General features: G+C 43.2%; 77 protein-coding genes and 2 pseudogenes. 33 read left to right on the top strand and 46 right to left on the bottom strand.

Annotation, left to right across the window (positions count from 1 at the left end; translation table 11 throughout):
- The first annotated feature begins 473 nt into the window (after positions 1–473).
- The 3 genes from H6S82_RS00395 (at position 474) to H6S82_RS00385 (ending at position 3,941) form a co-directional block, all read left to right on the top strand.
- Entirely contained in the window at positions 474–704 is a 231-nt protein-coding gene (locus H6S82_RS00395) for a type IV toxin-antitoxin system AbiEi family antitoxin domain-containing protein (RefSeq protein ID WP_191055900.1), read from the top strand.
- 12 nt (positions 705–716) lie between these two features.
- Positions 717–917 carry a hypothetical protein gene (locus H6S82_RS00390; protein ID WP_191055899.1) on the top strand — a complete coding sequence of 67 codons (201 nt, stop codon included), beginning with the start codon at positions 717–719 and terminating at the stop codon, positions 915–917.
- Between the two features lie 315 nt (positions 918–1,232).
- Positions 1,233–3,941 (top strand): protelomerase family protein, encoded by a 2,709-nt coding sequence (locus H6S82_RS00385; protein ID WP_191055898.1) that lies wholly within the window; start codon positions 1,233–1,235, stop codon positions 3,939–3,941.
- On the opposite strand, the gene H6S82_RS00380 is transcribed toward H6S82_RS00385, so the two are convergent.
- On the bottom strand, positions 3,913–4,218 hold the full coding sequence (locus tag H6S82_RS00380) for a hypothetical protein (protein WP_191055897.1): 306 nt from the start codon (positions 4,216–4,218) through the stop codon (positions 3,913–3,915). The two genes, H6S82_RS00385 and H6S82_RS00380, sit on opposite strands and share 29 nt — an antisense overlap.
- Before the next feature lie 103 nt (positions 4,219–4,321).
- Here H6S82_RS00380 and H6S82_RS00375 point away from each other — a divergent pair, with 103 nt between their 5' ends.
- A complete protein-coding gene (locus H6S82_RS00375) occupies positions 4,322–4,699 on the top strand; it encodes a hypothetical protein (RefSeq protein WP_199317856.1) in 378 nt (125 codons plus the stop codon).
- A 12-nt stretch (positions 4,700–4,711) separates the two neighbouring features.
- Here H6S82_RS00375 and H6S82_RS00370 read toward each other — a convergent pair whose 3' ends face one another.
- Genes H6S82_RS00370 through H6S82_RS00360 form a run of 3 tightly spaced genes read right to left on the bottom strand, consistent with a single transcriptional unit; the run spans position 4,712 to position 7,745 of the window.
- Positions 4,712–5,203: a helix-turn-helix domain-containing protein gene (locus tag H6S82_RS00370; RefSeq protein ID WP_191055896.1), complete on the bottom strand. Its 492-nt coding sequence runs from the start codon at positions 5,201–5,203 to the stop codon at positions 4,712–4,714.
- Complete coding sequence (locus tag H6S82_RS00365) at positions 5,203–6,018, bottom strand: TniB family NTP-binding protein (protein ID WP_191055895.1); 816 nt, start codon at positions 6,016–6,018, stop codon at positions 5,203–5,205. Before H6S82_RS00365 ends, H6S82_RS00370 begins: the two co-directional genes overlap by 1 nt.
- A gap of 11 nt (positions 6,019–6,029) precedes the next feature.
- Positions 6,030–7,745: a Mu transposase C-terminal domain-containing protein gene (locus tag H6S82_RS00360; RefSeq protein WP_199317855.1), complete on the bottom strand. Its 1,716-nt coding sequence runs from the start codon at positions 7,743–7,745 to the stop codon at positions 6,030–6,032.
- Between the two features lie 228 nt (positions 7,746–7,973).
- On the opposite strand from H6S82_RS00360, the gene H6S82_RS00355 reads away from it, so the two are divergent.
- Together H6S82_RS00355 and H6S82_RS00350 are read left to right on the top strand one after the other, a co-directional pair.
- Positions 7,974–8,315, top strand: a complete 342-nt coding sequence (locus tag H6S82_RS00355) for a hypothetical protein (RefSeq protein ID WP_190464708.1) — start codon at positions 7,974–7,976, stop codon at positions 8,313–8,315.
- A 9-nt stretch (positions 8,316–8,324) separates the two neighbouring features.
- On the top strand, positions 8,325–9,023 hold the full coding sequence (locus H6S82_RS00350) for a hypothetical protein (protein WP_190464707.1): 699 nt from the start codon (positions 8,325–8,327) through the stop codon (positions 9,021–9,023).
- A gap of 401 nt (positions 9,024–9,424) precedes the next feature.
- Here H6S82_RS00350 and H6S82_RS00345 read toward each other — a convergent pair.
- A pseudogene (locus H6S82_RS00345) lies at positions 9,425–9,613 on the bottom strand (IS4 family transposase); the annotation flags it as partial.
- 270 nt (positions 9,614–9,883) lie between these two features.
- Between H6S82_RS00345 and H6S82_RS00340 the strand changes: the two are divergent.
- On the top strand, positions 9,884–11,539 hold the full coding sequence (locus H6S82_RS00340) for an IS1634 family transposase (protein ID WP_190464705.1): 1,656 nt from the start codon (positions 9,884–9,886) through the stop codon (positions 11,537–11,539).
- Positions 11,540–11,815: 276 nt separating this feature from the next.
- On the opposite strand, the gene H6S82_RS00335 is transcribed toward H6S82_RS00340, so the two are convergent.
- Positions 11,816–12,724 carry an IS4 family transposase gene (locus H6S82_RS00335; RefSeq protein WP_255512218.1) on the bottom strand — a complete coding sequence of 303 codons (909 nt, stop codon included), beginning with the start codon at positions 12,722–12,724 and terminating at the stop codon, positions 11,816–11,818.
- Between the two features lie 321 nt (positions 12,725–13,045).
- On the opposite strand from H6S82_RS00335, the gene H6S82_RS00330 reads away from it, so the two are divergent.
- Positions 13,046–13,924: an IS4 family transposase gene (locus H6S82_RS00330; RefSeq protein WP_242056749.1), complete on the top strand. Its 879-nt coding sequence runs from the start codon at positions 13,046–13,048 to the stop codon at positions 13,922–13,924.
- Here the strand turns inward: H6S82_RS00330 and H6S82_RS00325 are convergent.
- Positions 13,913–14,338: a transposase gene (locus H6S82_RS00325; protein WP_190464703.1), complete on the bottom strand. Its 426-nt coding sequence runs from the start codon at positions 14,336–14,338 to the stop codon at positions 13,913–13,915. The two genes, H6S82_RS00330 and H6S82_RS00325, sit on opposite strands and share 12 nt — an antisense overlap.
- Positions 14,339–14,796: 458 nt before the next feature.
- On the opposite strand from H6S82_RS00325, the gene H6S82_RS00320 reads away from it, so the two are divergent.
- From H6S82_RS00320 to H6S82_RS00295, 5 genes are all read left to right on the top strand, one after another.
- Entirely contained in the window at positions 14,797–15,234 is a 438-nt protein-coding gene (locus tag H6S82_RS00320; protein WP_190464702.1) for a transposase, read from the top strand.
- 119 nt (positions 15,235–15,353) lie between these two features.
- Entirely contained in the window at positions 15,354–16,496 is a 1,143-nt protein-coding gene (locus tag H6S82_RS00315; RefSeq protein ID WP_190464701.1) for an IS4 family transposase, read from the top strand.
- A 414-nt stretch (positions 16,497–16,910) separates the two neighbouring features.
- Positions 16,911–17,243: a transposase gene (locus tag H6S82_RS00305; RefSeq protein WP_190464700.1), complete on the top strand. Its 333-nt coding sequence runs from the start codon at positions 16,911–16,913 to the stop codon at positions 17,241–17,243.
- Complete coding sequence (locus H6S82_RS00300) at positions 17,240–17,797, top strand: transposase (RefSeq protein ID WP_190464699.1); 558 nt, start codon at positions 17,240–17,242, stop codon at positions 17,795–17,797. The genes H6S82_RS00305 and H6S82_RS00300 overlap by 4 nt, the downstream gene beginning before the upstream one ends.
- Before the next feature lie 68 nt (positions 17,798–17,865).
- On the top strand, positions 17,866–19,008 hold the full coding sequence (locus H6S82_RS00295; protein ID WP_190464698.1) for an IS4 family transposase: 1,143 nt from the start codon (positions 17,866–17,868) through the stop codon (positions 19,006–19,008).
- A 520-nt stretch (positions 19,009–19,528) separates the two neighbouring features.
- On the opposite strand, the pseudogene H6S82_RS00290 reads toward H6S82_RS00295, so the two are convergent.
- A pseudogene (locus H6S82_RS00290) lies at positions 19,529–21,107 on the bottom strand (IS1182 family transposase).
- Positions 21,108–21,410: 303 nt separating this feature from the next.
- Between H6S82_RS00290 and H6S82_RS00285 the strand changes: the two are divergent.
- Complete coding sequence (locus H6S82_RS00285) at positions 21,411–22,463, top strand: type IV toxin-antitoxin system AbiEi family antitoxin (protein WP_190464697.1); 1,053 nt, start codon at positions 21,411–21,413, stop codon at positions 22,461–22,463.
- Positions 22,457–23,281 (top strand): hypothetical protein, encoded by an 825-nt coding sequence (locus H6S82_RS00280; RefSeq protein ID WP_190464696.1) that lies wholly within the window; start codon positions 22,457–22,459, stop codon positions 23,279–23,281. The genes H6S82_RS00285 and H6S82_RS00280 overlap by 7 nt, the downstream gene beginning before the upstream one ends.
- A gap of 150 nt (positions 23,282–23,431) precedes the next feature.
- Here H6S82_RS00280 and H6S82_RS00275 read toward each other — a convergent pair whose 3' ends face one another.
- The 6 genes from H6S82_RS00275 to H6S82_RS00250 form a co-directional block, all read right to left on the bottom strand.
- On the bottom strand, positions 23,432–24,199 hold the full coding sequence (locus H6S82_RS00275; RefSeq protein ID WP_190464695.1) for an HIRAN domain-containing protein: 768 nt from the start codon (positions 24,197–24,199) through the stop codon (positions 23,432–23,434).
- Complete coding sequence (locus H6S82_RS33175; protein WP_190464694.1) at positions 24,196–25,122, bottom strand: HipA-like protein; 927 nt, start codon at positions 25,120–25,122, stop codon at positions 24,196–24,198. Before H6S82_RS33175 ends, H6S82_RS00275 begins: the two co-directional genes overlap by 4 nt.
- Positions 25,123–25,250: 128 nt before the next feature.
- Positions 25,251–29,111, bottom strand: a complete 3,861-nt coding sequence (locus tag H6S82_RS33170; RefSeq protein WP_242056748.1) for a plasmid replication protein, CyRepA1 family — start codon at positions 29,109–29,111, stop codon at positions 25,251–25,253.
- Positions 29,112–29,473: 362 nt separating this feature from the next.
- Entirely contained in the window at positions 29,474–31,237 is a 1,764-nt protein-coding gene (locus H6S82_RS00260) for a helix-turn-helix domain-containing protein (protein WP_190464693.1), read from the bottom strand.
- 171 nt (positions 31,238–31,408) lie between these two features.
- Entirely contained in the window at positions 31,409–31,996 is a 588-nt protein-coding gene (locus tag H6S82_RS00255) for a Mu transposase C-terminal domain-containing protein (RefSeq protein ID WP_242056747.1), read from the bottom strand.
- A gap of 92 nt (positions 31,997–32,088) precedes the next feature.
- On the bottom strand, positions 32,089–32,265 hold the full coding sequence (locus H6S82_RS00250) for a hypothetical protein (RefSeq protein ID WP_190464713.1): 177 nt from the start codon (positions 32,263–32,265) through the stop codon (positions 32,089–32,091).
- 225 nt (positions 32,266–32,490) lie between these two features.
- On the opposite strand from H6S82_RS00250, the gene H6S82_RS00245 reads away from it, so the two are divergent.
- Together H6S82_RS00245 and H6S82_RS00240 are read left to right on the top strand one after the other, a co-directional pair.
- Complete coding sequence (locus tag H6S82_RS00245; RefSeq protein WP_190464692.1) at positions 32,491–32,814, top strand: hypothetical protein; 324 nt, start codon at positions 32,491–32,493, stop codon at positions 32,812–32,814.
- Positions 32,815–32,868: 54 nt separating this feature from the next.
- Positions 32,869–33,909 carry a tyrosine-type recombinase/integrase gene (locus tag H6S82_RS00240; protein ID WP_242056746.1) on the top strand — a complete coding sequence of 347 codons (1,041 nt, stop codon included), beginning with the start codon at positions 32,869–32,871 and terminating at the stop codon, positions 33,907–33,909.
- A 78-nt stretch (positions 33,910–33,987) separates the two neighbouring features.
- On the opposite strand, the gene H6S82_RS33845 is transcribed toward H6S82_RS00240, so the two are convergent.
- The 4 genes from H6S82_RS33845 to H6S82_RS00225 form a co-directional block, all read right to left on the bottom strand.
- Complete coding sequence (locus H6S82_RS33845) at positions 33,988–34,110, bottom strand: hypothetical protein (protein WP_255512217.1); 123 nt, start codon at positions 34,108–34,110, stop codon at positions 33,988–33,990.
- 29 nt (positions 34,111–34,139) lie between these two features.
- Complete coding sequence (locus tag H6S82_RS00235) at positions 34,140–36,161, bottom strand: DEAD/DEAH box helicase (RefSeq protein ID WP_190464691.1); 2,022 nt, start codon at positions 36,159–36,161, stop codon at positions 34,140–34,142.
- 504 nt (positions 36,162–36,665) lie between these two features.
- Positions 36,666–38,045: a ParM/StbA family protein gene (locus H6S82_RS00230; protein ID WP_191055894.1), complete on the bottom strand. Its 1,380-nt coding sequence runs from the start codon at positions 38,043–38,045 to the stop codon at positions 36,666–36,668.
- Positions 38,046–38,075: 30 nt separating this feature from the next.
- Positions 38,076–38,510 carry a hypothetical protein gene (locus tag H6S82_RS00225; RefSeq protein WP_190464689.1) on the bottom strand — a complete coding sequence of 145 codons (435 nt, stop codon included), beginning with the start codon at positions 38,508–38,510 and terminating at the stop codon, positions 38,076–38,078.
- A 336-nt stretch (positions 38,511–38,846) separates the two neighbouring features.
- Here H6S82_RS00225 and H6S82_RS00220 point away from each other — a divergent pair, with 336 nt between their 5' ends.
- The 3 genes from H6S82_RS00220 to H6S82_RS34260 all read left to right on the top strand — a co-directional run bounded on the left by H6S82_RS00220 (position 38,847) and on the right by H6S82_RS34260 (position 40,780).
- Positions 38,847–39,206 (top strand): hypothetical protein, encoded by a 360-nt coding sequence (locus tag H6S82_RS00220; RefSeq protein WP_190464688.1) that lies wholly within the window; start codon positions 38,847–38,849, stop codon positions 39,204–39,206.
- Positions 39,203–40,288: a relaxase/mobilization nuclease domain-containing protein gene (locus tag H6S82_RS00215; RefSeq protein WP_190464687.1), complete on the top strand. Its 1,086-nt coding sequence runs from the start codon at positions 39,203–39,205 to the stop codon at positions 40,286–40,288. The genes H6S82_RS00220 and H6S82_RS00215 overlap by 4 nt, the downstream gene beginning before the upstream one ends.
- 171 nt (positions 40,289–40,459) lie before the next feature.
- On the top strand, positions 40,460–40,780 hold the full coding sequence (locus H6S82_RS34260) for a zinc ribbon domain-containing protein (protein ID WP_322111899.1): 321 nt from the start codon (positions 40,460–40,462) through the stop codon (positions 40,778–40,780).
- Between the two features lie 139 nt (positions 40,781–40,919).
- On the opposite strand, the gene H6S82_RS00205 is transcribed toward H6S82_RS34260, so the two are convergent.
- Positions 40,920–41,642: a SprT family zinc-dependent metalloprotease gene (locus H6S82_RS00205; RefSeq protein WP_190464685.1), complete on the bottom strand. Its 723-nt coding sequence runs from the start codon at positions 41,640–41,642 to the stop codon at positions 40,920–40,922.
- A 48-nt stretch (positions 41,643–41,690) separates the two neighbouring features.
- Between H6S82_RS00205 and H6S82_RS00200 the strand changes: the two genes are divergently transcribed.
- Entirely contained in the window at positions 41,691–42,617 is a 927-nt protein-coding gene (locus tag H6S82_RS00200) for a hypothetical protein (RefSeq protein WP_190464684.1), read from the top strand.
- A 17-nt stretch (positions 42,618–42,634) separates the two neighbouring features.
- On the opposite strand, the gene H6S82_RS00195 is transcribed toward H6S82_RS00200, so the two are convergent.
- The 6 genes from H6S82_RS00195 to H6S82_RS00170 all read right to left on the bottom strand — a co-directional run bounded on the left by H6S82_RS00195 (position 42,635) and on the right by H6S82_RS00170 (position 49,658).
- Positions 42,635–45,682, bottom strand: coding sequence for an HsdR family type I site-specific deoxyribonuclease (locus H6S82_RS00195; RefSeq protein WP_190464683.1), 3,048 nt, complete (start codon positions 45,680–45,682; stop codon positions 42,635–42,637).
- A 69-nt stretch (positions 45,683–45,751) separates the two neighbouring features.
- Complete coding sequence (locus H6S82_RS00190; RefSeq protein ID WP_190464682.1) at positions 45,752–45,976, bottom strand: DUF433 domain-containing protein; 225 nt, start codon at positions 45,974–45,976, stop codon at positions 45,752–45,754.
- A 30-nt stretch (positions 45,977–46,006) separates the two neighbouring features.
- The gene (locus H6S82_RS00185; protein ID WP_190464681.1) at positions 46,007–47,251 is read right to left on the bottom strand and encodes a restriction endonuclease subunit S; all 1,245 of its coding nucleotides are present in this window, start codon (positions 47,249–47,251) and stop codon (positions 46,007–46,009) included.
- 47 nt (positions 47,252–47,298) lie between these two features.
- Positions 47,299–47,679, bottom strand: a complete 381-nt coding sequence (locus H6S82_RS00180) for a hypothetical protein (protein WP_190464680.1) — start codon at positions 47,677–47,679, stop codon at positions 47,299–47,301.
- Between the two features lie 27 nt (positions 47,680–47,706).
- A complete protein-coding gene (locus tag H6S82_RS00175) occupies positions 47,707–48,066 on the bottom strand; it encodes a papain fold toxin domain-containing protein (protein WP_190464679.1) in 360 nt (119 codons plus the stop codon).
- 59 nt (positions 48,067–48,125) lie between these two features.
- On the bottom strand, positions 48,126–49,658 hold the full coding sequence (locus tag H6S82_RS00170; protein ID WP_199315270.1) for a type I restriction-modification system subunit M: 1,533 nt from the start codon (positions 49,656–49,658) through the stop codon (positions 48,126–48,128).
- A gap of 173 nt (positions 49,659–49,831) precedes the next feature.
- On the opposite strand from H6S82_RS00170, the gene H6S82_RS00165 reads away from it, so the two are divergent.
- The 3 genes from H6S82_RS00165 (at position 49,832) to H6S82_RS00155 (ending at position 52,172) form a co-directional block, all read left to right on the top strand.
- Positions 49,832–50,371, top strand: coding sequence for a hypothetical protein (locus H6S82_RS00165; RefSeq protein ID WP_191055893.1), 540 nt, complete (start codon positions 49,832–49,834; stop codon positions 50,369–50,371).
- A 240-nt stretch (positions 50,372–50,611) separates the two neighbouring features.
- The gene (locus tag H6S82_RS00160; protein ID WP_190464677.1) at positions 50,612–51,247 is read left to right on the top strand and encodes an AAA family ATPase; all 636 of its coding nucleotides are present in this window, start codon (positions 50,612–50,614) and stop codon (positions 51,245–51,247) included.
- Positions 51,234–52,172 carry a ParB/RepB/Spo0J family partition protein gene (locus H6S82_RS00155; RefSeq protein WP_190464676.1) on the top strand — a complete coding sequence of 313 codons (939 nt, stop codon included), beginning with the start codon at positions 51,234–51,236 and terminating at the stop codon, positions 52,170–52,172. Before H6S82_RS00160 ends, H6S82_RS00155 begins: the two co-directional genes overlap by 14 nt.
- Before the next feature lie 17 nt (positions 52,173–52,189).
- Here the strand turns inward: H6S82_RS00155 and H6S82_RS00150 are convergent, their stop codons facing one another.
- From H6S82_RS00150 to H6S82_RS00130, 5 genes are all read right to left on the bottom strand, one after another.
- Entirely contained in the window at positions 52,190–52,480 is a 291-nt protein-coding gene (locus tag H6S82_RS00150; protein ID WP_190464675.1) for a DUF2087 domain-containing protein, read from the bottom strand.
- Positions 52,480–52,749 carry a hypothetical protein gene (locus tag H6S82_RS00145; protein ID WP_190464674.1) on the bottom strand — a complete coding sequence of 90 codons (270 nt, stop codon included), beginning with the start codon at positions 52,747–52,749 and terminating at the stop codon, positions 52,480–52,482. The genes H6S82_RS00150 and H6S82_RS00145 overlap by 1 nt, the downstream gene beginning before the upstream one ends.
- A 36-nt stretch (positions 52,750–52,785) precedes the next feature.
- Positions 52,786–54,255, bottom strand: coding sequence for a hypothetical protein (locus H6S82_RS00140; protein WP_190464673.1), 1,470 nt, complete (start codon positions 54,253–54,255; stop codon positions 52,786–52,788).
- An 87-nt stretch (positions 54,256–54,342) separates the two neighbouring features.
- Positions 54,343–56,364, bottom strand: coding sequence for a hypothetical protein (locus tag H6S82_RS00135; RefSeq protein WP_190464672.1), 2,022 nt, complete (start codon positions 56,362–56,364; stop codon positions 54,343–54,345).
- 297 nt (positions 56,365–56,661) lie between these two features.
- Positions 56,662–57,588 carry a 5'-methylthioadenosine/S-adenosylhomocysteine nucleosidase gene (locus H6S82_RS00130; protein ID WP_190464671.1) on the bottom strand — a complete coding sequence of 309 codons (927 nt, stop codon included), beginning with the start codon at positions 57,586–57,588 and terminating at the stop codon, positions 56,662–56,664.
- 726 nt (positions 57,589–58,314) lie between these two features.
- On the opposite strand from H6S82_RS00130, the gene H6S82_RS00125 reads away from it, so the two are divergent.
- Together H6S82_RS00125 and H6S82_RS00120 are read left to right on the top strand one after the other, a co-directional pair.
- Positions 58,315–59,922, top strand: a complete 1,608-nt coding sequence (locus tag H6S82_RS00125; RefSeq protein WP_190464670.1) for a DEAD/DEAH box helicase — start codon at positions 58,315–58,317, stop codon at positions 59,920–59,922.
- A 30-nt stretch (positions 59,923–59,952) separates the two neighbouring features.
- Positions 59,953–60,165 (top strand): hypothetical protein, encoded by a 213-nt coding sequence (locus tag H6S82_RS00120; RefSeq protein ID WP_190464669.1) that lies wholly within the window; start codon positions 59,953–59,955, stop codon positions 60,163–60,165.
- Positions 60,166–60,655: 490 nt separating this feature from the next.
- Here H6S82_RS00120 and H6S82_RS00115 read toward each other — a convergent pair whose 3' ends face one another.
- The 13 genes from H6S82_RS00115 to H6S82_RS00055 all read right to left on the bottom strand — a co-directional run bounded on the left by H6S82_RS00115 (position 60,656) and on the right by H6S82_RS00055 (position 77,317).
- Positions 60,656–62,455 (bottom strand): hypothetical protein, encoded by a 1,800-nt coding sequence (locus tag H6S82_RS00115; RefSeq protein WP_190464668.1) that lies wholly within the window; start codon positions 62,453–62,455, stop codon positions 60,656–60,658.
- Between the two features lies 1 nt (position 62,456).
- Positions 62,457–62,774 (bottom strand): hypothetical protein, encoded by a 318-nt coding sequence (locus H6S82_RS00110; RefSeq protein WP_190464667.1) that lies wholly within the window; start codon positions 62,772–62,774, stop codon positions 62,457–62,459.
- A 10-nt stretch (positions 62,775–62,784) separates the two neighbouring features.
- Positions 62,785–64,623: a type IV secretion system DNA-binding domain-containing protein gene (locus H6S82_RS00105; RefSeq protein WP_190464710.1), complete on the bottom strand. Its 1,839-nt coding sequence runs from the start codon at positions 64,621–64,623 to the stop codon at positions 62,785–62,787.
- Positions 64,624–64,625: 2 nt separating this feature from the next.
- A complete protein-coding gene (locus H6S82_RS00100; protein ID WP_190464666.1) occupies positions 64,626–65,171 on the bottom strand; it encodes a hypothetical protein in 546 nt (181 codons plus the stop codon).
- 93 nt (positions 65,172–65,264) lie between these two features.
- Entirely contained in the window at positions 65,265–67,151 is a 1,887-nt protein-coding gene (locus tag H6S82_RS00095) for a hypothetical protein (protein ID WP_190464665.1), read from the bottom strand.
- Positions 67,152–67,167: 16 nt separating this feature from the next.
- Positions 67,168–68,295, bottom strand: coding sequence for a hypothetical protein (locus H6S82_RS00090; protein ID WP_190464664.1), 1,128 nt, complete (start codon positions 68,293–68,295; stop codon positions 67,168–67,170).
- Positions 68,296–68,310: 15 nt separating this feature from the next.
- Positions 68,311–70,653 carry a TrbI/VirB10 family protein gene (locus tag H6S82_RS00085; protein WP_190464663.1) on the bottom strand — a complete coding sequence of 781 codons (2,343 nt, stop codon included), beginning with the start codon at positions 70,651–70,653 and terminating at the stop codon, positions 68,311–68,313.
- Positions 70,653–71,444, bottom strand: coding sequence for a hypothetical protein (locus H6S82_RS00080; protein ID WP_190464662.1), 792 nt, complete (start codon positions 71,442–71,444; stop codon positions 70,653–70,655). The genes H6S82_RS00085 and H6S82_RS00080 overlap by 1 nt, the downstream gene beginning before the upstream one ends.
- Before the next feature lie 56 nt (positions 71,445–71,500).
- Positions 71,501–72,610 (bottom strand): hypothetical protein, encoded by a 1,110-nt coding sequence (locus H6S82_RS00075; protein ID WP_190464661.1) that lies wholly within the window; start codon positions 72,608–72,610, stop codon positions 71,501–71,503.
- A 22-nt stretch (positions 72,611–72,632) separates the two neighbouring features.
- A complete protein-coding gene (locus H6S82_RS00070) occupies positions 72,633–73,367 on the bottom strand; it encodes a hypothetical protein (protein WP_190464660.1) in 735 nt (244 codons plus the stop codon).
- Between the two features lie 25 nt (positions 73,368–73,392).
- Entirely contained in the window at positions 73,393–76,200 is a 2,808-nt protein-coding gene (locus tag H6S82_RS00065) for a hypothetical protein (protein WP_199315268.1), read from the bottom strand.
- Entirely contained in the window at positions 76,200–76,610 is a 411-nt protein-coding gene (locus H6S82_RS00060; protein ID WP_190464659.1) for a hypothetical protein, read from the bottom strand. Before H6S82_RS00060 ends, H6S82_RS00065 begins: the two co-directional genes overlap by 1 nt.
- A gap of 71 nt (positions 76,611–76,681) precedes the next feature.
- Positions 76,682–77,317, bottom strand: a complete 636-nt coding sequence (locus tag H6S82_RS00055) for a hypothetical protein (RefSeq protein WP_190464658.1) — start codon at positions 77,315–77,317, stop codon at positions 76,682–76,684.
- Positions 77,318–77,598: 281 nt separating this feature from the next.
- On the opposite strand from H6S82_RS00055, the gene H6S82_RS00050 reads away from it, so the two are divergent.
- The 5 genes from H6S82_RS00050 (at position 77,599) to H6S82_RS00030 (ending at position 82,496) form a co-directional block, all read left to right on the top strand.
- Positions 77,599–77,850: a hypothetical protein gene (locus tag H6S82_RS00050; RefSeq protein ID WP_190464657.1), complete on the top strand. Its 252-nt coding sequence runs from the start codon at positions 77,599–77,601 to the stop codon at positions 77,848–77,850.
- Between the two features lie 63 nt (positions 77,851–77,913).
- The gene (locus H6S82_RS00045) at positions 77,914–79,617 is read left to right on the top strand and encodes an AAA family ATPase (RefSeq protein WP_190464656.1); all 1,704 of its coding nucleotides are present in this window, start codon (positions 77,914–77,916) and stop codon (positions 79,615–79,617) included.
- A gap of 25 nt (positions 79,618–79,642) precedes the next feature.
- Complete coding sequence (locus H6S82_RS00040; protein ID WP_190464655.1) at positions 79,643–80,122, top strand: DUF192 domain-containing protein; 480 nt, start codon at positions 79,643–79,645, stop codon at positions 80,120–80,122.
- Between the two features lie 432 nt (positions 80,123–80,554).
- Entirely contained in the window at positions 80,555–81,517 is a 963-nt protein-coding gene (locus H6S82_RS00035) for a hypothetical protein (RefSeq protein ID WP_190464654.1), read from the top strand.
- Between the two features lie 139 nt (positions 81,518–81,656).
- Positions 81,657–82,496 carry a hypothetical protein gene (locus H6S82_RS00030; protein WP_190464653.1) on the top strand — a complete coding sequence of 280 codons (840 nt, stop codon included), beginning with the start codon at positions 81,657–81,659 and terminating at the stop codon, positions 82,494–82,496.
- A 227-nt stretch (positions 82,497–82,723) separates the two neighbouring features.
- On the opposite strand, the gene H6S82_RS00025 is transcribed toward H6S82_RS00030, so the two are convergent.
- A complete protein-coding gene (locus H6S82_RS00025) occupies positions 82,724–83,389 on the bottom strand; it encodes a DUF6753 family protein (RefSeq protein WP_190464652.1) in 666 nt (221 codons plus the stop codon).
- Complete coding sequence (locus H6S82_RS00020; protein WP_190464651.1) at positions 83,386–84,342, bottom strand: hypothetical protein; 957 nt, start codon at positions 84,340–84,342, stop codon at positions 83,386–83,388. The genes H6S82_RS00025 and H6S82_RS00020 overlap by 4 nt, the downstream gene beginning before the upstream one ends.
- Before the next feature lie 334 nt (positions 84,343–84,676).
- Here H6S82_RS00020 and H6S82_RS00015 point away from each other — a divergent pair, with 334 nt between their 5' ends.
- Complete coding sequence (locus H6S82_RS00015) at positions 84,677–85,453, top strand: hypothetical protein (RefSeq protein ID WP_190464650.1); 777 nt, start codon at positions 84,677–84,679, stop codon at positions 85,451–85,453.
- Positions 85,454–85,594: 141 nt separating this feature from the next.
- On the opposite strand, the gene H6S82_RS00010 is transcribed toward H6S82_RS00015, so the two are convergent.
- Positions 85,595–85,888 carry a hypothetical protein gene (locus tag H6S82_RS00010; RefSeq protein ID WP_190464649.1) on the bottom strand — a complete coding sequence of 98 codons (294 nt, stop codon included), beginning with the start codon at positions 85,886–85,888 and terminating at the stop codon, positions 85,595–85,597.
- A gap of 16 nt (positions 85,889–85,904) precedes the next feature.
- On the opposite strand from H6S82_RS00010, the gene H6S82_RS00005 reads away from it, so the two are divergent.
- On the top strand, positions 85,905–87,678 hold a 1,774-nt coding region (locus H6S82_RS00005; RefSeq protein ID WP_199317854.1), incomplete at its 3' end, for a hypothetical protein.

The raw sequence follows: 87,678 nt of genomic DNA, 5'->3' as shown, positions 1-87,678 counted from the left end.
GCGTAGACAATGGAGGCTATAATGTATATATAGCAAGGGTTTTGAGATTTGGGATGGGAGTGCGATCGCGGATAAACTACTGTACATATAAGATATTTGTATGGAATTATCTGGTTTCGTACAGAGGTTTTTGGCATCTAACCATGTACAAGAGGGATGGCATAACCAATACTGATGTATACAAATTTCTTATGTACATAATTAGGAATATACAGTAGGTTGTTCGATCAGGGCGTGGGATGATGCGCGTCAGCGCTATTCAGCAATTATAAAGGATAATTGGGTCGCGGACAACTCTTGTAATTAGCCAGCAGTAATATACAGGAATAAATTGTATACATGATTTAGAGATGCCAAACCCATGTATAGTTTTGACGGGAGTGGATGGAAGTAGGTACTGGCGGGGATTGTGACAAGATGTTAGTTTATATTTAAAGATACCTACGTTTTGACACTTGTAGTTAGTTAAGCAGATGAGTGAATCGAAGAAAGAGCAAGTGTTAGAACTGGCACGCTCTTTAGGAGTGGTAAGACCAATAGATATAGAGGCGCGTGGCATTCACCGGGAGTACCTACGGCGTTTGGAAAGTGAAGGTATGCTAATGCGTTCGGGGCGTGGGCTTTATATTCTTAGCGATCGTCCAGTGACAGAAAACCACACTCTGGCATCAGCTTTGCGTCCTTATATGGAGTCGCTGGTATGAACCAACCGCGCAATGTGGCGGCCTCGGTGCTCTACTCGCTTACTTGACTTATCGCGTCAGCTTGGGGAAGTAGCGATCGAAGTGCTGGATAATTTTTTGATGCCGCCCAGTCGGGCTGTGGCTAATGGCGAACCTTTCGGGCAAGTTTGGCCTCCCACCGGACTTTGGCAAGTATCGAGTACCACGCTGGTTAATCCTCAGCCTAAAAGCTAGACCTAGTAAGTGTTTTGGTAGCTATGTAGGTATTTAGGAATTGAGGAGCAGGGATAACTTTCAAAGCTTGCCTGTATAAATTACTTGTATATCCATGACCATTTTTTGAATTGATTTGACTTGACTGGGAATAATATACAGGATATTATTTATACATGATTATCGGAATTGGCTTGCTTTCATACAGTAAGTAGACAGATTAGCAGCAGCTACCAAAGTCCAATGAAGTGGATCGAAGGAGCAAAGAAGTAATTTTTCGTTTATAGGGACTACTGGCTATCTCCCGGACACTAAAAAGACAAAGCTTAAACACCAATGCCTTCTGCCCTGTACACAGGAGTAAGGGTGATGAAAAAATGGTTGAGAGAGTTATTGGATGAATTTTTGCCCTCTGTGGAATCGTTGAGGGATACTCCGTCAGACCGGGCGGCGGCACAGCGTTGGGCTGATTGGATGAAGGGGAAGTGGGTGGAACGTGGGTTGGTTGAATTGAAGCAACAGAAGGTGCCGATGAATGACACTCGCAATGCGATTAAAGCTCTAGATCCATACCACGTTGCGCTGGAGTACATGAATTTTACTCCTTCTGAATGGACAATCGTTAATGAGCCTCTAGAACAGAGGGTGGCCGATCGCAATGAGAATATTCAGTTGATTGATGACCCACAAGCGATTGTGGATAAAGCGACGGAACTGTTGGATAGTCGGGAATGGAATGAGGTGGCGGCTGGCTTGGCGGTTCTGACTGGTCGCCGTTCTTCTGAACTCCTGCATACTGCTGAGTTTACGTACAAAACACCTTTTTCTGTGACTTTCACTGGTGCTTTGAAGCGTCGTGGTGAACCTGTGACTCTGCGCTTTGAGATTCCTACTCTGGCGAGTGCAGACAAGGTAATTGCGGCGCTCAATAAAGTTAGAGCATGGGTGGATACAGAAGGGATGGACAATCGGCAAGTTAATGATAAGTATGGGCCTGCGGTAGTCAAAGCGTGCGATCGCCATTTTTGTGAGCTAGTCCCTCATCGCTCAGGCCGGGATAATCTCTACACTCACTTGTTCCGTTGTATCTATGCTCGCATCGCTACTCACTTCTATGCTTCACCTCGCGTCAGCGATATCGAGTACATGGCAACGATTATGGGTCATTTCCAAATTCTTGATGCCGAAGACCCAAGTCTCAGGCGATCGCTGGTTTCTTCTCGTCACTATAACGATTACAGGATTGGCGATCGCAATGGAAATATCGATGGCAGGCAGGGCATTAAGTTGGGACTGCCCGGTGTGGAAGTAATTGAGGTTTTTAAAAAGCAGCAAAATATGTCTGACAAACCGGAAGTGAATTCGGTTTCCTCTATTTCTTGTACTCCTATATCACACCCTACTTCACCTACACTAACTGTTGAAAATATGGCGACAAAAAAGGAATTATTAGACAAATCGCTTGAGCCAAATCAAACAGATCAGATTAATGTTGAGAAGAAGCAAGGAACGGAAGAGGAACAACTAATTTCGTCTATCTCGTCTGGTGGCGATGCCGCAACGGCTCACGTTAGAAGCGATCGCTTTTTGCAAATAGCGACTTCTTTGCTCAAGGGGGCGAAGGCTTCGGAGATCTTGGCTGGTTTGATGGCTGTGACTGGTCGAACTGCGGCTGAGTTAATTAAATCGGGTATTTTCCATCGCACTGGGCACGAACATTCTCTTCGCTTTAGCAGACAATTGGCAACTGGGCAGGAGGATATGATTACGTTGGTTAGTGCCTCTACTGTCCTCAAAGCGATCGACGCTTTGCGAAATCATCCGTTTGTCTGTTCAAAACAGCTGACTTACGCCTCGCCCAGAGACATTGAAAGTAAGATGAAGCTTCATACCGAGCCGACTATTAAGCGGGTATGGAAGGGGGTGATTAAAGAACTAAATTATCAAGGGTTGATGGCTGCTTACTCCAAACGGGCTTCTCAAATCTCGATCGCGGCTGAAAGTATGCTCGATTTGTCTAGTAATCAGGATGATCCGGCCTTTACATCAAGTATTATCAATCATAGCTACAGATTTAGCAGTATACGCTGCTTTAGTTCTGATAAGGAACGCATACTGGCTTTGGGGAGTCAACTTGGCTCTCCTCAGCAATCGCAAACTATCCAAATTCTAGTTAATTTAGGTGAGTGGGCTTTTGCTCTTTCTCAATCTTTGGGGGTCGATCCACAACCCCATATGATGGAGGCTAAACTACAGTCGCTTCTTGCATCCAAGCTTTGTCTTGAGACTACGAACGATCGCGTAGCGTCACCAAATGCTCCGGTTACTCCTGTACATGAAGGGGCAACGCCAGAACAGGTTGAACCCGCGACAGATCGGCAAACTGGATTGTCATTGGGCCAAACCTGGACACCTGAACTTGAACCTACAGCACAATTAGAAGATGTGGTGGCAGACAATCGCGATCGTGGGGCAGGGGCAGGGGCAGAACCGTCAGTACTAAACCAACCAGAGCCTGTCAGCGTACCGGGTGAAGTAGACCAAACCTGGCAGAAAATCGATCGCTTGGTGGAGGCGGTGACTGTTCTGGCTACTGCTCTTTCTCACTCGGTTCAACCTACTGTACAAACTGGACAACCTAATCAGGTCGTACAGCCAAGAGTACCTAAAGTTAAAAAGCAGTCAAAAGATGCGGTAACTATCCATGAGGCTGCTGTCGATCTCCCCAGTGCTGATTCTCATGGACAGATGGGATCTCCCACACATTTTGGAACCTCTGAAAGTGCTGACCAAAAAGCTTATCGAGCGCTTTTGGCAATTATGGAGTTTAATCAGACACCGGGGCGTACCCATGACCAAAAGTGGGCGATTAACCAGACTTCTTTGCAGCAACTTACTGGTTGTCACCGCGATGTGATTAAGCGTGTTTTGCTTCTTCATCAATCTGAAATTGACCAGCATAATCACTTACATGGTTTGGGAAAATCTCACAATATCAGCAAAGGTCGTGCTGGCCTTAAGATTCATGAACAAATTTTGTGGTAGCAGTATTCGATCCTACATTCAAAATGCGAACTTCTACTGGAACTTCTACTGGTTCCACTTTCTGTGCGATCGCGGTTGTGAGTTTGGCTAGTTCTTCTTCTTTTAGCTGACTCGATTGCGCTAGTTTTTCTAGGTTACTTGTGACTTGATACCAAAATTCGGCTCTGGCTGATGCTCGTTCTATGGCATCTGGGGCGATGCTGCCTAAATATGCCAACGTGCGGCTTTTGACTTTCCCATCGATCCGCTCTCCTGAACATACATAAGCGTAGAGCACCTTTTTTTGACCTCTTTGTTGCCATCGCACGTACATCTGGTGGCTGCCTCAAATTGCTCTTTTTGTTGTAGTATTTTTTGGACACAACAACTGAGGATTATTTTTGACTGCCACGATGACCACTCCTGATTCTTTTACTTCCCACCATTCTACTGGTGGTTTTGAGGCGGAACACTCTTTGCTCTCACCTACCGAAATCATTGAAGCCATGATTGACCTCCGCATTCAGTCTAAGGCAATTGAAGCGCGGATCGAGCAACTTATGCCTGCTTTTAAGACCGCTTGTGCTAGCTTCGCTCGAGAGCGAATTGAGCTAGAGAGAGCTATTATTAGCAAACGACTTACTCCGGGTCAATGGAATTACTCTACTTCTATCCTGGAGCAAGAGGTGATGCTTAAGCAACTAAAACAGCAGTTCCAAATCACTCACGAACCTAGTGGCGGTCGGGATATTACCTGGACACTTAAGCTAATTAAGTAAAAACCGAAGTTTTTACCGGGAAGGCTGTTGGTAAATGACCATCTGCTCGAAGGACTTCTCGCATTCTCGGCAGCAGCCTTTTTCCCACAGAGCGGGTAACTCAAAACAAGTGCCGCATACCGGACAGACACTCAATAGGTCTAACCCATGCCGTTGGCAGCGAGTTGTGCCTGTTTGTTGCCATAGTGCCTGATGAATTGGCCTCTCGCGATAACAGGCAGCACAAAGGCGTGGAAGCAGATGCAGATCCATAGGAGGCAGCATCAGAGCCAGTTGCTTTGTCTCGACTTCGACGAGTTTGGATAGTGCAATCAATTGTAAGGACGTGGGGTTTCGTCGTCGAGACGGTGTTTCCCAGTCCTGCACCCATTTCACGGGCACTCCCAAATGTTCGGCTAGAGCTTTGTGGCTCAAGTAATTCGCACGGCGAAAGCGTGCTAAGAAATGTCCTAAACTCTCTCCGGGTGGTGATTCTAGCCGAAATACCCAAGTTTCAGACGACATTATTGATACTCCGCTGCCACTTGGGTTAACAAGGATAACTCGATTCGAGATTGCCCTGTTTGCAATGCCCGTCGTCCTGCACTTCGCAAAATCTCGTCTAATGCACCTAGATAACCACGAGTCGATGCTCCTAGTATCTTTTGCATCGCTGCACTGGTTAGGTTAGAGGGCTGCGGTAATCTTAAGACGTACTCTTCCCATATTGCGGTAGTGTCTTCTAGGGTCTGACTATCAAAGCGATAGAACCGATGACAGGCCATGAAGCGGTTATGTACTTGTTCATCCCGCCGCACCACCGCATCTAAGCGATCGGTTCCGACTAGCACTACAGCAATACCAAGCAAATCGAAGATGTCTCGCACTTCGGAGAAGGTTTTGGGACGCAGCCGATGTGCTTCATCGAGGATAATCATCTCGACTTGGCAAGCTTTCAAGAGTCGGTAAACCCTTTGGCGCAACTCTGAAAGCGTTCCTCGTATAATTCGATACTTTAAACACTCCAATAATTGCTCGAACAATTCGCGTTGTCCCGTTTCCGTGGTCGCGTGCCAGTAGATCACTGGTACGATCGGTGCATCTCCACTGAGTTGTTTTGGTGCATTTTTCCAGCGATAAGTATCACAGGCCAGGGTCTTTCCGGTACGCGAGTCTCCGATCACCCGACAGGCTTGCCGACAGTGACGTTTATCATCTAACCAGGCGTGAAACTGTTGCACTGCTTCGATTTCTACAAAGGAGTGACTTTGCAGTCGATCGATGGACAGTTGCACTTTCGGATCGATTTTGGGATTGGGACATGGAACAATAATGGACATCTCATCCTGTTTTACCACCAGCCTGCCTCTCGTTTGAGTTGTTCGTAGTCATAGACACGCACGTATGGAACTGACCTTTTCGGTTTGGGTGTCTCATTGTCTGCTAATTGGATAGAGTCTCCGGCTTGCTTGGTTGGGATCTTGTTGGTGTCAGTTGATGAAACAATTGCATCTGTATTGGGCTTTTTCTGCTTTTGGCGTTTTAAGTGTTTGACGCTTGCATCGCGAGATCTTACTTCTTCTAACACTGAGCGATCGCTAATCGCTTTGCCTGCTTCTCTTCTATGGCGGCTGATTGCTTGTGCTTCTGAATATGAGAGTGTTTCTGTTTCCCATCCCACTGCATGGGCACGAGTTACAAATACTTCTTTGCCATCTTGATGTTGATAGATATATATTGTGGTGATGTCGCGGGGGTTGTAGCGAACGATGACTGATTCTCCTGCATAAGCTGCTAGATGTTCTCCTTGGTAGGTTAGATTGGCAAACTGGATGTATCCACTACGGTAGACTACACGGCGATCGCGCCGCATCAGACACATATCTAACTCTCGTTCGCCTAATAACTCAAGTTGCGCCATCCTTCCGGCTTCCCAACGCCCGATTCGGCTTTGATCGCCCATCCGCGCATCCAGCGCTATATTGTAGTGGTCTACTATATAGCGCACCAGCAGTCGCTCTAATTGCACTAATGTCAAACACGCTTCTGTTTCGGCTACTGGCGATCGCGTCGTCACATCACTGCTGACATACCCTGGCAAGCTGGAAAAGAATTCTCGATTGAATGTCCCAAACGGTCGCTCTACGATTCCTCCATCTGATGGCTGGCGTCGCAGGCATGGCACGATTCCCAGTGTCATTGTCACCTGTTCTAAATGCTGCGACCGAAAGTCTTTGCCGCCATCGGTGTACAAATACCGTGGTAAGCCATACGTACCCCAACTCTGCTTCAATTCGTATGCACTGCTGTATTGCTTGGGCAATATCGCATGACGCAATGCCAGACACACTAAGGCTGCACTTGGCGCGTCAAACCCAATGTGCATTCCCATGATGCACCGCGAGTACGTATCCACTACTATCGTTAACCACGGTCGCCCTAGAATCTCTCCCAACGAATCAACCACCAGTACATCAACTTTCGTGTGATCTGCCTGCCATACTTGGTTGCTATACTCCACTGCGATTTCCAGTCCTTCCCGTGTTTTTACCAGCAAGCGCGACCCTTTCCACCCCAACGAGGGTTTTGGTTGTTGCGCTTTTTCCATCCACGGCTTCAATATCCGATACACTGTCATGTGACTTGGATATTCTGCTACTCCTAGTTCTTGCGCCCGCACTTTTACTCGCACCGCCACTTGCAATGGGGTCATCGCTCTGGAGCCGCGATTCCCTTCTTGATACGTTTGAACTATAAATTTCTGCCACTCAAGAGAGATTTTGGCTTGACCGCGATCTCGTCGTGGTTGGGGTATCAGACTGCTGATTCCCTGTTCTCGATACCTTTGCACCAACCGTCTTACGCTGCGTTCTGTTATCCCTAGTTGTGCCGCTACCGATCGCATTCGCTGCCCATACTGCTGCTGATGCTGCTGTGCGCTCAATTCTTGAATCAGCCTTACTCGTTGGCGTTCGGGTTCACTCATACTCGACCACATCTGGGGCGAAATACATTCCCACCTATTTTCATCCCCAAGTTTTGCCTCTGTTGATAAGGATTCTGTCACTGCCTGTCCTTGGGGGTCAGTCTTTGACTTTTCTCTTTCTGTGCCCGCCCTCTTACTTACTCTACTCTTGCACCGGACATTTAACGTGTTAATTTTGGTGAAAATTTTCGGACACTGAGCCTGTTAATTCTGCGTTGGAGAGCGCTCTCCGGCCTCAAACAATTGCTGTCCCTTCGTTTCAGGTCTTTCCTCCCCCGGACATTTAGCCTGTTAACGAGGACATCTACCTTGTTATTCGACAACAATCAAGGTGAATCCACTTATGAAGTAAATGTTCTTAGCCCCGCAGCGCAACTTCCTTTAATTTTTGAAATCTCGGGATATCAATTCGGTGCTTTTTATTTAGACCGTTTTGCGGCTATTGAATATGAACAATTTTATCAATACTTAGCTGAAAGAGGCGCTCACAAATTTGTTCGAGATTACCGAGACAACCTCAGACAAGCCCAACTTATAAACTTAATTGATGAACTGGATTTTCTTGATGAGTGCTATCAGAACCAAATTGATTTAACTAACGAAACTGATAATTATTTTACCAGCTTACTAGCTAAATATGGTCGAGCTTGACGTGGCTGTATGTGGCAAGATTTATATGATGATTTATATCCGAATCCGACCCAATCTTTTGATTTTTCTGTTCATCCTGAAATCTATTGGTCTGGCTTAGGTCTTGAATACTTACTTCCCCCAGATTTTGAACTTGGTGATGAGTGGGATGCTAATTACTGGCCTGAAGAAACCCAAGATATTTCGGAGATTTTTGCAGATTTTCTGGTGCCTTCTATTCCTGTAACAACTGATGATACTTTCTCTTGGTGGAGTAGTTATAGAGAAGATAAGTATTGCTGGCTAGAAGTAATTTCTAAACGTTACTACTCGACCTATCCTATTTACCTATCTGCTAACAATGAGTCTGTTGATCCTCCAAACAAATCTGCTTCTGACTTTGATTTTAATGGCGACTGGTCTTCTTTGACCAGTGATGAGTTGAAACTTTTTCGCACGCGAGGTGCTGCTTCTGAAAAGTTGCGGCGTTGTTTGATTGCCATGATTCATTTTAATGATTATTCTGCTACTAATAAACATCAAAAATGGGCGATTAATCAATCTTCTTTGCAACGTTTATCTGGTTGTAATCGTGATGCTGTTAAACGCTTTTTAGCTGAGAATGAACTGTTGGTTAATCGTCATAATTCTCATCATGGTCTGACTGAACGCCACAATACTGGTAAGGGTCGTGCTGGGATCAAAATTGAGCAGGTGATCTCCTGGTAAGTTTTTCCACATTTAAATTGGATCGTCCAAGAAGTTGGAATTTATGCCTTGCTTACAACTGCTTAGAGCATTCAGTATGGATTAGCTTTGTCCCAGACACTAAGGACTTCTATTTGATTAATTTCTTTTGGGAGTAAATTTTTCGATTTTTATGCGATCGCACTCTTGTACCATCGAGCGATCGCTTAGCGAGTCACGAGCAGATTATCGCTTTTGCGTCTCATTCTGGGTAGACAAATCTTCTGTACACAAAATGATAATTTTATGTACATCGCTCGCTAAGTTGTTTGTTTTGACTTTGACTGGCAGCTTGTTAATTTATCGCTGCCTGTACACAATAATTCTTGGCTGGCTACCCATACTTTTATCGCATCAATATTTACATTAAGTCTCTTGACTTTTTAAGGGTTTTCTGTATAAGCTATTAACCAAAACTGTGCGATGTCGTGTAGCGATCGCATTCCGAGCCAAATTGTTTTTACGCCTGGTTCTCCGTCTGTTTTACGACCTAAAAATCCTCCTAGTTTTGCGATCCACAGTACGCATTCTTGCAGGGTGGGTGGTTCTGATGGTGGCTTTGATGTTTGGTGGGTTATGCAATACAACCCACATTCCGCACCCTCAACTGTCACACATCAACAAAAAGGCGATTGAATAGTACAGATGAACTAAAGCAGAAGCGGAGTAAAGAAGCTAAATGATAATTAGTGGCATTAAGCAGAGAAAGTAGAAAGGTAAATTCGATCGTAAGGAGGGCAAAATAAGGAAAACTATCATAGGCAACAAAAGAGTTAAAAAAATTAATTTATCACAACGATAAAAATGGGAAAATAGCCACAGCAGTTGTGGAGAATGTGGAGATGTTAATAAATAAAGAGATAGAGATTCAAAACATAGACCATTTAGGAATAGTAGCAGGAATCATAGACGCCATTGGATTAGTAGAAACAATCAATGAATTAATCGGTGAAGAGAAAGCAGAAAAAGTCAGTCCAGGTCATACAGTCAAAGCCATGATTTTAAACGGGTTAGGATTTGTATCTAGACCTTTATATATGTTTCCGCAATTCTTTGAAACAATCGCCTGTGAACATTTAATAGGAGCCGGAGTCAAACCAGAATATCTCAACGATGATAAATTGGGGAGAGTGATGGATAAACTATTTATCAAAGGGCTAGATGGAATATTTTTAAACATCGCTTTAAATGCCATCAAAAAGTTTAACGTATCTTTATTATCATCACATTTAGATTCATCATCAATGCACGTACATGGAGAATACAATACCAGCTTACCAGAAGTAGTATTCGCTCGTCAACAAGCAGTCAATACCCAAGAGTCAGAAGAATTAGGAGTAAAATCCCCCAAAGAAATTAGGCTCACCTACGGTTATTCCCGCGACCACAGACCAGATTTAAAACAATTTATCATCGAACTAATATGTTCGGGAGATGGAGATATACCAATCTTCTTAAAATTAGCATCGGGAAACCAAGCCGACTCATCATGTTTTGGACAAATAGCAGTAGATTACCGAAACCAAATAGAAGTTGATAGTCTCATCGTAGCAGACTGCGCTTTATATACCGAATCAAATCTTAAATTGATGTTAGATTTGCGCTGGTTGTGTCGAGTACCTTTAAGTATAAAAACAGCCCAATCATTAATATCAACATTACCAGAATCAGAATTGATAGCTAGTAACTTAGAAGGATACAGATTTGTCGAAAAAACAGTAACTTATGCCGGAATAGAGCAAAGATGGTTGGTCGTAGAGAGCGAATCTAGAAAAGAATCAGACCTGCGTAAGCTCTTCCAAAAAATTGGGAAGGCAGAATCAAAAGTCCTAAATGAATTGAAACAGTTAGCGACCGAAAAATTTGCTTGTGAAGCTGATGCAGTCAAGGCATTAGCCAAACTATCAAAGACGTTTAAATATCACCAGATTGAGGACAGTAAAGTTACTGAAATCACAGCAAATAAACCAGATAAGCCGCCAATAAAATCTTACCAAATCTCAGCTACATTATCCAAAAGTGAAAGTAAAATTAACCCGGAGATTCTGAGCGCAGGGCGTTTCATTATTGCGACAAATGTTTTAGATTCAAGTGTGCTTAGTAATGAAACAATGCTGAGTGAGTATAAAGCTCAGCAATCATGTGAGAGGGGATTTGGTTTTCTGAAAGACCCCTTATTTTTTGCAGATAGTATCTTTCTCAAAAGCCCGGAGAGAATTGAATCATTAGCCATGATTATGGGTTTATGCTTGCTGGTTTATACACTGGCTCAAAGACAAATCCGAACCGCTTTACAAGAGTCTAAATCAACGATTAAAAATCAGTTGGGTAAAGCTACTGACCGTCCCACTTTAAGGTGGATATTTCAATGCTTCCAGTCTATTCATTTAGTGCTATTTAATCAAGAAACACAGGTTTCTAATTGGAATCAATCGCGAGATTTTATTCTGAATCTATTACCAGAAGATTGTCTCCCTTACTATAAATTAGTCACTTAATTTAATTAGGCTCTCTATTGCTTTATTATCCCCATAATCCAGCGCTATTCGCTTTGATTAATAGCGCTCTGTTACTATGTCAAAAATCTCGCTTTCTCACTTCAATTTATTAATTTGATTTATGGTTCATGGATTTCATATCTTGATTTATTTATCTAACACCAATTTATCTGCCTCTCATGCTTATTGCTCCTTATTGAGAATAGGTTTTTACCCCATTTTTTAGGATTCATCACGGATCAGATGTCTTTTTTGAGTAAGGATGTCTCTTTTTATTCAAGCTTTGCTTTTTGCTCTCCGTAATTTCCGATTGGGACAGTTGAGGGTGCGGAATGTGGGATACAATGCTTGCCATTCGTGGCTTTGAAATGCTTGTGTGGCTGGTGTTTCTGGGTTGTTTCTAGCTTGATATGTCAGCCATAATAGCCGCCATGCTACGATCGCGTATGTGGCTAAGGCTCTTTCAATTCTTTTGGCTGTTTCTAGTTGCAGGTTTTCGATGTTACAGCCGCTTTTTAGGGTGTAATGGTATCGCTCGATTAGCCAACGGTATGAATACCATTTTAAACATAAGCAGGCTTGTTGGTAGTCGGTTACTGGTAGGGTAGTTACTAATAACCATTTGATTGGTTTTTCCTTGGGTGGGGGCGTTTCTTCTTGGGCTAGTATAACTTGAATTTTGATTGGTTTTAGGTTGCTTTGTTGGGGATGCCTTTCTGGGGGTTGTAGTAAATAAGTGGCGATTCTTATGGTTAATTTGGCTGGGCGAGGTTGCCGTTTGGTTGTGCGTTTTAATGAGATGGTTAGTTGTCCGATTGGTTTGGTTTTGATGATGGCTTGTGGGAGTTTTTCTACTTCGGTTTGGGTGGTTGCTGTTTTGACTGACCTTTTTTGGTAGGCTCTGATTAAGTATTCTGAACCGATTCTTCTGGGTTGGGCGAATAGTTCGTATATGTCTGCTTCTCGGTCGCCTACTGTGACTACTCTTACTTGGGAGGGGATGGCGTTTTGGGTGATTTCTAGGCTTTCTGTCCACCGTTTACTTTCTTTGGGTTCGGTTGGTTTGGTGGTTTCGGGTTTTTTGGTGGTGTTGGTTTTCTTTTCTCTTGCCCACATTTGTTGATGTAGTAGTCCTGACGGGGTGACAACCCCGTCAAAAGCCCCACCGGTGGCGGATTTGGCCAACTTGAGCTAAAAAAAGATGGGGTTTCCATTGTTTAAGTGTCCCCATCTACATAATTATGTTTCCTCAATTTTACCAAAACCATCTAGAAAAACAACTCAAATCGGCAGAATACCATACGCTCAAGGCTCTGGTATATCTGTTGCAGAGCCATAAACAAGTTAGTATTGAATTATTGGCTTCTTTTTGGCCTTATCCGATTTAATTTGAGAGTCGCAGGCGTAGCCTACAAAGATTTCTGAAATTAGACTCCCTGAACATAGAAAGCCTGTGGTTTCCACTTGTTAAAGAAATTTTACAAGCTAAATTTAACAAATCTCAACATGAAGAAACTTGCGATCGATAGAACGCAGTGGCGAGCGCATAATGTATTTATGGTCAGCCTAATTTGGGAAAACAGAAGTATCCCCTTATACTGGCAATTGCTGGACAAAAGAGGATGTAGTAATATTGACGAACAAAAAGCTCTACTCACTCCTGTGTTAGAGTTGCTATCAGATTATGAAGTGATTGTGTTAGGCGATCGGGAATTTGGTAGTGTCAAGCTCGCATCGTGGCTCTGTCAGAGACAAGTAAAGTTTATTTTTAGAGTGAAACAAGGGCGCTATATCCAAGAGGAGAACTCTGATTACATTCGCTTATCTGACATGGGTTTAGTGCCGGGAACTAGCTTTTATTTAGCCGATACAAAATTCACCAAACAAAAAGGTTTTGGGACTTTGGATATCGCTGGTTATTGGCGACGAAAATATAGAGGAAAACAGGAGGACGAAGGTTGGTATCTTTTGACTAATGTCGGCACTTTAAAACAATCGGTCGATATCTTCAAATGTCGGAGTGGGATTGAAGCTTTGTTTAAAGATTGTAAGACTGGGGGTTATAACTTAGAGAAAAGTCACGCTAACAATCGGCGTTTGAGTAGTTTAATATTATTAATAGCGATCGCCTACACTTGTGCTGTAATTCAAGGTCAAAGAATCAAGACAATGGGAGTGCAGAAATATGTGGGTAGGTTAACTGAGCGCGGGCGATCGATACGTCGTCATAGTAGTTTTTGGATAGGATTATATGGTCAATGTTGGGTAATTGGCATGGAATTTTGTCAAGATGTTATTACTGAATTAATGAGAATCAGGCGCAATAAACTACCATTTTTTCAGAGGGGTCTAAGGGCTATGTCCTTTATTTTATCAATGTTTTGACGGGGTTGTCACCCCGTGAGGTAGTAGTCCTAATGGTACTCCTTCATCACTGACGCAGAGAACTGAGTGTAGTTTTAATCCGTTGGCTTTTGAATTACTTATTGGGCCTAACCCTTGTTTGTGGCGATGATGGCTGTAGTCTAGTTCTGTGGTGTCTTGTATGGCTAGTACTAAGGGGTGTTCTAATGCTCTTTCTATGGTGCTTTCTCTGTGGGCTGCTATGATGGCTGATGCTTTGATTCTTGGGTTGGAGAAGAAGTCGTAGGCGGCTTGGACTGCGGCGGCATTTCGACAGGCTTGCGGTATGCTTGATGATGGTTTGCTGGCTAGGTCTTCTACTATTTTGATTAACCGCTGGTTGCGACGTTTGTTTCCTAGTTTGGCGGTTTTTAATTCGGCGGCTGCCCAACTCATTCTGTTTTTCCCCTGACTTCATTTCTTTTATTTTCTCTCTGTTTGCCCTCCTGCATTCTGTCTGTTAATTTTTTTTAGCAATCGCGTTAGCCTGTCCCAGGCATATCGCTTTTTTCTTAAACCTCTTTATATCACCCCTTAATCGGCTTCGTTTACTTTTATTTTCTCCCTCTTTCTTCACAACTAATTTGCTTTTCTTGCTTTCATTTTTTGTATGTACAGTATGTCCTTCTACACCTTTTTACCCTACATAAGAATTGCTGCCTCTGAGAACCTAATCTTTAACTTTTGTAACCAACATTGGCCTAACACTTCTTTGACTCCCCTCTTTTAACCAGAAATTGCGCTTTTCCACCGCTCAAATTGTTAAGTTTTTTTGCTAGCTTTGTTAAGTTATTTGCGATTAATGGATAGCTTTGTTTACTCAACTTCAACAACTTGGTTACAAGGGTAGCTACATGACTGTTTGCCGTTTTTTTCAACGGCTCGATTTGAGTAATGGTGTTCCTGTGCGTCGTCTGGCTCCAATTCGCTCAGTTCCACCGTTGCGCGATCGCCATCTGCCACCTCTGACTCCCCGACAGGCTGCTTTTTTGGTTTTTCGTCTGTCTGATTCTTTGTCTGCTGATGAAAAACAACTGCTCTCATTGCTGTCTCAACAGCCGGATGTTGCACCAGCGATCGAGTTGGTTCAGGATTTTGCGGCTCTTGTGCGTCAGCGACAGCATCATTTGTTGGATGCCTGGTTGCAACAGGCCACTGATTGCTCTTTCTCTCCTTTGGTTCGCTTCGCAAACGGTCTTGTCCAGGACTATCAAGCTGTTAAAGCTGCTTTGACTCTCTCTACCTTCAGGGGGCGACAAGCGCCCCCGAACCAAGACAATGAAGGCGTTTGAAGCTTTAACCTCTGCCAGAAAATTCCCGACTTATTGACAACAAGCTCTAGGTAGAGAAAAAAGTATCAAGTTGTGATAAAAAGGAACGGTCTCGCTATGTTCACAAGACCACATCAAAAATGTTGCCATCATTTTACCAAAAATACCTGGAAAAATATCTGAAACCAGCACAATTAATTACTTTAAAAATGCTGGTGTGGTTGTTACAATCCCAAAAACAAGTACGAATAGAAAGACTGGCGGCTACTCTGCCATTACCCATATTGGAAAATAGTCGCCGTCGCCACCTTCAACGTTTTCTATCTCTCGGTTCATTAAATATACTTGCACTCTGGTTTCCCTTAATTAGAGAGATTATTTACCATCGCATTAAAGTGGGAACTCAAATAATTATCGCTATTGATAGAACCCAATGGTCATATAATAATGTTTTGATGGTCAGCGCCATTCATCAAAAAAGAGCTTTTCCAGTATTTTGGACATTGTTAGATAAAAAAGGAGCTTGCAACCTCGCAGAGCAAAAGCAAGTATTACGTCCAGTAATTCGGTTGTTAAACAAATATCAAATAGTTGTCGTTGGAGATCGGGAGTTTCATAGTATAGAATTGGCGCAATGGTTACACCGTAACAAGGTCAGCTTTATACTCCGTCAAAAATGTGACACAACTTTTCGATCAAAAAGACAAATATCTCAACCGTTAAGCAGTATTCCTCTTCAACCAGGTATTCGGCTTTTTTATCAAAATATTAGTTTGACTCAGAAAAAAGGTTTTAACCGCTTTAATTTGGCTGCTTATTGGAAGAGAAAGTATAAAGGTAACCAGGAAAAAGAGCCTTGGTATTTGTTAACTAATCTTTCCGACCTGAAAAGTGCTACTCAGATCTACAAGCAACGTTATGGCATAGAGGCGATGTTTAAGGATTGTAAAACTGGAGGCTATAATCTTGAAGATTCTAAAACATCACCTGACAGATTAATCAAATTAATTCTTTTAATAGCTTTAGCCATGACTTCGGCATGGTTGCATGGTCAAAGAACTCAACTACAAGGGCAACACGAATATGTTTGTCGTTTGACAGAAACAGGTAGAACCAGAAGACGACATAGTAAATTTTGGATAGGCTTATATGGAGAAAGTTGGCTGGCTGCTTTCCAGTCCTGCCAGTTATGGGTAGAAGAAATGCTGAGTCTTATTGCAAATAAAAAGTTATTTTATCAACGAGGCTTGAGAGCCATAAACCTTATAGAGCAGCCGCTCTAGCGGCTTGGTCGCCCCCTGAACTCTCTACCAGTAATGGTCAGGTTGAGGGACAGGTTAATCGTCTCAAGATGCTTAAGCGTCAAATGTATGGTCGTGCTGGTTTACCTTTACTTCAACGTCGTTTTCTCTTGCTTTCTTGAATGTTTGTTGACAGCTTTTCTCATTTATCTGGTTTTTTACTTTTCAGGGGGCGACAAGCGCCCCCAAAGCAGCATGTGCAGAGGTTTTGGAGCTTTCAACCCCTGCCGAAAAATCCCTGGCTTATTGAGAACTGGCTCTATATAGAGAAAAAAGTATTACAGCGCTTTGCGCTGTTATGAGATACAATAAAATATCACTTCGTAGCCAAAGGTAATGAAAGCGTATTCGGTTGAGTTCCGCAAAAGAATAGTGATAGCCCATTTGGTAGAAAAGATGTCAATCAGGAAAGTAGCTACCCAATTTGCTGTCAGTACAAGTTTAGTCCAAAAGTTGGTGAATCTTCAACGAACAGAAGGAAATTTACAGCCCAAACAAACGGGAAAACCACAATTTAGCCACCTGACCAATGCGGAACCAGAAGTCAAAGCATTAGTAGCAGAACATCCAGATGCAACATTAGCAGAATTATGTGAATTATTTGCTTCTAAAACCGGAAATTGGGTGAGTCAGTCGGCCATGTGCCGCTATTTGCAAAAATTAGGGTTAAATCGCAAAAAAAAACTTGGTACAGCAGCCAAGCGGCGACAGAAAGAGTCCGAAAATTGAGAGTTGAGTATTGGGACTCAATCAAACATATTGAGCCAGAAAATCTCGTATTTTTGGATGAAACAGGCATTCTACTTGGGTTAGCGAGAACTCATGCTCGTTCCTATCCAGGCACAAGAGCCACCGAACTAAAACCATTTTATCGCGCTGCTAAAGTGACAGCTATTGGCGCAATTAGTATTAATAAAGTCCTGGCATTAATGACAATGAATGACTCAATGGATGGCCAAGCATTTGCTGTATTTATTTCTAAGTTTTTATGTCCTCAGTTATGGCCGGGAGCGGTAGTAGTCATGGATAATTTACCCGCCCATAAATTAGCATCTATTGAGCCTATGATTCAAGCTGTAGGTGCGAGTGTTATTTGTTTATCCCCATACTCTCCAGATTTTAATCCCATTGAACTCTGGTGGTCACAACTTAAATCTTTTTTACGTAAATTCGCTCCCACTAACACCTTGATGGTTGACAGAATCATCAAGGTAGCTCTCCATTTAATCAATCCTCAACATTTGAGAAATTGGTTTGCTCGTTGCTGCTACTGTACCTCATAACAGCGCAAAGCGCTGTAAGTTGTGGTAAAAAGGAACGGTCTCGTTATGAACACAAGACCGAAGCTATAATGTTGCCATCATTTTATCAAAAATACCTGGAAAGATATCTCAAGCCAGCACAATTAATTACTCTAAAAATGCTGGTATGGTTGCTACAATCCCAAAAACAAGTACGACTAGAAAGACTGGCAGCCAATCTACCATTGCCAATTTTAGAAAATAGTCGTCGTCGCCACATTCAACGTTTTTTATCCCTCGGTTCATTAAGTATACTAGCTCTGTGGTTCCCTTTGATTAGAGAGATTATTTTCCATCAAATCAAGACCGGAACTCAACTAATTATTGCTATCGACCGAACCCAATGGCGAGAAAATAATGTATTGATGGTTAGCGCCATTTACCAAAAAAGAGCTTTTCCCATATTCTGGACATTGTTAGATAAAAAGGGGGCGTGTAATATAGCCGAACAAAAGCAAGTATTACGTCCGGTAATTCGGCTATTAAAGAAATATAAATTAGTGCTCATTGGGGATAGAGAGTTTCATAGCATAGAACTGGCACAGTGGCTACATCGTCAACATCTTAGCTTTGTGCTTCGCCAAAAATGTGACACAACATTTAGAGAAAAAAGACAGCAATTTCAGCCGTTAAGTAGTATCCCTATTCAACCAGGAATTCGGCTTTTTTATCCCCAGATTAGCTTAACTCAGAAGAAAGGCTTTAACCGTTTTAATTTAGCGGCTTACTGGAAGAGAAAGTATAAAGGTAAACAGGAGAAAGAGCCGTTGTATTTATTAACTAATCTCCCCGATGGCAAAAGTGCTACTCACATCTATCAACAACGTTATGGTATAGAAGCAATGTTTAAAGATTGTAAAACCGGAGGATATAATCTAGAAGGTTCCAAAGCCTCGCCTGATAAATTAATTCGCTTAATTCTCTTAATAGCTTTAGCCATGACTTCAGCCTGGTTGCAAGGAAAAAGAACTTCTTTACAAGGACAACAAGAATACGTTTGTCGTCCGACAGAAAAAGGTAGAAATAGAAGAAGACATAGTAATTTTTGGATAGGTTTATATGGGGAAACCTGGCTGATTGCTTTTCAGTCCTGCCAGTTATGGGTACAGGAAATGCTAAATTTTATTGGCAATAAGAAGTCATTTTATCGACGAGGATTAAGAGCCATAAGCCTTATACAGCAACCTCTTTAGCGACTTCGTCGCCCCCTGAATTTTTACTTTTTTGCGATCGCTTCTGCGGTGGTTTTTCCTTCTCTGCTCATACTACATCCGGCAAGCTTCTCTCCTGGCTGTTTCTACCTGGTAATCTGAGTGCCAATTTTCCAAAAATGCTGCCTCAACGGATTACTTCTACTTTTTCTTATCAAGGGTACTACATCCCTCTATCCCTTACCATGTATAGCTTCTGGCTTATTGCTTCTCTTCACCAAAATCGCGTAAGAACCGCGTAAGAACCCAATCATCCTGAAACTCGACACTTATGGATAGAGTTTTCGGTCAAGTGCTAGAGCGCCAGTCCAGTAGAAGAGATTGACAAAAAGTGATCTTTATGTTGGGCTAGAAAAAACCTCTCGCTCACCACTCAAGAGTCAAGGCGTAACTGAGCGAGAGTAAAATTAACAAAACAAAATTCCAGCCTCTTTCTTGCGCTTGACAAAAGAGGTTTCTTATCAGAATAAAACCATCTATTAAACTGAAGATATTTTTTTAGTTAAGCAGATATCGGTTGATGTTCCGTAAAAATTCGAGCCAAAACATGAAGATTATGAACAACTGCCATGCGGCGAAGATCGAAAAGGTTTTTACGCAGTCCCAAGTAGCGAGCTTGTTTTCCCTGCCATTGACCAATATGAGCTAAGCTATGTTCTACGCTGACTCGTTCTCTTAATTTCTGGCGACCAGATGCAGTGGTTTGACGTTGACGTAATTCCTGCAATAAAGACTCATCTGGATGAATGGAAATAGTACGACCTTTAGAACTAGCTGTACATTGAGAACGCACTGGACAAGTCTGACATTGCAGTTGAGGAAAGCGAACAATTTTTCCTTCTATAAATGGGATGCTTATCCCATTAGGACAACGAATTAACTGATTCTCCCAGTCTAGATTGAAAGCTGTTTTATTAAAAAAATTCCCATTACGTACTCGCCAAGATTTACAAATAATTGTCAAGTTTGATGAACGTTCTTTTACCCAATGGCTTGTCAAATAAGCGCGGTCGATATGTAATTCTTCTAAAGTAACTTGTTGAGATTCTAAATCGAGCGCAATTGCAGAAGTAACACTAGCTTCTGCTGCAGCTTGCAGGTGTCACTCCTACGGCTCTCACCATTCCTAGATCTAAGTCTTTGAGGATGTGACGCTTATAGCCATCAAACCTTTGTGAACGGCTTTTTCGTCCGTGTCGCATCTCCGGGTCTTCAATCGCTATCCGGCGATTAGGAGCTACGCCCTGACGTAACTTTGGGCAACTATCTTCTCCCTTTTCTATATCTTGTGCCTCTATTTGTCGTGCATCCTCTAAACTTTTTTGTGCCAATTCCCTGGTTGGTTGTTCAATTTCAGATTGTTCTTCTATCCAATTTTCTACTTGATTGAGGGCTTGGAGAATTTTTATTAATGCTTGTTCTCTGGCTGATGGTTCATCCCAATCCATATCTAATGCTCCTTTGAGACTGCTATTAGTTATCACCTCTGCGCCAGCCTTTTTTGCGATCGATTCCAAATCTTGCTGCGTGTGACTGGCAATTATTTCTAACGCTTTCTTAAGTGCATGACCTAATAAGTTATAAGTGTCTTCCACTCTCGCCGCTCCCCATAATGGGCTTGAATCTAACGCGGCTCTTAAGGAACGCTCACTGTATCCTTGGGTCTTTTTTGCAATTTCGATGGTTTTTTCAATCAGACGCCGATCGCCACCTTTAGCGATTAAAGCTGCGCGAAACCTCACTAATGTTCCTTTGCCAAACGGTGCTTGTTCGCAGTCAATACAATCTAGTACCAGTTGCCATCGTCGATCCATTACCATTGCTTCGATCGCTTCATCATCTGAAACTCCTGTATAAGCTTGCAGAATAATTGCTAAAGCAATCTGTGCTGGTGCGAGCGGGCATTTTCCTACCGTACTGTCTTTAAACAGACCTGAGAGTTCTTGTTGAAGTTCTTGATCGAATAGTTGGTGACGAATTTTTCTTACAAATAAGAACAGTTTAGCCGCACGGATGCGTTTGGCGATAATTTGCTCTTGTGGGGATAACTCGATGGGGGGATTCCATATTGGTGGACGCATCGCTTGACTCTTGAGTGGTGAGCGAGAGGTTTTTTCTAGCCCACCATAAAGAGCGCTTTTTGTCAACCTCTTCTACTGGACTGGCGCTCTAGAGCATACCTTACCTATTACACCACCACATCTCACCCCACAAACCTGATTACGCCGTCTAGATATCTATCTAGACATTATTGGCTCAATCTCCCACGCCTGCTGCCCAGCCTTTTTCCTCTTTCACCAAATATGCGTCAGAACCCATTTGCCTTCTGCTATAATTTTCACTAAATAAGTTAGTTTCAGCAATTGCTGAAAATAGCTTTAACAATGAAAATACCCAATTTAGAACAAGAAGCTTTTGCGGCTCTGCGTGCTTGTTTGCAGGAGATTCCCTTTGTGCAGGTAGAGCTTCTAGAGAAAGAGTCAGAAAAAGAGCAGAAAAGTCCTGAATTTCAGGCGACGTTGAAGTTACCGACACATGATGTGCCGCTAGTAGTCGATGTCAAACCGAACGGTCAGCCGCTGCAAGCCCGCTCTTCTGCTAACAAGCTATTTCGCAGTGTGGGGGCAATTCCGGGAGCCTACGGCGTGTTCATCGCTCCTTACATTTCCCCAAGATCTGCGGAAATTTGTACTCAAGAAGATATCGGCTATGTGGATTTAGCAGGGAACTGTCGCCTGTGCTTTGGGCAGGTCTACATTCAAAAAGAGGGGAAGCCCAACCCATTTAATGAAAAACGGGATCTGAGATCGCTTTACTCTCCTAAAGCCGAGCGAATCTTAAGAGTTCTACTTAACTCACCGCAAAAAGCGTGGAAGGTGCAGGACTTAAGCGTTGAAGCCGCAGTCAGCCTGGGACAAGTGTCTAACATTAAGAAGTTGCTCGCCTCTAGGGAGTTAATTAAGACTAGCCCCGATGGGTTTTGGTTGCGCGAGCCTTGTTTGCTTCTATCGGACTTTCGGCAACACTACGACTATCGCCGCCACCAGGTATTTGACTTTTATTCCCTCAAAAGTGTTGGGGAAATTGAAGCGACTTTGGCACAAACCTGCTCCGATGCGGGGATTCGCTACGCTTTAACGGGATTTTCCGGTGCGGCAAGATATGCCCCAGTTGTCCGATATCAACGGGTAATGGCTTACGTTGCTGACGGGGTGGAAAAGTTGGCCCTGAAGCTAAATTTGAAAGCGGTGAATAGCGGTGCTAATGTCAGTTTGCTCCAACCTTATGATGAGGGAGTTTTTTACCAGGCGCAAGATATTGATGGGACTCAAGTTGTGTCCCCAATCCAACTTTATCTCGACCTCTACCAAATGAGGGGACGTGGGGAAGAGGCGGCGCAAGCACTTTTAGAACAGGTAATCATGCCCCAATGGTAGCCAAACGCGATTACACCCAGATGGCAGTAGAAGCAGCGAGATCGGTGCTGTTGGAACTGGTTCGTATTTTGGGGGAGTACCGTAACGAGATTGTCATTATCGGCGGTTGGGTGCCAGAACTGCTGCTATCTGAGGCACAACAGCGACACATCGGTAGTACTGATGTCGATATCGCGCTTAATCACCGGACTTTACAAGCGGCGGGCTACAAAACTATTCAAGAATTACTGTTGGCTCGTGGGTATCGTGAGGGAAGACAGCCTTTCATTTTTTCTCGGACTGTGACGGTGAACGACCGGGAGATTGTCGTACAGGTTGATTTCCTGGCGGGTGAATACGAAGGTAGTGCTAAAAGCCATCGGACTCAGGAGATTCAGGATATCCGAGCTAGGAAAGCACGAGGTTGCGATCTGGCTTTTGAATTGTTTACAGAAGTGAGGATTTCTGGAACGCTGCCTGGGGGGGGAATAGATTCTGCGTCTTTACGGGTGGCTTCTATTGTGCCTTTTCTGGTAATGAAAGGGATGGCTCTTTATGACCGTCTCAAGGAAAAGGATGCTTGGGATATTTATTTCTGCCTTTACAATTATCCTGGTGGTTTAGATGCTTTGGTTGAGGAGTTTAAGCCTCATATCACTCGTGGTTTGGTGCGGGAAGGTTTGAGCAAAATTGCTGAAAAGTTCGCTTCGCCTTCACACATCGGCCCGGTGTTTGTTTCTGATTTTGAGGAGTTGAGTGACCCTGTTGAGAGAGAATTCTTGCAACGAGATGCTTATGAACGGGTGAACTATTTATTGACGCAGTTGGGTATCAGTTGAGTAACCGTAAAAACTCTCGCTTCTTGAGTAACCACGCTCTCTAATCCTATTCAACATCGCACTTGGCCAGCCGATTACTATTTTTCCTGTGCTTAGAGTGACACAAGACCGGTAATTACCCTGGTACTCGGCAGATCTGCTGAAACTCTTTCAGGGCATGGCAATTACCGCGTCAGCGATTAGAGGCTGATACTCAAGACCGGAAAACGGAAGATTTTCCTCACTCCACCTTGCGGTCAAGTTACACAGCAAGCGAAACTGGAGCGGTGTCGGCGGTTGATTAGCACGCTCTACACGCACCTCTACCAAACGAGGATTCCTCCGTAGAAGCTCAAAAATCTCACTATTCAAGTATCGCGGACAATACCCTACGATGTAGCGGTCTTCTGTATTGAGAGTCAATCCCTGGGAATCAAAAGAATTTTGAAATTCGTGCGCTAACCATAACTTATCCCCAGGCTCAAAGCGATTAATCCGCTCAATAGCAGATTGGGGTAGATGTCGCAGTCCGTGAGAGAAAAAGTGAAGATGATATCGTCCTTCTTCATCTGGTGCAGGACATGGAAAGACGGTAAGTGTATCTGTTTCTCTTTGCCCACCACTGCGGGCTAGCATGGCAATCGGGTCATCTTCATGTTCGGGAATATTCAACCATTGAATAAAACTTGAGTAGTCTGGACGACTTCGAGGCATTAACCGATTAGAGAATACAGAAAATAAATGAGTTGATGTATAGACCTCATCTAAGCGCGGAAACGATAACAAAGGTTGAAAACCACATTTCTCTTGAGCTTCTTTAGCACCTTGCGTGTAGACAAATTGATAAATCGCTCCATCAAAAGTTAAGCGACCAATGGGAAACCAGGAGCGGCTATTGGGGTCTTGCCAAGCCAAAAATAGTGTTTTGGGTTTATTCAAAGTAGTGAATTCCTCAAGGTAAGTAGTTTGTCTTGGTTAAACTCCAGAATTTTTTGGGCAAACTCTGCTGCGATAGACGAAATGCGATTGTTAGGAATCCGATTAAAAATCTCTCCTGTATTATCTTCTGAAATGCTTTTAAGTCGTGACAGCCACATCAGGGCAGCTTCAGGATAACTATGAGCAACTCGCTGAAAAACATCAAAAGTTCTCAGGGGCTTTTTGTCGCCAATATTCTCATAGAATGCTGAGAAACATTTGTTTGTATATGCTTCTACTAAACGTTTCTGCCTTTGTTCATCAGACAGGTCACGACCTAAACTTGAGGCATGGTCGAAAGTGGGTGCTAAGTGAATTGTTTCCATCGAATTAGACGGGGCTTTACTTCTTACGATTCCCCAGTTTTCGTGGTGACGGTCTCCATTGCCAATCCAGGCATCTAACAGCAGATAGCCGACAAAGACTTCTACTGCGCTTTCGATGCCTTCTGCTGCTGTCCAACCAAGAGGAAGATTCACAGACTCATCGGAGATAACGCTTAGTACAATATTAATCGTATGTTGTGTGACCCTATAAGTTCCAGAGGTGGGGTAATTCGGTACGATGGGGGTGAGCAGTTCGTTACCATGAACCAGCGTCCCTCCTTCTGGTAAAAAGTAGGGGGAAACGACACCGCGATTTCCTTCCCAAGTTTCCGCTAGTTCATAAACAGCGTGAGGGAGTCCCAAGAGGAAGCACAACTGGGATGCTACTTTTTCAGCCCAATCTTCGCCTATGTTTTGTCGGGCTTGCTTGTACAGACAAAGACCCAATTCTTCATGTTCAAACCAAAACTTATACTTGCTCCCCATCGTTTCATTTGTGGAGAGTTCATAAGCTTCTTGGCTGACACGAATAATGGGGAAGTTTGGAGTGGCTATCATTCCGTGGAGTCACTCAAGCTAGAGAATAAAATAATACTAATTGGGACTGTCTTAAGATCCACAAGAAGATTTTAAACCGTCCGGTCGTACCCAGTTTCAGTGAGATAAAGACGCGGCATCGCCACTCATCATCCCGTTCCCTCATCAGCCAGTTGCAAGCGATGTGCGTAAGTATGGGTAAATAGTCCAGACAAGAGCGATCGCACCATCACCTGAGTACCTGATGAGACAGCTTTAACGACATATTTCTCAACCTCACTACAGAACCTCACCACTGAGCCAACTTTCAGCCATTCGGGTGCTGTTTCGGGGGCAGTTGGGGCAGCGATATCTTCCGATTCCCCCTGTCCTTCTGTTGGTAGCATCGCTTCCAATGGTTCATTTTCCACATTCTGCACTTGGGCCTCAAGAGCTGGGAGATCGCTCGACTGTGGTACACCCCCTGAGATACTTATATATGTATCCGACCCCGATCCACCAATAGCAGGGTCAACAGTATCTTGTGGTACACCCCCTGATATCCCTATAAAATTATCAGACCCCGATCCACTAACAGCAGGGTCATCACTCAAAGGAGACACACCCCCTGATATCCCTATATATTTATCCGACCCCGATCCACCCCGTACACTCGCCGCCTCAGCTACCCTTTCCACAGCTTCAACATCCCGCTGGTACCAAGCCGAAAAAATCGCCTCTCTACCATCATCAGGGAATTGGAACTGATAAACCCTCACCCGCTTCCTTCTAAGAGAAGCGTCACGTTCCTCTATCCGTTCAAAACCAATGCGTTTGAGAGTAAACCCTAACTTTACACCCAGGATATACTGCACCACCTCCATTGGCGGAGCATTGGGATTGATATTTATCCCCAAAAAGTCCTTCACATCCTGACTGTACTGCTTAACGAGATTGCTAAACTCTATCACCTCTGAGTCAATTCCTCTAAACTCAACTTCAGGTGTGAAAAAATAAGTTATTCCCAATTTCTTAAGCGCTTCTACAGTAGCCGTAATAAATCGCAAGTCCTGCGGACAAACTTTTCCATTACCCCTTTCCCGATGTCCTGTTAAGTGATTTTTATCCCTATTCTTGACAAATTCAGAATCATGAGTCAGGTAATAATGGAGGCGGATTTTAGACAGCCAGCCGTCTTCGTCCTTTAATACCAATTCCGGAGTAACGGTCACACCATAAGTTTCCTCCAGTTGATATTTGCGAACAGCATTTAGTTCCAACTGAGTTTTAGAACGTTTGTCTTTCAACAAAAGGTATTTAGACTTGTTAATCCGCTCGACAACTGTAACAGCTTCTGCCGAAGTCATCCGGTTTTCTTGTCTGATAACTTTGGCTTCTTCACTAAGACAAGTCGCTTCTGTTTCTAGTTGGTCTAACTCTTCTTTTAGTTTGACGATTTGTTCGGATAATTCCTCCTTTTGTTCGTAATCATCGGCATTGTGAGCCGCTATTTCTAGCGTTTGCAAAAAACTAATCTGTTGCTGCAATTCATTCTCGCGACACAGATGCACTTGATGACCTTCAGCTTTCAAAAGCTCCCAAATAATCTTTCGATAATCCCACATTCCGGCATTAATTCTCGCCCCCATCTTTGCCCAAGTTCGCAAGTGAATCGGGTCATAAGCAGAATCAATATCAAAGTCTACATCTTGCAACAAAGACAGATTAGTTTTGATGACTTTCTGTTGAGATTTGAGAATCGCTCGATAACTCGCGCTACCGTTGCCAATTTTACCCAAGCCAAATTGTTTAGTCCAAACAAACCAAGGCACATTTTCATCTCGCACACGCGCCAAACCTTGCAAAGCATCATTAACCGGTATTGCTCCTTTAAAAATACCGAAAACCGCCACAAAATTACCCCGAATGTTAATACTAACTCCGGTGCCAATAGTAGGACTGGCAATGATAATGTCGTAGTTTGGGATGATGGTATTAATTTTCTCCACGCAGCCATAAGCTGGATGGTTGGGGTTGGCTACTGACTCGCTATCAATCCTGAGAATTCGTAAGACAGGAAATCGTTTTTTCAGTTGGATTTCCAAGTTGGTACAAGACCATTTTCCCTTGACTTTTTGGGAATCTTCCACCACCATGATGGGGCTGCTATGTCGCTGGATGGGACAACATTCGGCGCGGCTGTCGATATCGCAACAAGTGACCTCAAGAGATAAAATTCTCTCCATCTGGGCAAACAGCGGTGCGGGGTCGCTGGTGGCGAAGAAAGTGACGTCCCGTCCCTTGGTTGGTTTCCACTCGTTGACTGCAATCCAAGGCTCGATCTGAATACCCGAGATCGCTTTCAAGTAGTCGATCGATTTGTCGGATAAGTCGGCATCTTGGGCAACGACTAAGCCACCGGTGGTCAAGACATTGTGGATCAGTTTTTGGAAAGTTTGCAAGATAGCGACCCGGTTCTCGTAGCAGGTGCTAGAGTTCAGGGCGTGCCAGAGGACTTGTTCGCACTCATCGATGATGACGATCGCTCCCTCCCAGTTTTCTGGATTGAATTGGGCTTGAGATCGGGGATGCAGGCTATCGATGCAAAGGCCGTATCCGAACAGTTTACCTTCAGGCGAGTCTCTGGTTTCGTCGATGTAGTTGACTCCCAAGGCAGCGCAGATTGCCCTGCCCAGTTGAATCCTGTGCGTAATTATCAACACGCGACGGGAGCCTGTGTCAAGGGCATCTGAGACAAGCTCAATCAAACCTTGGGTTTTGCCAGTACCTTTGGGGGATTTGATGCCTACTAACCCGGATTCGGGATAAGGGATTTCTCCCAGATAGCGCTGGAAGAGTTTTAAAGCGACTGGATAAGTTAGTCTCCAAGATTCCCTAGTTTGCCAAAATGAGAAGGCTTGTGCGGCCTGGTAGAGGTCACTGAAAGCATTCTCACCCCCGGATGGGATATCTCTCTGGTTCGATTGGAACGTAAAGTTCCTGGCAGAAGGGAGGTCACTGAAAGCATCTTCCTCCCCAGATGGGATATCTCTCTGGTTCGATTGGAACGTAAAGTTTCTGGCAGAAGGGAGGTCACTGAAAGCATCTTCATCCCCATCCTCCCCAGATGGGGATGATGGGTAAAAATTAATGGTATTTTCTCCCCTGCCCCCCTGCTCCTCTGCTCCTCTGCTCCTCTGCTCCCCTGCTCCGGAGCCTCTTTCACGGGCTACTACGAAATCATCGACGCCTTTTTCAGGCCCAGGCAGGCTGATGACTTTCACCTGACATTTGGCGGCATTGAAGCACTGGCCCAGCTTGTCAATTTCCCGGTTGACGTTCTGGATGGTTTGGCGTTTGGTGTCACGGTCGAAGCTGATGTAGATTTCCCGTCCTAGTGTGGCGAAGTGTTGCAGTTCTGGGATGAGATAGGGGTTGCATTTCTGCCCTGAGGAGTTCTTAGTTCTGACGCCCATTGTAACGCCGGGGATGGCTATGGCGACGTAGCCCAAGGTTAGCAGACAGCCTGCTTTTTTAGCGCCTTCGACGATGATAATGGGAATGTTTTTGGCCCACACCCATTGCCAGAAGCCGTGTTGTTTGTCTTGTTCGGTGATGGGGACGCTGTAGCGTTGGGAGATTTTCGACCAGATGCGGTCTGGGACTTGCAGGAAGAAGGCTCTGGTGGGGGTTTTGGGCGGATGCTCGTATTTGATGGGTTTGAGCTGGCCTTTGGGGTCAAAGGTTTGGCGTGGCTGGTTGGGTTTGAAGCAGCCCCACAGCATGGGTTGCCAGTTGTCGAGGGGGTCGAGTCCACTACACCACCAGCCGCCAGCTTCGATGTGGCTGTATTTTTTTCTGGCCCACAGCCACTGGGCGTCGGGGTGGACTCGGCCGGAGGCGGCGTCAATTTCGTAGAGGAGGTAGGCGTAGGGGGCGTCCTCACAGAGGACGCGGACGTTGAGGGCGAAGATTTGGGGGTCTACGCTGCTGTTGAGCCATTCATTGCGGGGGGACTGTGGCGTTACCATAGCTCACCCCAATGAATTGCTCTGCTGTCGCGCGAATTCTTCATCGGGCTATTCCTTGCGTGGGGAACATCCCTTTTTCTCACTTTTCGCTCAGGACTGCTGGGAAACGGATCTAATTACTCTGTTTGGTACTAAGAGCCTGAAAGCTATGTGTAGTAAGGATTACAAAAATTGATAGTCGGGCGATCCTAGAGAAATAGTCGGGCGATCCTAGAGATTTTGTAACATCGCTCAAATTTTTATCCAGTAAGGGTTTGAGGTCTATTTTTTCGGTTAATTTGGTTGTTACACGGCTGTAATCACCGCCATAACAAAAAATCCAGCTTTGTAACAGCTGGTTAAAAGAAAGCAGTGATTGATTGCTAAATGTCCAGCAGTTCCCGAAATTTTGTCTCAAGCGCTGGGGAAACCGGGCGCTGTCCTCTTTCAATCAAAGCTATTAACGAGCGTGATACTCCGAGCCACCCAGCTAACTTGGCTTGGCTCCAGCCCTTAGCTTCCCGCACTTTTCTCAACTGCTCAACTGTAATTGGCGTTTGCTTGGACAACAGCGACGTAGGGGCTTGGGGTTCAGCTTTTATCGCTATCAAGTCAGGAATTGGAGTCGGTTGAAGAATCGTAATTTTTGCAGCTAGCAGCTTGTCTATATATCCCTTGGGCATCCGCTTTTTATCCTGATTCCCTGGCTGAAGCCATGCTGAGTAGCTTTCCAAATCGTATTGAATCTGCCAATCCAAACTGATTAAAAGCTTCAAAGCATTATCCCAGCGCTGTTTAAGTTCATAGGCTTTACGCTTATCGCTACGGGCTGTCTCTAATTCAGTCTCTGGTAACGCCATCTTGAGCAGAGTTTTTACTTCATATCGCCCACTTTGATGGAAGCGACTTTCCATCGTGAGATGTAGTGCCAACCTTAGTGCTAATTCATCATGATAAGGGTCAATTTGCAGCACTTTTTGGGCTAGGTAGCCAAATTGATAAAGAGCTTGCTTAGCTTTAGCTCCAGCCCGATTGAGGAAATGTTTAGTCCAAAGCCCCGGTCTGACAGTAATAAATACTTCATAAGGCTGTTCTATTTTCCGTGTAAAAATATCGGCTGTTCCACACGGTTCTATTACCGAATCCCACGTTCTTCCGGTTGGATAGCTAACATTTACTTTGTTCTTGGTTCTGCCTTCAATCCAGAAAGCGCGTGAGACAAAGCAGGATAAAGCAAAAGCAGCTTTAGCAATTTCATTCAATTTGTGTGATTGAGACAAATCTGTTCTTTTGTCCCATCCCAATTCCTTAATAATGTTAGTTGCTTTTAGGGTAAAATCACTTTCCCACGGGTTAACCTGTTTCATTGTATGCGCCGCATAAATCAGATGCAGCTTGGCTGAAGTGAAGCCAAATTTATTAATGATTTGTTCAGCTGCTTCCCAAGGCAGTAACTCAATATCTCCAGGATTACTGATGTAATGCTCTATATAGTTGTCAGATTGCGCTTGGCACTTATGCTGAAAAACCGCCAGTCCATTTGATTCAAACCATAAATCTTTTCTGAGTTGAGCTTGTAGGCCAGAAGCTAAGATGGCCGGGGTGGGAATGGAAGTTATAGAGCTATTGATAAACAGTCGGGGTTCCGTTACCAGGATTGGTTTTGTGGCTACTTTTAGCAGCTTTAAGAGTTCATCTCTTAAGGATTGTTGGGCAATGATTGAGGCGAGCAACTCGCTAGCAGATTCAGCGGCACATAATTCTTTTAAAGACAGTTCTACAGTTGTCTCGTCTTTGTTTAAATCTGCCGAAAGTGTCAAGGAAATCTCCGGTTTTGTCAGAATGATACCTTTGGCCTTCCATTGCTTCAATCCCTGAAGAATGAACTCAGCTTTTTCTAGCCAAAACTGCTGATTAAAATATTCACTAAATTTTTGTTGAAGATGGGCAATTAATTCAGGGGTAATGTTCAGATCCCGTTGCTTAAGTTTACCTCTGTTTTGTCCCTTAAGCTTATTGAACTCATTGTTGAGGTTCCTTGCTAGTTTGGATAAAGTCCAGTATTCGAGTGTTCCTTCACTGCGTAGCTTCTTGGCGTACTCTTGAATGCGGTCGCCGTCTATTGTGGTGGTAGCAGATAACTCCATAGCCTAGCCTCTTCCTGCTAATAATCCCATTTTTATTCGGGTAGCCCTAAACTATTTGCTACAATGAACCAACTAGCCATACTCTTCTAAAATCATAACATACAATGCCCGGTTTTTATTTCAAAATTTAACTTTTTAAGCTAACATAATCTTAGCCAATATTTATTATACTTACACAAAAATCTCTTTCACAAAATGAGTCAATCGTTTTTTAACTACTCGATGCTGCCACAAGCTGAGTCCTTTAGTGTAATCTTGATTGAGTGCTGGTACTTCTAAAAATTGATGGGTTGACTCATCAAAAACATAAATGCGAGATAAATCCGTTGGGTCATATTTGACTGTTGTTTTAGCAGATTTCGCTGTTTGAACACGTAGTCGCACCAGTTCGCTACTGTTGTATAGTAAACCTTCAAACTCTATCCCCCTTCTGGTGATTTTGCGAGTAGTAACATGACCAATTAAAACTTTTAGTTCCAGATGGGATGGCGGTAAAGCTAGCGGAAAACAAGCTACCCCAGTAGACCAAACTACCGACCGAGGCGATTTCAGTTCGGGATGCTGACTTTGGTTATAAATATCAACGATAAAAATATGCAACATTTCCTGTAGTCCCTCAAACGAAATGACTGCATTCTGCCTGGGGTCGTAATCATCGGACTTGAGGAAGTTGGAGAAGCTTTTGCCGGGTTCATCAGAAAGTAGTTGACTATTTAAAGCCCCAAAATATCTTTCTATCGCACTCTTATACCAAGGCATTTTCGGCGGATAATATTGCAGGCTTATCCCTAACTGTAAACAGGCATCTTCTAGGTGCGTACTTAAAAATTCTTGACCATTATCTACTACAATTACTTCTGGTAATCAGGATCTATCTCCAGCCAATAGATGTAATCCCGCTCAATTTGAGATTCCCACCAGATGGTGGTGTTCATTTTCAGACTGAGGAATTTGCCGATGACTCTTCGGCATCCTGTATTGCTGAATTTTCTTACCCCTACTGCTACGGCTCTACTAGCCCTTGCCATAGCTCAATATTATTAGCCTAGCTCACTTCTACTCTTTTTCAACTTATCTGCAACACTTTTTCAACTTATGTGAGACTTTTTCAACTTATCTGCGAACCGACACAGTTTTTGATTCTATTTTAGTCTATACATTGTATATATATTATACTTTATCTAGTTAATATATATATTTTGCTAAAATGTCTATATTAATTTCAATACAACAAGGTTACAGAAACATAGACAATGACCAACAAGAAATTAGCAACTTTTCGTATAGATGCCTCGAAATGGCAGGCATTTCAGCAATGGGCAAAACGTAGTGGTAGTAATGCTTCTGCTTTACTGGTTGAGTATATAGAGGAATGTCTAGATACAGCGCCTACTCGAAGATCCATATTTCCTTTAAACCAGACAGCTAATAACATAGATGAACGTATAGGCAGTATAGATGAAAGATTAAAGCTTTTAGAAGCATCTGTTGAGCGACGAGTTAAAGAGGCCATAGAACAGCAGATAGCTTATCATCTGGCAGAACTTGCTTCCAAGAGTGAAAAATCTCAACCTTAGCGAAAAAATAAAACCCTTTTGATACTATCGGTTTTGCCTATTTTAGGTAAGATAATGTTACCTTATTTTACCCGCACGTCTGGCCCAATCGGGACAATTAGTGGGAAAATAAAACATTCTAAGCGATCGCTCGTTGGTGACCCGATAATGTCGCCTCAAGCCGACTCAATTGCTCTGACCACTCAGCCAATATCAGATAGCAGACCAATAGACCTGCGTTGGCCCAGAGTAGAGGAATTTTTAAAAGCACGGAGTCTGTCCCCCAACAGCCAAAAAGCCTACCGCCGGGAACTCCAACGCTTTCTGTTGTGGACGAATAATCCTTGGAGCGAAATTACCACCAGGCAAATCGTTCAGTACAAAAACCATCTAGAAGCATCCTTAACCGATAATTCAGTCAATCGGGCACTTTCGGCACTCAAAAGTTTCTTTGGATGGCTGTGGAAAGCCTATCCAGACAGTATTTCCCACAACCCCACCCAAGCGGTAGCCCTCAAAAAAATACCTTTACCGCCAGCAATGGATTTGAGCGAGTTGGAAGTGGAGGCTTTATGGCAAGCTGTACAGATGCCGTCTAGCACTTTTCAGCGAGATACGGGGTTACTGGCGGTGTTAGCACACGGACTCAGAGCGGGAGAGGTAGCAGCTTTGAACGTGGGGGATTATGACGGCGTGCGGTTGACAATAAGAAAAGGGAAGGATGATAGCAGTGGCACTGTTCCCCTGTCAAAGGCTGCTCGCTGCCAATTAGATGCTTATTTGGAGTGGCGGCGACAAAAAGGGGAACGCTGTCATAAAAGCAAACCGCTGTTTTTGTCCCATAGCCCGATTAAACCGGGCGTGCGGTTGGGCTATCAAGGGATTTATTACACGATTAAAGAATTGGGGGAAAAAGCAGGTATTCGGAATCTGACGCCCCATCGCTTAAGACATACCTATGCTACCAAGCTACTGCTCAAAGGAATGGATAGCTTGCACGCTCGCACTCTGACTCGCCACAAATCAGAAGCCAACTTCAAGCGTTATGCCAAACGCGCTCTAGCAGCGGCAGCCGAACGTGCGTTTTACCAAGCTCTAGGTGAAGAACCGCCCTGATTTGACACTCTCAGGTCGTCATACACTGAGATTCTTTAAGAGTTTGGATAAACAAACTCAGCGTAAAAAACACCGTTTTTAGGCAAGATTCTTACTTCCCGAAGCGTGGATGGGATGACTCAAACGACTGTTGAGTAAGGGTAGGGATTTGAGGGGTAGGAGGTTGTGGACGCCGCTAACTTCTATATCGTTGGGTTGCAAGAGCGCACCCCATCCACAAATTCTTATATTTAATTTGTTGACGAGTGCGTCCGCAAAAAATCAAGACGTGAAGTACCTTCTATCCCATCGCTCAGGTATTTAATATTAGCCATTGGTATCCCGTTCTTTTCAAATAAACCTGTAACCAACACTTCTTCGCCAGTGGCAGTTGATACGGCTTTTTCACCTACGCCCAGAAAAGTGTCAAAAGCGATTTTTGCTTTTTCTTGTGTCGCGGTTTGTCGCAATGCTGCAACTTTAAGTGACTTGATTCGCGCTCGTTCTGCTGGTGAAAGCAGTTCCCAAGCTGCTACTTTGAGAGCAGAATAAGTTTTAGCAATCGACTCAGCTTCCGACCATCTGGAAGCTTTTCTGAATAATTCTGCTACTTGAGATGCCTGAAGAATTACACGCTCGACAGGTGCATCCAAAGCGTTATCTAATGGTGACTCTTTATATGTTGGTGTAACAGAAGAATTAGTATTCTTTTTGAGCAATTGGAACCAACAATCCACCACCCAGTCTAAAGAAAATTCTAAAATATTGGCGCATTCTCTCAATTCCGGAATACCAGTTGAGGGATGTTTTTCCACCAAACGGCGTAGCACCCAGTCACTTTTGTAGTTTCGCCGTCTTTGGATAGTAGCTAAGGAGCAGATGTCAGCTAAAATAACCCAATTACAATCAAGCGGAATTTCTCTAATTTCAGCTTTTTTATCTTCTGTGACTCTTCGGGGTGGTGGTGGCTCTCCCCCCGACCATTTTTCCATTTCGATTTTTTGAAGGCAGTTGGGGCAGGTGTACAGACACCAGATTTGAAATTCACCATGCCTGGGACTCCACTCAATTCGGTAAGGTTTTTGTTCGTGGGAGAGCGGTTTAAAGACATGATGGCATTCGGGACAACTGACGTGCCATCGGCCTCTGGAAAGAGAAATTGGCTCTAAACTCCACAACCATTCAAAGTCAGGAGCGCCATGAACTCCCCAATTTTCCGTATGGTCGATGATGATGGCGTGTTCTTTGTCGGGATGAGGTCGCAAACTGCGCCCGACCATTTGCAGCCAAAGGATGAGGGATTTGGTAGGACGGACACACTGCACTGCTTCTAGGGAAGGGATGTCCACCCCTTCACTGACAATGCCGCAGTTGCAAAGAATTAAGGTTTGACCAGTTTGGAATCGTTCTAGTATTTGATGACGCTCTTGTTCAGAAGTGTTGCCATCAAGATGCTCAGTGGGAATTCCTGCTTCTTGATAGGCTTGTGCGATGGCGATTGAATGTTTAATATCGACGGCAAATACTACGGTTTTTTTACCAAAAGCAAACTTGTTCCAGGCATCGATTAAATCCCCCATCACCAAACTGGTGTCGATGGCGGCGGCCAATTCTCGTTGATTGTAATCCCCACCCGTAGTTCTGACACCAGAAACTTTAATCGCGTTAGGTGCAGCAAACAACTTGAAGGTGGAGAGATAACCTATTTGAATCAAAGCTGCCACCGATGGCCCCACTACCAGGGTATCGTAAAGGAATTTAAAGCCTTGACCGTCAATCCGAGCAGGGGTAGCGGTAACTCCAAGAATGTAGGCGTGTTGGTAGTGCTGGGCAATCTGCTGATAGCTTTTGCTGACGCTATGGTGTGCTTCATCTACAATCAGCAATTCGGCGGTAGGCCAGAACTGGGGAGAACGGCGTACTAGAGTTTGGACGGAAGCGACCTGGATGGGCCGCTCTGGGGTGGTGGGATAACCTGCTTTGATGATGCCCACCGGCTCTCCTGTCATCCCTTCCATCTTTTGAGCTGCTTGGAGGATTAACTCTTCCCGATGGGCTAATACCAATACTCCTGAGCCAAAATTAGTAAATTCTCGCGCTACGGCGGCGAATAATACTGTTTTGCCAGCCCCAGTGGGAAGGGTTAGTAGTATACGCCTAGACCCCTGTGACCATTCCTGGAATACTTGCTGCATTAATTGAAGCTGATAATCTCGCAACGAGTAAGTGGAACTAGAAAATTGCACTTCTAGGTCAGGGGGTGAGTCGTTCATATTTGTATTTGGCAAATCGTGTCGATATATTTTAAATTGTGTATAATTTTTATTTGTTTGTATATTTGTGTTTCAGGAGTAGGTTAGGGGTTAGCAATTTCGGGCTACCGTTCTCGCGTCGGGACAGCTGGATTAGGTTAGAATTCTAACTCTCTAGACTCTCACCGAATCAATCGATTGACGCAATCCCGCAACCAGTACGTTGATAACTACCTGCATCAAACTAGCAGATTGGTTGTAATGCCAGTGGTAAGTTGATTAATGCAGACATAAATGGCAGCTTAAATATTATCCGAAAAGTATTCCCCAAAGCGTTTACCGCAGAGGGGATAGTGAGTGCAGCCGTTGCACCATTGAAGGTGAGAGCCTTCCCTGAGAGAGCGCGAGCGGACAAAGGTAGATTTGTTCAGTTTAGCTTAAACGGTTTCAATCCCTGTCAGATTTCCTTCTGGAGCGTCCCCGCCTCCCCCCTAGCAGAGCGTCTCTTTTGAATCAGTTGCTGTATCAAGCATTCTCGATCGCTTTCCACACACCGTAAATATCCACAAACTGCGTCACCCGAAAACGTCTCTCATCACTCTTCACCTCTTGAGAGAAAAAGGTTTGAGCGATTTCCTCTATAATTGCTTGCGACTGGTGCTGCAACTGAAGAAGGGGGAGTTTTTCCCTCGAGAGTGCAGCTTGGACAACTTTAAGCTGTAATTCGTAATCAGCCTGCTGTTGCTGATACGACAACAATTGTTCCTCATATTGCTCCAACGCTTCTTTAGCTTTCAAAGCATCATGCCCAGGCTTAGCGGCGAGGAGTTTGTTCTCCCATTCTTCCCGGTGACCAGATGGCCCAATTGGTTGAGGCGGTATTTGAGGTATTGGTTCTTTTTCGGTTGCTACTGCCCAAAATAATCGGGTTGAATGGAAAGTTTCTCTGATGGCTTTCTGGTATAATAATGCCGTGCCACCGCCGATAATTAACTCATCCACATCATCAACTAGCAATTTAGCCCAACTAGCGATCTGCTGCCAGCGATTTTTTTGGGCAGAAGCGATCGCTTTTACCAAACGAGTAAGTTCGGCTCGCTTACTTTTTCCCTTGGTCATAGCGAGTGCTTGAATATGGGGGTTATTTGGTGAAATGTCGTCATTAGCTTTGTAAATTGCCTCAGTAAGAGCGGCAGCACTTTGTCCCAAACTAGAATCAATTACAGTTTGAATTATTTGGTAAAAGCCCAAGTTGTTGGTATAGCCGCTGGGTGTTCCATAATCATATAGCAAGATGCTAGTGTTTCGATGTCCCAACATTAGGGCGGCAATTTTGCTATTAAGAAGCCAATCTTGTCGATCCTGCTGTTGCAGATATCTCAACATAATCAAGCCAGAACCTTCCGGTTTGCAACCAAAATTAGCTAGGTTGACTTCGTAATTTTCTCCTCTAAACTCGAAATAAGAGAGCGCCTTTTTCAAATCAGCCTGAAAATTATTACCGCCATCTTTGACAAACTGATATTCGGGAAAGGGAAGCAATAAAGTTAGCTCGACTGCAAAGCGAGTTGGTAACTCATATTTCTGCTTAATGATGCCCACAACTGCCAGCAGTTTAGGAATAGCCGTATTCTGCTTTGGCTGTTTAAGTTCCGTAGAGTTGGTCACATCGCTAGCATACTGTTCGGCCAGCTTACCTACGGCATAATAGCCTTTACCAAACCGAACAATTGCATCAGCTTGGGGAGATATATCGAACATGGCCACAGTCCGGTTTGATACCAACCAATCATCTAATTCAATTACTCGTGAAGACATGATGATTGGTACTGTTGATTTATTGGGCATTTCGACCAAAATTTTGAGCGTGCTGCCACCTAAGTCAGCCCAAATTTTAACTGTCATTTCTTCCATAACTTTAGAAAAAGAGTTGTATTAAAACAAGTCGGCGGCTTTTTTGGGACCAACCGCAGCAGTTTCTTTCACAGAATTTTCCATCGCCATATCTTCGCTCTTGGCATCTATGGAAGAAAAGGTTTCTTCTATTTTGGGGTAAACAACTTTTTGAGGTGCATTGCTGTCGTTACAGTTAACTGTTTGGTGATCCAACAATACCCGCTTAATCAGATTGATTTGTTTTTCTAGTTCTCCTATTGCTTCAAAGCAAGCCATTATCAATGCTTGACCCTTTACTCCAGAAGCGGCTAAAGCAAACGGCAACCAATAAGCGACCATGGCTTGCGCGAGCAGGTCTCTAGCTGATTTGAATGAAGGATGATTTTTAACATAGGAGAGCGCAATTCCTTCTGGTGTATTGGGAGCGTATCGCAAGCGAGGTTCACAAACTACCCAGTCAAGTTTTTTAGGCATATTTACTCAACAAAAAATGGGGAAAGTTTGGGGATAAAAACCGAATTTCGGGCATTTTAGGGACTATGGTGGGGCAGCTTTTCACTTTTACTGCCCTTATATGTGGTTCCCTTACCGCCAAACTTCCACCAATATGCCGCCCATATTCGGGCAAAAACCTCTGTCAAAAGCTATGATTGGTCAGTGATAGCAATTGTTACCGGAGTAAGGTTAAGCGTATTTCAAAGGTAGCAGCAAGCTAAGTCGATATTTAAATTTTTTTCCTCTCCCTTGATAGAAGAAGATGGCCCAAATTAGGCGGCACGATCGGAAATTATGCAGATTTAGTTCCCGCTCATGCAAGCAAAGAAACGTACCGAATATATTGCACTACTGCTCACCCAAGAGGAGAAACTGACATGGCAACATAAAGCTGACTCTCATAACATGACTCTCTCTGCTTACATTCGTCACTGTGTTGAGCGTCGAACTTCTTCTACGCCCATCCCAGAAATCAACCGACTCACTTACCACCAACTTACTAAAATCGCACTCAGCTTATCCCATGCGCTCGCTATGATGAAAGCTGCCAAAAGTAACGGACAAAACTTACCATCTCTTGATGAGATAATGCGAACTACCGCAGATACTCGAAAAGTTGTCCGGGAAGTTCAATCCCAATTGTTGGGTTTAACGCCCTCCGAAGAAGCATTATGATCGGTAAAGCTACTAAAGGTGCTGACTTCAGGGGATTGTTACGCTACATCTTTAGCAAAGAACGATCGCAACTGGTAGGCGGGAACCTGGGACAGCAGAGTATCTTGGGGATGCAGCAGGAATTTGAAGCGATCTCTTGCCTCAATCATCGCGTTCGTTATCCTGTCTTACATCTGTCACTTTCTCCTCACCCAGACGATCGACTTTCTGACGATCGCGCTTTTGATTTAATTGACGATATGGTTAACCGTTGCGGGTATGGGGATTGTCAGTGGGTCGCCGCCCGTCACGATGATACGATTACACCAGTTGGGAAACCGCGCCCTCATTACCATGTCATCATTAATCGAGTACGCTTAACTGACTGCCGGGTAGTATCAGCTTGGAAAGATTGGCAGCGATATGAAATAGTGCTGCAAGAACTGCGAGAAGAATACAAGTTGACTGGGGTTATTGATAGCAGAGATTCTCCAAGGAGAGAATTAACAACGGCACAAGTGCTAAGAACTAGGCAGTCACAGCATTCATTGGATGATTCTCACTATTCCAACCAGATACATTCCGATCCTAGTGTGCGAGCGCAACTTCAAAACGCGATCGACTCTGCTATTACATTAGCTAATTCAGTGACAAGTTTTAGTAAAACCCTTTCCACTGCTGGCGTTAGTACTGTGGTTACTTCGCGAGGTATCAAGTTTGAAAAAGATGGGATGTGGTTTGCTGGTTATCAGCTGGGGAAAGGTTACACTTTGAAAAGCTTGGAGCGGCGTTTGTCACAACAGAATTTGGTGAGGACGATCGCTCCGATTATTGCAGCTTGCCTAGTCAACCAAACACGATTGGTAGGTAAATACCACACTGCTTATTGGGAAGACGATCAATTGGTACTGATGGATAACCAAAGTTCTACTCTTAAGATGAGGGCTGTCAATAAAGATGGGTATTGGCAACCTATTGGGAGAGCCAAGTTGACTGATACTGATGTTCGGCACTTTTTAGAGATTGATTTGAGACGTAGACAAGCAGTGAGAGAAGTTAAAAAGCAGCATCAGAAGGAACAAACTGAGGTAGAAGTTTATTGAGGAGCTAAAATCATTTATAGCCTTTTCAGTTAATTCTTGCTCGATAATGCTTTGCGCTACATACAAACCCCCGGTTGTTTTGGCTGAACCAGGTTCACCTATTAAAAAGTAGCCTAAGTTTTTCCCAACGGTAGCCTCAACTCTCATCAAAGACTTTTCAAAAGACTTCCGTTGGGCTGCTACTTTTTTTCTTTTTCAGACGAAGCGGGTGGTTTTTTGGTTAAGGTTCCGACCTTAAAGGTTAAACCTTCTCAGACTTGTCCTGAGTGCAGTCATCAACGCAAAAAAGAATTATCCTCACGAATTCATCAGTGTTCGGAGTGCAACTACACTGACGACAGAGATGTAGCAGCATCAAAAGTAATAGTGTCGTGGGTGTTAGGAACTAACGCCCTTAATCGTGGATCTCAAATCCCTACTTTTAAATCCCAGGCGACTGGAGGTTGGAAGCAAATTTGGGAAATGAAGCGACAGAAACCGCGATCCTCTTAGATTGGTGGCTCCATTTTAATAGCGTCAACCAATACAAGTGTTTTCATGGCGACTTTGTTACTCGCTTTGACATGAGCGTTACCATACATTAGACTTCTCCAACATAGAAACTCAGCGTGCGATCGCATTAACGATCGCCCTACCTCTTAAAGTCACGGCGTTCCCATGATTCCAGCAATGTTTTTTGTTCTTGCCAATCTGACATTACACTACTTAAAGTTTCCCAAAAAGCATCGCCGTGATGTCGGTGTAGCAGGTGTACGACTTCGTGGGCGATGACATATTCCATTGCGGCTTTAGGGGCTTGAATTAAATGCCAATTAATGCGGATAATACCATCTTTACCGCAGGTTCCCCAGGTGTGTTTTTGGTCAGCGAGTCGCACTGGTGGGGGTTTGATGTTTAATTTCCGGGCGTAGGTGGTGGCGAAGCTGCGGGCATTTTCCTCGGCCCGATCGCGCATCCATCTCTCAAACGCAGCTACAATTGCACAATGGCGTTCTGTTTCGGTTAAGTAGCGCGGAACCTGGACGTAGAAGCTGCTTTTGCAGGTAATCACCACTTCATCCACATCAGCATTTTCTACTTTTAACAGCAAACGGCGACCTCGATAAGGTATTTTTGCCCCATTTACATAGCTTTGAGGTTGCGGGGTGGTTTGTTCAATGCGACAGTCTTCTACCGCATTGAACAACCAGTGCCGTTTGGTGTCAAGAAAGGCTGTAATCTGTTCTCCAGGCGTGTTGGGCGGAACTACCACTTCTACAGCTTCCGGCGTGACGACGATACGCTGATGTTTGGCGCGAGAACTTTCCCGGACAGTATAGGGGATATTGGTTTTACCGATTTGTAGCATAGGCATAGTAGGTAAATGCTATAATACTATACAAATTTAGAAAATTTATTAGAAGTGAATAAATTATTGGTTTTTAAACCTAATATTACTCTAAGGGATCTATCCGATCCCTATTATTATGGGCCTTTTTATACTTCATACGCTTTTGCCTATGAAGATAATGATTATTACTATGCCTTACCAGGCAAAGTGAAACTTAATGCTTTACCTAGAACAGAAAAAAAAACAAGCCGATATCCAACGCTAGAGGATTGGATTAAAGAGCATTTTAAGGCAACTGATATTCGTTTATCAAAGCATCAACCTGGCCAATTTTATAAGCGAATGTGGCATCCTCCAGATTATCTGCCGAGGAAAAAACTTATATCTAATCCTGAAGGCTTTACCCAATCTCTTATTGTCATTGAATTACTGATAAGAAAAATGCAAGAGTTATTTTTAACAGTAGAACCATGCCGTAAAAATCTTTTTTCTTTCGGGCATAAAATACGTGAGCTACTACTACTTGCTTGTATGGAAGTAGAAACTTCTTGGGTGGGTATACTAAAAGAACATGAATATACCAAAAATCGCTATAAAACGAACGATTATGTAAAGCTTCTTGAGCCTATGTGTTTAGCCAATTATGAATTAGCTCTCCGATGGTATCCAAATTTTCCCTCATTTAAACCTTTTAGTTGCTGGAATGTAAACAGACCGACAAAATCGCTTTACTGGTATGATGCCTATAACGCTACAAAACATGACAGAGAAGCTCATCTGAATCGAGCAACGTTATTAAATGCAGTTCACGCTGTTGGGGCTGTAGTAGTGATGTTTTCCGCTCAATATGGAATTGAACAAAATGAATCCTTATTTAATATCATAAACTCTGCATTTGTTATAGATTTTGAATATTGCCCTGAAAGATTTTATATCCCTTTTAGAAGGGAAAACGTTTCTTCCTCCTTGGAATTTTCGGAGGCTAAATACAGTTTCTAGTTAAAAAAATTTCAAATTTAAAGATAGTGCTTTAAAGCATATTCATCAACTTTGTTAGGGATATCTTTCCAATTTTCTAATCCTAATTGAAAAACTAAAGCCCGAACTTGTTGGCGCAATTCTTTGCGCTGTTGATCTTTTAAATGCCAACCGGGAGGGGCGAAGTCATTGCTAGAATAAAGGGCATCTATTGTTTGGGCGGCTGCTTCTAAGTTAGCCGCGAAATCTGTCTTATTTGCGGGAATAAAATTTTCTAGTATTTTCAGTATACCATAAGCGTTTTTATTCAGTCCGCTACTTTGGTGTGCTTGTTCTTCTGCTAGTAATTCGCGGATGATTTGTTCGTATTGTTTCAGGGTTTCGGCGGCGGCGAGTTGTCCGGTTTCAAAGCGGTTTAATATTTCTAAAATTCGGTCGGAAAAGGAACTGTATTGTAAAGGGTTTTCTTCGGTTTTTTGTTGGATGATTTTCTTGAGTTCGGCGCTTTTACGGACGGCTGCGGTTTGGATATCTTGAGTTTCAGCTAAGTTGAAATCTTGCCAAAATTCGGGGTCGGTAATATGTCTTAATTGGCAGAGGGTGCTAATTCCGGTGACGCTGAGATGTTCTTCTAACATTTGGCGAATTTTGGCACTGACATCGCGGGGGAGGGTAGAGGTTTTTTTCTCAAAATGTAGGGTTCCTAATGGTAAGAATCCGGCTATCCATTTTAAATCAGCGGTGTATTTGAGTATTTCTGGGTCGGGGCTGAGACTGTCGTAAGCTTTGATAAAGGTTTTGGCTTTGCGGTGGAATTCGTACCAGGAATCTACGGTTTTTAGTTGTTGAATTAAGGTGTCGTATTCTTGGCGCAAATTGTATGTATTGCGGGGGATTTGATTGACTATTTTTATTACTTCGGCATGGGCGGTTTTTAATGCGGCTTTTTCTATGTCTAGGTTTAACATGGCGTTTTTTACATCGGCTTCTCGGTAAGAGGCGAGGGCTTCTGTGAGTTGTTGGGTAATGCCGATATAATCAACTATTAAGCCGAATTCTTTATGGTTGCCACAAACGCGATTGGTTCTGGCAATGGCTTGTAATAAGTTATGTTCTTTTAAGGGGTTATCTAGGTACATGACGCTTTCTTTTGGTGCGTCGAATCCGGTTAAAAGTTTGTTGCAAACGATGAGAAAATAAACGGGAGGTGCTGCTTTTGAAAGCACTTTGGTTTCATATTCGGCATCATCACCAGTAAAGCGATTTATGGCGGTAACTTCGGCGTTTTTATCTAAGGCGTAATGTTGTAAATCTTGGCGGAGTTTTTCTAAATAAGGGTCTTCGCTGGGTTTATTATCTTCTTGGTTGGATGAGTAAATGGGAACACTCATGGCATCCGCCCATGTTGCGGCTGTTTCGGTATCAAATCCTTGTTTTTTTAAGTATTTAGTAATAATTTGATTTAAGGCGCGTTTGTAGAGAATTACGGCTTCTCTGTCAATGGCGACTATTTGGGCTTTGAAGTTTTCGGGGATGCAATGGGTGCGAAAGTGTGCCCAAATGTCGTAGGCGAGAAGTTCAATGCGTTGGGAATGTTTGACTAATTCGGCGACGCTGACTCCTCTGGTTTTGATTCTATTTTTGACTGATTCGGGTTCGTTGGCAAACCATTGGTCGAAAAGGATATCTAATTTTTTAGCTTCTACTTGCCATTCGGTTTTGCGACTGGTGTAACGGATGGGGACGGTTGCGCCGTCTGCTACTGCGTCATCAATGCTGTAGCGGTCTAAGTAACCTTCGTTGGGGGGACTAAAGTTTTTATAAGTGTCTTTATCGGTGGTTTTAATTGGGGTTCCGGTGAAGCCGATAAAGCAGGCATTTGGTAAAGTTGCACGCAGGTATGCACCTAAGTCTTTTTCTTGGGTGCGGTGGCATTCATCTACTAAGATAATCCAGTTTTGACTGTGAGGAATTGGTTGTTTGGAACCGTCGAATTTGAAGATTGTGGAGAGTAATGTTAAGCCGAAGTTGTTAGTATGAATGGCAGTATTTAAGGTTTCACCGGAGTCGATGCGGGTGGGGTTGGGAAGTCCGCAAGCTTGGAAGGTTTTACTTATTTGGTCGTCTAAATCTATGCGGTCGGTGAGGACTAATATGTTAGGATTTTCGAGAATGGGACTGGTAAAGGTGCGGTGGGTTTTGAGTTTTAAGGTGGCGAATACCATTGTCAGGGATTTTCCTGACCCTTGGGTATGCCAAATTAATCCTTTGCGATGTTGGCTATTTATTACTCGGTCTACTATTCTATTTACGGCGCGATATTGTTGGTAGCGACAGATTTTTTTGATGACTTTTTGTTCGCGTTTCTCGAAGACGATGAAATGGGCGAGGATGTCTAATAAACGGGTGGGTTCTAACAAGCACCACAAGGCTTTTTGGTAGGAGGTTTGAAAGTCGCTATCTTGTTTGGGATAGGGGTCTTTCCATTCTGCCCAATATTTAGATGTTGCGCCTGTGGCACCGTAAAGAAAGTTTTCGCCGTTGGTGATAATGTTGAATATGTTGGAATAGAATAGGCGGGGAATGTCGCGTTCGTATTGTTTGATTTGGTCGAAGGCTTCTCCGGTTTTATCTTTGGCGATAAAGGGTTTTTTGGCTTCTATTACTACTAAGGGAATACCGTTGATAAATATTACTATATCGGGGATGCGGAAATGTTGGGATTTAATGTAAAATTGATTGGTGACGGTGTAGGTGTTGTTTTTTGGTTCGAGGAAGTCAATCAGGCGGATGGTTTTTTTGGTGGCTACGCCGGGGATGTTGCGGGAATAGTTACCGCGTAAAAGATTGGTAAATTCTTCGTTGTCGGTGATGGCGAGTATGTCTTGATAGGTGGCGTTGGCGGCTTCTTGGGGGATGTTGTTGATTTTTTGGATGGATTGAATGAAGATGTCTTTGAGAATTACTTGGTTTTGGCTATCTCTGGCGGTTTTATTTTGGGCGGGTGGGAGATAGGTGTAGCCAAGGTTTACTAAGGTGTCAAGGCAGGGTTTTTCAACTAAGGTGTATTCGGTGGCTTTTATCATAATATTTGAGAGTTTTTATCGGTTTTTAATACAGGGTAAAAATGCCTAAGTTGTGAGCGAATAATAATTTTATGTTTTAACAATTAAGGTTTGCCGTTCTCGGTCGGCGGCGTAGCTGAGGCAGGCTAATATGTCTTCTTGGGTGAGATAGGGAAAGTCTTCGAGAATTTCTTGATAGGTCATTCCTGAAGCGAGGTAAGAGAGGACATCATAAACGGTGATTCGCATTCCCCGAATGCAGGGTTTACCGCTGCGTTTTTCAGGTTCAATGGTGATGATTTTTGATTCGTTCATAGGGGTTGATTTGAATTAGATTAATGAGGTTTATTTGACGCGAACTTTTCCAGTTAGGAGGTCTTGCATTAGGCCACGTTTTAGCAAGTTAAGCTGGTTAATTGTTAAATCATTACTATCAATTTGTTTATCTATATTTTTCAAAATTTTACTAATCCTAATTTGTTCGTTGATAGGGGGTAATGGAACAAGTAATTTACTTAAATCTTTTCCCGTTATACCGCTTACTGCAACCTGGCGAGTAATTTCTAGCCTTTGCTTTTTACCAAGAGGACTTTCCCAATAATAAAAGTAGAAAAGAGGATTACCTAAATTAGGCTTAAGACGAAATCGGATAATTGAAGACTCAAAAACTGGTTCTATATTGTGATATCCTAGTATGGAACATTTGCCAGAACCCTCAGCAACCAAAGACCTCCTGGCAAATAATAAGTCCCCTTCTTTTAGAGCAAATTTTTCATATTCATCTTCTGTTAAACGAACACATCGCCGTTCAACTTCTTCGATAATATCTGAACCAAATATTGCACCCATGTCAATCATAGGTACTCCAGAACCATAATCGTCTTTAGATTTATAGATTCCGTTTTGTGGCCCAATTAGCGCCAGACTATCAAATGGAACTACTTCCCAGCTTTCAGGAATTTTCCCGATCGCACTTTCCTTAAATTTCGTGTGACCAATACCTTTGGTCAGGAGTTGCTGAAGTAGACCCTGCTTGACTTTGCGGGTTTGGTCGATGACTGCTTGAGTGGATGCGATCGCTTCATCCACACTCCCCAAAATCTCAGCAATTTTCTTTTGTTCAGACAGAGGAGGAAGAACTAGCTTGATTTTCAATACATCAGATCCAGGTAGATTTGCTACCGTCCCCTTCCTTACGAATTGAGCAACTTGCTTTTGAGCAAGTTTTGTGTGCATGAAATACTTTATAAATAGAGGCAATACATTTTGGTTTAGCCTATATCTGACAGCATAAGCGCTAGGAATATATGGAATATCCTGTTCTTTAAAAATTGCAGAAAGACCACAATCTGCTGTAGTGATAACAATTAAATCACCTGTTTTGAGTGCGTGTTGTTCAATTATCTCAGGTTCTAGAGAAGCAATTGGTGCTTGAGTATAAAGAATTTCTCCTTCTGCTGTAACATCTGTATTTCTTATAGTTTTAACGTTTCCGTTCTCATCATAATTTTTAGCGTGAAATCTCGGCCCATAGGAATGAGAAGAAGTTAAATCGCCAATTGTTATAGACTTCCAGCCATCAGGAATCATAATCCAATTACTCCCTAAATTCAAACTTGAACATTTTCATATAAACTTTATCCAACTTCCTCAGCTACCTTATTAACTACCGAATAACTTTCAATGATCTTCTTCCCATTTTCATCTAAACTTTTATCTCGCTGCTTAAACTCATCCAACAACTTATAAAAACATTCAAAAGCATCCTTTTCATCGCGAGTAAATAACAAAATAATTTTTGCCCAAGAGTTATTAGTCCGCACATTAAAACGTTGTTGTACCCAATCATGGAAATGTTCGGCAAATTCCTTTTCTTCCTCACTGAGTTCAATCCCTAACTCGCGCCTAGCTGTTTTATAACCCACCAAAAACATAAACAAATCGCTCACCGAAGCGCGACCAATATACATCCCAGGTCTAGTTTTAATCTTTTCCAGGATTTCAAACATTCCGCTCATAATTTTCTCCCCTTTCTAAACTCATCTTTATAAACTATCTATGGATTCTATTATAAATTCTTCACTAGGACAGTGAAAATCTTTCCGCCAATCCTCTAACGTCATCCCCGTTGTTGAAATATTATCAAATACCAAACCCAAAACTTCTACACCATAATGTCTTCCGTTAATAGTAATTGCCTCCGTAATTCCTTGACGTTCCAAGCGTTCACTGAGAATAAAATCTTCATTGTATTTACTCTTCAGTTTAATAATCTTTCCCTCAATTTTATTTTCTGCTAACCACTGCATTATCGCCCTAACACAATCATCACATTCATAAAGGGTAAAATCAGCAATAATTTTGCCAATCTCCTGATAAATTTCCTCTTTGGATAACTCACTCACTCCCTACACCCGTAAAAATAGTATTTGTTATTCAACTAATCTATCCCTACCAAACATTATTAAGACCCATAACCCAACTCATCCAAAAAACTGAGCATTTTCTTTTCCGCTTCATCCCGCTTAATTAACAACTCTTTTAACACTTCCACCTCAGCCGCCACATCAATTTCCTGCTCTTCTTCTGCTGTTTGCACATATCGCGCAATATTGAGATTAAAATCATTTTTCTTAATCTCTTCAAACTCCACCACTCGCGCAAATCGTTCCTCATCTTTAAACCCATAAAACGCCTGCGCCAGTCGTTGCAGGTTCGTCTGGGAGAGAGTATTTTGATTCTTCCCCTCTACCATCTCCTCAGCACCATTAATAAACAGCACTTTCTTCTGACGACTAGCTACTTTCTGCCGATTAATTATTAACACGCAAGCCGGAATACCCGTTCCATAAAATAGATTTGGTGCTAAACCAATCACCGCCTCAATTAAATCATCTTTCAACAAACCCTCGCGAATCTTCGCTTCTACACCTCCCCGAAACAGTATGCCGTGAGGTAGCACTACACCCAGCACACCTTTAACATTAAGACTAGCAACCATGTGCTGCACAAATGCCAAATCCCCATAAGATTTAGGCGGACAACCATAAATATCCCGGCTAAATTTATCTTTATCTTTCCAATCTTCATATCCCCAATTTTTTAAAGAAAAGGGCGGATTCGCTAACACTCGGTCAAAAGTTTTCAGGGTTTTACTATTTTCTACTACTAAATGTTTCGGGTTGCTTAAAGTATCGCCATGACTAACAAACGCATCATCAATATCATGTAAAAATAAATTCATCTGGCAGATTGCCCAAGTGTTGAGGTTCATTTCTTGCCCGTACAACTGCAACGACTTGGCATTCTTTCCTTGACGTTCCAGATAATGTACTGCCTCTAATAACATACCCCCAGAACCACAAGTCGGATCATAAATAGTCATGCCTTCATTTGGTTGCAAGCATTCAACAATTAACCGCGTCACCATTTTAGGAGTATAAAATTCCCCGCCTTTTTTCCCTGCATCCGAGGCAAATTGAGCAATTAAATATTCATAAGCATTACCCAATAAATCCGCTTCTACATCACACTTTCGTAAGCGATGCTGACTAAAGTGTTGCAGCAATAATTCTAAAGTAGCATCAGGAAAACGTTGTTTATTATTAAAATCTACATCCTGAAACACGCCGCGCAGCCGAGTATTTGCATCTTCGATCGCCCGGAACGCATTATTTAAATGTTCGCCTATATTAGTAGAATGTTTGCGGACATCGTGCCAAAATGCCCCCGGTGGAATATGAAAGCGGTGTTCCTCCGGGTCAGCAGCTAATTCTTCATCATTATAGAGTTTCAGTCTTTCCTCATATTCTTCTTGCCAAACATCACACAACCGCTTGAAAAACAGCAGCCCAAAAATGTAGTGCTTAAAGTCTGCCGCATCAATTTTCCCCCGCAGAATATCCGCCGCACCCCATAGGTGGCGTTCTAGCTGCTGCTGGGTCATTTTACCAACGTAGAGAAAGGGAAGTGTAGGCGAAGAAGTACTATTTACCATGAAATTTCCGATTAAATAACTTTAATTTGCTAGAGATTTGTATTATCTAACGCTAATCTCTAATTATGGCGCTAAATCACCACAGAAGCGGAAACAACTTTATGGTCATGCAAAAATCAGTTTTACTAACTCAAAGCCAACGGTTTGGTAAATGCTCAATCCTTCTAACAATAATGGGTTTGATGCAGACTCCCCCAGTAGAAGCTCATGTCCTTTTAACTAGGGCTACTAATTTGAATAACTTGGCCAGTAGTATACGAAACCATCTCTCGACGTTAGAGCAAATCAAAGGGGCGAAACCCGATCAGATACTAACAGGGAACAAGATTTCCCAAGAGGCAGCAGCGAGACAGTTGTTTGAACAGTATCAGAGATTAAGCTCGAATTTTGACCCAGCCCTGCTAAATTTATATGACCCAACTGCAAAAATTTACATGACCGTGCATTATAGCAACGGGCAGATGAGGAGGATGAATTTGTCTTTTGAAAATTTTCGCCAACTAATGCTCACTTCCCTACCCCTTGCTAGAACCAGGGGCGATCGCAATACCTACTCCCAAGTTCGCTATCGCCCCGAAGGGAACCGGATACGCATTACAGCACAACGATACTCGCACCTTTATCGGAACACTAACCCTCACTCAATGCTGGTTGGCCCTAACGCTACAGGAAAATGGGTTATTTTTGAGGAAGCCATGCAAGGACGGCGATAAAGCGATTAAAGTTTAACCTTGTGCTTCTGTTTTCTCCTAATAAACACGGTAGAAGGCACGAGGGTTTCAGAGCAGAAGGAAAGAGGAAGTGGTTTTTTCATCTATAATGGCTGCGTGCGATCGGACTCGTAAACCGCTTTAAATTTTATCTAGCCCAACACTATTTACGAGAGCGCGATAGGTAAACAAGCACTTTATTATTCACTTCAAAAGTTTATTATTTTTGTAAAATTCGCAACCATGATTATATCCTTCACAAATCAAAAAGGCGGAGTGGGCAAATCGACCACAGCCGTACACATGGCTTACTGGCTCAAAAAACGAGGAGATGTACTGCTAGTAGACTCCGACGCCCAACAAAGTAGTTCGACATGGCTCAAAGCATTGGATATGCCCTACCAAGTAGTCAGCGACCCAGAAGAATTATTTGAAGTACTCCCCGAACTAGCGGAAAAATACACATCTGTAGTAGTAGATGGCCCCGGTAGCCTCAGCGAAGTTACTAAAGCTATACTGGCTCGGTGTGACTTAGCACTCGTTCCCTGTCAACCTTCGGGTCTTGACCTCCATAGCAGCACGAAAATTCTCCGGTTTATCCGACACGCCCAAGAACTGAGAGTCGGAATGCCTAAAGCTGCCATGTTTTTGAGCCGTGCTACCAAAGGAACTCTATTATTACAAGAAGCCAAACAACTGCTCAAAGAAAGCAACTTTCCCCTGCTTTCTACCACCATCTACCAACGGCAGTGTCTAGCGGATGCGCCCGGACAAGAGCGCACCGTTTTCCAATTATCAGGAGTAGCCGCCAAAGAAGCTGCCAAAGATTACGAATCCTTATTTAAAGAATCCTTGGAGGTCTTAAATGGCGGCAAATAGGCGCAGTCTCAAACAATTTGTGTTTGGAGAAGAGGAAGCCTCCACCCTGATGGAAAACCCCCAGTCTTTACCGATAACTGCGATCGCCTTACCTGCAAGCCAGCCCCGACGCTATTTCGATTCGCAAAAACTAGAGGAACTCACTCAATCCGTTCGCTCTCACGGCATTTTGGAGCCATTACTGGTGCGTCCACTACCCGAACAACTTAACCAGTACGAATTGGTAGCCGGAGAAAGACGTTACCGAGCAGCAAAAGCGGCTGGGTTAACTGAGGTTCCGGTTACCATTCGCCAACTGACTGATATTGAAGCTTTGCAACTCTCGCTGATTGAAAACCTACAACGGGAAGACCTCAGCCCAGTTGAGGAGACGGAAGGGATTCTGCAATTGCTATCTTTCAAGTTAGAGATGGAAGTACCAGAGGTAACGAATCGACTTTACCGAATGCGAAATGAAAACAGCGGCTTGGTTAGTCAAAACGTTTTGACTAACTCCGAAGGTCAAGCGATTCAGTCTTTATTTGATTCCTTGGGTTTAGTCAGTTGGGAATCTTTCATTACTACTCGGTTGCCGTTACTGAAACTGCCAGAGGAAATTAAGGAAGCACTGCGAAAGGGTGATATTGCCTATACTAAAGCGCAAGTCATTGCCAGGGTGAAAGACGCTCTTGCGCGGCGTAGCTTGTTGGATGAAGCGGTTGAGCTTGACTTGTCGTTAGTTCAAATCAAGGAAAAGATAGCGGCACTCAATCGTCCTCAAGTGACTAATTCGGAAAAAAATCCCACTCTGAAAAGTCGAGTTGATACAACTTATCGCCTGTTAAAGAAATCAAAAGTTTGGGACGATCCTCAAAAGGAGAAAGATTTGGAGAAGTTGTTAGCGCAGATAGAAGCACTGGTTTCTGATTCAAGTGGAGAAGGCTAAATACAGGATAGAGTTACTTAGGTGCGATCGCATGAGGATGGTGTAGCAGTGCGCCAGTAAGCTTTGCCATCTCGCGTCCTTTCCAGTAAGCGACGTTCGATCATCTCTCGGCGCAAGAGCGCTGGATCGTTGAAATTGTGATACTGGTTTAGCAGGGCATTAACTTCTTTTTCGGAGTAGGTAATCCCAACCTCAAAACGCTCGGCCAAGTATTCCAGTACCAGTTGTTGGAAGCTACCCTTGTTGCGTTTAGAAGGCCATTCGGTAATGCGCCCTTGTGAGTCGAGGTAATTTTCCAGTTCGCTCATCACTCAACGTCCCATCCTTCTGGAATTTGCGATAGCACTTCGGCAATGTCCTGCCAGTATTCGTAAATGTTCCCAGAGGTCATCATAGCTTGGGTTTGACAATATTCTGATAGTCTGGCAATTACGGACTCGATGCCGTATTTGTCTACTAATCTCTCTATAGTATGCTGTTGGATTTGTACGTGGTAGTCTTTGTTGATTAGGTTCATAGGTTCGATCGCACCCATATCAAGCAGTATTAACTCGCCATAACTGGAGTAATGGTACAACAGGCGATCGCAATTACAAACTCGATGCCGTAGTTGTCAGTTTTCCAGTGGAGAGCGGTTCAATTCATCTTTATAGAAACGCCAATTAGGAAGGAATCGGTTCATTAACATTGTGAATTGGCGAATTTCATTGTCGATCGCCAATGCCAAAGCCTCATTTTGGTCTAGGTTATCGTATAACGCTCGTTTGGCGGGAGAATTCAGAGATTGAGGGTACTGGGTTGAGGTTGCAGGTTGGGTAACTTGTCGGCTGAGAGTCACAATTTTATTCAGGTAGTCCTCATACTCCTGAGCGGCTGTTTTGCGTTCCTGAATCAGTTCATCCAAGAGTTCCGACATTGTGCCGAAATACTTGGGGTTGGTGGGACGTTGGTCGATGATGACTTTGCGTAGATTGTTCTCGATGGTTTCGGCAACGGCTTCTGGGTTTTGTCTGATGCCTTTGGGTAGGGTATTGACTGCATCCTTGCCGCGATCGACAATCAACTCAATCAGCGTCATATCGTCGAAAGTGGAAAGCACTTCGCTCTCTTCTGCGCCAATGTAAATATCGATCAGGTGGCGCATGGCGGGTTCATAAGCTTTCAGGTCGATCGCATCCCCACTGGCAAGTTTTACTTCGGCGCGAATTTGTTCGTAATATTTGACTTCTTGTTTTATTGTTTCAATTTCAGCAGATGAATAGCCAGCTTCTAGCATATCGTTTGCTAGGTTAGCGTAAGCTCGAACTAGAGAAGCGGTGAGTTTGTAGAGGCTAACTCGCTTTTGTTCGTGTTCTTTTACTAAGTCTAGGTCTTCGGTGTTGGAACCACAGAAATAGCGGATGTAGGCAAGGGTATCTTTCGGCGGTTCTACAGGTTCGCACAGGGCTTTGATGCTTTCTCTGGCAGTTTCTAGGCGTTCGACTCCCTTTTCTAAGCGATCGCTCAACAACCCATCTACATCCCCTCGATCGTAATCTTCAAATGCTTCGGCAGTGTAGTCTTGAACGGATTTTTCTAGGCTTTTGAACAGGTCTTTGTAATCGATAATGTAACCATACTCTTTATCGTCGTCATCGAGTCGATTAACGCGACAAATTGCCTGAAATAATCCATGATCTCTCATGGATTGATCGATGTAGAGATAGGTGGCAGAGGGCGCATCGAAACCTGTCAGGAGTTTATTCACTACGATCAGCAGCTTCATTTGGGCGGGTTCTTTCACAAATTTGTTTTTGACTTCCTCCTCAAAAGCTTCGGGGGTTTTACCGTTCAACATTTTTTGGTAAATTTCATACTGCCGCAGCTTTTCGGTGTATTCATCTGTGTCAGTGGTTTCGCCTTTTATACTTTGGAGAGAGCCATCGTATGAAGTGACGATCGCACATTTTTTAAAGCCTCGATTCTGGAATAACTCATAATATTTGCAGGCTTGGTAGATAGTACCTGCTACCAGCAGAGTATTGCCCCGACCATTTTGTAAACGGTCTTTGGTTTCAAAGTCTAATAGGAATATCGCTGACAATTTTCTCTAATCTGGATGCTGAACTTAAGACTTTTTGCAAAGTACCCCAGCGTTGCTTTAGTGCCAAAATCTTCTTCAAGTCACACTTTATAAAGGAGCGTTACCAAGAAGACCATCTACCCAAGAAACTCGCTTTAAGTCATCCCACAACCATTTGTAGGCTAACTCTGTTGCCGAGGTAGGTTTAAATACATCCAGTATTGCTGAATGTATTGAAGTCCTAATCCACCGAGCTGCTTCGGGACGCAGGGAAAGTAGCCGTTTGTCCAATCTTGAATGTAAGCTGCTATCTCCCATAAAGTGACCGTCTTCACCAATACGAAAGTCAACGTAACTTTGTTGCTCATAGGGTAGAGCCTCGAAATACCACTCTAAACCGAGAATCCCTTTTAGTTCATCATCTGGCTTGGGTAGAACGATTACACCAACAAGACGGGCAGGGAGTGTTACTGCCGTTGCCAAATGAGGTGCAAACTTGGGAAACCATGTACTGACAAGTTGCTGGTATCCCTCAATCGCTCCTGCATACACAGCCTTGGCACGAGCTAAGATTTGCTGTTGACTGTAGCTTTCCCAAATCCATCCACCTTTGAACCTACAGTCTGGACCAGGCCAAGGAGGACGCAACTCCGCTTCTCCAATCTCACGAAGACGATTCACTTCTGTTGTGAGTTGATTGAGATAGTGTCTACGCATTTGCTCATTCATTCGTGAGTGAAAAATATTCCACGGTAAGCTGGAGATACATTTCTCAATTTCGTTGAAAGGGATAGGATTCTGATAAAAAATTTCACGTCGAGTTACCTTTAGTGCTGTCTGCCAAACAGCTTCCCGTAAAAGAGTCCCATCCGTAACTGGTAGCATACGATTTTGCAATAATTTGGAGAGCGAAGTAACTAGCTCATGTAACGTCCATTGCCAAGCCCAAGGCGACTTGTGGCTAGGCTTACCTTGGCGAACTTGAGGCCAATTCGGAAAAGATGGCAATTCAGACAAAGGCAACTTAACGATATTAGCTAGAGTCTCATTCCCACGATACCAGGCAGTTTTAAGCCGCCCTTCCTCTGTTTGTATTTGTATACCAATAGGCTGGAGTGTGCCGTCCTTCCTTACAGGTGCAATCACCGGGGAAAGTGTGTCGCTTCCCTTTACCCATGCCTGCATAGCAGTCCTTATTCGCTGTCCGCATTCATCTAATAGTGGTAAAGAAATTTTCTGTGTATAATTCCAACCTGTTCTCGCTAGTTCTTCATTGACAATCTCTGCGGTAAAAGCAGGATGCTTCTCAGCAAGTGGTACAAGTAGTTTTGATACTGTGTCATGGTCGAAGTAACCAACAAAGATAGCTAATGGATACCGCCAACGTTCCAGTCTTTCAAGGTCATTTGTGAGGTCATTGGGGTCAGGGATACCAGCAGCTAAGCTGTGCGCTGCAAACCACTGAGATAGTATAGGCAGTGGGAAACTAATATTTCCAGCATCTTCAATAACTAACCCTGAATCTAAAAGCATCTGTAATTTTGATGTTGATGCGACCTCAGTTCTAGAGACTAGACCCGTTGTGCGATCGGTAGAAAGAGCTGCAAGGCGCTGTAATACTTGCTCAACATCGGGGTTACTCGCTCTTGCCTGTCGGAGGGAACGCTCAACAAGATTTGAGAGCAATTCCCCTTCAGAGTTGGGTGCCATCATGTTTCGGTCTCGTAGGTAAATACCAAGCAGGATGGCAAATAAAGGTCGGTGAATAGCATTATGAACAGATTGCGGCCATTTAAAAGTCACATATGGCGTAATCTGCTGTCCTGAAAACCTCTCAACGAGAGCATAAGCATCCTGATCGGAAATTAAAGGAACTTTAACAGCCTCTTCCGATTCAACTAGGATGGGAATTGGTCTACTGGTGATAACCACAGTAGTTTTCGCCCATGCGTTAACGAGAATGCGAGCTTCATAAAGCAAATCGGCTGCAAGACGACTTCCCGCTTCATCGGCTCCATCAACGATTATTGCAGCACCTTGGGAGAGTGATTTTCCCAATTTACTTATTTGTGCTTCTACAGCTTGTTGTAGCTGCCCTGCAACCTTCTGCGCTTTCAAATATACAGGCACAGGAGCATTGGCACTCTCGCAGGCTTGCTTAATTGCCCTCTGAAAGAGACGCTCCGCAATTAGTGACTTGCCTGCACCGAATTCTCCAATTAGTAAAATAAGTGGCTTGCCATCATCAGGTTGTAACTCAGGCCAAGCTGCTCCAATAGATAAATCATCAGCAAGTGCAATAGCCTCAGTTCGAGGTACTCCAGCAGCTTGCCAGAGGGATATGCACCGTCCTCTGGAAAGCCCAGCTAGATCTTTTAATTCAGTAGGGGGATTTAACTTTGCCCGCTCCCGGTCGGGCGAACCCAGTCAAAAAACAGGATTGTTGAAGTTAGTAGTATTAACTCCACCCTGGTTAATTACCGCAGCGTTCTCTGCGACCTTGGTGAAATTGTGGACAGTTGATGATTGAGAATTCAAACCATCTGTATCTCTATCCCTAGCTTCTGTGTCGCGCACTTCGTCTAGAGTAAGCTTCGCCAGAATCTCGAAAGCGAAAGCACTAGCGTGTCGTGCAGCAGTCTCCTGAGAGCCAGCCGCATCTGCGTTGCTCTTACCCTCAATTAGATCAGAAATACCACGAATAATTAGTGCGTTTATTTCTGGATTGGCACGAACAGCTTTGAGAACCCCGTGACTCTCCATTTCCACTGCCAGCGCATCACCGTAATTTGAACGGAGGAGCTGATAGACATCAGAACTCGTCGAAGCCACCACTTTATCACCTGCGGCTATGGCTCCAATAAAAGCACGAGGTTTCTGTGTTGGGATGGGTTCTCTAATCCGCTCTAACCAATCTTCCTTCCTCGCCACAGCCTTAGCTCTCTGTTCCAGGCGGTAACTCACGAGACTTACGTTTGGCCTCGGTAGGAAAGTCTCCTCTACAACTTTTCCTGACTCATACCCATAAACTTTCGTTGCGGCTACCACATCACCGAGGTTGACATCTTTGATTCCGCCTGCTACCCCAACGAAAAGTACAACGTTTGGCTTGAAATAGTCGATGGCTCGTTTAGTTTCAACAGCGGCTTCAGCATTGCCTGCCCCGATTTCAACAATTCCTACTCGCCAGGAACAACCGTTGGATGAGAAGTTTCCAAGCTCGTAAATGGTTCCTTCCGGGTGTTCCTCTTCCTGGAGGTCAGTTAAGTGAGTGCAAACAGCTTTAAACTCAACACGAATAGCAGTAAGTATAACCGCGCAAGGTAAATTGTGGCCTTCTTGTCTCGATTTCACTGGTTTCAAACTCCCTGGTTAAATCACTCAAAAAAACTTAATATGCGCTCCGAAGCCTTTATCTGTTCAGCAATCAGCTGACTTATGACCGTATCCTTATCTAGTCTTTCTCTCCAAACACTTGATTGAAATGAACTGTCGCCCTTTCCAAGTTAGCACGGGATTTTGTCCGCCATACTAGCTACTAGCGATACTAAGGAGCTTGTGTAAAAACCGATAGTTCCCATACTCCATACCTTGCGTAACAAGGGTTATTCTTCTTTGACCACTGCATGAAGGTTAATTACTTACGATTTTGACACTATTTTCAGCCTTATATAATGAATTAGCCCTGGCAACTATTAAGGACTAAATCATCTCGCATCTGTGCCAAGAGATTGAAACCAGCACTGTATAACGGTTAATGATAAGGTACAGAGCATCAAACGAGCGCCGCAAATTTCTTACCTAAGACATAGCAATTGTATTTCTTAGGTAAGCTTTTCAATTTTAGTTTTACGTGCATTATCTCAGCCCAACGTAAGATTAAATGAATAAAAAAACGGCTGTATTTTTGTATTTATAATCTTAAATTAGTCTAGGCGCTAAATTTATTTAGCATTTCCTGGTTTCATTTTTGTATTTATTAATTAATTTATCAGTGCTTCACCAGCAAGCATTGAATGGGCTTTTAACTTATTTAATATTACCGCGACAGTTGAAAAGATATTCGGGGAGGGAAGTTATTTGAAAGCCCAGGATCACTCGAAAACTTTAGAAAATAAGACTCTACCAAAACTGCGAGATTACCAAAAACAAGTAATATCAGATTTAAACATCCAAATTCAAGCCGGACACCAACGCAACCTGATCGTCGCTGCTACGGGGTCAGGAAAAACGATCGTGGCAGCAGAGATTGTTTATAACGCTTTTTTGAAAGGTCAACGAGTTTTATTTGTAGTGCATCGAGATGTTTTAATTCAGCAAACTTTAGAAAAATTTGGCAAGTTTGGTATTAATTGCGGAGTAATAGCAGGAGGACGCAAAGAAGAAAGACAAAATCGAATCCAAATAGCTTCGGTACAAACTTTAGCTTATCGGGAAATAGACGAATGGTTTAGACCCAATTTAGTTATCTGCGACGAATGCCATTTAACCAGCTTCACAAGCGTAATGCTCAAACGCTTTCCTAAACTCAAAAATTGTACAAGTATTCCTTCTAATAACTGCATATATATTGGACTAACTGCCACCCCATTTCGTCTTGCTAAGAAAGAAGAATTAGGAGATATTTTTACTGGATTGGTTATTGCACCTTTTCCAGAACAGTTAATTAAATGGGGATTTTTAACTCGACCAGTTTATTACAGTAATGGTGAATTGGATTTATCAGAAGTAGGAGAAGAAAACGGGGATTTTGCCATTCAAGATTTGGAACTAAAATGCAATGTACCAGAAGCGATCGCAGCCGCAGTAAAAGAATGGCAGCGTTTGGCGGCGGGTCGGGCAACCATTGCCTTTGCAGTTAGTATAGCTCATGCTCGCGCGATCGCATCTTCATTTCGAGATGCTGGAGTTCCAGCCGCTCACGTAGATGGGTCGATGTCGCCTAAAGAAAGAAATATTTACTATGAAAAATTATCTAAAGGAGAAATCAGCGTTTTAGCTTCTTGTGAATCCTTAGCAGAAGGCTATGACGATCCAAAAGTATCTGCGGTACTTTTATGCCGACCAACTAAAAGCAGAGCCAAGTATTTTCAACAAGTAGGTAGAGGTTTAAGAATATCACCAAATAAAACAGATTGTTTAGTATTAGACCAAGCAGGATTAGTGAAAAGATTTGGGTTTATTGAAGATTTTCGAGAGGTAAATTTAAATGAATCTGTAGAAACAGAATCCGGCGAAATTCCGATGAAAACTTGCCCGGTGGAATTGGGTGGCTGTGGTGCATTAACTTGGATTGCAACTCCTCGTTGTCGCCAGTGCGGTTATGATTTTGTACCAAGAGAAAAGCTGACCCCAATCCAAGCTTTAGAACGGATGATTAGAGATGAAGACCGTCAGAAATTCTATTTTTATCGCCAAAAGTTAAACGAAGCATTTGCTAAAGGTTTTTCTCCAGCTTGGGCAGCAGAACGTTGGCGAGAGGAATATGAAAATAGTGCTTACCCCCCTGAAGATTGGGCTAGAGGCGCAATTTTTGGCGATAATCCAACTCCGGTATCAGAAGCGAAATATCGTAAATATTTAAATATTATTGCTGGAAAAAATCATAAGCCTAAACAATGGGTTGTTAAATATATGAAATGTGAGTTTGGGGCTGATTGGGCAGAAACGGAAAGTGTAGCATCGTGAGAGATCATATTGAGTTTGGTGCGGAATAATATGTCCATCCAATACCCGCCCCAGGATGATTCCCAGATCTTCTCCCGCCTCCTGAATTATTTCGTTAGGTACATTTTCTGGCGAGATGCGATCGACAATACTCTGAATTCTGCCTCGATATATTTCTACAAAAAGCAGGATATTACTCAAAGCAGCAAAAAATTGAGTAAGTACAATGTTGTCTGGTCAGCGGGACAATCTTTGTCTGACTAAGGAAAGCCCCTCTGTAGCATCTCGTTCAGTTTGCTCTAGTTCCTGATTTAGTCGGTCAATGAGAGCTAAAATTTCGGATGGTATAGGCATTGTGAATTAAAATCTAATCCTTAAAGCATATGTGACTTGAAGAAGAAATTGGCCAGGGTGGCCAACTTTACGTTCCAAAGATAGCTGGTCAACTTTACATTCCAAAAAAGGCCGGAAAATGACATGGAGGCAAACTAAGGATCTTCGCCATTAAGTGGCGGGTTATTTGAGGGAGTTGAAGTTGGCTGCACCATTTTTACTGTATTTGTGACCACTTTCTTCTTCCGAACTGGCTCCAAATCTGCTTCTTATTTAACGATGGAATCAGCCTTTCAGCTTTATAGTTGGCCAATTTCTTCTGACAAAACCTGGCCAAAATCTTCTTCAAGTCACAGCATAATATCAATACTTGAGTAACTAAGTGTTAGCTTAGATGCGATTTTCTTCATGCTTCTGTGAATTAATCACCAATTTCCTTGTCTCGCGATTTTTCTTTTTTCGGTTGTAAGGATATTCCTGGCGCTCGCAGTTTCGGTAAAATAGCCTCAAAGTAAGCTAAATCACGTTCAGATAGTTGAGTAACCATCTTGCCACCAGACTGAACTAACAATAAACCCCGCCCATCTTTAGAGTGAATTTCCACAACTCCCTCCGTGGTAGCCTTCCATTTATAAGAAAGCTTTCCATCAATTTCTACTGCACTATTTTGGGATTTTGCATAATTTACCAAAGCGCTAGAAAGCTTTTGAATTCGCAGATAATAATCCACTTCCTGCTGTCCGACAACGGCAAACGCACCACCCGGTTGTCTACCTTTAATTTGTGCCATTACCAGTTCAGTCAAATCTCGTTCTTGTTCAGGGTGAAGTCGAACATTGGAATCAACACGTACACCCAAACCACTAGCGCGAAACTTGAGAACTGTTTGCCCATCTCGATCGCTAAGCGTGTAGTTTTTCCCATCTCTTTGAATGACATAATTAGCAACATAAATAGTTGACCTATCGGGGGGTACTTTTTGGCTGTAGAAACTGCGAATAGCATTTGCATAAGTGTGGCATTCTTCCCGGCGTTTAAAGTCTTCCCAGAGGTTCGTGACAGTTTGTTTAGCTTGCTGCCACCAGGAAAATTGAGTAGGCTGTTCAACCCGTGCAGTGATTAACTGCTGCATTTGGCTAACTGAATTCTGCAAAGAATTAATCTGTTGATTTTGTTCCTGAATTGTCTCTAATAAAGTTTGCATTTCAGTGCTATAATTGGCAGCCATTTGAACGGAAGCCGTTTGAGGAAGTGCGGCAAGCGATCGCTGAACTTTTTCATAACCAGAAATACTCTGCGATTTTTCACTAGCTTGTTCAATTTTATGTTCTATATCTGGTTGGGATTTAGATTGTTTCTGCATCGCCTCCCGCACGAAATTATGAATAGAACCATCAGTTATACCAGAAAGTTCTTCTACTTGATGGATGAGTTTGAGCAATCTGGCTTCTTTTTGTTCCTCTGGAGTTAACGAGTTAAAAAGTTGTTGTTTTTCCTGATAAGGAACTCCAGTATAAGCTTGGTTAATTATTTGGTAATTTCCCTTCTTTATACCCTCTCTTATTGCTGATAATAATTCAGGGTTAGGAGGATAAACTGTATTGGATGCCTCTACTGGGATTGGGATTTGGTCATAAGAATTTTGTAAGTTGTTCTCGCGATCGCTTTTTGACCACAGTTTTTCAGATTCTAGAATAGGTAACGAACTATCAGTACCAAGTTCAATTGGCGAGTAATAATCTTCCTCTTCTGGAGGTGACGGTAAAGGTTTATTTTCCAACCATACGGATTCTGAATTTGGCTCTGCAACTGTTGAAAGAGATTGTTCAGTAAAATTTTCCTGAGATTTTGCCTTCATAATTTCATTAATAATTACCTTTCCTTGGCGATCGGATTGCAAGATAATCCTCCCATCCAACTCGATTCGTTTGTTAGCTGCTTCTGGTATTAACCCACCAACGGGCGTATCTCTTAGTTTTTCAAGCAGCCCTAATAACTCTGGATTGATTACTTGTCCAACCAACCCAGTCACCTCATCTTTAAATTGATTAGTTTCTCTTTCCATTCCATAAACTAATCGGTCATTATCGTAAATTTGTAAACCTCTAGCTTCGGGGTTTGATTCTTCAGTTTCACTTCTCAATAACTCTTCTAAAAAGTGCCGCCATTGTTCGATTAAGTTAACTGCGTCTCCTTGAGAACCTGTAAAAATATCTGGCATTTCATCCTCCTTCAATTACATTGAGTAAGTTACTCGCTTTTGCCATTAAAGTGAGCCTATCTATCACGATAGAATCGCCAAGATAGAAGAAAACAAGCTGTCCATCTAGATACCAAGCTATGAAATTTGTCAAGTCTATTTCAGGTCTATGACACTGGTAAGGTTCGCCTAAAACACTCCCAGCTAGTAATCCTAAATCATCGAAAATTTCCACTATTTTAGGTTGGTAATCCAAAGGCAGTGGAGGTAAAGCTAATGCCTTTTCAATTTCTCTTTTCCAAAAAGGAGTTAATTTTTCCAATGTTTGTGCTAATTGCATAATTTTCTGCTTAAAATATGTCTGCTAATTCACTTGCTCCGGGATTACTCTTACTTTCTTCTTTGTCTGGAAGTGGAAAAAGCTCAGAAGCTAAAGCGCGACGAACGTTAAATTGTTCTCGCCGTTCTTCCTCACTGATAGTCAAAGTCCTTTGCTGCAATTTTTGCTGAATAAAGTTCCATTTATCCTCAGACCATTGCATTTCAGCGACATCATCTTTGGGAACTTTTACGGATTGAAATAGAGGAACATAAGCTTCATCGCCACGAGTATAGGCCGGGTTAATAATAACCGCCTTCCCGGTTTTCATTTTAGCAAATTGGGCGGCTTCTAATAAATGCCGTTTCTGAATATTTTCATTGATACTTCTCGAACCTCCACCTTTGCCCGTACTGCGACTTTTAGACTTAAGTTGAATTTCCATTTCTCCTAAATAATCAGCAAAAAGTTTAGACGATTCCGGGTCTTGGGGGTTAAAAATGAATTTGGTTGCTGTACCCCCAATAATTGCTCTAGCTAACTCTTTCCCATAAGCTTTTTCAAGCTGACTAACATTTTGATAACCCAAAATTCCACAAAAGCCATCCTCTCTATTCTCATTCAGCCAATTAACTAAAGCAGGTAAATAAAGAGTAGGCAACTCATCTAATGCTACTACTAATGGGTCTTGGCGCGGCACAGTACGCGAAACATTCCGGTTGACAATCATGTGAAGAATCGCGGCTAAGAGTGGCCCGACAATATCGCGATTGTTTCGGTCTAATCCGAAAATCACTAACTGTTTTTCATCAATATCTAGAGGTAAAGTAGTCTGACCACAGAAAGCCCCGACAAAATCTTTCTTTAAAAATCTTTGAAAGATTCGTTGTGCTGTACCGACGATACCAGAAACAGTTTTTTCTGAATCTTTGACGCTAATTAATTGAGAAAGCGGGCGAGAAGTCCAAACCTTTAGTTTAGTCTTAGAAGCTTCTTCTAATCTGAAAGCTAAACTAGGCAAACTTAAAATAGCTTGTGCCATCATCAAATCACAGTATTCATCTGTACCTGTCAAAGTTTTAATGGCTTTAGTCACTAATAAAATGCCTTCAATTAACGCATCTCCCGCATCCTCAAAAAACTTATCGCTAGAAGCAGTTCCTCCACTTTTATCGAAGTTTTTGTTTAAAACCATTGATAGTTGACCTGCGGCGATCGCATCTTCTTCATCTCTAATCAAATCAAGGGGATTGCAAATTTCGCTTTCAGGAAAACCAGGTGCAAAAACTCTCACGGTATAACCCCGCTTCATGGCGTAAGCTACAGCCCGTTTAGTTTGCGCCGGATATTTAAAATCGTAAAGACAGACTGGGAAACCTTGGTCAAGTGCTGAACGAATCAAAGGGTCAATCACGCTGAAAGTTTTTCCCGAACCCGCTGCACCTATAGCACAAATCCCCCGTTGGGCATCCGGTACGTATAAAGTCGGTGTCGCAGCGAATGTTTGGATTGTTTGCTGCCAAGGATTTAACTTTTTAATCAGTCCAGCAGTTTCCCACTCTTGACGCAGCTTTTTTCTGATATGATCTGGTGTGCCAATATAGAGAGCGACGTTATTGCGAGTCACTTTTCGCATCTGTTTTTTAGCAACTTTAGCAGCACGGGTTTTTTCTTTTCCACTTCCCCAGTAGCCAGTAGCAAGCTTGCCTTTCTTACCAACTCCATTTAGCAATTGTAAAGCGATCGCAAAACCCAGACATCCTAACAGCATCAACCCACTGGGGGACTGAAGTTGGTGAATTAACTGTTGAGTCGGAGCCAACTTAGAAAGATTAGGAGTATTCGATTGACTTAAAACTGTAGCCTTCATATTCACGATTTAACCTCATTAAGCGATTGATTCAATAGCACTAAGCGTCCTGATTCAAAACAAAAATGGCTTCTACTGACTAACTCGTTAGAGTTTCTTTGAAATACATCTAAACACGGATACCCATTTCTCGTTTCGGAGCTTTGGACTAACAAGCTAAAACCTTTGGGTAATTGAGGTTTTAGCATTAAACTTAAAATCCTTTGACTATCCGTTGTGTAGGCGCTATATAAACAGCCAGCAACGCCGCACAATTTAGCCGTATTGAAGTCAAAGACGAAATATTTTTGATCGGCGGCTAGAGTAACTACTTTGACTTTAACTGCATTGGGGAAAGATTCATTACTGGCGCTTTGAAAGTTTTCTTTTAAAACTTTTTGAAACAAAGCCGTTTCGACAACTTTCTGTGCAGGTTGCCAGGTCAATGTCGTTGGTTTGTTTACTTGCGTCTTAGCCATAAAGCCCCAGCCAAAAGCAAAGAGCGCTATCAAGCAGGCTACAATGACTACCCGAAGTCTATGTTTAGTAAATAGTTCAACATTTTTCATCAAAAACCTCCCTTGAATACTCCCGCTATTCAAGTGTTAGCGTTAGAAATAAACGAAGTAATGCCTTCACCGCGTACCTTTATTATGGGAACTTTACAGACAACCCATTGACTGCAAAGCTTGTTCGTAATTAGCTTCGGTTTTCTGACCGTAGGATTTAACAGTCAATTGACCAAAAACATCGCTAGCTTGAGCATCTATTGGAATCGAAGAGCCGCCGAAGTGCATTTGGCCCACTCGTTCAATTAATCTTGAACCTGTAAAAAGTTGCCCGGTTTGGGGGTCGATGGTACTGGTAGCACGATCGAGCAGCACCCTGGCATCCGACCGAAATAAATCTTCTTGTTCTTGAGGGCTGAAGTATTGCATTAACTCATCTGGTGTGATAAGATTACCTCCATCCAAACGCGACAAAAATTCAGTTCCGCCTGGTTTGGCAGCAATTAGCGATCGCACATCGGAACGATAGGACATAAACTGCTTGCTTCCCAAACCGCGTCCGCAGTTTCCAGCGCGATCGCAACTGTAAGAACCTACAGATGTATAATCACCTTCCAGAGAACTAATAGCCTTAGATAAAGCATCTAAAACGACACCATTATGGGTGACTTTGCAATCTGCGATTTCCTTAATAAGAAATCCTAAATTTCCGCTAGTTGCGCTGGGAATTTGAAAGCTATCTTTTTGCTGATAACGCGAATTGTTAGCAGTGGATTCGAGTTGTGGTGGCGTAGCACCTGTTGAAGTTGATACGCTATTGCTGGTACTAGGTTCAATTAATCCTAAGAAAATCGGCATCTTTTCTTGATAGGTGAGCCAAGGAATAGGGCCAATAAAATACGGAGTACAGCCCAAAAACTTCATGCACATACGGAAAAAGAGTGCTTGAGATGCTTCGCCAGTCGTTTCCTTGACTTCCCAAATCGCCACTTTGAAAGCATTGCCAAAAGGGTGTCTTCCGGTAGGTTCTTTCCCGTTGTTAACCCGCGCTAGTACGCCATGTCCGCCTTTGACTTGTTGGTACTTTCCCGATATCCATTGCTTCCCCAGAACTGTTTCATCTCCAGCTAATTCGATGTGGGCGCAGTCGCGATCGCATTTCACACTAAAGCCTTGGCGATCGCTTCCTGAAATTGTGCGATTTCGCTCCTGTTCCGCTGTTCCAAACGCAACATCAACTAAACCCACAGTAGAACCTACAGCTTGAATGGGATTAGGAAATTGACTGAAAGGAACGTTACTCAATCCAGGCACTTCTTTAATCAAAACTCTTTCCCAATCTTTAAATGAACCAAGGGCAGTATTTGGTAATTCGGGAATTGAATCAGATAAAGGGTAAGCTTCGAGTGGAATATCGTTCAGAGACAGTTCGCCCAATATGGGAGACTTTTGTAAAAGTTGAGCAATTGTTTCTGAAGGATTAAAACCTTGGGTCAGCGAAGCCGCTAATAAGTCATTAATTGGCAATACCTCTCCAATTTTAAAATTTTTCAAGGTGGGAATAGCCTTAACCAAACTGGCAATGCTTTGGAATTTTATGGCTCCAAAATCTGACAACTTGAACTTGGATAAATCTAAACTTACCAGTTGGGCAATCGTTGCTAAGTTGAATTTTTGGAGATAAAAAGATTCTTCAAAATCGCCCAGTCCTAGAAAAGTGTCAGGTTTTTGGCCTGCCGCCCAAGTACGGGATGGGTCGAATCCTAATTGAGAAACGATATCTGGCGGTACTGTAAAACCTCCATCGGATAAAGCTCCTGGCAAGGAACCAAAACTAATCTGACTCCAGTCGGGAATTGCAGCATTTTTAAAGGTTGCGATCTCAATTGCTGCACCCGGTACACTTGCAGGCGGAAATTGAGCTGTACTGGGAAAGAAAAGGCCACCAAAAACAAAAGCCAAAATAAACCCCAAACAGCATTGACCGAAACGCTTAAATCCCACACTGTTAAAAACCCTTATCAAACGAGCTATCAACATACTCTTCCCCTCCCACTCAATAGGCAGCTGGCACAAAAGGTGGAGTCGTCATGCCAGCAGTGCCGCTACGGTAAGGCGTCACTGCTGGCGGCACCAACCTTGGAGTTTGATAAACAGGCGCGATGTTAACCGGAGAATAAACCGGGACTTGTTGAGGTGCTTGATAAACCGGAGAATAAACCGGAACCTGCTGAGGCGCTTGATAAACTGGAACAGAGACGGGTATCGATCGCCTGCGGCTTGTAGGAGGAACAGCTGGTAATGGTTGTCGATACGCAGCATCTCTCTCCGAATAAACAGGTGCAGACGGCACGATAGGAGATCTGTCCAAACCGTCACCCGACCCCAAATCTCGCAGACGCGAAACTATTCTTTCGTTCAACCCAGAAAGTCCCATTGCCATTTGCAACGGTGTACCCGCCTTCAGCCGCAACAAAAAGTCGTTAATTCGATACCAAAGGCCAGAACGATATTGCAAAAGCCCTTGCGCCAAAGCAACTTGCATCCCAGTTGTAAGTGTCTCGTAGCTAACAGAAGAAACTTCGGAAGTACCCGCAGAATTATTAGCCACATTAACAACATTCGCGACGTTTGCAACAGCACGTCCTTGATCGGATACAATTTCGATAACGCTATAACGTGGAACGCCGCTTCCTTTAGCTACGCGAAAAGTGTAAACGCTTCGATTGCCCGATCGCGAACCGGAACTAGCATCTCTGGTAACAACTGTCAATGTGGTATCTGGAGTAGAATGCAGCCCTGGAAAATTCAAATCCACAATCCGACGCAAGTGTACTACTTGAGCGCCTGGGCTATCGCATTTTCTACCTGAGTGCTGAGATGACAAACAACCATCCACATCTAAAGTGGCATATTGCGGATTATCCAACCAAATCTTTTCAATAATCTCCCCAGTAGGAATAAAGCTGATATTTACACCGTGACCTGGCACTAGGACAACAGTGGGAGGTTTCGCCCTATTTCCGAGTGCAACGGATCGATCGATTTGAAGTAAGGCTACCTGATGCCCTTGCCTGACTGGGGCAGCTTGAACATCCTGGTGAAAAACACCCACAAACCCAAAAGTTAAAGGTACTGTCAGTAGCAGAGAATTGCAAAATTTAGCCTTGTGTGAAAATTGCATGGCTTTACACCTTAACTAAAATTGGAACGATTGATTAACAAAAATCTGAACTTCTTTACCGGCGGATACATACCAAATGTTGGGGCGTTGACGCATTTCTTGCATTGCCATAGCATTCCGCTGCATAATGGACTCCAAAACTGGAGCGAATCCGCCAGACAATACAGCACCCAAAACATTTGGACTATTGCGCTCGATGCTGCGACGACCCAAACCAAAACCAAAACCGGAATTATATTCATAAGACTCGCTGCGAGGCTGATTTAATACTCGGCCTACATTGCTAAGCGCACCAAAGAGAAAAGCATTAGCATCCTGCGAGAAAATTTCCCGGCTTTTGTCATCCCATTTTTTAGCAATTAATGGTTTGCCGCCATCTCCCCGAATACCGATCGCTCCGGGGGGTAAACGGTATTCTCTTCCATCAGAAAACACCACAGATTCAGCGATAGCATCAACCCATCCATTTGGTGCAACTGAAGCAACTGTAAATACAATCAAAGTGCCGGGATTAACAATCGGTTGTCCGTAGGCATTGAGTAGGGGGGATGTTAGCTGAACTGCAAACCTTTGAGCATTGGGGTTAGAAGGATTATTAGCGTACTTATTAGTGTTGGCGGTAGTGACTCCTGAAGGATTGAGGACTGGTGTAATTAACTTGCCGCTGGCGCTGGTTCCTACTTGGAGGTATTGACCGCTGAGAGCGGGAGAATTATCGCGCAGTGATAATGGTGGTTGCTGTGGAACTCTGCCCATCAGTACATCTTCTTCGGCATCTACCGCTTGCATACCTGAGTTGGCTGCGACTAAATCGGGGGATTGGTTGGTTTGAGCTACTGTTGATGCAGAACCATTCAGTAGCAAGCTTTCTTCAGGGTTGATGGCGGCTACTTCGGGTTGGGGTTGAGCTGCTGGCGATCGAGAACCATTCAGTAGTAGGCTTTCTTCAGCCGCGTCGTTGCTAGTACCTTGGTTTGTATAAGGCGCAGGCGGGTCGGCAATAACTCTTACAGCTTTGGGAAGCGCGATAGAGCTTCGTTCCGCTGCCGCGATCGCAACTTGTTCCCCTGGCGAGTACGCCCCCGGCGCTGCTGGCGGCATAACCGTATAAGGGTAAGCACTAACAGGTACTGGGGAAACGCCGATTTGTCCCGGCATAGCTGGTTCTGCCTGCTGAGAGGGGACAGGTACAGCAGCAACTTCTTGGCTGTCGTCCCCAGGAACATCTGCCTGTCCGTAGCTACCCACACTAGCTAGTGCCTGCCATTGTGCGAACGGATCGGGCTGTGGTGATGCCTCTGTTGCACGAGTAGGTCTGGGAGTAGGAGCGATCGTCGGTTCCTTTGGCTGTACCGCTGGAGGTCTAGGAGTAGGAGTAGGAGCGATCGTTGGTGCTGGTGCTGGCGATTGCGCTGAGCGCAGCGGCGGAGCCGATCGCACAATCTGCCGAGCTGGTCGATCGAGTGCAACGGGTACAGGTGCTGGCCTATTGGTGGCAATCGGCACTTGTCTGACAGGTGCTGGCTGCGGTACTGGAACTGGCACCGGAACTCTTTTCACCACTTCTCTGACGATGACTCTGGGCGCGGGAGAAGGTGTGTTATTTGCTGGTGGGCTTACAACAGGTTTGGCAGTACGGGTGGGCGTTGGTGTTGAAGTTTGAGCTTGATTTGGAGAAGTATTTGTCGCCGTGGGAGCCAAACTTGGACTTGGTGTTGCAGTCGGTGTTGGAGTTAGGTTAGAAGGGCTTTTAGCACGATTGAGTGCCGCTAATTGTTCGGCTTGGGTGCCAAGAGCGATTTCAGTCTTGAGTTTTCCCGTTTCATTTTCAGCTGGTGTCGGCGCTGGAGTTAGTGCTGGGGTCGGAGTGGGAGTGGGTGGTGCTTGCGCGACTTTCCCGCGATTGAAAACGTTATTGAGAAAAAGTCCCGCGCCTACAAAAACGACCATTGCGCCCATCCCGACTAAACCACCCTTAGTCCAAGGGCTATTAGAAAAAGTGCGTTCGGTTTTAGACTGGTTTGGATCGTCTGGATCGAACTCAAATAACTCATCGCGAGAAACAATGTTATTCGTTGCGTCTTTTTCTGCTCCAGGCGAGTCTGATTTTTTAGCTGAGCGCGGTTCACCATCCTCTTCAAAATTAACTAATTCCGCTAATCTTTTCCGATCCCAAACCGTGGCAGCTTCATCTCCATTTCGATCGCTAGAAGATGGTCGCTCTAAAGATTCTGGGGAACGGCTAGAGCGCTCTGGTAATCCTAGAGACGTTCGCTCGGAAGCTGAACTACTTTCACTTGCACGTATATGATCTGGATCGAAAGAAGCAAATTCAGAATAATCCTTGGGGTCTGTCATTATAAATCCTCCTTGGTTAAATCGCGGATTGCATAGATTTCTAATCCACTTTGTCGCACAGAATAAACTTTAGAACCTAAATCTGATAGTGTTTCAGTCGGGGCTTTGGGCGCTTCCACAGCTTGAACGTAAATCTCTTTATTAAAGGGAATTACATCCCCTAAATTGCTGGTTTTGTCCATTACCATCAAGTTCGCCACCATTTTGACTTTCCACTTTCCCTCACCAATTTGGGTAGGCGGTTGAATTTCCAGAGGAACTAAAGTAACTTGAACTGAGCGGTTAAAGACTCCCGCCGGAGTAATTTGAGCTAGCTTAGTGAGAAATTCTTTCCGAAAATCTTCAGACAAAGCGAAACTCGCTTGCCATGCTGCTGTGGTAACGCGATTTCTGTTATCTATTTTTACGCCAGGGTCGGGCTTGGGATTGGCAGCTTCTTCTACAGTTGTAGCTGCTAAAGTTCCAGACCAATTCATCATTAATGTGAAGATATCAGCGACAAATTGGCTAATAACTTTTGGGGTTCTTTCTTTAGAGCCAAGGGGCGCTACTGCTATGGTTTTACCTGTTTCTAATTGCACTAAAGTCGGTGGTGCTTTTCGAGCTAAACTGGAATAAGCACCGTAGAGGAGAATTACTCCTAAAAGGTTGATCATATGTAAACCCAGCGTGACAACAGCAAAAAGTGCTAAAGTATCACTTGTTGTAAAGCGCTTTTCTTGTCTTTCTAGAAAGCGCAAACGTTTGGTTGTCGCTGATTCTTCCGTGTAAGGAGTTTGAGGAGAAGCCATAAACAATTCAAAATTATTTCAAAATTCAAAAAATGGGGCGATTCAACTATTATGTTTTAGCGACCGAGTATTTTAGAAAATACAAAGCCAGTAACTTGTCCAAGCGCATTAGCGCCCCGGCGCACGTCTTTACCGCCTGCAAGTAAACCGTGCCGAATCACAGTTTGTAAGGCATCGAAAACGGCTTTTCCTGCACCTGCTGCTAACGCCAGTGACAGTATTGGTGCTAGTAGGCCGACGGCGAAAGCAAAAATCATGGGGTCGTTGTCGCCTGCATTTACAACTAAAGTGGCGACCAATCCCGTCACAATATTTAAACAAAGTTTGACTAATCCAACTGAATAAAACCCAATCAGCCAAGCAAAGATAGCTTTTTGGCCGACGGGAAGTAGAGTACCGCCAACTGCTAGAGGGCCAAGCAAAGCTGTTAGCACCCAAGTGATTTCAACCAACCATTGAAAGGCCATACCGAAAGCAATCAGCAATCCTCTAGCTGACATGACGAGCGTGTTTTGAATGCCCGATTGCAAAGTATTAACCAAATTTTGTCCTTGCTGTAAAGGATTGAGAGAATCTAAAAAATTTTGATACGACCGGGAAGGGTTAGGTGGGGCAGAAGCTTTGGCTTGTTCCACTGCGTTATTCACGCAATCTTGCTGTTGGAGCGGGTCTGCTTTGGTAGCGCATTGAGCTAAAATACCACGCGCTAAATCTTCCGAACCGATTTCTAACATCACCTTTTGATAAGCTTCTTGCAGGCTAATGCTAGAGGCTGTTTGAGTTAAGATTGTTTGATTGACTTGGTTGATTAATGACCGCATACCTTTCGTTGAATCTGATAAAAGTGAGGCATTATTCGCGAGCAAACAGATAACTAAAATAGGCCACATTAGTTCGGAGAAACTGCGGACTTCCTCTCCATCAATCAAATCTTTAGCCCACTGCACCATGAAAATCAGTAAGGTGCCTACTGCAAACAAAATACCGAGATTGGCGAGGGCGGTGTATAAGCCGCCACTCAGCACGTCATCCCAAAGCCGATCGAGCGATTCGCTGATAAATTGAGAACCTTGTGCAGATTGATTGATAATTTGAGAAGCTTGGTCTTGCACAGCCCCAAATAAGAGCGAATTTTTCCATAAAAAACTTCGGGATAACATTTCCATCTTCAGGTTCACCTAAAATGAATTAGAACAATCTGGCTCTTGAAAAAATACGTAAGTTGCCAAAACCCGTGCTAACTCGCTCGCTATCTGCGGCTTGGTTTTGACCGTCGATACCACGAGAAATATTTGTTAGGTTGACATTAGCTAGTTCTTGACGTTGGGCATCTTGTGCCATATCCTGCCGCATAGAACCAAGAACACCGCTGATTTCTGCATTTTGGGCAGCGATCCGTTTCATGACATTCTGAGTAACTACATCTGACTGAGCGATTTGTGCTTGCTGCTGCACCGTTTCTACTGCTTGTTTGGTAATTTGCAATTGTTCTTGAGTTCGTTGCTGTCCTTCTTGACTGAGTGTTGCAGATGCAGTTGCTCTGGTAATTTGGCGATCGATCTCGTTTGTTGCTCTTTCTTGTGAATTAATCGGTTCAGCAGAATTTGATAAAGTTTCTTCGACACTTTTTCGAGTCGCTATAGGGTCGGGTATTCCCAAAACGCCTTTAGCTTGCCCAAGTGCATTTTGTAAATCGGCATTAATCGACTCTTCTAACGGTTGAATTTTGTCATTTATTGCTTGGCTAATGTACCGTTGAGCTTCTTCAAAATACTGGAGAAACTGGTTCAACAAACCATTGAAAAAGTCTCCCCCACCCATCGGTATAGTAACAGCACGACTAGGAGCAGCAGAAGCAATCAAAAGCATCGCAGCTAAACCTAAAACCATAGCGGATTTTTTGAAGTGTTTGTTGTGTTCCATATTTACTCCTTCTTGATTTTCAATTTCAAGCACTCTTATTTAGAGCGACAAGTTGTTTGCTAAACTCTTTGATGGCGATGAATTTATCGCTGTATTTTTGGAAAGCGATCGCACGCGCCGCCTGTTCTTCAGGATTGTTAGCAACTGCTGCTAATAACTCGGCGGATGGATAGTAGCGGCAGTACGTGTAAATGCCGTTATCGTCTAACAACCATTGCGAATACATTCCGCTTCGGCGCGGAAAAAAGCTTTCTGTGGAATTTTTGTAAATGATTTCAGGTGGATATTTGAGAATATTTACAAAGCGATCTGCTGCTGTTGGTTGAATTCTTCCAATTAGTCGAGTGGACAGGTTTTGAAATATCTTTGCACCACTGGGAGAGGTAGCGATCGTATCTGGATCTTGAGCGGATAAAATAACACGGATACCCGATTTAGCTCCGTTAGCACATAATCTTCCAACTAAAGCGGCGATACTGTCATATTCAAACAAAATTGGCGATTCATCAATGAAGAAAATACTCGCTTTTGATGCCAAAGCACGCCGTAAAGCTGCCGAATAAGCACTCAAAGAAAGGATGGCTGCATCTTCATCGTTGGAAAGGTTTCTGAGGGCGAAAACAAGCAACCTTGCGTTACTTCTAAAAGTCGAAGGAAGTGCGATCGCTCTACCCACTCGCGAAGTCAGCCAAAACCGCAAGCGCAGTTTGATTAATTGCAGCGCCGCCGGAATATCGCCAGCCAGTGAATCCAAGCGCAGCCGTTCCGTAGAACAGTAGCTCAGAAAATCGCTTAAAGTGGGCATCTGTTGCCATTCTTCCGAGCCAAAGCCATTAGTGAATGCAGTTGCATAGCGATCGCGAATTTGCCAGTCGCTAAAGAAAGCATCCAAAGCTAAAGTCAAAATCGATCGTACAGTGTCCAGAATGGCAGTATCTCTCATCCCGCTGGTGCGTTTTCCACCTATCACCATTGCCATCAATGCGGAAGTTAAAAAGTCTTTGTAATCTTCAAATCGCTCTTTTTGAAGTTGTGGCGATAGGGTACTTAAATCCGGTAATTCAAATAAATTTGAAGATTCTTTGCCAATATCGAAATAAGCGCCATCTTCACCCATAAACCGAGTATAGTCTGTGAACGTACTACTACCATCTGGTTTGGGATAGTCCATTGCTACTACTGGCATTCCCCGCGCTAAAGCTTGGGTTAAAATGCCTGCTGCCATCACCGATTTCCCGGAGCGAGTTGTACCGAAAAGACCTAAATTTTTGTGTTGATTGTATAAGTCGATAAAAACAGGCGTTCCTCCCTCTCCTGCGATTAATTCAAACCCAGCTTTATCACCACTTCGGGTGCGGACTAAAGGCATCAATCCCACAACTTCGCTGTTAAGATAAAGTCGGCGACGATTGAAAGGAGTAGTCATCAGACGTTCCCAACAAATTGGAAACGTTTGCAGCCAAATTTTCCAAGGATATTCAGTTTCTCTAATCACCCAAGCTGGGCGAAGAAATAAAGATTGCAAGTGACGACACGCTTCGTCTAATTTTTCCCTAGTCGGACGGTAAACTAAGAAAACAACAGCAGTATGGATACCAACTGCGCCGCGATAGAGTTCAGCTTGAGCGGCAACTGCATCTTCAATTTTTAATAATGAACCGACATCTACAGAACTTTTTTCAGTTGCCAGTTCAGCGCTAACTGTAGACTGTTTGGTAATGCGTTGCATATTGCTTTTTACCAACCCATCGTTAGCTCTCATCAACTGACAATAAATTTCTGTATCGTACACTTCATCGCGTGCCATCACCTTCCATAAATAGGACATTTGGGCATATTTATCTGTCCAACCTCCCGGTTTATCTTGAAAGGTTAAAGCTCCGATGTATTTATTTTTGATATGCGTCCAACGGCGATCGGCAACGGGAACAGAAGATTCAGATTCCATTAATAAAGTTGTGGGATGCACATCTGAATATTGATTTTCTCTCAAGCCGTTTTCGTCTAAAACTAACAACTGAGGAATTGGGGGTGGTGGAGTATCGTTAAATCTCGACCACAAATGCGACCACATTTCTTGGGCGGTAAAAGGGCGAATCTCTAAACCCATTTTGTTAGCAAGTAATTGCTCCCAGCGTTGGAAACCATCGGTGAAAGACGCATAAAGTAACTTTTCTACTCGAAAAAAGCGGAGTTCGTGAATTTCTCCAGTGAACTTTTTCCATGACTTTTCAATAAAAGCTAAAGCTTTTTCAATATGGTCGGTTGTTCCTACGGTTTCCGGTTCTATGGTATAGGTTCCATACAAACGAAGGAATTTAGGTTTTCGGATTCCTTGACGAGTTAGCTGCCGTATTCGTGCTTTTTCACTCAAAACTAAGTATTGCAATTCTGGATTTGGTGCGGTTTCTACTATTGTTTCTAGTTCGGCTTGTCGGAAGCTGTCTGTGGTGAAAGAACCTAGATGAATAGTTAACCTTTCGTCAAAAGGTAAATCTTTTAATCCAGATTCGATCGCATCAAATATCGGGTCAATTTCCTCATCTCTTAAGGTTGAGTGAACACCTTGGCACTCAAATCCAAACTGAATCATGAAACTGTCTTCACCTTTTTTGAGTACGTAGGCTCCCATTGGGCGATCGAATAAATTAATTTCTAGCAAGCTAGCTAGTTGGAAAGCATCTTCAAGGGGAGTTACCCGAATCTTGCCAAAGCCATTATCGACTTCACGCTTACCGATTTTTGGTTTATTTTTACGTCTTTTTTTCTGAGAGTGCTTAATCTCTGAACTTTTAGGTGAATCTTTAGCTTGAAAAAAGTTTAGTATCCCCATTATTTTCTTCCTCGCGTTGCTTTGAAGCTTTTTCTTTGAGAGTGTTGTAATTCCATCAAAATTTGTCTATGAGAAGTTTTGGATTGATTGACTTCCCTGTTTTCCAGAAGTGGCTGATATAAAGCAAACCCTCTCGTCCAATTAGGAACTGAAACGAATTTAGATAACCACCGCCAAGCACCATTTGCTGTAAGTATCCACCAGGTAGCGCATCCCCACCCAGCTGCTAATCCTGTCCACAACCAAGACAGTCCAAATACGGTTTTACAGATGTAGTAGCTGACTAAACATATCCCTGCCCAAGGAGCAACCTGATCGCCGGGGAATGGCCCCAACTTTGGAGTTTTTCCCAAAGTTGGGTTAACTGGTCTAAATGTGCTAGCAGGTGGAAAAGAGCGCGAATTTGGCATATTTTCCCGATTGAAAACTCTGGAAATAGTGACGTACCTGCAAACAAATTGGAATCGCGCTTACGCCTTTCTTAAGGTGTGCCGCCACCGCCACCTGTTCCTTGACCAGTAATTAAGGTGGCAAGGATATCTCCTAATGTCACGACAACCAGAATAATGAGGGGGGTTCTGGCCAAATTTTGCCAGTCTTCGTCGTTCCTGGCTGCTGCAATTACCCTGACTAAGGATATTGCTAAATACAAAACGAAAATGGCTCGAAGGGTGTTAAATACCAGTGCATATATATCAGTGCCTCCAGCACCACCTGCACCACCCGCGCCACCTTGACCGCCTATCGGGAAAGATTGACGTAGCCATTGTTCTGTATTGACAAAGAATTGAGCGTGAGCGGGAGCAGCACTTAAGGTGAGGAACCAGATTGTAGCCATAACTAAAAACAATACGGCTCCCATTCTTATGTGTCCTCTACTAACTCCACGAGCTATTTTTGTCAAAAATTTGTTAAACTCATGCCGCCAAATTAATGCGGCAGAACCGAACAAAAATAACACGAACAAAATCAAGTTTGAGAAGGTAAATCCTATGAGTAAATCCACAAACAGTAATCCTGAAGCTGCGTGCATAAGTAACTCGATAGGAATTTGGTTGAGCGCGAGTTCGGTATTGAACCCTCTAGTTTTATTGGGGAGAAAGTTTGGTAATGGCATAAGAAAAGTTCAAAACTCTTATTTATTATTAGTACATTAGCTGCTACTTTAATTAAACCGTTCATTGGGTAGAATCTCATCATTTATCATTTTAATGCTATAGTCTTGGGTTAACTAAGACCGGAGTTATATTTGCTAACCAAGGGCGGTCGATCAAAATTAATACCCTAGAAATAAATAGACTATGACTGAGGTAGTAGACTATTTTATCTGTGGATAACGGCCAAAGAAAGCGTTTATAATCAAATGAGAAAATACTTTGATTGTCAAGGGCTAATAACATGAATACGCCACCACCGGAAACCGGAAAAAGAGGTAGGTTGCAACTGGCTCAAGAGTTCCTGGGGTGGTTGCTGACAGTATTATTGGCTGTGATGGGTGGATTTCAAATACTTAGCGGACAATGGCAAGACGGAGGAGTATTGCTTGCCATCTCTGCTATCACTTACCCACTCAATCGCCTACCTGACTGGATAAGACTCTTGCTTAGTATACCCGCAGGCATTTATTTGTTCTCAGTCACTTTGGATTAAGTCGGCTATTTCTAACCTTAGAAAGAGGTCAGTGCTAGTAGTTTTTTATAAGGAAGGATGCAGATGCAGTGGAAAGATATCGACTTATTACTGGAAGAATTCAGGATTATTTCCATCCAAAGCCTATTAATTGAGAGGCTGGAAACCATTAGTTTTATCGCCAATTTTGGCGTGCAGCGACAGTTGCCTGTTTATATCTGGAATTTTGGGCAACAAGCATTCTGGGAAATCCGATTTAGTACAGCGTCTATGGATTTCTCCGATCGCGGCGATAGCTGGGAAGCTGTCTTTCCCGCACAAGCTTTAAGCTTTGTGCAACGCTATGCTGGGTCGGCGATTTTCATCGTTGAAAATCTTCAGTCGCTAATGGCTGTGTCGCTTGACGCTGATGCGGCAACAAAATCAAGTGCTTTGCGCTTGCGATCGATGCTGATAAACTTACTTGGTGAATGGAAGGCCAAGGTCAAGACTAACCAAAAAGAATCCGTCCCCTACCTGATCCTACTTGGGACGGATGCAACAGAATTACCCTTGGATTTAGCTTCCGCGATACCCGAATTGTGGAAACCCTTGCCGGATATCCAAGAGATTGGCATCCATATAGATGCACTCATGCAATCTCCTGTGGGTGCGGGTAAATTCTGCGATCGCCTTCGGCAGTGCGCTCCGCGCGATCGCAATTCCTTAATTTTAGCCGCGACCGGATTGAGTAGAGAAGAAATTACTACGGGTTTAACGTTAGGATTAAAACACTCACAAGCGACAGGAAACGAAGAAGCAACAGTTATTAACTATCTGCTGGAGTATAAAAAAGAGCGACTCAAGCGCACTTTGGATTTAGATTTCATTGCACAGCCCAACGTTAAAGGATTTGGTGGCTTAGATCGGTTGCGAAATATGTTCGAGCAGGTCAAAAATCGATATACTGATGCGGCAAGAAACTGCGGCTTACCCCTACCTAAAGGTTGCTTGCTGGTTGGGCCTCCCGGAACTGGGAAATCCAGAGCCGTGAAAGCTTGTGCCGATCAATTAGGATTTCCATTGTGCATTTTAGATGTGGGTATTATTGTCGCCAGAGGTGTTGGTTATCTACGGGAAATAATTAGGCGCTTAGAAGCTTTGGCTCCTGTAGTTGTAGGCTTTGATGAATTTGATAAATTGTTCGATACCGAGCGAGTTTCTTCTGGTGAAGCCACTTCAAATCGGCAAATATTAGGAACATTGCTGACTTGGTTGCAGGAAAAAACCAGTTATACTTACGTAATTGCAACTTTAAACCGTTTTAATTCTTTACCTCCAGAGCTGACTCGCGAAGGGCGCTTCGATCGCAGGGTTTACGTTGGTTTTCCTCAGCATATCGAGCGTAAAGAAATCATTCAATTACACGCACAGCGTTTCGATCGGCGTTATCAGCAGGGTGATGGGCCGTTAACTGAAGCTGAATGGAGACAACTGCTTAACCTCACCCAAAACTTTACGCCAGCGGAGTTAGAGCAGATGGTCATTAAAGCGGCTAACGCAGTCTTTCAGTCTCATTATTCTATGACGCTTCCAGGCAAATGCGATCGCATTTCTATCCAATTATCACTCCCAGATTTTCTGGCACAAAGAGATACCATTTTTACTTTGTTTTCTGCCAGAACTGATGAGATATTGGCAATGGAAAACCAAGCTAAATATATTTGCGAACCAGCCAGTTCTCCTGATAATTCAGTGTTCGCACCACCACTGATTAGTTATTGGGGTCAGCGGTTGGAGCGAAATTAAAACGAGCGGGAACTAAGTTAAAACTATGCGTAATAAAAGTTTAACGGATCGGATCGCAGATACTTTTGGCTGGAGCATTGGGATTAGTTTGCTTGCCATGATGTTGGCGGGAGTAGCTGCTAATTACACTCGCCCTACAGTGCAAATAATGCTAGGTGGTACAAAGTTTACGCTCGAAGTTGCTAATACTCCAGCAACTCAATCGAGAGGGTTAATGAAAAGAACCGCAAGGCAGTTAAAAACAGGAGGTATGATTTTCCCTGTAGAGCCGAGGCGGAACGTAGCAGTTTGGATGAAAGATATGCTGGTGCCTCTTGACTTAGTGTTTATACGTCAAGGTAAAATTGTCAAAATTATGCACCAAGTTCCTCCCTGCCAAGCTGATTTTTCTTGTTCTCCTATTGCGTCGCCCGTTCAGGTTGATGCAGTAATTGAACTGTTGGGTGGAACAGCCCAAAACCTTGGTCTAAAAGAAGGGATGAAACTTGATTTACCGATTAATTAGAAAATCTTAAGTAATAGTTTTACTTGAATAATTAGGTGCAGGTACATCAATTTTTAATTACTATTTTGTTCATAAATATTATCCTTTAGGCTGTATTATTACAACTCTATATCTATATAGTAAATAAAAACTTTTCTTGAAATACTTGCAGCTACTTAACTCATTCCGGGACTTTCAAATAAGATCTTTGTCCCTACAGACTAAACTTATAAATCTAAAGGCATAAAAGGAATCTAACTTAAGGCAGATCTGGTATTTAGTTTGGGAAAGCCAAAATATTTGTCATATATAGCTAGGCACTAGGGGCTCTCTTGCTGGGGGCGAGCGTTGAGGGAAGAGGAAAAAGCTTGACGAAGTAAGGGATTATGGACTAAAGGTAACAGTTGGAGTTGCCTTAATCGCCCTGGCGGTTGCTATAAAACAAAAAAAACCGTGGGATTAGTAATTCCCTTTGTTTTTCCCTTTTCAGATGACATATGCCTAGATTCAGCACTGGCAAGAATACCAAAAAAGACCCGTCTACTGGTGTTTAAAATCCTTGAATTAATCAGAAACCTTTGTTCTATGCAAGGAAACTCAGTTTTGTATGCAACCTCCGGGATTTTGAGAGGCAGCGGGAGCAGCTGGCGGATTTACTATACTTTGATAGACAACGAGCCTGCGATCTTAATTGCCAGAGACACCATTGCGAAAATGTTTGGAGTTTCTGCAATGGCGGTACAAAAATTCATCATTAACTACAATTTTCCTACTTTTGAGGTTACCTTACAGCCTGCTAATAAAAGGAAATTAAGGACTCTTACCCTCTTGTCTACGGCGGTATCCTACTGGAAATACCTCTCCAAAAGAAGGAAATTGTCTCATTTACCAACCCGTACTGATGCACGCTGGCAAAAATTCATGGCTGATTGTGAAAATCTCAAATATGCAGAGGTTCTTCCAGAGCCAGAAGCAGTTCAAGATTCTGATTATCTCTGTACGCCTGACTATGATTTTGAAGAAAATATCTCTGAAGAAGGTGTTTTATTTGACTGCTTCTTTGAATCCATTGGAATGCTTTCTGTAGTGGTAGATCGGCAGGGCAAATATTGGATTACACCACAATCTGGTTTGTCTGTAATCGATGCTTCAACAGAATGGCTAGATAAGGAAATGAAGCGTTCCGCCAAGAAAAACCGCGTTTTACGACAACGGGGGTTTTCCGGAAAGTATTCTCAACATCTTTACAAAGCAGAGCGCGGCAATTTCTGTCGCGTCACTACTCTATCTTTTGAAGATTGGCTAACTATTTGGGCTTACTTCGCTCTCCAAAAAAATCAGAAAGCTCTAGCTTTGTTAAAACTGCTTGCACAAAAATCTTTGGCCGAGCTTTTGAAGGATAAAAGGCTTAATTAGGCTGTTGACTGTTGGGGTTAAAACGAATTGCACTCGCGTTAAGCTCCCTGCAATGTGGGCGATGTGGGAGATAGGGAAGAAAATTTATTCCTCATTTTCGTTACCCGCCTCAGCTTTTTCTCATGTAATTTTTGGAAACATGAATATTATCTCTATGCACAGACTAGCTAAATTCATCCCCCTGTTACGCCGTGGCGTGTGGCGTTCTTTAAACATTGAATTAAATGCTTACCAACTACCGGATGAAAACTTTGTCTTCACCTTTCGACAAATAGCGAATCCGGTTGGTTTACCCAGCCAGTCAGTATTGCAGTTCCTAGAAAAAACAGAAACTGCTGATTCTGTTTTTGAAGCTTATTTACCTAACTATCTCCTAGCTAGTGTCTGCACTTTAAGAACTGCGGCTCAGTACTGGCAATATTTAGTAACACAAACTGAGCCGACAAAAAAAGCCAAAAACCAACCCAGACAGTTATGGTCTGCTGCTGAATACTATCTCAACTCACAGGCTAATGGTTGTGATTACCTAGCTTTATCAGACCCAAGTTCAGAACCTGGTTACGTGAAAGTTATTAATATCTTTCACGTAAAGTTACTAGATTATACTGATAGCTCTTTGCAGGTTTTAGCTGGCAAACATACCGAAGGAGAAACCTTGTATTTAATCGAAGTTGCTTCTTTTTTGGAGCTAATTGGCTTTGAATCTGATTGGTTAGCACGCCCTGCGAGTCCCGTTCGTCGTACCCTTTATGCGTATGGCCTGACGAGGGAGCCTCTAGCCTGCTATCTGGAGAATGGAGCGGAGGTATTAACTTTCACTTTGTCAGATTGCTTAGCAATTTGCGAATATTTAATCCTCAAGAAAGGTAATTCTAGGGCGGCGGACTTTTTGATAGCGCTTGGCCGAATCCCTCTAGAGGCTAGATGTCAGGTTATACGCACTCCTAAGCGATCGCACTTGTCAATTCGACAAGTCTGAATTTATAAACATTTGCAGCGAAAAAAGCCCTTGCATGAACAAAGGCCAAATTTTTAGGGCGATCGCCTTCCGACCAAAGACTGCGACAAAGATGCTTATTATCAAGCTGTTTATCGAAAGGGCGATCCCAACGTAGAAATGCGTTTGCGATCGTGGCGTCCGAAACTTAAAAATTGGCATGCTGGAAACGAATACCATCAAGCACCGCATCCGAGAAGTTGACCGATTTAGTTTGGCTTCTTTATCCAAAGCAAACAAAAACCTGATTTTTTTGTTACCCCGTTAAAAGTTAGTGTCAATCCTAAACGCCGAACATCCCTTTCGCAGGAATTTAAATATTGCGAATTTAGTTCCAGAATCTCTCTGGCTTTTCTTCCTGACTTTGATTCCGCCCATCGTAGTGTCGCGGCTCGCTCGGCGGTTATTCGCATATTTTCTACATAACCGCCTTGCAGGAAAGGAGAAATTGTCATCCCTAGAAAAAACCCCAGCCCCAGTATTCCTGCAAGGCAACCAGATGCCAGGGCTATAGTACTCCAAGGTTGTAAGCTTTCTTTCTTCTTCGCTTCCTCGCGTGCCTCCCGAATTACGGCTAAAGCTGCATCTGCGATCGCCTTTTTCTGCCGTGCAATCAGTACCCGCTCGGACAACTCCAACGATTGTTTCAATTCGGCAGAACCCTCTTTGAACATACGTTCTAGGGTGTCAGGTGTCTCAGATAGCAGTAATTGCAACTGCCCCAATAAAATGGGAAAGATTATCCCCGGATCGTCAGGTTGGAGATCGGTTAAAGCTACATAATCCCAAACCCTTTGTTGGAAATCTTCTGATTTATCTTTTAACAATCGTTTGAGTAATGGAAAATCCTCCGGTTTTTTTACAAATGGGGTCATGGCAGCACTCCCGTTTCTGCAAATACAGTTACCGCATCTGTTATAAAGTTATACAGTCGGCTTCGTTCCCATACAGGCCAAATTTTTCTCCCGTTGCCGTTCGTACTAGCCGATAAAGCTTCCCTAAATGAAATTCCCTCTGCGTTCAATTTATCCCGTTCTCTCTTGGCGAGGCGGGGAAATTCTATTTGAATAATTGGTAAGATCTTGTGACCAGTTTCATCTACATCTTTGATATTTTTATCTTTTTTAGCTATTTCCGGTTTTTCAATAATTGCCTGATTCTTTGTAGCTTTAGGTAGCCGAATAATCTTCTGAGTGAGGTGTTTCAAATTTTGGTCATTATCGATATTATCCCAATTGCTTGCTATGCCATTATTTCGGACTAAAATATGTTGGATATGTCCTCCGTAGTGCCACAAAGAATTTAAAAATAAATCGATGCTTTCTTTAAATCCATTCGTGACAAACCAATAGTTGATTTGAATTTCTACATCCTTCTCTTCTGCGGGTAACTGTATCAGAGGTAACACAGTACGATCGAGCCACGCACGGATGTTTGTATCTGCCTGAGCAGGGAGATTAACTAAAACTGGTAATTTTTTAGCAGCTGCCCAGTTCAGAATTTCGTCCGCCGCGTCTTCGCGATCGGTATTATCGCTTAATTCTAAGCGGTGCGCTGCTTCTACTTCATTTTTTTGATACATATTCCACACATCGGGATTGGTGCGATCGCAATCCACCACAATCACTTGTTTTCCCTTTTTCTGATAGTAGTAAACGATTGCTTTTCCCACCGTCGATTTCCCTATTCCACCAATTTCACCCCCACTAATATGTACGACAATTTGTTCTTTCTCTACTGCAGGGAGCAGAATTTCCGGCTGATTACTATTTTCTTCTAAACTTGCTTGATTCTCAAGGTCTTCGCTGCCTTTAATTTCGATTGACATAGCTTTTGTCTCCTGCTTAGTTTTTGAACTTGACTTGCGAGGCATAGTGGTTGCAATAGCTCTGGATATAATTTTCAGGCTTTATTTATTTATGTCACTTTTCCCCAAATAAAACCTTGCCCCTTTGGTAGGGAGGTAAAAAAGTCTAAGCGTTTTGCTTTATAACAAAAGATAGAGACTAACTCTGTCTTTGCTATTAAATTGGCCTTTTTCTGGATAGCTAAGGTTACTTTCTTTGGTTAGATGCCCCTGGCCACATATGGCGCGAATATATGTAAAGGTAAAGACGCCTGGTTGGGTGAAAAATTAGCCGCTCGTATATAAAGGAGTCACAATGGTTACTTCGTCCAAAAAGTCAACTAATTTGCAGCAAATTGCCGAACAGTTTAAGCGAAATCAGCACGTAACAAGTAAGATCGATCTGACTGGGGAAGCGGTATACATTACCGTTGCTCAGTTGAAGGCGATCGAGAAAAACTTGTCAGTTTTACCGGATGAATGTGCCTTGATTCGTATTACTGGAGCGACTACTGAAGAAGGGGAACAGAGATATTACAGCAATACTTTAACTGTCTACCTCGATGACGATAGTAAAATTGGGGTTTTTGATACTCAATTTCAAGCAATTGAAGGTTTTAAGTTCATCAAATACGAAACTGGTTATGAAGGGTATCAGGATATCCTCATAGAAGATACCGAGTTGAGAATTGATTTATCTCGTTCATCTGCTTATAACGAAGATTTGCGGTTACCGGAAAAAGAACGGAAAATTGGGATTAAAAAAGGGGTAGGTGCGCCTATTCCTAAATTGTTAGCATCGGTGCCGCATCCCACCGTTCCTTTGCGCGATTTAGAAGATGGCCTGGTTTACAAAGTATTAAAGAAAACAGGGAAAAGTACTCAGTATGAGCGCTTGCGGTGGCGTTACTTAATCCAAGAGCCAAATGGGGAGGAATTTGAGGTTTATGGTAACAGCGATTTGGATACTTTAGTAGAACAAAGAGGTTGTCCCTGTGAGTTTCAAATAATTGATAGGGTTCCTTATAAGGAAGGGCAGATCATCAAACTCGCTGCCCCGGAGGTAGCTTCGTTTGCCGAGCTAATAATTTGATGTTTTTCCACGCAAATATGGCTTTGGTATTTATCCTGCAATGGGCGCATAGCGTTACTGTCGCCGAGATTAATAATTGCCAGAGCCATTTGTCTATTAAGACAGTAAAAATAAAGCGACCTTTACAGGCCGCTTTTAAAATTAAAAATCATCTGGAGCATTGGGGTCGAGATACACATACTCAACCAATTCAGGCTCAGTTTCCTCATCATCTCCTAGCAAATCATAACCACCGCTGAGATAGTCATAATAATCTTCAGCATCCATATCTAAAGGCAACTCATCCAGCGGAGTGCCATTACGCAAAGCTGACGCCTGCCGAACAATTTGGTCATCAGAATACCCCTGAATAACCAAACCCTCAACATAATCCTCACCCAGCTTCTCATCCAAAGCAAACTCCCTATCAAACCGTACCAAAAAATTTGAATTCATAACACTACTTACCACCATGACACTACAATTTAAACACTTCGATACCAGATTAAACCAATGGATAGAAAATCCATCAGACCCCAGTGGTATTTTAACAGAAGAACTCCAAAATACCCTACTAGAAGCATTCTTCCCAAACGCTACAAACGACTTCTCCTTCGGTCACATAGATGAAAACAGTGCGCCCGAAGACTTATATAACCATCCAGAAAACCACGTTCTACTACTCTCTAGTGGCGGTCGATTAGTATATGGCCCCCAAAAATACTTAGAAACAATACAAGCAATTTGTCCAGACCAAAAAGACCGAGGTGCTTATGGCAGCATCTTCATCGGCGCTTGTCAAAACGCAGTAAAGCATCCTGTCAATATTCTCATTGTAGACGATATCACAGGAGAAAACGGAGACATACTTCCTAACGACATAGCTTGGCGATTAGTAGGAGACTGTCACGGCAAAATATCACCAGAACTAGCAACAGAACTCAGTGGCACTGTATCCAACGTAATTCAACATCGACTAGGATGTTTTGGCGGAGAACTAGACCGTCGCTTTGGAAAAGGAACCGTAGCACCATTCCGCCTCAATGAACTACCAATAAAAGAAAAATTAAACACCACTATAGATCTAATCTTACCCACATCATCATTCAAAGGTGGAGACAAAAAAAATAACCCCATTCGACCAGGGCTCTACACCGACCAAATGGTCTTTATAGGTGAAAAAGACCGTTCCCAACCTTCCTTAGTAGCAATTTCCCAAACACTAGACTGTGCGCCATTTGGCATTAAAGACTTCCTCCGCCAAATCGAACAAGAAGCTTTGGAATTAGCATCCATTCAAAAAGACCCCAGGAAAGTAGCACAACGCTACTGTGAAGCCTACGAAAAATTCCAAAAAAACCGACAACTAGAAGAAAATCCGGAAGAAAACGACATTTCAGAATCAGAAACAGCAGAGCAACAAGACCCCATAATGTACCGTCTAATTAAAGCCGACCTGGAAGGATGGGGCCAGCTACTATCATCCCAAAAAGTAGTAGACGAATTAGAACGATTCATGCAAAACCAATGGCGAGATTTATCATTAGGAAAAACCATCAAATTCAATCGCGCCATGATAATACCCAGTAAAGATTTAATCAATGGCGAAATATGCGATATGAGATTTCCAGAAGGCGAAAAAATCTTAAACTTTTGCTCGCCATATCTCAATTCCAACGGGATGTGCATCTCAAAAAATAAATACGTCCCCGACGCACTAAACCCCAACGGTAAACCCCTAGTCGGTGTTGTAGTAGTCAATGACGAAACCAGAGAACGAATCGCTCAAAGAATTGCAGCATTGCAAGCCAAAGGTATCGAAACCGATGAAACTGTGCCAGCAGAAACCGAATCAGAACGTCAAGGCAGAGACTTTGATGGTGACACAATTGGCACAGAAATAGCCACTAAATATCCCAACTTCACTCAAGAAGTAAAAAAGCGAAATTTACCAGAAAACGCTTACGCCCCCATCAAAAAAGAAGAAAAAGCATCATTCCCCCCAGATAAACCATTTGAAGAAATTGCTATCTTCATGTCAGATGGAATATCCGTAGGCGTAATCAACAACCATGCCACAGCCATAGAAGCTTTAGAATCAGAAATAGACCTACTACAAGAATACGGAAGTCTCTCCCACAAAATCGAGTATGTCAAAACCGTTGGTGACCACTACAACCAACTGATTAGCGGGGAGAACAATCGCCAAAACCCTATTCCCATTAAACCTCAATACCGAGATTATA

Source organism: Planktothrix sp. FACHB-1355 (assembly GCF_014748295.1).
GTDB lineage: Bacteria > Cyanobacteriota > Cyanobacteriia > Cyanobacteriales > Aerosakkonemataceae > Aerosakkonema > Aerosakkonema funiforme_A.
The sequence above is the reverse complement of the archived record's forward strand: the minus strand, read 5'-3'. Positions and strand labels throughout refer to the sequence as shown.

Excerpts from the sequence above, each read along its gene's own strand:
- H6S82_RS00395 (WP_191055900.1), top strand. The coding sequence starts at position 474 with ATGAGTGAATCGAAGAAAGAGCAAGTGTTAGAACTGGCACGCTCTTTA.
- H6S82_RS00390 (WP_191055899.1), top strand. The coding sequence starts at position 717 with ATGTGGCGGCCTCGGTGCTCTACTCGCTTACTTGACTTATCGCGTCAG.
- H6S82_RS00385 (WP_191055898.1), top strand. The coding sequence starts at position 1,233 with ATGCCTTCTGCCCTGTACACAGGAGTAAGGGTGATGAAAAAATGGTTG.
- H6S82_RS00370 (WP_191055896.1), bottom strand. The coding sequence starts at position 5,203 with ATGTCGTCTGAAACTTGGGTATTTCGGCTAGAATCACCACCCGGAGAG.
- H6S82_RS00365 (WP_191055895.1), bottom strand. The coding sequence starts at position 6,018 with ATGTCCATTATTGTTCCATGTCCCAATCCCAAAATCGATCCGAAAGTG.
- H6S82_RS00350 (WP_190464707.1), top strand. The coding sequence starts at position 8,325 with ATGTGGCAAGATTTATATGATGATTTATATCCGAATCCGACCCAATCT.
- H6S82_RS00340 (WP_190464705.1), top strand. The coding sequence starts at position 9,884 with ATGTTAATAAATAAAGAGATAGAGATTCAAAACATAGACCATTTAGGA.
- H6S82_RS00330 (WP_242056749.1), top strand. The coding sequence starts at position 13,046 with ATGAAGAAACTTGCGATCGATAGAACGCAGTGGCGAGCGCATAATGTA.
- H6S82_RS00325 (WP_190464703.1), bottom strand. The coding sequence starts at position 14,338 with ATGAGTTGGGCAGCCGCCGAATTAAAAACCGCCAAACTAGGAAACAAA.
- H6S82_RS00320 (WP_190464702.1), top strand. The coding sequence starts at position 14,797 with ATGACTGTTTGCCGTTTTTTTCAACGGCTCGATTTGAGTAATGGTGTT.
- H6S82_RS00315 (WP_190464701.1), top strand. The coding sequence starts at position 15,354 with ATGTTGCCATCATTTTACCAAAAATACCTGGAAAAATATCTGAAACCA.
- H6S82_RS00305 (WP_190464700.1), top strand. The coding sequence starts at position 16,911 with ATGTCAATCAGGAAAGTAGCTACCCAATTTGCTGTCAGTACAAGTTTA.
- H6S82_RS00295 (WP_190464698.1), top strand. The coding sequence starts at position 17,866 with ATGTTGCCATCATTTTATCAAAAATACCTGGAAAGATATCTCAAGCCA.
- H6S82_RS00285 (WP_190464697.1), top strand. The coding sequence starts at position 21,411 with ATGAAAATACCCAATTTAGAACAAGAAGCTTTTGCGGCTCTGCGTGCT.
- H6S82_RS00280 (WP_190464696.1), top strand. The coding sequence starts at position 22,457 with ATGGTAGCCAAACGCGATTACACCCAGATGGCAGTAGAAGCAGCGAGA.
- H6S82_RS33175 (WP_190464694.1), bottom strand. The coding sequence starts at position 25,122 with ATGATAGCCACTCCAAACTTCCCCATTATTCGTGTCAGCCAAGAAGCT.
- H6S82_RS33170 (WP_242056748.1), bottom strand. The coding sequence starts at position 29,111 with ATGGTAACGCCACAGTCCCCCCGCAATGAATGGCTCAACAGCAGCGTA.
- H6S82_RS00260 (WP_190464693.1), bottom strand. The coding sequence starts at position 31,237 with ATGGAGTTATCTGCTACCACCACAATAGACGGCGACCGCATTCAAGAG.
- H6S82_RS00255 (WP_242056747.1), bottom strand. The coding sequence starts at position 31,996 with ATGCCTTGGTATAAGAGTGCGATAGAAAGATATTTTGGGGCTTTAAAT.
- H6S82_RS00250 (WP_190464713.1), bottom strand. The coding sequence starts at position 32,265 with ATGGCAAGGGCTAGTAGAGCCGTAGCAGTAGGGGTAAGAAAATTCAGC.
- H6S82_RS00245 (WP_190464692.1), top strand. The coding sequence starts at position 32,491 with ATGACCAACAAGAAATTAGCAACTTTTCGTATAGATGCCTCGAAATGG.
- H6S82_RS00240 (WP_242056746.1), top strand. The coding sequence starts at position 32,869 with ATGTTACCTTATTTTACCCGCACGTCTGGCCCAATCGGGACAATTAGT.
- H6S82_RS00235 (WP_190464691.1), bottom strand. The coding sequence starts at position 36,161 with ATGAACGACTCACCCCCTGACCTAGAAGTGCAATTTTCTAGTTCCACT.
- H6S82_RS00230 (WP_191055894.1), bottom strand. The coding sequence starts at position 38,045 with ATGACAGTTAAAATTTGGGCTGACTTAGGTGGCAGCACGCTCAAAATT.
- H6S82_RS00225 (WP_190464689.1), bottom strand. The coding sequence starts at position 38,510 with ATGCCTAAAAAACTTGACTGGGTAGTTTGTGAACCTCGCTTGCGATAC.
- H6S82_RS00220 (WP_190464688.1), top strand. The coding sequence starts at position 38,847 with ATGCAAGCAAAGAAACGTACCGAATATATTGCACTACTGCTCACCCAA.
- H6S82_RS00215 (WP_190464687.1), top strand. The coding sequence starts at position 39,203 with ATGATCGGTAAAGCTACTAAAGGTGCTGACTTCAGGGGATTGTTACGC.
- H6S82_RS00205 (WP_190464685.1), bottom strand. The coding sequence starts at position 41,642 with ATGCCTATGCTACAAATCGGTAAAACCAATATCCCCTATACTGTCCGG.
- H6S82_RS00195 (WP_190464683.1), bottom strand. The coding sequence starts at position 45,682 with ATGATAAAAGCCACCGAATACACCTTAGTTGAAAAACCCTGCCTTGAC.
- H6S82_RS00190 (WP_190464682.1), bottom strand. The coding sequence starts at position 45,976 with ATGAACGAATCAAAAATCATCACCATTGAACCTGAAAAACGCAGCGGT.
- H6S82_RS00185 (WP_190464681.1), bottom strand. The coding sequence starts at position 47,251 with ATGATTCCTGATGGCTGGAAGTCTATAACAATTGGCGATTTAACTTCT.
- H6S82_RS00180 (WP_190464680.1), bottom strand. The coding sequence starts at position 47,679 with ATGAGCGGAATGTTTGAAATCCTGGAAAAGATTAAAACTAGACCTGGG.
- H6S82_RS00170 (WP_199315270.1), bottom strand. The coding sequence starts at position 49,658 with ATGGTAAATAGTACTTCTTCGCCTACACTTCCCTTTCTCTACGTTGGT.
- H6S82_RS00165 (WP_191055893.1), top strand. The coding sequence starts at position 49,832 with ATGGGTTTGATGCAGACTCCCCCAGTAGAAGCTCATGTCCTTTTAACT.
- H6S82_RS00160 (WP_190464677.1), top strand. The coding sequence starts at position 50,612 with ATGATTATATCCTTCACAAATCAAAAAGGCGGAGTGGGCAAATCGACC.
- H6S82_RS00155 (WP_190464676.1), top strand. The coding sequence starts at position 51,234 with ATGGCGGCAAATAGGCGCAGTCTCAAACAATTTGTGTTTGGAGAAGAG.
- H6S82_RS00150 (WP_190464675.1), bottom strand. The coding sequence starts at position 52,480 with ATGAGCGAACTGGAAAATTACCTCGACTCACAAGGGCGCATTACCGAA.
- H6S82_RS00120 (WP_190464669.1), top strand. The coding sequence starts at position 59,953 with ATGTCCATCCAATACCCGCCCCAGGATGATTCCCAGATCTTCTCCCGC.
- H6S82_RS00115 (WP_190464668.1), bottom strand. The coding sequence starts at position 62,455 with ATGCCAGATATTTTTACAGGTTCTCAAGGAGACGCAGTTAACTTAATC.
- H6S82_RS00110 (WP_190464667.1), bottom strand. The coding sequence starts at position 62,774 with ATGCAATTAGCACAAACATTGGAAAAATTAACTCCTTTTTGGAAAAGA.
- H6S82_RS00105 (WP_190464710.1), bottom strand. The coding sequence starts at position 64,623 with ATGAAGGCTACAGTTTTAAGTCAATCGAATACTCCTAATCTTTCTAAG.
- H6S82_RS00100 (WP_190464666.1), bottom strand. The coding sequence starts at position 65,171 with ATGAAAAATGTTGAACTATTTACTAAACATAGACTTCGGGTAGTCATT.
- H6S82_RS00095 (WP_190464665.1), bottom strand. The coding sequence starts at position 67,151 with ATGTTGATAGCTCGTTTGATAAGGGTTTTTAACAGTGTGGGATTTAAG.
- H6S82_RS00090 (WP_190464664.1), bottom strand. The coding sequence starts at position 68,295 with ATGCAATTTTCACACAAGGCTAAATTTTGCAATTCTCTGCTACTGACA.
- H6S82_RS00085 (WP_190464663.1), bottom strand. The coding sequence starts at position 70,653 with ATGACAGACCCCAAGGATTATTCTGAATTTGCTTCTTTCGATCCAGAT.
- H6S82_RS00080 (WP_190464662.1), bottom strand. The coding sequence starts at position 71,444 with ATGGCTTCTCCTCAAACTCCTTACACGGAAGAATCAGCGACAACCAAA.
- H6S82_RS00075 (WP_190464661.1), bottom strand. The coding sequence starts at position 72,610 with ATGGAAATGTTATCCCGAAGTTTTTTATGGAAAAATTCGCTCTTATTT.
- H6S82_RS00070 (WP_190464660.1), bottom strand. The coding sequence starts at position 73,367 with ATGGAACACAACAAACACTTCAAAAAATCCGCTATGGTTTTAGGTTTA.
- H6S82_RS00065 (WP_199315268.1), bottom strand. The coding sequence starts at position 76,200 with ATGGGGATACTAAACTTTTTTCAAGCTAAAGATTCACCTAAAAGTTCA.
- H6S82_RS00060 (WP_190464659.1), bottom strand. The coding sequence starts at position 76,610 with ATGCCAAATTCGCGCTCTTTTCCACCTGCTAGCACATTTAGACCAGTT.
- H6S82_RS00055 (WP_190464658.1), bottom strand. The coding sequence starts at position 77,317 with ATGCCATTACCAAACTTTCTCCCCAATAAAACTAGAGGGTTCAATACC.
- H6S82_RS00050 (WP_190464657.1), top strand. The coding sequence starts at position 77,599 with ATGAATACGCCACCACCGGAAACCGGAAAAAGAGGTAGGTTGCAACTG.
- H6S82_RS00045 (WP_190464656.1), top strand. The coding sequence starts at position 77,914 with ATGCAGTGGAAAGATATCGACTTATTACTGGAAGAATTCAGGATTATT.
- H6S82_RS00040 (WP_190464655.1), top strand. The coding sequence starts at position 79,643 with ATGCGTAATAAAAGTTTAACGGATCGGATCGCAGATACTTTTGGCTGG.
- H6S82_RS00030 (WP_190464653.1), top strand. The coding sequence starts at position 81,657 with ATGAATATTATCTCTATGCACAGACTAGCTAAATTCATCCCCCTGTTA.
- H6S82_RS00025 (WP_190464652.1), bottom strand. The coding sequence starts at position 83,389 with ATGACCCCATTTGTAAAAAAACCGGAGGATTTTCCATTACTCAAACGA.
- H6S82_RS00020 (WP_190464651.1), bottom strand. The coding sequence starts at position 84,342 with ATGTCAATCGAAATTAAAGGCAGCGAAGACCTTGAGAATCAAGCAAGT.
- H6S82_RS00015 (WP_190464650.1), top strand. The coding sequence starts at position 84,677 with ATGGTTACTTCGTCCAAAAAGTCAACTAATTTGCAGCAAATTGCCGAA.
- H6S82_RS00010 (WP_190464649.1), bottom strand. The coding sequence starts at position 85,888 with ATGAATTCAAATTTTTTGGTACGGTTTGATAGGGAGTTTGCTTTGGAT.